This window comes from Nocardia sp. NPDC059236, from assembly GCF_042754085.1.
GTDB lineage: Bacteria > Actinomycetota > Actinomycetes > Mycobacteriales > Mycobacteriaceae > Nocardia.
Window position 1 is genome coordinate 340407 of sequence record NZ_JBHZAF010000008.1, and the last position, 101605, is coordinate 442011.

Annotated in this window: 80 protein-coding genes and 4 pseudogenes (1 of these 84 running past the window's edge); 44 read left to right on the top strand and 40 right to left on the bottom strand. The window is 67.9% G+C overall.

What is annotated here, in order from left to right; translation table 11 throughout:
• A protein-coding gene (locus tag ACFXIV_RS23125) for a glycosyltransferase family 39 protein (protein ID WP_379395886.1) crosses the window boundary here: on the bottom strand, positions 1–366 show its beginning. The gene continues 1734 nt to the left of window position 1, outside the view; 366 of the gene's 2100 nt are visible here — the first part of the coding sequence; it begins with the start codon at positions 364–366; the stop codon falls past the left edge of the window.
• A gap of 344 nt (positions 367–710) precedes the next feature.
• Here ACFXIV_RS23125 and ACFXIV_RS23130 point away from each other — a divergent pair, with 344 nt between their 5' ends.
• Complete coding sequence (locus tag ACFXIV_RS23130) at positions 711–2336, top strand: sensor histidine kinase (RefSeq protein WP_379395884.1); 1626 nt, start codon at positions 711–713, stop codon at positions 2334–2336.
• Between the two features lie 83 nt (positions 2337–2419).
• On the top strand, positions 2420–3127 hold the full coding sequence (locus ACFXIV_RS23135) for a response regulator transcription factor (protein WP_379395882.1): 708 nt from the start codon (positions 2420–2422) through the stop codon (positions 3125–3127).
• 15 nt (positions 3128–3142) lie between these two features.
• Here ACFXIV_RS23135 and ACFXIV_RS23140 read toward each other — a convergent pair whose 3' ends face one another.
• Positions 3143–4171 carry a hypothetical protein gene (locus ACFXIV_RS23140; protein WP_379395880.1) on the bottom strand — a complete coding sequence of 343 codons (1029 nt, stop codon included), beginning with the start codon at positions 4169–4171 and terminating at the stop codon, positions 3143–3145.
• 200 nt (positions 4172–4371) lie between these two features.
• Here ACFXIV_RS23140 and ACFXIV_RS23145 point away from each other — a divergent pair, with 200 nt between their 5' ends.
• Positions 4372–5940, top strand: a complete 1569-nt coding sequence (locus ACFXIV_RS23145; protein ID WP_379395878.1) for a hypothetical protein — start codon at positions 4372–4374, stop codon at positions 5938–5940.
• A gap of 89 nt (positions 5941–6029) precedes the next feature.
• Positions 6030–7010, top strand: a complete 981-nt coding sequence (locus ACFXIV_RS23150) for an AraC family transcriptional regulator (protein ID WP_379395877.1) — start codon at positions 6030–6032, stop codon at positions 7008–7010.
• A gap of 56 nt (positions 7011–7066) precedes the next feature.
• Here the strand turns inward: ACFXIV_RS23150 and ACFXIV_RS23155 are convergent.
• Positions 7067–7765 (bottom strand): annotated as a pseudogene (locus tag ACFXIV_RS23155) (metallophosphoesterase); the annotation flags it as partial.
• 98 nt (positions 7766–7863) lie between these two features.
• Here ACFXIV_RS23155 and ACFXIV_RS23160 point away from each other — a divergent pair.
• Positions 7864–8634 (top strand): 2-phosphosulfolactate phosphatase, encoded by a 771-nt coding sequence (locus ACFXIV_RS23160; RefSeq protein ID WP_379395875.1) that lies wholly within the window; start codon positions 7864–7866, stop codon positions 8632–8634.
• A 56-nt stretch (positions 8635–8690) separates the two neighbouring features.
• On the opposite strand, the gene ACFXIV_RS23165 is transcribed toward ACFXIV_RS23160, so the two are convergent.
• Positions 8691–9179 (bottom strand): MarR family winged helix-turn-helix transcriptional regulator, encoded by a 489-nt coding sequence (locus ACFXIV_RS23165; RefSeq protein ID WP_379395873.1) that lies wholly within the window; start codon positions 9177–9179, stop codon positions 8691–8693.
• A gap of 203 nt (positions 9180–9382) precedes the next feature.
• Here ACFXIV_RS23165 and ACFXIV_RS23170 point away from each other — a divergent pair, with 203 nt between their 5' ends.
• The 4 genes from ACFXIV_RS23170 (at position 9383) to ACFXIV_RS23185 (ending at position 13955) form a co-directional block, all read left to right on the top strand.
• Complete coding sequence (locus ACFXIV_RS23170) at positions 9383–11590, top strand: hypothetical protein (protein ID WP_379395871.1); 2208 nt, start codon at positions 9383–9385, stop codon at positions 11588–11590.
• Between the two features lie 247 nt (positions 11591–11837).
• The gene (locus tag ACFXIV_RS23175; RefSeq protein ID WP_379395869.1) at positions 11838–12497 is read left to right on the top strand and encodes an arsenate reductase ArsC; all 660 of its coding nucleotides are present in this window, start codon (positions 11838–11840) and stop codon (positions 12495–12497) included.
• Positions 12498–12510: 13 nt separating this feature from the next.
• Positions 12511–12816, top strand: a complete 306-nt coding sequence (locus ACFXIV_RS23180) for a LysR substrate-binding domain-containing protein (protein WP_379421327.1) — start codon at positions 12511–12513, stop codon at positions 12814–12816.
• Between the two features lie 17 nt (positions 12817–12833).
• On the top strand, positions 12834–13955 hold the full coding sequence (locus ACFXIV_RS23185; RefSeq protein WP_379395867.1) for a PLP-dependent cysteine synthase family protein: 1122 nt from the start codon (positions 12834–12836) through the stop codon (positions 13953–13955).
• Between the two features lie 27 nt (positions 13956–13982).
• On the opposite strand, the gene ACFXIV_RS23190 is transcribed toward ACFXIV_RS23185, so the two are convergent.
• Positions 13983–15182: an erythromycin esterase family protein gene (locus tag ACFXIV_RS23190; protein ID WP_379395865.1), complete on the bottom strand. Its 1200-nt coding sequence runs from the start codon at positions 15180–15182 to the stop codon at positions 13983–13985.
• Positions 15183–15294: 112 nt separating this feature from the next.
• Between ACFXIV_RS23190 and ACFXIV_RS23195 the strand changes: the two genes are divergently transcribed.
• Entirely contained in the window at positions 15295–16014 is a 720-nt protein-coding gene (locus ACFXIV_RS23195) for a MerR family transcriptional regulator (protein ID WP_379396451.1), read from the top strand.
• A gap of 201 nt (positions 16015–16215) precedes the next feature.
• Here the strand turns inward: ACFXIV_RS23195 and ACFXIV_RS23200 are convergent, their stop codons facing one another.
• Positions 16216–16617: a nuclear transport factor 2 family protein gene (locus ACFXIV_RS23200; RefSeq protein ID WP_379395863.1), complete on the bottom strand. Its 402-nt coding sequence runs from the start codon at positions 16615–16617 to the stop codon at positions 16216–16218.
• 50 nt (positions 16618–16667) lie between these two features.
• Complete coding sequence (locus tag ACFXIV_RS23205) at positions 16668–17246, bottom strand: TetR/AcrR family transcriptional regulator (RefSeq protein ID WP_379395861.1); 579 nt, start codon at positions 17244–17246, stop codon at positions 16668–16670.
• Positions 17247–17288: 42 nt separating this feature from the next.
• Here ACFXIV_RS23205 and ACFXIV_RS23210 point away from each other — a divergent pair, with 42 nt between their 5' ends.
• Entirely contained in the window at positions 17289–18146 is an 858-nt protein-coding gene (locus ACFXIV_RS23210) for a phytanoyl-CoA dioxygenase family protein (protein WP_379395859.1), read from the top strand.
• A gap of 3 nt (positions 18147–18149) precedes the next feature.
• Here ACFXIV_RS23210 and ACFXIV_RS23215 read toward each other — a convergent pair whose 3' ends face one another.
• The 7 genes from ACFXIV_RS23215 to ACFXIV_RS23245 form a co-directional block, all read right to left on the bottom strand.
• Positions 18150–18314, bottom strand: coding sequence for a hypothetical protein (locus ACFXIV_RS23215; protein ID WP_379395857.1), 165 nt, complete (start codon positions 18312–18314; stop codon positions 18150–18152).
• A gap of 210 nt (positions 18315–18524) precedes the next feature.
• On the bottom strand, positions 18525–20174 hold the full coding sequence (locus tag ACFXIV_RS23220) for a DEAD/DEAH box helicase (protein ID WP_379395855.1): 1650 nt from the start codon (positions 20172–20174) through the stop codon (positions 18525–18527).
• Between the two features lie 231 nt (positions 20175–20405).
• Positions 20406–21761, bottom strand: coding sequence for a M1 family metallopeptidase (locus ACFXIV_RS23225; protein WP_379395853.1), 1356 nt, complete (start codon positions 21759–21761; stop codon positions 20406–20408).
• Positions 21761–25660, bottom strand: a complete 3900-nt coding sequence (locus ACFXIV_RS23230; RefSeq protein WP_379395851.1) for a Pls/PosA family non-ribosomal peptide synthetase — start codon at positions 25658–25660, stop codon at positions 21761–21763. The genes ACFXIV_RS23225 and ACFXIV_RS23230 overlap by 1 nt, the downstream gene beginning before the upstream one ends.
• A gap of 164 nt (positions 25661–25824) precedes the next feature.
• A complete protein-coding gene (locus ACFXIV_RS23235; protein ID WP_379395849.1) occupies positions 25825–26769 on the bottom strand; it encodes an alpha/beta hydrolase family esterase in 945 nt (314 codons plus the stop codon).
• A gap of 47 nt (positions 26770–26816) precedes the next feature.
• A complete protein-coding gene (locus tag ACFXIV_RS23240; RefSeq protein WP_379395847.1) occupies positions 26817–27353 on the bottom strand; it encodes a gluconokinase in 537 nt (178 codons plus the stop codon).
• An 8-nt stretch (positions 27354–27361) separates the two neighbouring features.
• Positions 27362–28771, bottom strand: a complete 1410-nt coding sequence (locus tag ACFXIV_RS23245; RefSeq protein ID WP_379395845.1) for a GntP family permease — start codon at positions 28769–28771, stop codon at positions 27362–27364.
• A 141-nt stretch (positions 28772–28912) separates the two neighbouring features.
• Here ACFXIV_RS23245 and ACFXIV_RS23250 point away from each other — a divergent pair, with 141 nt between their 5' ends.
• A complete protein-coding gene (locus ACFXIV_RS23250) occupies positions 28913–29632 on the top strand; it encodes a FadR/GntR family transcriptional regulator (RefSeq protein ID WP_379395843.1) in 720 nt (239 codons plus the stop codon).
• Between the two features lie 27 nt (positions 29633–29659).
• Here ACFXIV_RS23250 and ACFXIV_RS23255 read toward each other — a convergent pair whose 3' ends face one another.
• Positions 29660–30106 carry a hypothetical protein gene (locus ACFXIV_RS23255; protein ID WP_379395841.1) on the bottom strand — a complete coding sequence of 149 codons (447 nt, stop codon included), beginning with the start codon at positions 30104–30106 and terminating at the stop codon, positions 29660–29662.
• Positions 30107–30355: 249 nt separating this feature from the next.
• Here ACFXIV_RS23255 and ACFXIV_RS23260 point away from each other — a divergent pair, with 249 nt between their 5' ends.
• The 3 genes from ACFXIV_RS23260 (at position 30356) to ACFXIV_RS23270 (ending at position 34491) form a co-directional block, all read left to right on the top strand.
• A complete protein-coding gene (locus ACFXIV_RS23260; RefSeq protein ID WP_379395839.1) occupies positions 30356–31858 on the top strand; it encodes a serine/threonine-protein kinase in 1503 nt (500 codons plus the stop codon).
• A 217-nt stretch (positions 31859–32075) separates the two neighbouring features.
• On the top strand, positions 32076–33251 hold the full coding sequence (locus tag ACFXIV_RS23265; RefSeq protein WP_379395837.1) for a cytochrome P450: 1176 nt from the start codon (positions 32076–32078) through the stop codon (positions 33249–33251).
• A gap of 10 nt (positions 33252–33261) precedes the next feature.
• A complete protein-coding gene (locus ACFXIV_RS23270) occupies positions 33262–34491 on the top strand; it encodes a cytochrome P450 (protein WP_379395835.1) in 1230 nt (409 codons plus the stop codon).
• 95 nt (positions 34492–34586) lie between these two features.
• Here ACFXIV_RS23270 and ACFXIV_RS23275 read toward each other — a convergent pair whose 3' ends face one another.
• Positions 34587–36005 carry an amidase gene (locus ACFXIV_RS23275; protein WP_379395833.1) on the bottom strand — a complete coding sequence of 473 codons (1419 nt, stop codon included), beginning with the start codon at positions 36003–36005 and terminating at the stop codon, positions 34587–34589.
• A 266-nt stretch (positions 36006–36271) separates the two neighbouring features.
• Here ACFXIV_RS23275 and ACFXIV_RS23280 point away from each other — a divergent pair, with 266 nt between their 5' ends.
• Together ACFXIV_RS23280 and ACFXIV_RS23285 are read left to right on the top strand one after the other, a co-directional pair.
• Positions 36272–36679 carry a hypothetical protein gene (locus ACFXIV_RS23280; protein WP_379395831.1) on the top strand — a complete coding sequence of 136 codons (408 nt, stop codon included), beginning with the start codon at positions 36272–36274 and terminating at the stop codon, positions 36677–36679.
• Between the two features lie 213 nt (positions 36680–36892).
• On the top strand, positions 36893–37918 hold the full coding sequence (locus ACFXIV_RS23285; protein ID WP_379395829.1) for an alpha/beta hydrolase: 1026 nt from the start codon (positions 36893–36895) through the stop codon (positions 37916–37918).
• 10 nt (positions 37919–37928) lie between these two features.
• On the opposite strand, the gene ACFXIV_RS23290 is transcribed toward ACFXIV_RS23285, so the two are convergent.
• Complete coding sequence (locus tag ACFXIV_RS23290) at positions 37929–38453, bottom strand: PadR family transcriptional regulator (protein WP_379395827.1); 525 nt, start codon at positions 38451–38453, stop codon at positions 37929–37931.
• A 120-nt stretch (positions 38454–38573) separates the two neighbouring features.
• On the opposite strand from ACFXIV_RS23290, the gene ACFXIV_RS23295 reads away from it, so the two are divergent.
• On the top strand, positions 38574–39878 hold the full coding sequence (locus tag ACFXIV_RS23295; RefSeq protein WP_379395825.1) for a carotenoid oxygenase family protein: 1305 nt from the start codon (positions 38574–38576) through the stop codon (positions 39876–39878).
• 111 nt (positions 39879–39989) lie between these two features.
• Here ACFXIV_RS23295 and ACFXIV_RS23300 read toward each other — a convergent pair whose 3' ends face one another.
• From ACFXIV_RS23300 to ACFXIV_RS23310, 3 genes are all read right to left on the bottom strand, one after another.
• Positions 39990–41528, bottom strand: a complete 1539-nt coding sequence (locus ACFXIV_RS23300; protein WP_379395823.1) for a hypothetical protein — start codon at positions 41526–41528, stop codon at positions 39990–39992.
• Positions 41528–42154: a hypothetical protein gene (locus ACFXIV_RS23305; protein ID WP_379395821.1), complete on the bottom strand. Its 627-nt coding sequence runs from the start codon at positions 42152–42154 to the stop codon at positions 41528–41530. Before ACFXIV_RS23305 ends, ACFXIV_RS23300 begins: the two co-directional genes overlap by 1 nt.
• A gap of 290 nt (positions 42155–42444) precedes the next feature.
• Positions 42445–42768 (bottom strand): hypothetical protein, encoded by a 324-nt coding sequence (locus ACFXIV_RS23310; protein WP_379395819.1) that lies wholly within the window; start codon positions 42766–42768, stop codon positions 42445–42447.
• Positions 42769–43308: 540 nt separating this feature from the next.
• Between ACFXIV_RS23310 and ACFXIV_RS23315 the strand changes: the two genes are divergently transcribed.
• Both ACFXIV_RS23315 and ACFXIV_RS23320 read left to right on the top strand, forming a co-directional pair.
• A complete protein-coding gene (locus ACFXIV_RS23315; RefSeq protein ID WP_354845378.1) occupies positions 43309–44940 on the top strand; it encodes an ABC-F family ATP-binding cassette domain-containing protein in 1632 nt (543 codons plus the stop codon).
• A 130-nt stretch (positions 44941–45070) separates the two neighbouring features.
• Positions 45071–45316 (top strand): helix-turn-helix domain-containing protein, encoded by a 246-nt coding sequence (locus tag ACFXIV_RS23320; RefSeq protein WP_379395817.1) that lies wholly within the window; start codon positions 45071–45073, stop codon positions 45314–45316.
• 157 nt (positions 45317–45473) lie between these two features.
• Here the strand turns inward: ACFXIV_RS23320 and ACFXIV_RS23325 are convergent, their stop codons facing one another.
• The 4 genes from ACFXIV_RS23325 to ACFXIV_RS23340 form a co-directional block, all read right to left on the bottom strand.
• Positions 45474–46433 carry a hypothetical protein gene (locus ACFXIV_RS23325; RefSeq protein WP_379395815.1) on the bottom strand — a complete coding sequence of 320 codons (960 nt, stop codon included), beginning with the start codon at positions 46431–46433 and terminating at the stop codon, positions 45474–45476.
• Positions 46434–46444: 11 nt separating this feature from the next.
• Positions 46445–46909 carry a hypothetical protein gene (locus ACFXIV_RS23330; protein ID WP_379395813.1) on the bottom strand — a complete coding sequence of 155 codons (465 nt, stop codon included), beginning with the start codon at positions 46907–46909 and terminating at the stop codon, positions 46445–46447.
• 192 nt (positions 46910–47101) lie between these two features.
• Complete coding sequence (locus ACFXIV_RS23335) at positions 47102–47518, bottom strand: acyl-CoA thioesterase (RefSeq protein WP_379395811.1); 417 nt, start codon at positions 47516–47518, stop codon at positions 47102–47104.
• Positions 47519–47862: 344 nt separating this feature from the next.
• A complete protein-coding gene (locus ACFXIV_RS23340) occupies positions 47863–48360 on the bottom strand; it encodes a cupin domain-containing protein (RefSeq protein ID WP_379395809.1) in 498 nt (165 codons plus the stop codon).
• Positions 48361–48431: 71 nt separating this feature from the next.
• Here ACFXIV_RS23340 and ACFXIV_RS23345 point away from each other — a divergent pair, with 71 nt between their 5' ends.
• Positions 48432–48938, top strand: coding sequence for a MarR family winged helix-turn-helix transcriptional regulator (locus tag ACFXIV_RS23345; protein WP_379395807.1), 507 nt, complete (start codon positions 48432–48434; stop codon positions 48936–48938).
• A 109-nt stretch (positions 48939–49047) separates the two neighbouring features.
• Here the strand turns inward: ACFXIV_RS23345 and ACFXIV_RS23350 are convergent, their stop codons facing one another.
• On the bottom strand, positions 49048–49626 hold the full coding sequence (locus ACFXIV_RS23350) for a TetR family transcriptional regulator (protein WP_379395805.1): 579 nt from the start codon (positions 49624–49626) through the stop codon (positions 49048–49050).
• An 86-nt stretch (positions 49627–49712) separates the two neighbouring features.
• Here ACFXIV_RS23350 and ACFXIV_RS23355 point away from each other — a divergent pair, with 86 nt between their 5' ends.
• A complete protein-coding gene (locus ACFXIV_RS23355; protein ID WP_379395803.1) occupies positions 49713–50036 on the top strand; it encodes a hypothetical protein in 324 nt (107 codons plus the stop codon).
• A gap of 43 nt (positions 50037–50079) precedes the next feature.
• Here the strand turns inward: ACFXIV_RS23355 and ACFXIV_RS23360 are convergent, their stop codons facing one another.
• Together ACFXIV_RS23360 and ACFXIV_RS23365 are read right to left on the bottom strand one after the other, a co-directional pair.
• Positions 50080–50646, bottom strand: a complete 567-nt coding sequence (locus ACFXIV_RS23360) for a TetR/AcrR family transcriptional regulator (RefSeq protein ID WP_379395801.1) — start codon at positions 50644–50646, stop codon at positions 50080–50082.
• Positions 50647–50847: 201 nt separating this feature from the next.
• Entirely contained in the window at positions 50848–53640 is a 2793-nt protein-coding gene (locus ACFXIV_RS23365) for an aconitate hydratase (protein WP_379395799.1), read from the bottom strand.
• 250 nt (positions 53641–53890) lie between these two features.
• Here ACFXIV_RS23365 and ACFXIV_RS23370 point away from each other — a divergent pair, with 250 nt between their 5' ends.
• The 5 genes from ACFXIV_RS23370 (at position 53891) to ACFXIV_RS23390 (ending at position 59046) form a co-directional block, all read left to right on the top strand.
• Positions 53891–54433, top strand: a complete 543-nt coding sequence (locus tag ACFXIV_RS23370; protein WP_379395797.1) for a DUF6676 family protein — start codon at positions 53891–53893, stop codon at positions 54431–54433.
• 299 nt (positions 54434–54732) lie between these two features.
• Positions 54733–56148, top strand: a complete 1416-nt coding sequence (locus ACFXIV_RS23375) for an NlpC/P60 family protein (RefSeq protein ID WP_379395795.1) — start codon at positions 54733–54735, stop codon at positions 56146–56148.
• 608 nt (positions 56149–56756) lie between these two features.
• Positions 56757–57062 carry a meromycolate extension acyl carrier protein AcpM gene (gene acpM / locus ACFXIV_RS23380; protein ID WP_379388513.1) on the top strand — a complete coding sequence of 102 codons (306 nt, stop codon included), beginning with the start codon at positions 56757–56759 and terminating at the stop codon, positions 57060–57062.
• A gap of 9 nt (positions 57063–57071) precedes the next feature.
• Positions 57072–58322, top strand: a complete 1251-nt coding sequence (locus tag ACFXIV_RS23385) for a KasA/KasB family beta-ketoacyl-ACP synthase (RefSeq protein ID WP_379395793.1) — start codon at positions 57072–57074, stop codon at positions 58320–58322.
• Positions 58309–59046 carry a TetR/AcrR family transcriptional regulator gene (locus ACFXIV_RS23390; RefSeq protein WP_379395792.1) on the top strand — a complete coding sequence of 246 codons (738 nt, stop codon included), beginning with the start codon at positions 58309–58311 and terminating at the stop codon, positions 59044–59046. The genes ACFXIV_RS23385 and ACFXIV_RS23390 overlap by 14 nt, the downstream gene beginning before the upstream one ends.
• A 241-nt stretch (positions 59047–59287) precedes the next feature.
• Here ACFXIV_RS23390 and ACFXIV_RS23395 read toward each other — a convergent pair whose 3' ends face one another.
• The gene (locus tag ACFXIV_RS23395) at positions 59288–60277 is read right to left on the bottom strand and encodes a helix-turn-helix transcriptional regulator (protein ID WP_379395790.1); all 990 of its coding nucleotides are present in this window, start codon (positions 60275–60277) and stop codon (positions 59288–59290) included.
• Positions 60278–60392: 115 nt separating this feature from the next.
• Here ACFXIV_RS23395 and ACFXIV_RS23400 point away from each other — a divergent pair, with 115 nt between their 5' ends.
• The 5 genes and pseudogenes from ACFXIV_RS23400 to ACFXIV_RS23420 all read left to right on the top strand — a co-directional run bounded on the left by ACFXIV_RS23400 (position 60393) and on the right by ACFXIV_RS23420 (position 64617).
• Positions 60393–60854, top strand: coding sequence for a VOC family protein (locus tag ACFXIV_RS23400; protein WP_379395788.1), 462 nt, complete (start codon positions 60393–60395; stop codon positions 60852–60854).
• Between the two features lie 454 nt (positions 60855–61308).
• Positions 61309–61779, top strand: coding sequence for an HIT family protein (locus tag ACFXIV_RS23405; protein WP_379395786.1), 471 nt, complete (start codon positions 61309–61311; stop codon positions 61777–61779).
• A gap of 383 nt (positions 61780–62162) precedes the next feature.
• On the top strand, positions 62163–63254 hold the full coding sequence (locus ACFXIV_RS23410) for an SDR family NAD(P)-dependent oxidoreductase (protein WP_379395784.1): 1092 nt from the start codon (positions 62163–62165) through the stop codon (positions 63252–63254).
• A gap of 41 nt (positions 63255–63295) precedes the next feature.
• Positions 63296–63544 (top strand): annotated as a pseudogene (locus ACFXIV_RS23415) (LLM class F420-dependent oxidoreductase); the annotation flags it as partial.
• Positions 63545–63663: 119 nt separating this feature from the next.
• Positions 63664–64617 carry an amidohydrolase family protein gene (locus tag ACFXIV_RS23420; protein WP_379395782.1) on the top strand — a complete coding sequence of 318 codons (954 nt, stop codon included), beginning with the start codon at positions 63664–63666 and terminating at the stop codon, positions 64615–64617.
• A 59-nt stretch (positions 64618–64676) separates the two neighbouring features.
• On the opposite strand, the gene ACFXIV_RS23425 is transcribed toward ACFXIV_RS23420, so the two are convergent.
• Positions 64677–65324, bottom strand: a complete 648-nt coding sequence (locus tag ACFXIV_RS23425; RefSeq protein WP_379395780.1) for a TetR/AcrR family transcriptional regulator C-terminal domain-containing protein — start codon at positions 65322–65324, stop codon at positions 64677–64679.
• 72 nt (positions 65325–65396) lie between these two features.
• Between ACFXIV_RS23425 and ACFXIV_RS23430 the strand changes: the two genes are divergently transcribed.
• From ACFXIV_RS23430 to ACFXIV_RS23440, 3 genes are all read left to right on the top strand, one after another.
• Positions 65397–66908 (top strand): FAD-dependent monooxygenase, encoded by a 1512-nt coding sequence (locus tag ACFXIV_RS23430; RefSeq protein WP_379395778.1) that lies wholly within the window; start codon positions 65397–65399, stop codon positions 66906–66908.
• A gap of 197 nt (positions 66909–67105) precedes the next feature.
• Entirely contained in the window at positions 67106–67813 is a 708-nt protein-coding gene (locus tag ACFXIV_RS23435) for an alpha/beta hydrolase (protein WP_379421324.1), read from the top strand.
• A 146-nt stretch (positions 67814–67959) separates the two neighbouring features.
• Complete coding sequence (locus tag ACFXIV_RS23440) at positions 67960–68073, top strand: DUF308 domain-containing protein (protein ID WP_379421328.1); 114 nt, start codon at positions 67960–67962, stop codon at positions 68071–68073.
• 150 nt (positions 68074–68223) lie between these two features.
• On the opposite strand, the pseudogene ACFXIV_RS23445 reads toward ACFXIV_RS23440, so the two are convergent.
• From ACFXIV_RS23445 to ACFXIV_RS23455, 3 genes and pseudogenes are all read right to left on the bottom strand, one after another.
• Positions 68224–69477, bottom strand: a pseudogene (locus ACFXIV_RS23445) (lysylphosphatidylglycerol synthase domain-containing protein); the annotation flags it as partial.
• Positions 69393–69866 carry a hypothetical protein gene (locus ACFXIV_RS23450; protein ID WP_379395772.1) on the bottom strand — a complete coding sequence of 158 codons (474 nt, stop codon included), beginning with the start codon at positions 69864–69866 and terminating at the stop codon, positions 69393–69395. The gene ACFXIV_RS23450 and the pseudogene ACFXIV_RS23445, both read right to left, overlap by 85 nt.
• 69 nt (positions 69867–69935) lie before the next feature.
• Positions 69936–70799 carry an SDR family oxidoreductase gene (locus tag ACFXIV_RS23455; protein WP_379395770.1) on the bottom strand — a complete coding sequence of 288 codons (864 nt, stop codon included), beginning with the start codon at positions 70797–70799 and terminating at the stop codon, positions 69936–69938.
• A gap of 111 nt (positions 70800–70910) precedes the next feature.
• Here ACFXIV_RS23455 and ACFXIV_RS23460 point away from each other — a divergent pair, with 111 nt between their 5' ends.
• Positions 70911–71567, top strand: a complete 657-nt coding sequence (locus ACFXIV_RS23460) for a TetR family transcriptional regulator (protein WP_379395768.1) — start codon at positions 70911–70913, stop codon at positions 71565–71567.
• 79 nt (positions 71568–71646) lie between these two features.
• On the opposite strand, the gene ACFXIV_RS23465 is transcribed toward ACFXIV_RS23460, so the two are convergent.
• Positions 71647–72573, bottom strand: coding sequence for a cupin domain-containing protein (locus ACFXIV_RS23465; protein WP_379395766.1), 927 nt, complete (start codon positions 72571–72573; stop codon positions 71647–71649).
• A gap of 75 nt (positions 72574–72648) precedes the next feature.
• Between ACFXIV_RS23465 and ACFXIV_RS23470 the strand changes: the two genes are divergently transcribed.
• Entirely contained in the window at positions 72649–73500 is an 852-nt protein-coding gene (locus ACFXIV_RS23470) for an NAD(P)H-binding protein (RefSeq protein ID WP_379395764.1), read from the top strand.
• A complete protein-coding gene (locus tag ACFXIV_RS23475; RefSeq protein WP_379395762.1) occupies positions 73497–73937 on the top strand; it encodes a nuclear transport factor 2 family protein in 441 nt (146 codons plus the stop codon). Before ACFXIV_RS23470 ends, ACFXIV_RS23475 begins: the two co-directional genes overlap by 4 nt.
• Positions 73938–74029: 92 nt before the next feature.
• Here ACFXIV_RS23475 and ACFXIV_RS23480 read toward each other — a convergent pair whose 3' ends face one another.
• Positions 74030–74725, bottom strand: a complete 696-nt coding sequence (locus tag ACFXIV_RS23480) for an alpha/beta fold hydrolase (RefSeq protein WP_379395760.1) — start codon at positions 74723–74725, stop codon at positions 74030–74032.
• 274 nt (positions 74726–74999) lie between these two features.
• Positions 75000–75605 carry a TetR/AcrR family transcriptional regulator gene (locus ACFXIV_RS23485; RefSeq protein WP_379395758.1) on the bottom strand — a complete coding sequence of 202 codons (606 nt, stop codon included), beginning with the start codon at positions 75603–75605 and terminating at the stop codon, positions 75000–75002.
• Between the two features lie 56 nt (positions 75606–75661).
• On the opposite strand from ACFXIV_RS23485, the gene ACFXIV_RS23490 reads away from it, so the two are divergent.
• Together ACFXIV_RS23490 and ACFXIV_RS23495 are read left to right on the top strand one after the other, a co-directional pair.
• A complete protein-coding gene (locus tag ACFXIV_RS23490; RefSeq protein WP_379395756.1) occupies positions 75662–76900 on the top strand; it encodes a cytochrome P450 in 1239 nt (412 codons plus the stop codon).
• Positions 76901–76964: 64 nt separating this feature from the next.
• On the top strand, positions 76965–77312 hold the full coding sequence (locus ACFXIV_RS23495) for a nuclear transport factor 2 family protein (protein WP_379395754.1): 348 nt from the start codon (positions 76965–76967) through the stop codon (positions 77310–77312).
• A gap of 65 nt (positions 77313–77377) precedes the next feature.
• Here the strand turns inward: ACFXIV_RS23495 and ACFXIV_RS23500 are convergent, their stop codons facing one another.
• From ACFXIV_RS23500 to ACFXIV_RS23510, 3 genes are all read right to left on the bottom strand, one after another.
• A complete protein-coding gene (locus ACFXIV_RS23500) occupies positions 77378–77845 on the bottom strand; it encodes a nuclear transport factor 2 family protein (RefSeq protein WP_379395752.1) in 468 nt (155 codons plus the stop codon).
• 149 nt (positions 77846–77994) lie between these two features.
• The gene (locus ACFXIV_RS23505) at positions 77995–78321 is read right to left on the bottom strand and encodes a putative quinol monooxygenase (protein WP_379395750.1); all 327 of its coding nucleotides are present in this window, start codon (positions 78319–78321) and stop codon (positions 77995–77997) included.
• 42 nt (positions 78322–78363) lie between these two features.
• Positions 78364–78738 carry a nuclear transport factor 2 family protein gene (locus ACFXIV_RS23510; protein WP_379395748.1) on the bottom strand — a complete coding sequence of 125 codons (375 nt, stop codon included), beginning with the start codon at positions 78736–78738 and terminating at the stop codon, positions 78364–78366.
• Positions 78739–78866: 128 nt separating this feature from the next.
• On the opposite strand from ACFXIV_RS23510, the gene ACFXIV_RS23515 reads away from it, so the two are divergent.
• Positions 78867–79685: a MerR family transcriptional regulator gene (locus ACFXIV_RS23515; RefSeq protein WP_379395746.1), complete on the top strand. Its 819-nt coding sequence runs from the start codon at positions 78867–78869 to the stop codon at positions 79683–79685.
• Positions 79686–79752: 67 nt separating this feature from the next.
• On the opposite strand, the gene ACFXIV_RS23520 is transcribed toward ACFXIV_RS23515, so the two are convergent.
• Complete coding sequence (locus ACFXIV_RS23520; protein WP_379395744.1) at positions 79753–79911, bottom strand: hypothetical protein; 159 nt, start codon at positions 79909–79911, stop codon at positions 79753–79755.
• A 697-nt stretch (positions 79912–80608) separates the two neighbouring features.
• Between ACFXIV_RS23520 and ACFXIV_RS23525 the strand changes: the two genes are divergently transcribed.
• Complete coding sequence (locus ACFXIV_RS23525) at positions 80609–81340, top strand: hypothetical protein (protein ID WP_379421325.1); 732 nt, start codon at positions 80609–80611, stop codon at positions 81338–81340.
• Positions 81341–81349: 9 nt separating this feature from the next.
• On the opposite strand, the gene ACFXIV_RS23530 is transcribed toward ACFXIV_RS23525, so the two are convergent.
• Complete coding sequence (locus ACFXIV_RS23530; RefSeq protein ID WP_379395740.1) at positions 81350–99574, bottom strand: amino acid adenylation domain-containing protein; 18225 nt, start codon at positions 99572–99574, stop codon at positions 81350–81352.
• Positions 99575–100623: 1049 nt separating this feature from the next.
• Here ACFXIV_RS23530 and ACFXIV_RS23535 point away from each other — a divergent pair.
• Both ACFXIV_RS23535 and ACFXIV_RS23540 read left to right on the top strand, forming a co-directional pair.
• Positions 100624–101370 carry a glucose 1-dehydrogenase gene (locus tag ACFXIV_RS23535; protein WP_379395738.1) on the top strand — a complete coding sequence of 249 codons (747 nt, stop codon included), beginning with the start codon at positions 100624–100626 and terminating at the stop codon, positions 101368–101370.
• A gap of 33 nt (positions 101371–101403) precedes the next feature.
• Positions 101404–101605 (top strand): annotated as a pseudogene (locus tag ACFXIV_RS23540) (long-chain fatty acid--CoA ligase); the annotation flags it as partial.

The window sequence follows — 101605 nt, forward strand, 5'->3', positions numbered from 1 at the left end:
GACCGACCACTGGGAGAAGCCGAGCAGTCTGCCGGACAACCCCAGCACCCACAGCGCCGCCGGCGGCTTGTCCACGGTGATGGCATTGCCCGCGTCGAACGACCCGAACAGCAACGCCTTCCGACTCTGCGACCCGGCCTGCGCGGCCGCCGAGTAGTACTCGTTGGCCCACCCCGAGTTCGTGAGGTCCCACAGATACAGCACCGCGGTCACGGCCAGCAGACCGAGCAGACCTGGCCGCGCCCACCGCGGTTGCTCCGGAGGCCCGAAAAACGCTCGCCCGAACCAGTTCTCACGATCCGATCCGCTGTGCTCGGTCAGCCGGTGCGCCCCGGCCACCCCCGGCCGCTGCGTCGTCGATGTCATCTCCACGTCCCTTCATTCACCGCGATGGCGTTGCTCCGGCGCGGTTCTCGAAGCCGATCCTGATCGACTGCCCTCGGGGGAATGTGGCGCGAACCTGGGAACCAGCTGGCAATGCCGCGTGAGCACCCTGCGCCTCCGCTGTGCCCCGAGTCCTGGCCGCAGGCGGAGCGGTGGTTCTCGAGTTGGCCAGAGGTTGGGCGGATACGGTCGGGGCGGTTCGGCGGTTGCGGGGCGGTGGAAGGAGTTCGGGGTGGTCAGGGAGCCGGAGGATGCGGGATGGGCGGATCGGCGTGGTGGTGCGGGGATCCGCGGGGGAGGGGCGGGGCTGTGTTTAGGTGGGTGGCGTGAGTGATCTACCGGCCCGCGCGGCGACCGGAAGGGGTGGCGCGGCGCGGCGGGCGCGGGGTCTGCGGCGGTGGACTCTGCGGACGCGGCTGCTGGTGGCGGTCGTGGCGATCGCGGTGGTGGGGCTGACGGCGTTCGGGGTGCTGAGCGTGGCGGCGCTGGGGCGGTCGGAACTGGCGCGGATCGATGGGCAGTTGAATTCGGTGGCGGTGGATATGGCCGCCCAGAGCCATCCGCCTCCGCCGCCGCCGCGGCCAACCTCGACGGTGCAGGGATTGCCGTCGACGTTCCAGATCCAGTTCTTCGACAGCGCGGGGCAGCCGGTCGGGCAGATCGGGGTCGGCGCGAACGATCTGGCCCTGCCCGCGATGGACAGGTCTGCGGTCGGGGCGCGCGGGAGCAAGATTTTCGAGGTCGACGACGCGCACGGGACACCGTGGCGGGTGCGCACAGTCGCGCAACCGCCCAACGAAGACCAGCCGGACGGCGGGACGGCGGCGGTCGTCATGCCGCTGGACGGCTATTACGCGACGGCCCGCGAACTGCGGACCATCGAACTGATCGCGGGCGCGGGACTCATCCTGGTGCTGGGCGTCGTGGCAGCCTGGCTGGTGCGCGTCGGATTGCGGCCGCTGTCGCGGATCGAGCACACCGCGGAGGCCATCGCGGCCGGTGATCTGGATCGCCGAGTCGAACACGCGGACACCCATACCGAGGTCGGGCGCCTGGGGACCGCCTTCAATGTGATGCTCGAGCGATTGTCCACCACCATGCGGCGGCTCGAGGAATCCGAGTCGCGCATGCGACTCTTCGTCGCCGACGCCTCGCACGAACTGCGCACTCCGCTGACCTCGATCCGCGGCTACGCCGAGCTGTACCGAATGGGGGGCGGCGCGGACCCGGCCCAGGTCGCCACCATGATGCGGCGCATCGAGCACGAGGCCGCGCGCATGGCGGTGCTCGTCGACGATCTGCTGCTACTCGCGCGGCTCGACGAACAGCGCCCGCTGGATCTGACCGACGTGAATCTGTCCACCGTCGCCGACGAGGTGGTGCGGGACGCGCGGGTACGGAAGCCGGAACGCGTTGTGCGGCTTCATCTTCCGGGCGAACCCGTCCACCTCGTCGGCGACGAGCACCGGCTCCGTCAGGTGCTGACCAACCTGGTCGGCAACGCGTTCGTGCACACCCCTGCCGCGGCGGAGATCGATGTCCGGATCCGGTGGGGCGTGGTGCCCGCCGAGACCGCGGGCGGCCGGGCGGAGTTGCCCCGGACCGGGACGGCCGGTGTCGAGCCGCGCGGCACCGGGGTGGTCGCGGCGGCCGGGGCGGAACTGCCCGCGGGCGCTGCAGCCGTGATCGCCGAGGTGTCGGACACCGGGCCCGGCATCCCGCTGGAGAAGGCCGAGCACGTGTTCGACCGCTTCTACCGGGTGGACGAATCCCGTTCGCGCGCCGGTGGTTCCGGCCTCGGCCTGGCGATCGTCGCGGCCGTGCTGACCGCGCACGGCGCACGGATTCAGCTGCTCACGGGTGCGGGCTCCGGCACGACGTTCCGGATCGTGTTCCCGATATCGGACACGCCCGGCGCCACCGGCCGGGGTTCACAGGAAACGCCCAGCTGACGCCGAGCTGGAGCGGTGGTGGCCGCAACCAGGATGACCGGTATGAATCGGTGCGGGACGCGGGTGCGCATAGGGTGGCGAGCGTGAGCGATCGCGCCCCGGCGGGGGCGGCGACCGTGCTGGTCGTCGACGATGAGCCCTACATTCTGGACCTGCTCTGTTCCGCGCTGCGGCTGAGCGGGTTCGAGGTGTGCTCGGCCGACACCGGGCGCGGCGCGCTGGAGGCGGCGACCCGGCGGCGACCCGATGTCATGGTCCTCGATGTCATGCTGCCGGACCTGGACGGATTCACCGTCGCCCGGCGGCTGCGTGCGGCCGGAAGCGATGTGCCGGTGCTCTTCCTGACCGCCCGCGACGCCGTCGAGGACCGCATCGCCGGACTCAGCGCCGGCGGCGACGACTATGTGAGCAAGCCCTTCAGCCTCGAAGAGGTGGTCCTGCGGTTGCACGCGATCCTGCGCCGGACCCGGCCCGGCGACGAGGACGGACCCGGCCGGCTGCGCTTCACCGACCTGGAACTCGACGCCGGCACCCACCTGGTGTTCCGCGCCGGTGAACAGATCTGGCTGTCTGCCACCGAATTCAAGCTGCTGCACTACCTGATGCTCAATGCGGGCAAGGTGGTGAGCAAGCGCCAGATCCTCGATCGCGTCTGGCAGGCCGAGGAGGGCCGCGCCGACCGGGTGGTGGAGACCTTCGTCAGCCAGCTGCGCCGCAAGATCGACACCGGCCACCCGCCGCTCATCCACACCGTGCGCGGTGTCGGCTACACCCTCCGCAAATCCCCCTAGCGCGGACTCCGGCGATCACACCCGATCGAGGAAACCGTTGCCGTAGTCGATGTTCCGGGCATCACGCAGATCCGTGTCCGGTGTGAATCGCACCGTGTCGGTGCGATCCCACAGTTCCATTCCGGCTATGGCGGACTGGCAGTCGCGAATGCAGCGGCGGACGCCATTGCGGATTCTCGGCGGCAGCCGCAGCGCATCCATTTCTGCCGTAATTGCCTGGGCCGCGGCCTGATTGTCGGCGATCCGGACGTCTATCGCACGGCGGACTTCCGTGACCGCCTGCGGCAGTTCCATTCCCAGATGATGCTGCAGAGTCGTCACTAGATTGATGGTGTCCTCGGAATCGGTTTCGATTGCCAGCGAATGCAGATCATTGATCAGGCACATGATATCGGCGGTGGTGGCGATTATCTCCTGATACGCGGGACCGTAATACAGGGCATCGGGAATTTCGGTGTGCTCGATCACCTCCGCCAAATCTACCGTCGGCAATACTGTGCACGCGTCCCGGCGCAGTCGCGGATATTCTTCCGGACTCGGCGACTTGCCCGCCTGACGAAATGCATTCTCGCGCGCGTGACCGACCAGCCACAATTCCAGATTCAATGCGAATCGGCGCGCCCAGGCCTCGGAATTGCGCGGGAAGGTGCGGGTGCAGAGATTGGACAGAGCTGCGATGACGGGTGGCACCGGACCCGCGACCCCGCGCTCGTGCACCACCTGCAGTGCGGCGTGCCGGAGGCGGTCGTAGTCGTCGAGCCGACCCGTGGTGATGGCCAGATCCTGCAGATCGTCGAAGACGAAGAATACGGTGATCCATTCGGCGACCAGGAGCATGTCCGCGAAAGACGAGGTGGGGCACCAATACGCCGAAAAACGCGCGTAGCCGAGCGATTCGAACTTGCGGGCCGCCGCCCCGTCCTGGAGCAATCCGAAACGCTGTGCCCAGATCTGAACTCTTTCCTGCGCTCGGTCGCTCATCGAATGCCGCTGCGGCAGGAACGGAAGCGGGATCTCCAGGTGCCGCAAGTCGTGTTCGTTCATCGGTAACACCTGGGTTCACTCGGGTGGAGGCGGGATCCCTCCGGCGCTCAGCGTAACCGACATTTCGGGCAGATATTCGCGGATTCGCAAGATCCGCAGAGCGGCAACCAATTTCGCCGGGACCGTGGACGGCCGCGCAGCCACTGCCGGAGGTACGGTGAAGGGGTTCCCGTCTGGTCCGCAAACCCCTGCGAGTCATCGTGTACGAGGAATCCACCGCCGCGGTCCGCAAGCACGCCCTGATGTCGTTGTGGCAGTTGATCAGGGTCGTCGACGAGGATCCCGACGGCATGATCAGTGGGTCGCCCTACGCTACGGCCGGCGTGGTCGGACGGCTGTGGCAAACACCCCGAGTGCTGCCCGCGACGCCGGCGCGGCTGGGGCTGAATGCGTTGGCGCGCACCCAGAACGGCGACGGCAGCTGGGGGAGTCCGCACGCCCCGGCGCGGTATCGGGTGCTGCCCACGCTGGCGGTGGTGTGCGCGCTGCGGGGGCTCGCCGCGGACGCGCCGATCGATCGCGAGTGGGTGCGCGGCGCGGCGCGGCGGGGGAGCGAGTTCCTCTTCACCGATCCGGAAGTCTTTCTTCCAGAACGACTGCCCAGTCTCGAGGCGATCGAGTGCACGATTCCGGCACTGCTGGAACGACTCGCGAAGGTGTCCGATGCCGACGATCACTACCGCTCGCCCCTGCGCGTGGCCCGAATGTTCCAGCAGGCCAATGCCGAACATTGGGCACGCCTGCGGGCCCGCGCCGCGGCCGGTGATCGTGCCGCCTGGCGCGATGTCCCCCTCGAACTGCTCGATGCCCCGCCTCGGGGCTGGACAGTCGACCCGCACGCCCATGACGGTGCGGTCGCGTGCTCGCCGGTGCTGACCGCGACGGCCCTCGGGTGGCGCGGCGCCGAATTCGCCGGAGCCGAGCGGTATCTCTGCCGCGAGGGCATCCGCCGACAGGGCCTGTGGCCGGTGCTCGCGCCCGCGGTCAATTTCGAACGGGCGACGGCGGCAGCGCTTTTCGCACGCCTCGGCTTCCCGTTGCCGGCCGGGTTCACCGCCTCGTTGAGCGCCTCGCTGCGGTCGGCCCTCGGCGTGGAAGGTATGGCGTTCGCCCCCGGCCTGCCCCCGCACGCGGACGACACGGCGAAGGCCGTCTTCACCTTGAACTCCTGGGACGATCCGGTGGATCCCCGCTGCCTGCTGCGTTCTTCCGGCGCGGCATCGCCACTGGTCACCGCCCATCTCCTCGAGGCACTGACCACGGTGGCGCGGCGGGCGGGGTGCGATTCGTACCGTGACAGACAGGTCGCCGCGGTGCGCCTGCTCGTCGAAACCCAAGAACTGGACGGTCATTGGGACGACCGGACAGTCGCCTCTCCGTATCCGCCGACCGCCGCCGCGGCCATGGCGCTGGTTCGCGCGATCGAATCGGAGTTCTCCGCCGATGCCTTGCTGGCGGTAGCCCGGGCGATCGCCTGGTTGCTCGCGACCCAGCGGCCGGGCGGATCCTGGGGCGTATGGCATCCCACCACGGAGGAGACGGCCTGCGCGGTGCACGCGCTGTGCGTCTGTGCGAACCCGTCGGCCGAGCGTTCGGTGGCCCTTGCATTGCGCCGGTCTCACATTTTCCTTGCCGATTGCTATGACGCCGCGACGGCCGATTCGACGCGAACTCCATTGTGGCACTACAAAGATCTCGGATCGCCGCTTAGAATCGAGCGTCTGTATACATTGACCGCCCTGCTCATGAGCGGTTCACCGCTGCGGTGAGGCCATGGTGGGGACCTTGGTCACCAACCACGGACGGAACTCGTTCGAAACGTGGTTGCTGAGGGATATGTGGTGGGAAGATTACCGACGTGGAGCAAGCCGTTTTCGGCGCTGTCGAGATCTCGTCGTCCTCGACCCTTTCGCCACGTCAGGCGTTCGAGCAGTGGGAAGCCCTGATGGCGGATGCGGTCGCACCGTCGGTGATCGAGCCATTGCGCACAGGTCACTGGCACGGACAAGTCGCCACAACTCAATTCGACGGATTCGCGGTGTCGCGCATGCAGGCCAGCGCGCAACGGGCATTGCGGACAAAAAAGATGGTGGCACAGTCGACCGGTGAGTTCTTACTGGTGAATATCGTGCTCGAAGGAACGAATTGGACCGAGCAGCATGGCCAGACGGCCGAATGCAAGCCCGGCACCATCTCGTTCTTCGACAGCGGCGTGCCGCTGGAGAGCCGCACCACCGACAATTGCCTGTCGACGCTGGTACGCGCCCCGCTGCAGCTGGTGCTCGAGCACTCCGGCCTCACCCGCGACCAGCTACCCACCGCCACCGCCGTCCCCGCCACGGGGGCGCTGGGCGTGGTCGCCGGCTTCTTCCGCAATCTGGCCGAGCTACCGCCCGACGACATCGCGCGTGCGGTCACCGTCTTCGGCAGCGACGCCGCCGGCATGATGGCGTCGGCGTTGCTGCTGGCGAACGGCGAAAGTTCGCCCGGCCCATCGGATTCGCTCTACACGCGGCAGCAGGTGCTGGCCTACATCCGCAAGAACTTCACGAACTCGGACCTCACGGTCGACGAGATCGCGCATGCCTGCCTGATCTCGCGGCGCACGCTGTACCGGGTCTGCGAGGGCTTCGGCGAGCCGGGCGGGATCGTCCGCCGCACCCGGATCGCCCATGCCCGCCGCCTCATCCGCGCAGACCCCTCCCGATCCCTGGCCGCCGTCGCCGCCGCGTCCGGTTTCGCGACGGACCGCCACTTCTACCGGGCGTTCCGCGAGGAAACCGGGCTCACCCCGGGCCAATTCCGCGACCAGCTCGGGCCCCGCAACCGCACGCGCTGAGCCACAACAGGATTGGGGAGCCCTCACCGGACCTGCGCTCGAATCCCGGTTCCTGATCAGGGACGGGGTCGGGTGAGGGTGAAGGTGTCGACCGGGGTGGGTTCGCTGCGGGGACCCACCAGGGCGTAGTAGGCGGTGCTGGGGGCCGCGGTGCCGCCACCGCCGATCACCAGGTGCACGGTGCCTTTCGAGGTGTCGTACGGGCCGTGGCCGGTGTCGGTGGGGACCGGGGTGAGTGCGCCCGGCCCGCTGGTGCCGCGCACGGGATAGGTGCGTTCGTAGTGGTGTTCGTGCCCGCAGAGCACCAGGTCGACCTGGTATCGATCGAAGAGGGGCAGCCAGCTCTCGCGGATGCCGAGATCGGCGCCGTTGAAGTCGGAGATGGCGGTGGAGAAGGCGGTCTGGTGCATCACCACGATGACCCAGTCGATCTCGCGATCGGCGCGGGCGCTGCGCAATTGCTCCTCGAGCCAGCGTTGCTGGGCGCCCGAGGAATAGCCGCGCACATAGATGTCGCCGCCGTTCTGATAGCAGACGTCGTCATTGGCCAGCGCGATGATGCGTGCGCCGGCGACGGTGAAGGCGTACCAGAGGCCGGTGAACTGCTCCTCGGCGCCGGAATCGGGGACGGTGAAATAGGTTCGGAAGGCGCCATATCCGATCGGGCCGTTGCCGAGCTCGTTCTCGTGATTGCCGGCCGCGGGCATCCACGGCCGATTCCGTGCGGAGCGGCCATTACTGGTGAACCAGTCGTTCCCCCGCCATGCGACAATGCCCACTCCTACTGGCCGGAAATCGTGGTTGACCCACAGCGAAAACCATGTGGACGGCATACACGGAGAGGGGAATCGGAATGTCGGAGCTGCCCGCATGGTCGAGGCAGGACGGGTACGGAGTGCGATTCGAGTGGGGGCTGACCGGTGCGCGGGCACTCGGGCCGGGCTGTGCGGTGCTCGTGGTGATCGATGTGCTGTCGTTCACGACCGCGGTGTCGGTCGCCGCCGAGGCCGGGACGCGGGTGTTCCCGTATCCCGCACGCGATTCCACGGCGGCGGATTTCGCGGTATCCCGGGATGCCCGGCTGGCCGTCGGCCGCAGTGCGATGAGCGCCGCGAATCCGTGGTCGCTGTCCCCGGCCGCACTGCGCCGGGCGCCCGCGCCGGAGCGGCTGGTGCTGCCGTCGCCGAACGGGTCGGCCATTTCCGCTGCCGTCGAGGGGATTCCGGTGGTGGCGGCCTGTCTGCGGAACGCGTCGGAGGTGGGCCGGTGGATCGTGAAGCAGGGCTGGGGCACCGGGGATCGGCCGGTCGGGGTGATCGCCGCCGGTGAACACTGGCCGGGGCGGGAGGTGCTGCGCCCCGCGATCGAGGACTGGCTCGGCGCCGGTGCGGTCATCGCGGCACTGTCGGAGCACGGAGCCGGGCCCTTGTCGCCGGAGTCGATGGCCGCGCGGGCCGGCTACTCGGGCATCCCCGACGTGCCCGCGTTGATCGGTGACTGCGCCTCCGGGCGGGAGCTGGCCGCCATCGGATTCGGCGACGATGTGGCGATCGCGGTCGAGATCGACAGCAGCGCAGTGGTTCCCGTGCTGAGCGGCGACAGCTTCGCCGACGCTGCGGCCTGACCCTTACCCGTCGTGGTGAGATTCCGTGCGGCCGAAGAGAATGCCGCGCCGACGGATCAGAGTTGGTAGCTGTCGATATCGAGGTCGGCCGGGGTCTCGCCGCCGGCGCGGGTGAAGGTCGTCAAGGCGCGGATCAGGCCGGAGCGGTCGGCTTTGGGCATCTGCTCCACGACGGCGGCGAGCTCGCGGCGGCGGTGCGCGGTCACTGCGTCGACGACTTCGCGTCCGTGCCCGGTCAATTCGATGATGAGCTCGCGGCGGGAGTCCGGATTCGGTTTGCGGTCCACCAGTCCCGCGCCGACGAGCCGGTCCACCATGCGGGCCGCGGTCGAGGGCTGCACATCCAGTGCGGTGGCCAGCGTGACGACCTTCGACGGCCCCCGGGTCGAGAGGATCATCAGGGTGCGGAACTGCGGGATGGTGATGGAGTCGTCGACCAGTGCCAGCGAGCGCGCCGAGAGCGCGACGAGCAATCGCGACGCGCCCAGCAGGGCATCGGTGATCTCGTCCACCGACTCCGCGGCCACCGCGTCCTTCGCCGCCACCACTACCTCCACACGTTCTGCCGCTGCCTGATTGCTCCTATCCTGCCGGTTGCTCCTTGGGCGTGTGCAGCGGCATGGGCTTCGTGATGGAATCGAACTCACGCACATAGCAACTGTTGCATACTGCTTGTGTCGGGTAGGGTCTCCGAATCGTGGGAAATCGTGTTGCACTCCGTCTGCGAACCGACGGGTGCCGGTGGGGAATGGTCACGGTGATCGGCGTGGTCGCGGGGTATGCGTCGGTGCTGCTGGCCAATCCCCGCCACTTCTATACCGATGACACCGAATCGCAGTACGCCCCGATGTGGGTGATGCTGGGACGGCATCTGCACGACGGGCGCTTCCCGGCGCTGGTGCCGTGGGAATGGATGTCGGGCAACTACTCCATGGAGGAGGCGGGTCTCTACAACCCGCCGCAGCTGCTGGTCGACTGGTTCGCGCCGACGGTGGACAATCTTGCGCTCTACGTGACCATCGTGAAGCTGATCTTCTCTATCATCGCGGCGCTCGGCGTGTTCCGGGTGTGCCTCGCCTACGGGGCGCGCGGATCGTGGGCGGCGCTGGCGGCCATCGCCTTTCCGCTCTCGGGCTGGTTCCTGTTCTTCGACGAAGCCAGCTGGGCGACCTCGCTGACCGGTACCGCGTGGATGCTGCACGCGTGGGCCTCCGCCATCCGGTACACCCGCACGCCGGCGGACGAGCGGCGCTGGACCACCGGGCCGATACCGGTCTTCGTGTACCTCTACCTCGCCATCTCGGTCCAATATGTCTTTCCCGCAGTCGAATCCGCGCTGATGATCGGCGCGGTGGCGGTCGGCGAGGTGGTGCGGCAGCGCACCTGGCGGCCCGCGCTGCGGCTGCTGGCGGTGGCGGCCTGCGCGGGGGCGGTGGGGCTGGAGACGTATCTGCCGGGGATGCTGTCCTCACCGGTCACCTGGCGTGGCAACGAACGCATTCTGTCCGAGGACTTCCTGACCGTGCCGTGGTCGGAGTCGCTGAATGCCAGCCTGCCCAGTACGGTTCCGGCGTTCACCGGCTGGTGGGGATACGTGCAGCCGATGCCGATGGTCTACATCGCCTGGTTCCTGATTCCGTTGCTGGCCTTCATCGATTGGGGTGCGGTGCGGCGGTCGGCGCGCGAATACACCGGACCGGTGTTGTTCGCGGTCATCTTCCTGATGTGGACCGCCGGACCGGGGCGGATCGGCCCGCTGCGCTGGCCCGCGCGGGTCCTGCCCATGCTGGCGGTCGGGTCGCTGGTGCTGGTGTGCCTGTGGCTGAGCCGCCACGGACGTTTCGGGGTCCGGCGCCGTGGCGTGGCGGCGGCGGTGCTGCTCGGACTGCTGTTCATCCGATCGTTCTGTGCCGCACCGCATCTGGTGGTCCGGCATCTGATCGCAGTGGCGGCGGTGGCCGCCCTGACCGCCGCGTTCGTGTGGCTGATCCGCACCCGCGGGCCGGCGGCGGCCGGTGCGCTGGCGATCGTGGCGATGTTCCCCATCGCCTACAGTCAGGTGCGCCTGCAAGCGCCCACACCCATGTCGTATCACTTTCCGGAGCGGCGATCGCAGATGACCGCGGCCTTCCCGCATTTCGACGGCGTCACCCTCCAGCTCGCCGACCGCGCCCTGGTGCCGCCGGACGAGCAGAGCGCCGCCGGGGCCTGGAGTTCCCTGGCATTCGGCAACTACGCCAAGAACCTGCGCCTGAACTATGTGAACGCCTACACGCCGATCGGGTACCGGGAGTTCAGCAGGCTGCTGTGCATGGGCTGGGACGGGAGCACCTGCCCGGCCGCGTTCGGCGCGGCCTTCGCCGTCGAACCCACCACGGGGCGACCGTATGTCGACCTGATGAAGGTGGATCGCGTTGTGCTGCAACGCGCCCAGTACCCCGATGCGGGCGAGCAGCCCGCGCCGCCGGGCTGGAAGTGGGTGGACTATCCGGGCCACGAGCGCTACATCTGGGTGCTCGAACGCGAGAACGGCCCGATCTCCACCACACCCGGCCCCTCCGACGCGCGCGATGTCACCGCCACCCAGATCGGGCGCGACAGTGTCAGCAGCCACCTGCGCGTCACCTCGCCCGACGGTGGCCGCCTGGTCTTCGCGCGCCTGGCGTGGCCCGGCTACCGCGTCACCCTCGACGGCCACGACATCGGTTTCCATCCGGTCGCGAATACCTTTGTGGCCGTGGATATCCCGCCGGGCACCCGGGATGCCGACCTGGTGGTCGCCTGGCGTCCGCCGGGCTGGAAGATCGGCATCGCCACCGCACTGGCCGGATTCCTGGGACTGGCCCTGCTGGATTGGCTGTACCGCCGTGCGCGCCGAGACGACGACCTCGAAACTGGGCTGCTCGCAGACGATTTCGACCCGCTCACCGAGCCGCTGATACCGGTCCTGGTCTGATCGGCATGTGGCGGGTGCTCGGGTGTGACCGGTTTCGCCTCGATGTCCGGTGCGTGGCCGTGATCACACTTGCCCGTTGTGCCCGAATGTTCGCTGTGCGCGAAGCCGTTCGACGAGCGGTGCCGGGCCGGGGTTTGATGGTTGCGTACCGGTAGCGGTTGCCTATCACCGCGAGCTGGTGGCGTTTCGCGGTCCAGCGGCGACCAGAGGACGGGGATAGGCTGAACAACGTGCAGAGGGAGCGATCGTGAACGAGACATCCGGCGCCGCCCTGCCTTCCACCGCTGCTGATGCGGACCGGATGATCCCGGAGGAGGCCTCGGAACGGCTGACGGCGGAATTCGGGTCGGTGGTGGACGCCACCACCGTCACACGCATCCTCGACAACTCTTTCGCGCACCTCGACGCCATCGGCATCGACCGCGCCCGACTGGCCGGGGTCGCCGAGCGGTTCGCGCGAGAACGGTTGACGGCCTTGGCCCGCGTCGAGGGACGCGCCATCCGCACCGGTCCGGCCGTGGTGTTCGTGTGCACGCACAATGCGGGACGTTCGCAGATGGCGCTCGGATTCTTCAACCGGCTGGCCGGGGACCGGGCGTCGGCGTGGTCGTGTGGCTCGGCGCCGAACACTGCGGTCAATCCGCTCGTTGTCGCCGCCATGGCCGAGCGCGGGGTCGACATCGCCGACGAATTCCCGAAGCCGTGGGCCGATGAGCTGATGCGGGCCGCCGACGTGGTCGTCGACATGGGCTGCGGTGACACCGATCCGATCATCGCCGGGCACCGCTTCGAGCAATGGCCCCTGCCCGATCCGGCCGGCGGGGGCATCGAGGAGATCCGCGGCATTCGCGACGCGATCGAACTCCGGGTTCGCCGCCTGGTCGCCAACCTCGGTCTGGCTGCCTGACCTGCGGGCACTGCTGCCGGCCGGGCACCGCCTGGCGGGGACCGCGCGCACCACCCCGATGCGGCTGTCGGAACTGGCGAAGGAGACGTGGATCGCCGGCTGCCCGCAGTGCCGGGGACACCCCGTCGATGCCTGCGCGGACGCGGGATTCCACCCGGACATCGCCTATGCCACCGAGAATCCGGGCGCGGTCGCCGGGCCATTAGCGGGGCTTTCACCCCCTATTACAGATGCTTGGGAAATATCGCCCCGGGTCACACTGGGAAACCCTGATTCCCGGCTAGCGTCGAAGGTGCCCTGCTCCGCTTCGCGGGCCTGAACCGGAAGGACACCGAGATGGCTGTGACCCAGGACGACACGGTCGACGAGACCGACATCGACCGCTCCGACCCGGAGTACCGGAGCTGGCTGCGCGAGGCCGTACGCAAGGTGCAGGCCGACGGCAACCGCTCCGCCGACACCCACCTGCTCACCATCCCGCTACCGCCGGAATGGGGCATCGACCTCTACCTCAAGGACGAATCCACCCATCCCACCGGCAGTCTCAAGCATCGGCTGGCGCGGTCGCTGTTCCTGTACGCGCTGTGCAACGGCTGGCTGCGGCCCGGCCGCCCGGTGGTGGAGGCGTCCAGTGGATCCACCGCGGTGTCGGAGGCGTACTTCGCCAAGCTGATCGGCGTGCCGTTCATCGCCGTCATGGCGCGCTCCACCGTGCGGTCCAAGATCGACCTCATCGAATTCCACGGCGGCGCCTGCCATCTCGTCGACGACCCGAGCGAGGTGTACGAGGTCGCAGCCCGGCTCGCCCGGGAACGGGGCGGCCACTACATGGACCAGTTCACCTACGCCGAGCGCGCCACCGACTGGCGGGGCAACAACAATATCGCCGAATCGATCTTCCGCCAGCTCGAACAGGAGCGTTATCCCGAGCCGAGCTGGATCGTCGCCACCGCGGGTACCGGCGGCACCTCCGCCACCCTGGCCCGCTACGTCCACTACACCCAGCGCGACACCGGCATCTGCGTCGCCGACCCCGAAAACTCGGCGTTCCTGGAAGGCTGGCGCACCCTCGACCGAAACACAACCTCCGCCAAGGGATCCCGCATCGAGGGCATCGGCCGCCAGCGCATCGAACCCAGCTTCCTCCCGCACGCCATCGACCGCATGATCCGCGTCCCCGACGCCGCCTCGGTCGCCACCGTCCACCTCCTGCAGCGCCTGCTCGGTCGCCGCTGCGGCGCCTCCACCGGCACCGGGGTCTGGGCCGCCTTCGCCGTCATCTCCGGCATGCTCGCCCGAGGCGACCGGGGCAGCGTCGTCACCCTCCTCTGCGACCCGGGCGAACGCTATCTCGACAAGTACTACAGCGAGGCCTGGCTCGCGGAACAGGGCATCGATCCGACGCCGTATTCTGTTCGGCTGGAACAGTTTCTGCTCACGGGTGAGCTCTCCCGTTGATGCATCGGTTCGTTGCCGCCGGTTCCCCTACCAATACTGATGGCGCTTTCCGTCGGTATCGGCGATGAAGACGACCGCGGCCGCGCCGGACAGGTCGGCGGGGGTGAGCGGGATGTGGCCGGGCACAATCGGTGTGCTCGTGCCGGTGGACGGGGAGAGTGCGGCGCGCAGGGCGGGCGCTGGGAAGAGGGTGCGGTGGGGTGTGGCTGCCGCCAGTGAGTGCTGAAGGGTGTTCGGGTCGGGGTCGGGGCTGGCGTCGGTTGCCACGAACAGGTAGCGGTCCGCCAGCGTCATGTGGACGAGTGCACCAGCATTCCCCCAGCTCTTGGCGTCATCCTGGGCGGGGCTCAGGTGGGCATTGTGGGCGAAGACCAGGGACGGGCCCCGGTGTTGCTCCTGAGCGACAATGGCGAGGAGATTGTCGGCCATCATTTCGGCGCGGACACTGAGGACGGTGTCGATGCGGTCGGGAGTGTCGGTGGCCATGGCGGCGTGGTAGCGGAGCAGGCCCTGGGCAGTGCGGGCGTAGGACACGGCTCGGTTGTGGGCGGCGGGGTCGGCGGGGCGCGGGCCGGGGGAGGCGCGGTGCAGTGCGCCGGCGAGATCGTCGGCGAGGAGGCGGAGGGCATGGGCTCGGGGGGAGTTGCCGATGGATGCCGCCGGGTCGGACATGGCGGCCGGATTGGTCCAGTCGGCGTCCTCGCCGGCCAATTCGTCGAGTTTGCTTGCTGATTCGGGACGCAGGGCGGCCGGCAGGCAGTCGGCGGCCCGGGCGAGAGCATGGCGTGGGCCGGGGGCGCCGGCGTATTCCACCGGGGCATCGAAGCCGTGGAAATGCACCCGATCCTCGGGCGCGCGGGCGGTGTTGTGCGCCCGGAGCCATTCGACGAGTTCGCGATTGCCCGGCACCGCGCCGAAACCGTGGCTGAACCCGGTGGCGAGCACGGTGTCGATCTCGGTGGACGCGCCGCACACATAGTCGTCGACAATGGACGCGGCGAAGTAGTCGGACTCCAAAACGATTGACCGGTAACCCCGTTCGACGAGGTGACCGAGAACGTCGTTGCGCAGCAGCGGGAATGCGGCGATGCCATGTGTCGGTTCGCCGAGCGCGAACAGGGCGGGCGGTTCGGTGCGGGTGGCGAGCAGGTCGTCGAGGGCGCGGCCCAGGTTTTCCGGATCGTCGATCGGGCGGCCGATTGACCGCAATGCGGTGGCAGTGGACATGGAGACCCCTTCCAGAAGGAACTGCCTTCGACACTATCGTTGAAGGTTCGGGTGAAACTTGCCCGAACGTGACCAGGTGTCAGGTGTTCGAACCCTCAAACGGAGGTGCGATCTGCGACCCATCGATCTCGCGCGGGAACACGGATTGTCCGCACAGGCCATCCGGAATTACGACGAGGCAGGCGTCCTCCCGCCCACCGAACGCAGCGACACGGGCTACCGGCTCTATACACCCCTGCACGCCCAGGCCCTGCGCGCCTTCCTGGCGCTACGCCGTGGCCACGGCCATCAGCCGGCCACCGACATCATGCGCGCAATCAACCGGGGCGACACCGAAGCCGCCTACCGGCTCATCGACGCCACCCACCTCGCCCTGCACACCGAACGCGCCACCCGAGCCGACGTCGCGAGGGCCCTGCACAGCCTGTCCACCCCGACCCCGCCGGATACCCCGCGCAGGCCGCTGACCGTGGGCGAACTCGCCCGCCGCCTCGACCTGCACCCGGCAACCCTGCGCACCTGGGAAACCGAAGGCATCCTGCATCCCGACCGCGATCGCGCCACCGGCTACCGCCACTACGGCCCGGACTGCGTGCGCGACGCCGAGATCGCCCGGCAACTGCGCCGTGGCAACTACCAGCTGTCCCAGATCACCCAATTCCTCGACGCCCTCCGAACCGCAGGCGGCACAGCAGCTCTGACCGTCTTCCTCGACGCCTGGCAAGAACGCCTGACCACCCGCAGCCGAGACCTCCTCACCGGCGCAGCCCAACTCGACGTCTACCTCACCCTGCTCGATCAGCGCGGCCCCGAGGCGATTCGGGATCGGTGACGGCCATGTTCCCGACGGGGGCATCCGCTCGTCCGCGGTGGGTCAGGGCAGGGGCGCGGCCCAGTGGACCCGGGTGCCGCCGGATTCGCCCGCCTCGATACCGAAACTGCCACCGCGGTGGCAGTTTCGGTATCGAGGCGGGACCAAAGCGCAAACATCCCAAGCGGTTCGGGGAGCGAGCGCCTCGGGTTTGCCGGAGCGTCAGGGATGGAGGGGTTGCCGGCGCGGGACGACGCGGCGATGGCTGATGCGCCAGCCGGAAGCGGTGCGGACGACGATGTCCTCGTAGGTGACGCTGGCGGCGGTGCCGTCGGTCGCGACCGCGAGGCCCTTCGACAGGGCCTGCACGGTATCGGATGTGGTGGGCGACACCACGATATTGGTGACGTGATGCCCCAGCGGGTTGCCGTCGCCCAGTTGGAGCGCCATCTCGCGCAGGGCGTCCCGGCCGGTGACCACGCCCGCGCCGTAGGCGGTCAGGTCGTAGGCGATGTCCTCGGTGAAGACCTCCCCGAAGCGGTCGAAGGCGCCGGCATCGCTGAGATGTCCGTGCAGGGCGAGCAATTCGTGAATGGCCAGCCGGTCGGCCGTGGAGATCGACATAGCACGCAGTGATACGCGGCCGCGGGCGCGATCGCCAGTCGTTTTCCGGATCAGGGCAGGGACAGCGACGCGGCGGTGAGACGCCAAAGGCGTTCGGCGGCAAGGCCCACGGGCGGACGGGGGTGCACGCGCAGCTGCTGGGCGATGCCGTGGCGCAGGCCGCCGATGACATACGCGCCCGCACTGTCGGGGTCGAGATCGGCGGGGATCTCGCCGGTGGCCTGGCCGCGGCGGATATTCGTGGCGGCCGCGTCGCCGAGATTGCGGATGTAGACGGCCTCGATCTCGGTGAGGCCCGGATCGGGCGCCGCGCGGTTGAGCAGCAGCGCCGCGAGCGGGTGCTCGAAGTGGAAGGCCACGAAACAGTGGGTGCGGGCGCGCTCGCGGGTGGCCCAGTCGCCGTCGGCCGGAAGCCGGTCGTCGGCGATGGCCCGGCTCAGGCCCTCGTAGAAGTCGTCCCAGATGGCCGCCAGCAGACCGACTTTGGAGCCGAAGTGGTGGTAGAGCGCGCCGGTGCTCAGGCCCGTACGGCGGGTCAGCGCGCTCAGCTCCAGGGTGCCGTTGGCGTGGACCAGTTCGTCGCGGGCGGCGTCGAGTAGTTGTTGACGTCCGATCGGTGCTCGTGCCACAGTCGAACAATAACAGAACTCAGTTATGTAAAGGATGGCGGGATGAGCGCGAAGGTGACATCGCTACGCGATCTGGACGGCGATCTGGCCGGAACCTACCGGCGCAGCCAGAGCAGCGGCGCGAGCGTGGATCCGGCGGTGGTCGAGGCCGATCTGGCCGCCGTCGAGCGGGACGGCTACGTGATCCTGCACGACATGCTGACTCCGGCCGAGCTCGACCGGATCCGGGAAAGTGTTGTGCCACTGCTCGACCGGATCGGCCGGAACAATTTCGAGGGGCACTCGACACAGCGCATCTACAGCGTGCTGAACAAGACTCGCGCCTGCGACCGCATCGCCGACCACCCGCGGGTGCTGGCCCTGCTGGACCGGCTGTTCCTGCCGAACTACCTGCTGTCCATGCTGCAGGTGATCAACATCCTGCCCGGCGAGCAGGCGCAGATGCTGCACACCGACGACGGCTTCTACCCGCTGCCGCGGCCGCGAAAGGGGTTGGGGGCGGCCACCATCTGGGCCATCGACGACTTCACCGCCGAGAACGGCGCGACCGACATCATTCCGGGCAGCCACCTGTGGGGCGACCGCCTGCCCGGGGAATCCGACCGTCGCGAACCGGTGGTGATGCCGGCAGGTAGCTGCGTATTCTTCGTCGGCACCCTGTGGCACGGCGGCGGCGCGAATCGCTCCCCGAATCCCCGCCTCGCGCTCACCGCCCAGTACTGCGAACCGTGGCTGCGCCCCCAGGAGGCGTTCACGCTCTCCATGACCCGCGATACGGTCCGCGCGGTGTCCGAGGATATTCGCCGAATGCTCGGCTACAGCATCCACCCGCCGTTCATCGGACAGGTCGACGGCATGCACCCCAAGCGCCTCCTGGAACCCGGGGCACCCGCTCTGTAGTGCTCAGCCGGCCAGTTCCCGGGCCAGCTGCACGGCCGCTTTCATATCCGGCGCGTACCCCACCCGCCACTGCAGCCGATCGATCGGCGTCACCGAGACCCGATAGCGATTCTCGACCCGTTCGATTTTGACGATGACCCGCTCACTCAATGGGGCGTCGGTCTTCATGACTTGCTCTCCTGACCCCTGTCAAAGCGTCCGGGACGACAGATGAGAATTCACGAGGTAAGAGCGGGTAGCTGCTTGCTATCCAATAACTGTAGAAAGAACCGCGCCCGCTAGATACGGGCAAACGTCACATTCTGGACGCACTCTCCCAGGCGCCGCCGCGCCGCGGGCGCACCGGCGAGGTGGCCGCGGTGGCGGTCGGTGAGGGTGTCAGTTGCCGCGACGACGGCGAGGGGCGCCGTCGGTGCGCTGGGATGCGGTCCGGCCGGAGGTGCCGCGGGTACGCGGTTCGGCGGGGGCACCCTGCCGCGCGTTGGCCGTGCCGCGGCGCTCGGTCCGGCCGCGGGTGCCCTGGTTCTCGCCGCGGGTGACGCCGGTGCGCGGGTTGTGGCCGTTCGAGGTGCTCGTGGCCGAGGCGCGAGGCTTTCCGCCGGCGCGGCCTCCCGCGCGGCGGGCGGGCCGGCCGTCGGTGGCGGTGTCGGGCTTCCGGGCCGCGGGGCGGTCGGGGGTGCGCGCATCGTCGGTGTTCTGGGAGCCCTGCCTGCGGCGGTTCCGAGGTGCGGTCTGCTTCGCGTCGGTCGCGGCCGGGCGGGTCCGCTTCTTGGGCTGGCGGGCTCCCCGTGCGGGGGAGGCGGCCGACGTGTCCACGCGGTGCGGTGCGGCGGCCGCGGGGAGGGCGACCAGCGGGGCCACCTCGCCGATCAGCTGCGTGACCGCCGGAGAGTCGGCGGTGACCGACTGCGGGGTGGCGGTGATCTTGGCCTTGCGCATGAGGGCGGCGAGGTCGGTGCGCTGGTCGGGCAGGACCAGGGTGATGACGTCGCCGTGGTTGCCGGCGCGGGCGGTGCGGCCGGAGCGGTGCAGGTAGGCCTTGTGCTCGGCGGGCGGATCCACGTGGACCACGAGTTCCACGCCGTCGACGTGGACGCCGCGGGCCGCGACGTCGGTGGCGACCAGGACCTTGGCGGTGCCGGCGGCGAAGGCGGCGAGGTTGCGATCGCGGGCCGGCTGGGTGAGATTGCCGTGCAGGTCGACGGCGGGGATGCCGGCGGTGGTGAGCTGGCGGGCCAGCTTGCGGGCCTGATGTTTGGTGCGGGTGAACAGGATTCGGCGTTCGGACCCGGAGGCCAGGCGGTGCACGACCGCGCGCTTGGCCTCCGTGGTCGGCACCTCGAACACGTGGTGGGTCATGGCGGCGACCGGCGAATTCGCTTCGTCCACAGCGTGTTTCACGGCATCGGGGAGGAACCGCTGGACCAGCTTGTTGACGCCGTTGTCCAGGGTGGCCGAGAACAGCAGGCGCTGACCGTCTTCGGGCGTCGCGGCCAGGATGCGCGTGACGCCGGGCAGGAAGCCCAGATCGGCCATGTGGTCGGCCTCGTCGATGATGGTGATCTCGACCGAGTCCAGGCTGATCAGGTCCTGCCGCATCAGATCCTCGAGGCGGCCGGGACAGGCGATGACGATGTCCACGCCCCGCTTCAGTGCCTGCACCTGCCGATGCTGCGAAACGCCGCCGAAGATGGTGGTCACCGACATGCGGTAGGCGGCCGCGAGCGGCTCCAGGGTGGCCGCGATCTGGGTCGCCAGTTCCCGGGTCGGCGCGAGCACCAGCCCGGCCGGGTGATTCGGCGCACACCGCTGCGCGCGCTCGCCGAGGCGATCCACCATCGGAATGGAGAACGCCAGGGTCTTTCCGCTGCCGGTCCTTCCGCGCCCGAGCACATCGCGCCCGGCCAGCGAATCGGGCAGGGTGTCGGCCTGGATGGGGAAGGGCTCGGTGATGCCGGCGTTGGTGAGCGCACGGACCAGGGGGTCGCGGACGCCGAGCGCGGCAAAGGAGGCAGGGGCAGAAGTCATCGGTGTTGCAGTGCCTTTCGGGCATCGGGGTGTGCCCGAGCCGTGCTGCGGATCTCGGATCCGCGCCGGGGGCACAAGGTGGCGAGATTGCCAGTGGGCAAAATCGATCGCCGTAAGGAAAGCTAAGCCGCGCAGTGGGGGCTGCTTGGAAGTTCGTAGCGATCTACGACGCTGATGTGACCGTGCGTGTGTCTGGGCCACATCCATGATCAACAACGTGTCGCTGGGAGTCTACCCGGTATCGGAATTGGCCCCGAACGCGGGGAGCGCGGGTAGTTGGGGCAGGGGCCGGGCGTGTAGCCAGCTGTCCCAGAGTGATCGCAGTGACCTGGTGCTGTAATGCCCTGCCAGGTCGGTGAATTCCTCGGTGGTGATCGAGGCGTGGCGATACCGCGCGGTCCACTCGCGCAGCAGATCGAAGAAGGCGGGATCACCGAGTGTGAGCCGCAACGCATGCAGTGTGAGCGCACCGCGCTTGTAGACCCGGTCGTCGAACATGTGGTCCGGTCCGGGGTCGGCGAGCAGGAGGTCCTGCGGCAGTCGCGCCAGATTCCGGTGCGCGGTGCGCGCCAGCTGGTCCGCGCTCGGCCCGCCGGCCGCCTCCGACCAGATCCATTCCGCGTAACAGGCGAAGCCTTCGTGCAGCCAGATGTCGCGCCACTGCGCGATGGTCAGGCTGTTGCCGAACCACTGGTGGGCCAGCTCGTGCGCGACCAGCCGTTCGTAGCCGCGCCGCCCGTCGCAGTGGTTCGCCCCGAAGACCGAAATGCCCTGCGCCTCAATGGGAATCTCGAGTTCGTCATCGGTGACCACCACCGTGTACGCCTCGAACGGGTACGGCCCGAACTTCTCGGCGAAGACCTCCATCATGCGTGGCTGCCGCGCGAAGTCGTGCTCGAAGGCGATGCGCAGCCGCGGCGGCAGCACCGCCTGCATGGGCACCGCGCCGCGCGGCGCGTCGACCCGCTGCTTGCGGTAGTGGCCGATCTGGATGGTGGCCAGGTAGGTGGACATCGGCTCGGGCTGCTCGTACACCCAGGTGGTCTGGCTGGCCTTGGTCTGCTTGCGCACCAGGGTGCCGTTGGCCTGCGCGTAGTACGGCGAGTCGGTGGTGATCGAAATCCGGTAGCTGGCCTTGGAACTCGGGTGATCGTCACACGGGAACCAGGAGGCCGCGCCATTGGGCTGGCTGGCCACCAGCACGCCGTCGGTGAGCTCCTCCCACCCGACCTCGCCCCACGGACTGCGCAACGGCCGAGGCGGGCCCGCGTACTGCACGGTGAGCGCCAGCACCCCGCCCGCCGGAATCCGCTGCCGCGGCGTGATCACCAATTTGCCGCGCTGATGGGTGAATTTGGCGGGCTTGGCCCCGTTCACGAACACCTTGGACACCGCCAGCGCCTGAGACAGGTCCAGCGCGAACCGATCTCGCACCCCGGTGGTGACCGCGGTGATGTCGGCCCGCCCGGCCAGCCGGTTACTGGCGACCTTGTACACCAACTCCAGCTCGTAGCGGGAGACCCGGTAGCCGCGATTCCCGTTCTGCGGCAGGTAATCGTCGATGGGCTGGTCGAGCCGGTCGGGCATCAGCGGCCGCCCTCCGGCCAGGGCGCGATGGGGTTGCCCCACCAGCGGGTGGACGGCGGCACGCTGTCGCCGCGCATGACCAGCGAGGCCGGTCCGATGGTCGCGCCTGCGCCGATCACGCTGGCGGGCAGGGCGACACAGTGCGGTCCGAGGGTGGCGCCCGCACCGAGGGTGACGGTGTCCATGGCCATGATGCGGTCGTGGAACAGATGGGTCTGCACCACGCAGCCGCGTTCCACGGTCGCGCCGTCACCGAGTGTCACCAGGTCAGCCTCCGGAAGCCAATAGGATTCGCACCATACCCCGCGGCCGATGGTGGCGCCGAGTCCACGCAACCAGACATTCAGCACGGGCGTACCGGTCGCGGCGCGCGCGAACCACGGTGCGGCGACATGCTCCACGAAGGTGTCGGCGACCTCGTTGCGCCACACGAACGAACTCCACAGCGGATGCTCCTCGGTGCGAATCCGGCCCACCAGCAGCCATTTCGCGAGCACCGAGGCCGCGCCCGCCGCCGCGCCCGCCGCCAGCAGCACCACACCGCTGAGCAGTGCGGCGGGCAGGTGGCCGAGGGTCCGGGCCAGCCAGGCCAGGGCGAACAGCACGGCGAGGCCGATCGCGAAGCTCACGAACACCGGGATCAACCGGCAGGTCTCCACCACCGCGCGGGCCACGCGCAGCCGGAACGGCGGATCGAAGGTGCGTGCGGTGTCACCGGATTCGGCGGCGCGGCGCAGGCGGGTCGGCGGGCTGCCCAGCCACGACGAGCCGGCCTTCGCCTTGGACGGTGCGGCCGACAGCACGGCGACCAGGCCGTTCTTGGGCACCCGCCGCCCGGGCGCGGTCATGCCGGAGTTGCCGAGGAAGGCGCGCTTGCCGACCTTGGCCTCGCCGATGCGCAGCCAGCCACCGCCGAGTTCGTAACTGGCGACCATGGTGTCGTCGGCCAGGAACGCGCCGTCGGCGACCACGGTGAACTTCGGCAGCAGCAGGACCGTCGAAACCTCCACGCGCTTGCCGACCTTCGCGCCCAGCAGGCGCAGCCACACCGGGGTCAGCAGGCTGGCGTAGAGCGGGAACAGGAAGGTGCGCGCGGAATCCAGCAGCCGTTCGGTGGCCCACGCCTGCCAGCCCGGGCGGCTGCGCACGGGGTGATGGCCTTCGGTCAGCCCGATGCCGAGCAGTCGCACGGCCACGATGGTGACCGCCGCGTACACGGCCAGCACCAGCAGCATGGCCACCGGGAGGACGGCGAAGGCGCGTTCGAATCCGGCTGCCAGCGTCCGGGTGTCGCGAATCCACCAGGCGATGAGCAGACCGCCGGTGCCCAGCGCGAAGATCGGCACCGAGGCCAGCACCATGGAGGTGATGCCGAAGATCGCCACCCAGTGCGCGGCCCGTGCGGGCGTCTCGTCGGGCCAGCGGTGCTGTGCCCGGCCGACTTTCACGGCGGGGGAGCCCGCCCACTCCTGTTCGGCCTTCACCTTGCCCGATACCGAGGAGCCGGGCGCGATCTCGGCATTGCGGCCGATCCTGGTGCCGGGCAGCAGGATCGAGCGGGCGCCGACCACCGCGCCCGGCCCGATCTCGATCGGCCCGATGTGCACGAGATCGCCGTCGATCCAGAAGCCGGACAGGTCCACCTCGGGTTCGACGCTGCAGCCGTCGCCCAGTTCGAGCATGCCGGTGACCGGCGGCAGCGTGTGCAGGTCGACGCCCCGGCCCACCGTCGCGCCCAGCGCCCGCGCGAAGGGCACCATCCACGGTGCGCCCGACAGGTTCTCGGCGCCGCTGGCCTCGGACAGTCGCACGGCCGTCCACAGCCGCAGGTGCACCCACCCGCCACGCGGGTAGGTGCCCGCGCGCACGCCGCGCAGCAGCAGCCGGGAACCGGCCACGCACAGTGCCATCCGGCCGGGCGGGGAGATGAAGAGCAGGAACGCCACCAGCATCCACCACCACGACAGGTGCGGCAGCCACGGCAGCGACCCCGACCAGGCGGCGACATTGCCGACGATCGCCAGCCAGGTCAGCCATTGCAGACCGGTCAGGGTGGTGAGCGGAATCGTCGCCAGCAGCTGGAACAGCTGTGCCGACCGGGGCACCGGCCGGACCAGTCGCTCCTCGACCGCGGCGGTCGGCGCGAAACCGTCGAGCAGGGCGGCCAGGGCGCCCAGCCGCGGATGGTCGTAGAGGTCCGCGACGGCGATGCGCGGCTGCCGTTCCCGCAGCGCCGCCACCAGCTGGGCGGCCGCCAGCGAGCCGCCGCCCAGATCGAAGAAGTCGGCGTCCGGGTCGGTGACCTCCGCGCCGAGAATCGAATCCCACAGTCCCGCGACCCACCGCTCCGTCTCGGACAGACCGCTCTCGGGGGTGGCGGCGATGGCCTTGGGCAGTGGCCAGGGCAGCGCGTCGCGGTCGACCTTGCCGGAGGTACGGGTGGGCAGTTCCCCGACCACGGCCAGTCGCGGCACCAGCGGGGCCGGAAGCTGTTCGGCGAGAATGGTTCTCGTGGCGGTGAGGTCGTAATCGGCGCCGGGTCCGGTCAGGTAGCCGACCAGGATCTTGTTGCCCGCCTTGGTGGTCCGGATCGCGGCGGCCGCGCCCGTCACACCCGGCAGATGCTGTAGCGCGTTGTCGATCTCGCCGAGCTCGATGCGGCGGCCACCCAGTTTGATCTGATCGTCGGCCCGGCCCAGGAAGACCAGTCCCTCGCGATCGTTGCGCACCAGATCGCCACTGCGGTAGGCGCGTTCCCAGCCGACCGACGGCAGCGGCGCGTACTTCTCGGCGTCCTTGGCCGGGTCGAGATAGCGTGCCAGCCCGGCGCCGCCGATGACCAGCTCACCGGATTCGCCCTCGCCCACCGGATCTCCGGCCGCGTCGACGACGGTCAGGTCCCAGCCGTCCAGCGGCAGCCCGATCCGGATGGGGAAGCCGCCGTCCAGCAGCGCGGCGCAGGCCACCACGGTGGCCTCGGTGGGGCCGTAGGTGTTCCACACCTCGCGCTCGGAATCCTGGTTGCCGGCAAGCCGTTCGGCCAGCTCGGGCGGCACCGCCTCACCGCCGAAGATGAGCAGCCGCACGGGTTCGAGCGCCTCGGCGGGCCAGGTGGCCGCCAGCGTGGGCACGGTCGAGACGATGCTGATCTCCCGGCGGACCAGCCACGGCCCCAGATCGGCGCCGGTCCGCACCAGCGCGCGCGGCGCCGGGACCAGGCAGGCGCCGTTGCGCCACGCCAGCCACATCTCCTCGCACGAGGCGTCGAAGGCGACCGACAGTCCGGCCAGTACCCGATCCCCGGGCCCGATCGGCGCGTCCTGGAGGAACAACCGCGCCTCGGCATCGACGAACGCCGCGGCATTGCGATGGGTCACCGCAACACCTTTCGGTGTGCCGGTGGAGCCGGAGGTGAAAATGATCCACGCGTCGTCGGCGGGCGTGGGCGCGGCCGTCGACGTCACCTGGTCGCCGGATTCCCTTGCCACTCCGGTGGATTCGATCCCGGCCGCGGTCACGATGGCCGAGACCCGGGCCTCCCCGAACACCAGCCGGGCGCGTTCGTCGGGATCATCGGCGTCCACCGGCACGTACGCGGCTCCGGCGTGCAGGACCGCCAGGATCGTGATGTACAGGCCGCGCGTGCCAGACGGCATTCGCACCCCGACCCGGTCGCCCGCCCGCACCCCGGCGGCGGCCAGGCGCTCGACCTCGAGCGCGATCTCCGCGAGCAGCTCCGCGTATCCGAGCTCCACCTCACCGTCGTCGAGAGCGGGTGCGTCGGGGTACGCCGCGGCGGTGGCGGCGAGAATATCGACCAGCGTGCGGGCCGGCGGTGCGAGGGCGGCCCGCAGCATCGGGTTCGCGACTATCTCGGTATCGGCCTGCTGTTGCGGCATTAGGTGCTGCCCACCTCTCGTGGAACCATCCGGCGCTTGTGCGTTGGTTGTTTCATACGAGAGTTACCGACAGGCAAACTGTGAGGCGGCCATTGGTCCACGGTACCGGTACGTCCTGGTCGTCCCGTGTTCACCTGGCGGCTGCGCGTGGATTCACCGGGCGGCTAGGCGTGGAACTGTGCGAAGAATTGCCAGATCACGTCGGTGGCGTCGAACTGGTGGGTGACCTTGCCGACAATCACCTGCGGCAGGTACTGCGGGCCGTCCGGCCAGGTGTGGCCGCCCTCGGCGATCGAATAGAGCTGAACCTTGGCGCCGTTCGCGCAGTCGGAGGACTGGACGGTCACGGTGGTGCCGTCGTCGGTGCGCTGCGGGAGCGTGGTCGTGGTGGCCGCGTTACAGGAGTTCTTCTCCCGCCACAGCTGCTGGGTGGCATCGACCGAGAGCACCGGGCTCGAGCCCGCGCCGTGGTGGCCGGAGGTGACGCGCACGACACCGCCGCCGTAGGGGACGATCGGGTCGGAGGTGCCGTGGATCTCCAGGACCGGCAGGGAATGGGTTGGGGTGCAAGCGGATACGTCGGCCTGGGGGAGCGGGCCCGCCACCGGGGCGATGGCCGCCAGCTTCCCGGACAGGCGGCAGCCGAGGTCCTCGGTGAACATGCCGCCATTGGACATGCCGGTGGCGTAGACGCGGGTGGGGTCGACGGAGTCGTTCGCGATGATCCGGTCGATCACGGCCGCAACGAAACCCACGTCGTCGATATTCGCGGCGCCGGCATTGGTGTCGTCACCGCGGCCGTCGTTCCAGGACTTCTCGTAGCCGTTCGGGTAGACGGCGATGAAACCGTCGGCGTCGGAGGCCTTGTCGAAGCCGAAGGAACCGGCCATGTTCTCGGCATTGCCGCCGCCACCGTGGAAGGCGAGCACGGCGGGCAGCAGGCCCTGGGGTCGGTTGGCGGGGTAGTGGACGATGTATTGCCGCTGCAGTCCACCGTATTCGAAGGTGACGGTGGTGTCGCCGGCGGCGCGGGCCTGCGGGTGCCCGCACCCCGCGGCCATGAAGGCGGTGGACAGCAGGATCGCTGCGGCGAATCTCGGTGCGTTCACGCGAGTGATCGTAGAGAGGCAGCCTGAAGCTGAGCTGAAGCTTGGTGTCAGCTGTGAGCGTGGATGGCGGCCAATGCGGCGGCGGCGACTTCGTGTGGGGGAGGGCCGATTTCGATGCTGAGAATATGCTCGTCGGGACCCGGCGCCTCCAGGGTGCCGAGCTGGGAATCGAGCAGGCCCGGCGGCATGAAATGGTCCATGCGCGCGGTGAGGCGGCGCTGCAACTCGTCCCGGGATCCCGTGAGATGCAGGAATGTCAGCACCGCGCCGGGGTGCCCGGCGAGGCTGCGGCGCAGCACGTCCCGGTAGGAGCGCTTCAAGGCCGAACAGGTCACGACCGCCGAGCGGCCGGCCGTGAACTCGTCGGACATCCAGGCCGCGATGGCCTCCAGCCACGGCTCCCGATCGGCGTCGGTGAGCGCGTGGCCTGCGGCCATCTTGGCGATATTGGCGGGCGGGTGCAGGTCGTCGCCCTCCAAGAGATCCCAGCCCAGGCTGCTGACCAGCATGCCCGCGACCGTGGATTTCCCGGATCCGGAGACGCCCATGAGCACCACGATCTGCGGTCGCGCGGGGGTTGCCATCGCTGCTCCTAGACGACCGCGCTCAGGGCGAGCACGCCCGCCATCCCGGCCAGTGAGATCACGCATTCCATCAGGCTCCACGACTTCAGCGTCTGCACGACGTCCAGGCGCAGATACTCCTTGACCATCCAGAACCCGGCGTCATTGACGTGCGACAGGAACAGCGAGCCCGAGCCGATCGCCAGCACCATGAGCGACACGTGGGAGGTGCTGAGCCCGGCCGCGACCGGAGCGAGAATGCCCGACGCCGTCACCGTCGCGACGGTGGCCGACCCGGTGGCGACCCGGATCAGCGCGGCGACGAACCAGGCCAGCAGCAGCACCGGCAGGCTGCTGTCACGAATCGCGTCGGCAATGGTGCCGGCGATGCCGGTGTCGACCAGCACCTGTTTGAAGCCGCCACCCGCGCCGACGATCAGCAGAATGCCCGCGACCGGCGGCAGCGCGCTGTTCATGGTGTCCGCCAAGGCGTCCCGCGTCATGCGGCCGCCACGGCCGAGCACGATCATGCCCACGATCAGCGCGATACCCAGCGCGACGACCGGGGTGCCGAGCACATCCAGGACCTTCTTCACCTGGGACCCGGACTTCGGCGAGACCACGTCGAAGACCGCGCTGCCCAGCATCAGCACGACCGGCAGCAGGATGGTGGCCAGCGTGGCTGCGAAACTCGGCCGCGGCCCCTTCTCCGCGGCGGGCCGCCCGGCGGGCTCACCGGTCGAGAACAGTTCCGGCACCGGCACATTCACCCAGCGCGCGGCCAGCTTGCCGAACAGCGGACCCGCGATGATCACCGTCGGCACCGCCACCAGCACGCCGAGACCCAGCGTCAGTCCGAGATCGGCCTTGAGCGCCGCCACCGCGACCAGCGGACCCGGGTGCGGCGGCACCAGCCCGTGCATGGCCGACAGGCCCGCCAGCGCCGGAATCGCCACCGCCATCAGGGGAAGTCGCGACCGGTTGGCGACCAGCAGGATGACCGGCATCAGCAGCACCACGCCGATCTCGAAGAACATGGGCAGGCCGATGATCGCGCCCACCAGGCCCATCACCCACGGCAGCGCCCGCGGCCCGGCCCGGTTCACCAGGGTGTCGACCACCTGATCCGCGCCGCCGGAATCGGCGAGCAGCTTGCCGAACATGGCGCCGAAGCCGATCAGGATGCCGACGCTGCCCATGGTCGAGCCGAAGCCCTTGACGAAGGAGGACACGGTGTCGGCCGCGCCCAGCCGGGCGACGAGCCCGACCGCGACCGCGCCGATGGCCAGCGCCAGGAACGGATGCATTTTCAGCCAGGTGATGAGACCGACGATGAGCGCGACACCGAGCACGGCCGCGGTGATGAGCTGGGCGCTGCCGGTGTGCCGGGTGGCCGCGTCGGCCAGGTTCGCGACAGCGAGGGGTTCGAGGTAGGGCATGACGCTTCTTCGAGTCGAGGTGGAGTGATCCAGGGCACAGAGCCCAATATGGAGGACTATATCAAGCCGTGTCGCGAATAAGTACTACGTATTCCCCTCTGGATGCTGATAGATATGCCTCGGATGTGTGACACTGAAGCCATGGTCGACCGCGCCGCGTCCTTGCCCCTGCACGAATCGGTGCTGGATCGGCTCGGCTCCGACATCGCCTCCGGTGGCATCGCGCCCGGCACGCGCATCTCCTCCGATGAGATCGCCACCCGCTTCGACGTCTCCCGCACCGTCGCCCGGGAGGTCGTGCGCGTGCTGGAATCCCTGGGCATGGTCAGCATCCGGCGGCGTGCGGGCATCACCGTCCTCGACCCCGCGCACTGGCAGGCGCTGGACCCCAAGCTGATCCGCTGGCAGCTCGCCGGCCCCCACCGCTTCGCCCAGCTGGCCTGGCTGGCCGAACTCCGTTCCGGCATCGAACCACTGGCCGCCCGCGGGGCCGCCGCGCACGCGACGCCGGAGCAGTGCGCGGCCCTGACCGCGGCGGTGATGGGCATGTCGGCCACGGCCCGTGCCGCCAACACCGCCGCCTATCTCGACCACGACATCGCCTTCCACGCCACCCTGCTGGCCGCGTCCGGCAATCCACTGCTGCAGGTCTTCGCCCCGATCATTCGCGAAGTCCTCACCGGCAGAACCGAACACGAGCTCATGCCGGTGCAGGCCAATCCGCAGGCCCTGCAGCTGCACGCCGCCGTCGCCGCGGCGATCCAGTCCGGTGACGGCCCCGGCGCCGAATCCGCCATGCGCGACATCGTGTCCGAATCCGCCACCGCGATCGCCTGTCTGCGGCCGGCGACGCCCGAATAGCGCTGCGGTCAGGCACACAGCGCTCGCTCAGGGCACGATCAGATACCACTCTGCCCACGGGCCCTGCAGCGGCCAGCTGTTGGCGACCAGCTTGGCCAGTCCCATCCCGACCCACAGGTCGACCGTCTGGGTCTCACCCGGACCAGCACCGGTGCGGACATGGACATCCCGCGAGCCGCCGCCCGCGGACCCCAGCCAGCCCAGCACGATGTGATTACCGCACGGCCCACCCAGATACCCCAGCGGTGTCACGTGCGCGGTCACATGGCCGGGCATGCCGTGCGCGGCCTCGAGACCCACCGCGATCTGCCCCGCACAGAAATTCGCGTCCCCGAAGGTGAACACCGTGGTGCCGAACGGCGCCCACTGCGGCAGCCAATCCGCCTGCGCCGGGGCCGCGCCCACCCCGCCGACGCCCAACGCGAGCCCGGCGGCCGCGATCACCCCCGCCAGCATCCGTACAGTCCTCATCATCGGATGTCCTTCCGACCGGCCGAATTCCACGACCGCACAGCCCGGCTCCCGCCATCCGGCCCGAGACGACCCCCGACGACTCGCCCCGTTGCGCGCGGAAGCCGTTCCCCTCCAGCGTATCCAATCCGCACACCCGTCTACCCCCGTTTCGTGCCGGATGCCGGGCCGCGGAACCGGTTGGGGCGGGCGGCGGACTCGGCCCCGGGTGCCCGGTATTGTCTGCGGTGCACGTGGATCGGGAGGATTTGGTTGGCTGAGCAGCTCCGAACCGGCGTGGTCTTCGCCGGATATCGGGTCGAGCGACTACTCGGTGCCGGTGGGATGGGTGAGGTATATCTGGCCCACGATCGGGACCTACCCAGGTTCGTCGCATTGAAGCTGCTCAATCGCGTGGCCAGCGATGACGACGAGACCCGCCAGCGTTTCCTGCGGGAGGCGAACATCATTGCCCGGCTGTCGCATCCGAACATCGTCACCATCTACGCCCGCGGCGAGGAACAGGGCCGGCTGTGGCTGGCCATGGCCTACGTCGACGGCTCCGATCTGGCCGCCGAACTGCTCGACGGGCCCCTGGAGCCCGCCCGCGCCGCCGCCATCACCGCCGACCTGGCGCGCGCCCTGGACTACGCCCACGAGGCGGGCGTGCTGCACCGCGACGTCAAGCCCGCCAATGTGCTGCTGACCGCCCAGCCGCGAGAGTGGGCGCTGCTCACCGATTTCGGCATCGCCGAGTCCCGGCACGAGGTGCGCGGCATCACCGAGAACGGTGAGGTGGTGGCCAGTTTCCAGTACACCGCGCCGGAGCGTTTCAGCGGCGAGGCCCGGGTCGACCGCCGCGCCGACGTCTACTCCCTCGGCTGCACGCTGTTCGAAATGCTCACCGGTGCACCACCGTTTGCCGACACGGATCTGCCGCGGCTGATCTACCAGCACGTGCGGTCCCCGGTGCCCTCGGTGCGGGAACGGAATCCGGCGCTGCCCGCCGCCCTGGATCCGGTGCTGGCCCGGGCGATGGCGAAGAATCCCCGGGCCCGATTCGCCACCTGCACCGAGCTGTCGGTCGCGGTGAGCGCGGCGATCGAGGGCGCGCGGCCTCGGACACCGGCGCCGCCGCCTCGGGAGACGCACAGCCACAAGGCGATTCCATCGTCGCGCCAGTGGACCCGCTCGCGCACCCTGCTGGTGTTCCTGGCCGTGGCGCTGCTGGCCGGAGCGGCGGCCGCCGCCGTCGGAATCCTGACCACGCTCGCCGACTCCGGCCCGCACAGTGCGGCCGGGGCCCCGACCAGCTCCACGGCTGCAGTACCCACCCGCCGCAGCACGAGCGTCGTCCCCACCTCGATCACCACCTCCGCGGGCGCGGCCGCGGCCGCCGACGGGTGCCAGTCCCGCCGCACCCCCGACGGGGTGACCGGCACCGATCCGGGCGGTATCGCCAGCGGCCCCGACGCCGTCCTCGCCTTCGAGTACGCCTACTACGTGCTCCGCTCCGGCAGCGTCGCACGGGAATTCGTGGCCGAGAACGCGGCGAATGTCGCGGACGCGGCCAAGATCCAGAGCGGCATCGACTCGCTGCCCGTCGGCACCCGCTACTGCGTGCAGGTCAGCCGGATCGCCGCCGCCGACGACGACCACTGGGCGGTGAAGGTCGCCCAGCAGCGTCCCGGCGAACTCCAGGACGTCTTCACCCAGACCGTCACCACCCGTACCGTCGGCAGCCGCACGCTCATCACCTCGATTGTCGAGGAGTAGGACCGGCGGTTGCCGTTTCACAAAGGGGGTGGGTGTGCTGCGAGGCTGCTAGGGTTCGAAGCGTTGACTCGACGGGGACGACCCGGTGGGTCCGGTGAAAGTCGTTCGTCGGTAGGGAGTTTCGGACTTGGAGTCGACAGGATCGTGGGGCGTGGTCTCGGGGGCTGGGGGATGCCCGGTACGTGGCGGGTCGCCCGTCGGCGTGGCAGAGCCCCCGATGCTGTTGGGAACACCGGAATTCGCGGCCGATCCGCATCGCGCCTATCGCGAGATGCGTCGGCAGCACGGCTCCATGGTGCCCATCGAGCTGGCGCCGGGGGTGCCCGCGACGCTGGTGGTGAGCTATCGGACAGCGCTGCGAATCCTCAATGATCCCGAGCACTTTCCGGCCGATCCGCGGGTCTGGCAGGAGGGCATCCCCGAGGATTCGCCCATCCGGCCGATGATGCAGTGGTATCCCAACGCGCTGCGCAACGCGGGCGCCGAGCACACCCGCTACCGGCAGGCCTACACCGCCGGTATCGACGGGATCGACCTGCACGCCGTGCATTCCACGGTCGAGGAGATCGCGGGCCGGCTCATCGCGGGCCTGGCCGCCGAGGGCGGCGCGGACCTGGTGTCGCAGTACGCGCTGCCGCTGGTGTTCGAGGTGCTCAACCAATTGGTCGGCTGCTCAGCGGATATCGGCCAGCGGGTGGCCACCGGCATGGCCGCGCTGTTCGACACCGTCAATGCCGCGTGGGGCATGCAGACCCTGGCCGAGGCGCTCATGGAGCTCATCGCCATGCGCCGCGCCGAGCCCGGCGACGACGTCACCTCGCGCATGGCCCACCACTCGGCCGCGCTGAACGACGAGGAGATGCTGTACCAGCTGGTCAGCTTCTACGGCGCGGGCCTCGAGCCCATGCAGAACCTGATCAGTAACACCCTGCTGCTCATGCTCACCGACGACCGTTTCGGCGGAGACATGCTGGGCGGCAGCCTATCCACCCGCGACGCACTCGACGAGGTGCTCTTCAACGACCCGCCGATGGCCAACTTCTCCATCAGCTACCCGCGTCAGCCCATCCTCATCGACACCACCTGGCTGCCCGCCCATCAGCCTGTCCTGATCAGCCTCGCCGCCTGCAACAACGATCCCGAGATCGCGGGCGGCGACCGCACCGGCAACCGGTCGCACCTGGCCTGGAGCGCGGGCCCGCACGCCTGCCCGGCCCGATCGGTGGCCTACCTGGTCGCGCAGACCGCCATCGACCAGTTGCTGGACGCGGTGCCGGACCTGACGCTGGCCGTCCCGAAACACGACATCTCCTGGCGGCCCGGCCCGTTCCACCGCGCCATGGTGGCACTGCCGGTCGAATTCCCGATCAGTCCCGCGCTGCGCGCGGTGTAAGGAGTGCTCCATGTCCCAGAGCCCGATCGTGCTGGATGTCACCGGCACCGACATCCAGGGCGAATCCGCCCGGATCCGCGCGCAGGGCCCCGTCACGCTGGTCGAGCTGCCCGGCGGCGTGACGGCGTGGTCGGTCACCGACCAGGCCGTGCTCAAGACCCTGCTGGCCGATGCCCGCGTCTCCAAGGATCCGCGCCAGCACTGGTCCGCGTTCATCAACGGCGAGATCACCGAGGCCTGGCCGCTGCTGCCCTGGGTGGCCGTGGAGAACATGTTCACCGCCTACGGTGCCGACCACCGCCGGCTGCGAAAGCTGGTGTCCCCGGCCTTCACCCACCGCCGCACCACCGCCATGGGCGAACGCATCGAGGCCATCGTCGCCGAGCTGCTCGACGAGCTGGCCGCGCTCCCGGCGGGCTCGGTCGCCGACCTGCGCTCGCTCTACGCCTACCCGGTGCCGATCCGCGTGATCAGCGGCCTCATGGGGGTGCCCGAGCACCTCGACGCCGCCATCCACAAGTGCGTCGACGGCTTCTTCGACGGGTCCCTGTCCGCCGAGGAGTCCATGGCCAACTTCCTCGAAATGTACGAGCGCGTGGGCGAACTCGTCGCCTACCGCCGCGACAACCCGGGCGACGACATCACCAGCGCCATGATCGCCGCCCGCGATGACGAGGACGGCTCGCAGCTGGCCGACAAGGAGCTCGTCGAAACCCTCATGCTCGTCATCAATGCCGGGCACGAGACCACCGTGAACCTGCTCGACCAGGCCATCGTCGCCCTGCTCACCCACTCGGAGCAGCTGGCCGCGGTCGTCGCCGAGCAGGCGTCGTGGAACGACGTCATCGAGGAGACCCTGCGGTTCCAGTCGCCGGTGGCGCACCTGCCGCTGCGATACGCGGTGGAGGACATCGAGATCGACGGCTTCACCATCCCCAAGGGCGAGGCCATCCTGGCCTCCTACGCCGGCGCCAGCCGCGACCCGCGGATCCACGGTGCGACCGCCGACAGCTTCGACATCCACCGTGACACCAAGGACCAGCACGTCGCCTTCGGCCACGGCGCCCACCACTGCCTGGGCGCCCCGCTGGCCCGGCTGGAGGCCGCCATCGCGCTGCCCGCCCTGTTCGAGCGCTTCCCGAACCTCCGGCTGGCCACGGACGCAACGGAATTGACCCCGCTGGGCAGCTTCATCTCCAACGGGCACACCAGCCTGCCGGTGCGGCTGGACGGCGAGTAGACACGACCGTTCGCGGGCCGGGTTCGCGCCGGGCCCGCGAACGCGGCTCCGCGGCGGGGCGAGACAGTGGCTCCGCCTCGGGCTTCGAGAGTGAATCAGCCTGCGGCGATGGGCGGCCGCACGGTGCCGAATCCGGTGGCCTGCTCGAAGGCGTGCCCGACCTCCAGAACCAGGCGGTCGGCACGATGCGGTCCGACGATCTGCAAGCCCACCGGCAGCCACGCGGTGGTGAATCCGGCGGGCACCGACAGGGCCGGACATCCGGTGGCACTGATGAAATACGCCGACCGCATCCAATCCAGATAGGTGTACATCGGCTCGCCGTCCACCGTGTCCGGATACTCGAGCTCCACATCGAACGGCGGTACCTGGCTCACCGGCAGCAGCAGTACGTCATAGCGTTCGAAGAACTCCCGCATCCGATGGAACAGCATCGTGTGCAGCACTTCGGCTTCGGCGATGTCGCGCCCGCTCAGCGCCAGCCCCTGCTCGATGTTCCACACCAGCGACGGCTTGACCAGATCCCGGTGCGCCAGTGGCGGTTCCAGCGCCAGCGCGAACAGCCACGCGCGCAGCGTCCGGAAGACCTGTTCTGCCCCCGACAGATCCGGGCAGTCCTCGGTCACGACCGCACCGAGTTCGGAGAACACCCGGACCGCGGGTTCGAGCACGTCCCGCACCGCCCGATCGACCGGCACCGCGCCGCCCAGATCCGGCGACCACGCCACCCGCAGCCCGCGCAGATCCCGGTCCAGGGATCCGGTGAAGATCGAGCCGGGTTCGGTGATCGCGATGGGACTGCGCGGATCCGGGCCCGCCAGCACCGACAGCAGCAGCGCCGCATCGGCCACCGTGCGCGCCATCGGTCCCTGTACCGTCAGCGTTCCCCACGCGTAAGGATCCGGCCAGGTCGGCACGCGGCCCGGCGACGGTCGGAAGCCCACCACATTGCAGAACGATGCCGGATTGCGCAGCGACCCGCCCATATCGCTGCCGTCGGCCAGCGGCTGCAGACCGCACGCCAGCGCGGCCGCGGCGCCGCCGCTGCTGCCGCCCGCCGACTTGCCGAGATCGTAGGGATTGCGGGTGGCGCCGAAGATCGGATTCACGGTGTGCGAGCCGGCCCCGAACTCCGGCACATTGGTCTTGCCCACCGTGATGACTCCGGCCGCGTGCAGCCGCTCGATCAGCAGCTCGTCGCGCTCGGGGATCTGCTGTGCCAGCAGCGGGCTGCCGTAGGTGGTGCGGATGCCCGCGGTGTCGTGGGTGTCCTTGTGCGCCATCGGAATTCCGTGCAGGGGACCCGGTTCGGCCCCGGCGGCCACCCGCTGGTCGGCGGCGCGGGCGGCGTCGAGCGCCTGCTCGCCGACCAGGGTGACGATCGCATTGACCTTGGGATTGATCCGCTCGATCCGATCCAGGTGGGCGCGCACCACCTCGACGGCCGAGACCTGGCGGGCGCGCAGCCAGCCGGCCAACTCCCGTGCGGACGCGTAACAGATGTCGGAATCCACCGGCGCTCCTCATGATCCGGATGCGATTGCCTCGGCTCTCATAGTGACGCTCGCAGCCCGAATCCTCGACCCCTGTCGTGCACCGGATGCCCGGCTCGATGGCTGCCGCGTGGTTGCGGGGTGGATGCGGGACTCGCCGCGCGGTGCGGTTCCCCCCGCTTCCCGGGGGCCGCCGGTTGGACGCTGGAGCTTCGGCGCGATACTGGCCGGGCGTCTTTCCACGTGTGTTCAGCGATCCAGATCCGTCACACAGGAGGAACGAAAACATGGTCGTCATTCGGAACCGTCACCGCTCGACCGTCACCGCCGCTGTCGTCGCGGCCCTGGGCGCGGGGGTGCTGCTCGCCGCGGCGCCCGCGCTGGCCGCCAACTCCATCACGGTCGAGTCGGCGGGAGCTTCGTCGATCGGCATCGACTACATGTGCGAGGCGTCCGCGGGCGTCGCCGGCATCCTGGCCATGGTCGGCGATCCGAACGCGGACCGGCCGGCCGCCACCGGCGAGCAGGACTCGTTCACCTGCGACGGCTCCCAGCACGCCGCGACCATCGCGCTCACCCCGGTGGCGGGGGAGACGCCGCTGGTATCGGGCGCCCCCGTGCAGGTCCGGGTCGCGCTGGTCGATCCGAGCCAGACCGTCGTCTCCGGGACTGCGAGGTTGCTCACCCTCGGCTGAGCCTTCGGTGCGCAAGCTGTTTTCTGCCCGACAACATTCGGAAACCTGCCGTTAGAAAGCGGCTGCCAGACTCGCCGCCGCGCGCCCGATGAGCATTCCGTCGGGCCGCGGACGGCCGTCGCCGTCGGAGCAGAACAGTCGCCAGGTCAAGCGCGCCGGCGGCACGCGAGAACCAGGACCCCGGACGTGCGATACCGCTCGATGATTTGCAGCATGGCAGTTATGGCTGCGGCGGGGCTCGTCTCGCTGTCCTCGACCCCCTTCGATCCGGCGGCGCGCGCTCAACCGGATGTGATGACGCCCGCCGGTCCGGGGACCGCGCCGGTGGCGCCGGACGGTTCGGCCATTGTCGGCATCCGGCGCGTCGACGATCGGCACCTGGAACTCACCGTGCACTCCGCCGCCATGAACCTCGACTTTCCGGTGGATGTGCAGTTGCCCGCCGACCGGTCCGCGCCCCGCCCGGTGCTCTACATGCTCAGCGGCGGCAGCGGCGGCAAGGGCGCGGCCTCCTGGGATCGCCGCACCAATGCCTTCGACTTCCTGGCCGACAAGGACGTCAATGTCGTGCAGCCCATCGGCGGCGCGGCGTCCTACTACGCCGATTGGCGGCAGCCGGATCCGCGGCTGGGCGTCATGAAGTGGACGACCTACCTCACCGAGGAGCTGCCTCCGCTCATCGATGCCGCGCTGGGCACCAGTGGCGTGAACGGTCTTGTCGGAGTATCGATGTCGGGGACGTCGGTCCTGCAGCTGCCGATCGCCAAACCCGGCCTGTACCGCTCGGTGGCGGCGTTCAGCGGCTGCGCGCGGATCGCCGATCCGGTGGGCGAGATGTATGTCCGGATCACGGTCGGGTTCGGCGGCGGCGACGCCGGCAATATGTACGGCCCGTCCGGTGACCCGATGTGGGCGGCCAACGATCCCTACCTGCACGCCGAGGCACTGCGCGGGCTCGACCTGTACCTGTCCAGCGGCAATGGCATGCCCGGGCCGCACGACAGGGCCGGGGACCGTCACTTCGCCGGTGCCGGAGACAGTCTCGCGAACCAGATCCTGGTGGGCGGCATTCTCGAGGCCGCCGTCGACCAGTGCACGCACGCCATGGCCGACCGGCTCGCGGATCTGGGCATCCCGGCCACCGTGGAACTGCACCCCTACGGCACCCACTCTTGGGGTTACTGGGACGACGAGCTGCCCGCTTCCTGGCCGGTGCTGGCCCACGGGCTCGGGTTGTAGCGCGAGCCGGTCAATCCTGTTCCGGGGGTAGCTGTTCCAGGGCCCATCGGGCCCAGTCCCGGTTCATGGCGGTGGCTCGGGCGCCGTATTCCAGCGCGAGGTGGCCGTAATGCGACAGGTTACTGTCGGTCCAGTCGATGTGCTGCTCGAGTTCGCCCAGTTCGGCGTGGGCGTGTTCGGCGCGTTCCGCGATGCCGGCCAGGTAGGCGCGGGCCTGTTCGGGCGGCAGGATGCCGAGGAAGAACACGCGCAATAGCGTGTCATTGCGTGTCACCTGTTTCGGCCGGGTCGTGGTGAGCCAGGTGCGCAGGTCGTCGAGCCCGGCGTCGGTGATGGTGTATTCCTTGCGGCCGCGCGGTCCTTCGTCGCTGACGGCGATGAATCCGGTGTCGGCGAGTTTGGTGAGCTCGGTGTAGATCTGGCTCTGTGTCGCGGGCCAGACATTGGCCAGCGAGTGCTTGAAGGTCCGCAGCAGGTCGTAGCCGCTGGCGGGACCATCGGACAGCAGCCCGAGCAGGGCGTACCGGAGACTCATGCCCCCTACCTTACATTCCAGTATTGACATGTCGAGCATGGAGGCTCAGGCTTGGACATGTCAGAATTGGAATGTCGCGACGTCGAGGAGCCCGGCTCCTCCGGCAGGCAGGTATCGAACATGACCACACCTCCCCACCTCACCGGCAACTACGCGCCCGTCGCCGACGAGCTCACCACCCACGACCTACCCTGCACCGGAACGATTCCCGAGGAACTCACCGGCTGGTACCTGCGCAACGGGCCCAACCCGCACGCGGCGGCCTCCAAACACTGGTTCCTCGGCGACGGCATGGTGCACGGCGTGCGGATCGAAGGCGGGCGCGCGGTGTCCTATCGCAATCGGTGGGTGCGCACCAGCACCTTCACCGACGGCGCCCGGGGCATCGACGAGCACGGCCGGCGGGATTTCACTGCGGGCGTGGCGAACACGCACGTCATCCGGCACGCCGGGCGCACGTTCGCGCTCGTCGAATCCTCGTTTCCCTACGAATTGACCTGCGATCTGGACACTCTGGGACCGCACGATTTCGACGGCAAGCTCACCACCGCCATGACCGCGCACCCGAAGACCTGCCCGGTCACGGGGGAGCTGCACTTCTTCGGCTACGACTTCTTCGAGCCCTACCTGACCTATCACCGCGCCGACGCGGCCGGCACGCTCGAGCTCAGCCGCCAGATCGACGTCCCGGCCGCGACCATGCACCACGACTTCGCGCTCACCGCGAACCATGTCGTATTCATGGATCTGCCGGTGGTTTTCGACCTGCAGACCGCCATGACCGGTGCCGGCATGCCGTTCCGGTGGAACGACGACTACCAGGCCCGCCTCGGCGTACTGCGCCGCGACGACCCGCACGGTGAGGTGCGCTGGTTCGCCATCGAACCCTGCTACGTCTTCCACACCCTCAACGCGCACGAGGAAGACGGCCGGATCGTGCTGCACGCCATGCGCTATCGGAGCATGTGGCGCTCCGACTCCCGCGACTTCGACGAGGGCGCGACACTGTGGCGCTGGACCATCGACCTCGCCACCGGTGCGGTCCGCGAGGACCAACTCGACGACCGCATCGCCGAATTCCCGCGCATCGACGACCGCCTCGCGGGCCTGAACGCCCGCCACGGCCACGTCTCGGTCTCCGACGGCGGCGTCGGCGCGCTGCTGCGCTACGACCTCCACACCGGCTCGAGCACCGCCCACACCTTCGGCCCCGGCCGCCTCCCCGCTGAGGCATCCTTCGCCCCCGCCGACGAAAGCCCGGGCGGCGCAGGCTATCTCATGTCCTACGTCTACGACTCCGGCGAGGACCGCAGCGACCTCGTCATCCTCGACGCCACCGACCTGGCAGCCGCGCCGGTGGCCACCATCCACCTGCCCCGCCGGATCCCGTACGGCTTCCACGGCAACTGGCTGCCCGACCACTGAGACGCTCGAGTAGGCGGCCGCTACCGATCGTGGCTTCCCGCATGCCTTTCTGGATCTACCCATGCCCCGGCAGCGTCATCGCGGGCGAGTCGGCCTTCACACCACGGGGATTCAGCGGGTGCGCGACAGCGTCAGTCCGAGCCCGTCGATACGGAACTCGTTCGTGGTGACGCGGACCGGCGTATCGGTGAAACGGCGTCCCGCGAGGGCGGTCTGGAGGAACTCGCGGACCGGTGCCGGCTGATCCGGGAGTGTCGCGAGGGTGTCGGCGGGGATCTCCACGGTGCCGTCGAAACTTCTGGGCTGATCGGTGATTCCGGACGCCTGGACCGTCTGGCGGAGTCCGTCCACGGTGTGCAGGGTCAGGGCGAGGTGGCTGCCGTCGGCGAAGTCCAGGCGCAGCGGGGTGGGGGAGACCGCGACATCGAAGGACTCGATCCGCACGGCCACGCCCGACGCGGTCCGGCCCGCATAGGTGTACGGCGATGCCGCCACGGTGTCATCGGCCGAGTGGCCGGTGCCGGTGTTGTCCAGCAGACGACCTGCCAGCGGACGATCGGTGGGTACGAAATCCCACTGGTCGGCGGCGAGTTCCTTCACCCAATAGCCGGTGCGCCCGCCGTCGACGCCTTCGACACGCAATTCGCGTGCGTCGGAACCGATTCCGGTCTTGTGCACGGAAACCCGATCGGTGATCCGGCCGGGAATCCTGGGCTGCCGCAGCCAGTCCGGCGCGGGTAGCTGGATCGCCGCGTAGTGATCGTCGATCCGCTCACCGAGCATGTCGGGCGCCGCGGGCCGTCCCCGCTGATCCTCGTAGGAGTAGCGGAAGAACACCTTGTCCGCGCCGGAGATGTCGAAATCGTAGAGCCGCGTGTAGAGATTGCCGAACCGATCCACGACCAGCGTGGTCGATCCGCTGGTGGACAGCGCCACCGCGCGGAAGCGGCCCTGGTCGGGCGTGGACATCTCGTAGCTGTGGTCCAGCGGCAGCCACGGGTCCACGTAGTGGATGCGGTGGCCGTCGTCGGTGAGCGCGAAGACGTGCGACACCTTCGCGCCGCCGACATTGTGATCATTGCCGGCGGTGTCGCGCCAGCGGTGATCCTCGTTGGGCGACAGCACCGACCAGGTCCAGGCGATCGTGCCCGGCGGCAGGGTGTTGCCGGGGCCGGTCCACAGCGGTGTGCCGTAGCGGCTGCTCCAGTTCCAGTCCGCGGGTGCGCTCAGGATGTGGTCCATGGTGAAGAAGCGGCCGTCGACGTCGATGGCCATGAGTTCGTCGTCGTCCGCCGAGACGCCGGCGATCCGGCCCGCCATGCACCCGGGCAGCGGCAGCGTGCGCCAACCGCCCTGCGCGGCCGCCTGTTTCACGTAGACGGACCCGTCGCGCACGGCGAAGGACCAGCGGCGGTTGAACGTTTCCGCGGTGGTCCGCAGGAAGACCTGATCCGGTAACGGGACGGCGGCCGCCGGGAATGCGTCGAGTCCGGCCGTGGACTCGTCCGCGCCCAGTTCGGGCGTGCCGACGGTGCCGAGCAGCGTGCACGCGGGCGGTTCGGCGGACGCGATCTGCGGGGGCGCCGCCACCGCGAGCGCGAGTCCGGCGGCCGCGGCGAGCACGCCGTGCCGCACTGCGGGTTCGGGCATCACAACCACCCGAGGGAGCCGAACACGATCAGGGCGAGGGCGTCGATCCCCAGAATCGCGCCCACGGCAATGGCTTTCGCCCGCACCGTCTTCAGGTCGTGGACATAGAAGCAGGCGATGAAGAACGGCACGTATCCGAACAGCCAGATGAGGTATGGGAAGCCCGCGTGCCACCAGGACCAATCCCAGGTCAGCACACCCGCCTTGTTCAGCAGCACCTCCACGCCGACCGCGGCCGCGGAGTTCGCCGCGATGAGGACCGGCCGGTTGGGCAGGCCCAGGATTCGAACCTCCTTGGGCGGCAGCATCTTCGCCGCGGCCACACCCATGATGGCGAACATGAAGCAGATCTCGATATTGAGGCCGATGAGGATCTGATACGCCGTGGGCCCGGTCGCGCCCCACACCGGCGCGCGCCCGGTGGCGTGGAAGACCAGCGAGTTCCAGATCTCGTTGAACCAGTCCATGCCCCACAGGGCCAGCCCCGCGAACAGCACATTCCAGTTCCGCCGTTCGACCTCGGTCGCATAGACGTAGATGACGACCAGCAGCAGCGGAATCACGTACCACTTGAACTGGCTGCTGTCCCGCAACAGCTCGAGCGCGGCCCGCGCGTGATCGGTCATCGCCGAACCCCTCCTCATCACCGTTGAGCCTGGCGAGTGTGTGACAAATCACTGTGAAATGTCAACATGTAAGCCAGAACTGCCGGTTTAGGGATCGGTCTGGATTCGTCGTCAACCTGACCACGGGCCTGGTGGATCCGGAGCAGGTCGCCGTCGCGTTCCCGGTCGCGGTCGGGGCCGCCGAGACCGGACGTGACACCATCCCGATGTGGCGGGGGATCGGTGACGATCCGGCCGTCACCTTCGGCTACCGAGATCGCAGCATTCAAGTACCGGCCGGTGTGTCCGGATTATTTTCCTGCTGTCGGGCAGACGTCCTCTATTGCCAGGCCGACCAATTTGGCCGCGTCGTCGTGCGAGAGGTGAATTCGGGTGGTGGTGGATTCGTCCAGCGCTTCCTGATAGGGATCATTGGCTTCGTCGGCTTTGTTTGCGTCCTGGAGATTCACGTCCGCCTTCACATTCGGGTCGTTGGAAATGACCTTGGCGGCCGCGGCATCGCGCAGGAACTGTTGTTCGATGGTCGTTAGCCCCCGAGGACGCGTGGACTGGGGTGGATGCCAGGTGCCATCGGGCTCCCGCCACGGCCCGGCACCCTGCGGAAAGTCGTTCATTGTTGATCCTGGCGACCAGAGTGGAATTCGGGTGTGCGCGCCGCGCGGAAATTGCCACCCGTCCAGGTCGATTACGCGACTCACTGATTGGAATGCAACTCTAACGTTCAGACTTCCCGAGTCGCGAGAGGCTCACATGAGCTGAATCGAATAGAGTCGATAGCTGCGCTCCCAAGCCCATGTCGAATCCAAATATGTACCGGGTGAGTATAGGTGCCGGCGTGGCAATCCGACCCGCCGTCATCGCAATTCATCGTCGATTGGAATGCGTGTCGTTCCCTATTCGCCACGGCGGTGCGCACCCCGCCGACCCACCGGCGGTACGCCTCGCGAGCGGCCCTCGCCGGGGTTGCCCGCCGCGCGCCGACCGGCTCTGGGAGTGTGACCGCCGTTACCCGGTTCCCGGTCTGCGGTAGCGAGGGATGTGCTCGATTCGGTCCCAGGGAGGTGGCCCCGGTAAAATCGGTGGTTCTTGTGTGCCGCGATGGCGCACACTCGTTCAGTTAACTACCGGCATCCGCTGTACCCGAGGAGAAGCTTGTGATCACCGCGACCGACCTGGAGGTCCGGGCCGGAGTCCGCACCCTGCTGACTGCGCCGGGGTCGGCGCTGCGGGTGCAGGCCGGGGATCGGATCGGGCTGGTGGGGCGCAATGGTGCCGGGAAGACCACCACCCTGCGCATTCTCGCCGGTGAGGGTGAACCCTACGCGGGCAAGGTCATCCGTTCCGGCGAAATCGGCTATCTGCCCCAGGATCCGCGCGAGGGCAACCTCGATGTGCTCGCCAAGGATCGCGTGCTGTCGGCGCGCGGGCTCGACGCCCTGCTGCGCGATATGGAGAAGCAGCAGGCGCTCATGGCCGAGGTCGCCGACGACGCCGAACGTGAGAAGGCCATCCGCAAGTACGGCCGGCTCGAGGAGCGCTTCTCCGCCCTCGGCGGCTACGTGGCCGAGAGCGAGGCCGCCCGGATCTGCCACAGCCTGGGCCTGCCCGACCGGGTGCTGAACCAGCAGCTGCGCACCCTCTCCGGCGGTCAGCGCCGCCGAATCGAATTGGCGCGCATCCTGTTCAGCGCCTCCGACGGCAGTGGCGGCAAGTCCGACACCACGCTGCTGCTGGACGAGCCCACCAACCACCTCGACGCCGACTCCATCACCTGGCTGCGCAGCTTCCTGCAGAACCACGACGGCGGCCTCATCGTCATCTCCCACGATGTCGACCTGCTCGGCGACGTGGTCAACAAGGTGTGGTTCCTCGATGCCGTGCGCGGCGAGGCCGACATCTACAACATGGGCTGGAAGAAGTACCTCGACGCCCGCGCCACCGACGAGCAGCGCCGTGTCCGCGAGCGCGCGAATGCCGAGAAGAAGGCGTCCGCGCTCAAGCAGCAGGCCGCCAAGCTCGGCGCGAAGGCCACGAAAGCCGCTGCGGCACACCAGATGGTCAAGCGCGCCGAGCGCATGCTGGCCGAGGCCGACGAGATCCGGGTGGCCGACAAGGTCGCGCGTATCAAGTTCCCCGAACCGGCTCCCTGCGGCAAGACGCCACTGATGGCCACGAACCTGACCAAGCTCTACGGGTCGCTGGAGATCTTCACCGGCGTGAACCTGGCCATCGACAAGGGCAGCCGGGTCGTGATCCTCGGCCTCAACGGTGCGGGTAAGACCACCATGCTCCGGCTGCTGGCCGGGGTGGAGACCCTGACCGCCGGGCAGATCGAGCCCGGACGCGGCTTGAAAGTCGGATATTTCGCCCAGGAGCACGACACTCTGGACGATCAGGCCACGGTCTGGGAGAACATCCGCCACGCCGCACCCGATGCGGGCGAACAGGATCTGCGCGGTCTGCTCGGCGCGTTCATGTTCTCCGGCCCGCAGCTGGAGCAGCCCGCCGGCACCCTGTCCGGCGGTGAGAAGACCCGCCTGGCACTGGCCGGTCTGGTCTCCTCGGCCGCGAATGTCCTTCTGCTGGACGAACCTACGAACAACCTGGACCCCGTCTCGCGTGAACAGGTGCTCGACGCACTGCGCAGTTACGCGGGTGCGGTCGTACTGGTGACCCACGACCCGGGTGCGGCCGAGGCGCTCAACCCCGAGCGGGTCATCATGCTCCCCGACGGCACCGAGGATCACTGGTCGCAGGACTACCTGGAACTGATCCAGCTGGCGTGAGAATGCGCCTCCCACACGGAAAAACGCGTGGTCGCCAAAAATCGGTGACTCACATCACAGCGTTTCGTTGATCACAGGCATCCGAGTCTCTAACCTGGAATGAGGCGCCCACGGCGACTCGGAGGAAGCCATGAGTGACAGGCCCGCACAGGGTAAAGCCGTATTGGGTAAAGGCACGCGCGTCACCGGGAAATCCCGCGATCGCCTGCAATCCCAGTTGAAGAAGCAGTACGAGGCCGGAGCCAGTATCCGGTCCCTGGCCCGGGAGACCGGGCGGTCGTACGGCTTCATCCACAACGTGCTCGTGGAGTCGCATGCGCAACTCCGCAGCCGGGGCGGTGCGAACCGCCGCAAGGCCGCCAAGGCCGGCAAGTAGCGTCTTTCCCTTTTCCGGGAGTGGATTGCGGGTTCTCGACCGGCGAAAGCCGGTCGACGACTTGCGATTCAGGACGACCAGCCGCGAATTCGGGCGATACGGTGCGATGTTCGACGATTCGCCGCGATGTTCGAGGAAGCGCGATGGCCTGCGGCCGCTAGGGGATCACGGTCCCGTCGCCGAGAACCAGTAGGTTTGCGAGGCTCTGGAAAATCGGCAGACCGGTCTTGATTTCGAGATAGGCGAACTGCCCCTGGGGGTTCACCTCCAGGAAGTAGAACTCGCCGTCGAGACCCACCCGCAGGTCCAGCACGCCGAAAGCCAGTCCCAGCGCGCCCATCAGCGTGGTGAGCGATTTGCTCACCGAGGCGGGCAGGCGGTCGGCGGTGAAGGCCACCGACGTGTCCAGGCGCGAATCCACCCGTCCCACACCGGATTGCGAGTCGATGCGCACCACCCACTCGATGCCGTCCACCCAGACGATGCGCAGATCGCTCTCGGCCTGGATGTAGTCCTGAAAGATGGTGGGGGAGTTGCGGATCGTGGCCAGCCGGTCGAAATCTGCCGGGGTGAACAGCCGGGTCTCGGTGAACGCGCCGCGCCCGGTGCCGGTGCGCTTGTAAACCACTGACCCGGGCCGGGATTCGATGAAGGCGCGCGCCTCGTCGGGATCATTGGTGATGAGGGTCTCCGGGACCGCGAAGCCGGCGCGGTGGGCCGTCTCCAGCTGCACGACCTTGCGGCTCGCGGTGCGGTCGGCCCCGGGGTCGTTGACCCACAGGGCCGGGATCGACCACAGCAGTCCCTGGAGGAAACCGTCGCATTCGGCGCGGCGGTAGGTATCGTCCTCCTCGGACAGACCGGCCGGTACAGCGCAGGGGTGGGGCCGGCGCCACCACACCGAGGTGACGTCGTCCAGCCCGAAGATGTGCGACAGGCTGCGGTAGGAGCCGTCCCCGCCGAGTCGGAAAGTGCCGTTCTCGCGGGGGAAGTCGCGCATATCGAGGCGAATCGGGTTGTGCCCGTGGTGTTTGCGCAGGGTGGCGGCGAGGGCGTCGCCGTGGAGGTCCTCGGCCTCGGTGACGATGAGCACCGATCCCATGGTGCGGGCGGCCATGCGCGCTTCCGTCAGTCCAGGCTGTCGCAGGCGATGCCGTCGTCGCTGCCGAGGTGCGACCGGGTCTGGCAGCAGGTCATGGTGGCCCCGCCGGCACCGGGACGAGTGGCGAGATCCAGTCCGCGGGCCCAGATTTCGGTGAGCTCGCGCAGTTCGTCGTCGCCCCGCGCGGGACTATGGTCCGGCGACAGGGTGAGGGGACGATCGGTGACCTCGACGCGCCGGCGCCGCGTGAAATCGGCAGTGGCGCCGGACCGTACGCGCACCAGCACCGGGCGGCCCTCACAGCTGCCCTGCGCCGTCGCAGCATCCCACCGGGCGATGTCGAGGACATCGGTCCGATGGAAGGTCCAGGTGGTGCCGTCGCCGACACGCACGCTGATACTTCGCTCGGTGGCTGCGACAAGATAGCCCGGTAGCGGAGGCGAGGTGCTGGCGAGGATCGCCGATCCCGTTCGGTGCAGGGCGCCGGTCATGCTGAACTCCGATCTGCTCGGGATTTGCTGCGGGGCCGAGCGTGATCTGAATCATATCCCGCTGGGCACCGAATTCGGTCCGCAACGAAAGATTTCAGCTACTCCGGCAAACTCTGGCCGGTTTTCGGAAACCGCTCCCGCCGAAAGATTTTCGCAGAAAAACCCGGACCGGCCGGTGTGGTCGGCGGCCGATCAGAGACCGAGGATGTCCGGCGAGTCGGCCACCGCCCGCAGGGTCGCACCGGGATCCGCAACCAGTTTGCGGGCGGCGAGATCGAGAATGCCGGAGACGACATCGATCTCCGCCGACACCGTGCCGTCGAGTTTCACAATCTGCTGGCGCATCCGGAAGATCTTGCCGCCGGTCCATTCGAATTCGCAGCTCACCGCGATCTCGTCGCCCAGATGCAATTCGCGCAGGTACTTGACCGTCTGTTCGAGCACCACCGGCCCGATTCCCGCGGCCACCATCTTCTCGCCCGGCAGCCCGCCCGCCCGCAGCAGCTCCCAGCGCGCGTGCTCGGCGTACTGCAGATAGACGGCCTGATTCAGGTGCCCATTGATATCGAGTTCGTACCCGCGGACGGTGATGGGGACAGAGAATGCCATGAACGTACCAACCCGGCTCGCGGCAATGATCATTCCGCGTTTTCGGTGGTCTGTGGCACACCCCCGCCGGCGACCACCGGGCTACTGGGGAGTCAGGACGGCGTTCTCGCGTATAGCGGCAGATTGCCGTGCCGCTCTCGGTGCCGGTGCGTGACCAGCGGATCGGTCATCGTGCCCTGAATTGCGCGCTCGGGATCGTGGCGGTGCAACGGGAACCGACCGGTGTAGCCGGTGTGCCGCACGGCCCGCCGCGGGAATCACGCGATCACCGATGCGGTTCGGCGGATTCCCCTGCGGCAGCGCAGGTTTCACGGTATCGCGGATCCGCGAGGGTGGGCGCGGGGTCAGGCGCGGTTGGCGTTGCGCTCGGCCCACCACTGCGGTGCGTCGATGAAGTGGTTGTCGTATTCCTGCTGGGCGGCCTCGATATCGGCCGGGGTGGCCTCGCCATGGGCGAGCCGCTCGAGGAAGCGGAAGTAGCCGTGGCGTTCGACGCCGGGCATGAGGGCGATGAGGATGCGGGCCGGGCTGTCGGGGGCCGCGCCGAAGGCGTGCGGCATGAACTTGGGGACGACGATCGCGCCGCCCGCGCCGACGGTGACGATCTTGTCCCCGGCCAGGACCTGCAGTTCGCCGTCGGCCACGTAGAACAGCTCGTCGGAGAGGGTGTGGTAGTGCGGCATCGCGCCGTCGGTGCCGCGGGTCATGGTGACCTCGACGGTGCTCACCGACCCGCCCGCCTCGTCGGAGTCGATGAGCAGCCGCACCGAGACGGGCTCGCCGCCGATGATCTCGGCGTCCTGCGGCTGGCGGATGGCGGCGGGGCGGGAAGCGGTGGTCATGTCGAACTCCATGTGATTCGATGGGAGATAATTCGCTACCGAACTATATGCCATCGAATAGAGTGGTGTCCATGGGTGAGAAGAAGACCGACGTCGTGGACGTGATCCAGGAGCAGTGGCGGCGGGAGCGGCCGGACCTGGACGGCGAGGCCATGGCCATCATCGGGCGGCTGGGCCGGCTCACCGTGGTGGCGACCGAGCGGATCGAATCCGTGTTCACGGCACACGGATTGCAGCGCGGCGAGTTCGATGTGCTTGCGACACTGCGACGTTCGGGGGAGCCCTACGAGCTCAACCCCTCCGGCCTCGCGGACACCCTCATGATGTCGCGAGCCGGCATGACCGGCCGGCTGGACCGGCTCGAGAAGGCGGGACTGGTCCGGCGGATCGCCGACCCGGGCGACCGGCGCGCGATCAAGGTCGCGCTCACGGATCGCGGGCTGCACCTCATCGACATCGTCGTCACCGAGCATTTCGAGAACGAAACCCGGATCCTCTCCGCGCTTTCCGACCAGGAGCGCGCGTCCCTCGATCGCATCACCCGGCGCCTGCTGACCGAGCTCGAACGCGAGGGCTGACCCGGGCGCCGGCGCGGGCCGAGGGCCGCACCCTCCGGGAATCGTTTCAATCGCGTTGCGCATAACCGGTGCTCAGCCCGCGATGCGGGACGCGCTCCGCGAGTGACTGTCAAGCGAGCGGATCGGGCTGGGCGCGGCCGTGGGCGATGTCGTGGAACGCGGCGCGCAGCAGTGCGGTGATCCGTTCCGGCGGTGCGTCACTCAGTCCGTCCAGGTGCAGCAGATGGCGGCCGATCACCACGCCGATGGTGAGCGCGCCGAGCAGCCCGGCGCGCAACTCGGCCTCGTCCCCGGCGAGGTGCCCGGCGGCCTGGCGCTGTTGCGCGGCCATGGCCGCGCGCACTTCGCCGGTGGCGTCCGGGTGGGTGAGCATGGACCGAATCGCCGCCAGCGCGTTCACCGGTTCCTCGGTGAGCTTGGCCGCGAGTGCTTTCAGCAGCAGTTCGGCGGCCTGCTCGGGCGTCCCCGTGATCGCCTCCACGTTCCCCACCACCGCGACCTGCGCGAACAGATTCTCCTTCGACCCGAAGTACCGCATCACCAGCGCGGGATCGGTGTCCGCCTCGGCTGCCACGGCGCGAATAGTGGTGCGGTCGTAACCCGATTCGGCGAACAGCCGCCCCGCGGCGGCCAGGATCCGGGCCTCGGTATTCCGACGTTGCTGTGCGCGAGTGGTGGCGGGATCCATTTGTTCAGTCTACGGATGTTGACTCGATTCTCCCCGCAGGCGTAGTTTCGGTCTACCGTTGTTGACTGAAACTGAAGAGGTGCCTCATGTGGTACACGGTGCTGCTGTCCGTTCTTGCCGGAGTCATGGGCGCGAACGCCCTCCCGCACTTCATCAAAGGTCTTGTCGGCGAAGAGTTCCCGAACGTCCTGGGCAACTCGCCCCTGCGGAACGCCCTCGCCGGCTGGCTCGGACTCATCCTCGCCGGCCTGCTGATCCATGCGGCGGAGCTGCCCGCACACCCCTGGCCGGACGTCCTCGGCATTGGTGCCGGAGCGTTGGTGATGGCCGTTTTCCACGGCCGCGGTGGCGCCTATCGCCTGAATGAAGCACTGGGCCTGCCCAATCCGCCCCGCAAGGTCGCGGCGTAACTCACCGAGGGATGATCTCAGTGCCCGGCGACCTACGGGTTCGTCACTGCTTACGGCGGACCGAGGCTTCCACCAGGTCGAGGACGGCTTCGAGGTTGTCGTTGGCGTGGCCGGAGGCGATGCGGGCGATGAGGCCGTCGAGGACCAGGTCGAGGTAGCCGAGGAGGACTTCGGTGGGGACATCGTCGCGCAGGGCGCCGGCGGCCTTGCGGCGTTCCAGGCGGGCGACGGTGGCGGCGGTGAGCTCCTCGGAGCGTTCTTCCCAGTTGGCCCGGAATTCGGGGTCGTTGCGCAGGCGGCGGGCGATCTCCAGGCGGGTGCCCAGCCAGTCGAAATCCTCTGGGCGGGCCAGCATATCGCGCATGACCTGGATCAGGCCCTGGGTGGCCGCGACCTCGGCCATGCGGCCGGCGTCCTCCTGGGCCAGGGCCAGGAACAGGGCGTCCTTGTCGCGGAAGTGGTGGAAGATCGCGCCCCGCGACAGACTGGTCGCTTCCTCCAGTCGACGCACGGTGGCGCCCTCGTAGCCGAACTCGGCGAAGCAGCGGCGGGCTCCGTCGAGAATCTGGCTGCGCCGGGCGGCGAGGTGATCGTCACTGACCTTGGGCACTGGCTCCTCCGAAACGTGTTGTGCGGGTTCTCCTTATCGATCTTGCGACCAAATCGGGGAACCCGCACGAGCGACGAGCGAAGCGGCCCGGGAGCGGGCCGCGTGGCGGGCGGCGGACCTGCGACAATCGCGAGATCCACCGCCTGCCACCACGTCCCGGCTTCGAAACAGCCCTTCGAAACCGAGGCGGTATCGCGGTGACTAGCCGCGAATCATGTTGCGCAGCACGTACTGCAGGATGCCGCCGTTGCGGTAGTAGTCCGCCTCACCGGGGGTGTCGATGCGGACGACCGCGTCGAAGACGACCTTCTCGCCGTTCTCCTTGGTGGCGGTCACCTTCATGGTCTTCGGAGTCACACCCTCGTTCAGCTTGGTGATGCCCTCGATGTCGAAGACCTCGGTGCCGTCCAGGCCCAGCGACGCGGCGGACTGGCCGGCCGGGAACTGCAGCGGCACAACGCCCATGCCGATCAGGTTCGAGCGGTGGATGCGCTCGAACGACTCGGTGATGACAGCCTTGACGCCCAGCAGACGGGTGCCCTTGGCGGCCCAGTCACGCGAGGAACCCGAGCCGTACTCCTTGCCGCCCAGCACGACCAGCGGGATGCCCGCGGCCTGGTAGTTCTGCGAGGCGTCGTAGATGAAGGCCTGCGGGCCGCCGTCCTGGGTGAAGTCGCGGGTGTAGCCACCCGAGACGTCGTCCAGCAGCTGGTTGCGCAGACGGATGTTGGCGAAGGTGCCGCGGATCATCACCTCGTGGTTACCACGACGCGAGCCCAGCGAGTTGTAGTCCTTGCGCGCAACGCCATTGGCGTCCAGGTACTGCGCGGCCGGGGTGCCCGGCTTGATCGGACCGGCGGGGGAGATGTGGTCGGTGGTGACCGAGTCGCCCAGCAGCGCCAGCACGCGCGCGCCCTTGATGTCCTCGACCGGGGCCGGCTCCATCTCCATGCCGTCGAAGTACGGCGCCTTGCGGACGTAGGTCGACTTGTCGTCCCACGCGAAGGTGTCGCCCTCGGGGGTGTTCAGACCCTGCCAGCGCTCGTCGCCCGTGAAGACGGTGGCGTAGGACTTGGTGAACATCTCCTTGTTGATCGCCGACTTGATGGTGTCGTCGATCTCCTGCGGGGACGGCCAGATGTCCTTCAGGAAGACGTCGTTGCCGTTCTGGTCCTTGCCCAGGGCGTCGGTCTCGAAGTCGAAGTCCATGGTGCCCGCGAGCGCGTACGCGATGACCAGCGGCGGGGAGGCCAGGTAGTTCATCTTCACGTCGGGGGAGATACGACCCTCGAAGTTGCGGTTACCCGACAGCACGGCGGTGACCGACAGGTCGTTGTCGTTGATCGCGGCCGAGATCTGCTCCGGCAGCGGGCCGGTGTTACCGATGCAGGTGGTGCAGCCGAAGCCACCCACGTAGAAGCCCAGCTTCTCCAGGTACGGCCACAGGCCGGCCTTCTCGTAGTAGTCGGCGACGACCTGCGAGCCCGGAGCCATGTTGGTCTTGACCCACGGCTTGGACGCGAGGCCCTTCTCGACGGCGTTGCGGGCGAGCAGCGCGGCGCCGATCATGACCGACGGGTTCGAGGTGTTGGTGCAGGAGGTGATGCCCGCGACCACGACGGCGCCGTGATCCAGCACGAACTCACCGCGCTCGGGGTCCGAAACCTTGACCGGCTTGGACGGACGCCCGGCATTGCCGTTGGCGGCGTTCGGGACAACGTTCTCGTCGAAGGCGGTGCCGGAGGCGACCGGATCGCTGGCCGGGAAGGACTCCTCGAGGGCCTCGTCCAGCGCGGTGTGCGGAACCGGGTCGTTGGTGTAGCTGCGGATGTCCTTGCGGAAGGCGGTCTTGCTCTCCGACAACAGGATCCGGTCCTGCGGGCGCTTCGGGCCGGCGATGGACGGCACCACGGTGCCCAGGTCCAGCTCCAGGTACTCCGAGTACGCGGGCTCGTTGGCCGCGTCGTGCCACATGCCCTGCTCCTTGGCGTACGCCTCGACGAGCGCGAGCTGCTCGTCGCTGCGGCCGGTCAGGCGCAGGTAGTTGATGGTCTCCTCGTCGATCGGGAAGATCGCGGCGGTGGAGCCGAATTCGGGGCTCATGTTGCCCAGGGTGGCGCGGTTGGCCAGCGGCACCTCGGCCACGCCGGCGCCGTAGAACTCGACGAACTTGCCGACCACACCGTGCTTGCGCAGCATGTCGGTGACGGTGAGCACGACGTCGGTGGCGGTCACGCCCGGCTTGATCTCACCGGTCAGCTTGAAGCCGACGACCCGCGGGATCAGCATGGAGACCGGCTGGCCCAGCATGGCGGCCTCGGCCTCGATGCCGCCGACGCCCCAGCCCAGCACGCCCAGGCCGTTGACCATGGTGGTGTGCGAGTCGGTGCCGACGCAGGTGTCGGGGTAGGCCTGGCCGTTGCGGACCATGACGGTCGGAGCCAGGTACTCGATGTTGACCTGGTGCACGATGCCCATGCCCGGCGGGACGACGCGGAAGTCGTCGAAGGCGCCCTGGCCCCAGCGCAGGAACTGGTAGCGCTCGGAGTTGCGCTCGTACTCGAGGTCGACGTTGCGCTCGAGGGCGTCGGCGCGGCCGAACACGTCGAGGATGACCGAGTGGTCGATGACCATGTCGGCGGGGGAGAGCGGGTTGACCTTGTTCGGGTCGCCGCCGAGGGTGGTGACGGCCTCACGCATGGTGGCCAGGTCGACCACACAGGGGACACCGGTGAAGTCCTGCATGATCACGCGGGCGGGCGTGAACTGGATCTCGGTGTCGGGCTCGGCCGACGGATCCCAGCTGGCGATGGCGCGGATGTGGTCGGCGGTGATGTTCGCGCCGTCCTCGGTGCGAAGCAGGTTCTCCGCGAGGACCTTCAGGGCGTAGGGCAGCTTCTCGGTGCCGGGCACGGCCGAGAGGCGGAAGATCTCGTAAGAGTTGCTTCCGACCTCGAGGGTGCCCTTGGCGCCGAAGGTATCGATACTCGTCACGTTCAGCTCCACTCGTCTGTGAATGGGAGGGCCACCGGCGGGGCTGTGCCGATGGCTCGTCGAGGCGCGGGCCTCGTCCGTTTTCCGACATTAACAGTACGCTTGTCCTGTGAGCACATCGGGGGGGCGGGTTATCGGGCCGTCGGGCCCGGGATTCCGCCCAGCGCGAGACACGATTTCGCGCAATCGGTGAGGTGACTTGCACGGCGCGGTGAGGTGATATGACACGCCGTCCCGTACCCTGCGTTTCGTGACCGCTCCGCACTCCTCGGTTTTCACGCCCGCGAAGGCGGAACTACCGCCGAACACCGACCTGAATGCCATCATCGCCGATCTCGCCGATGATCATGTCGCCGCCCCCACCGGACACGATCAGGAGGCCCTCGCCGCCATCGCCGCCGACGCGCGTGAGCACGGTGTTCAGCTCGACATCATTGTGGTGCAGGGCAATCCGGGGATCGAGGCGAACCTGCGCGATCTGGCCAACGAGGTCGGCAAGATCGAGCACGGCACCGTGGTGGTCTTCAGCGACGACTGGGTGGGCACCTACAGCGACCAGTTCACCCGCGGGCACCTGGAGTGGGCCGAGGACAAGGCCAAGTACCGCGGCCCCGAGCACACCACCGACGCCGCGCGGGTTTTCGTGGATCGGCTCGAGCAGCCGGAGACCGTCTCGTGGACGGTGATCACGCTGGTCATCCTGGGTGTGCTGATCGCGACGATCGGCGGGTTGTACGCGGTGAAGGTGCGGCGCGGGCAGCGGCCGGCGGGTGCGCCGACGCCGGTCGGGTAGCGCGTTCGCGCTGGGAGGCGGTGTCTCCGTTCGGGGTTCGGGTTCGTCCCGGGCCCCTTTTTTCATGCCCGGATCGGGGTGTGCCGGGTCCGGTTCGTCCGCGACGCGCCGAAAACGTACCGAGTGTCGCGTGTTGTGACGCATGGTGATTGTGGGATTTACCTGCAACTTCTTGGCTACCAGCGAATTACATGCATGTGATTGTGGCGTGCCTGACCGGCGGGATCCTGGACGTGCCGTACGGTTTCGCGATGGCACGGTTGGGGATGCTGTGCCGGATGGGACTCCAGGGAGGTGCGATGCGACGACCGGCGAAGCGATTACGACGCCCGGTGCGGGTCGCTACGGAGTTGCTCGTAGCGCTCATCGTGCTGGCATTGCCCATGGCCGGCGGGCACGCGGTACCACCGCCGCCCCCCAACCCCAGCGACAGCGACCTCAATGCCGCGGGCGCCCAGGTCGACGCCGGCGTCGGCGAGGTCGGCGCCCTCATCAACCAGGTGGCCGCCGCCGAACAGCAGCTGCAGCAGCTCGACGACGCGGTCGCCGGTCGCCGCGAGGCCGTCAACAAGGCCCTGGTGGATCTGCAGATGGCCCGCGACGCCGCCGACACCGCCGCCGGCGCCGTCACCCGGTGCCAGCAGGATCTGGCCGACGCCGGCGCGAAAGTCGATACCGCGCACGGGAATTTCGACCAGTACGTCGCCCAGGTCTACATGCGCCCCGGCTCCACCTCACTGGTCAGCTATCTGGCCGCGCCCAGCCCCGAGATCGCGCTCAACCGCGCCCAGGTGCTGACCATCGCCTCCAAGAACCAGCAGCAGGTGGTCGACGGCCTGCGCCACGCCCAGATCGACCAGGCCAACAAGACCTCCGCCGCCAAACAGGCCCAGCAGGCCGCCGACGCCGCCGCGGCCGACGCCGCAGCCAAGAAGACCGAGGCCCAGAACGCGGTCACGGCCGCCCAGGCCGAACTCGACCAGCAGAACATCCGCCGCAACGACCTTGTCGGGCAGCGTGATTCGGCCCAGCAGCGGCTGGACGCGGCCCGCGCCAACGTCGCGGGCCTGCAGAGCCAGCGCGACACCTTCGTCGCCTGGGACCAGCAGCGCAAGGCCGAGGAGGCCGCGGCCCGCGCCGCCGCCGTGGCCGCCGCCGCCCGCGTGGCCGCCGACCGCGCCGCCGCCGACCGCGCCAGCCAGGTCGGCCAGGGCCACCGCCCGCACGTAGTACAGGACACCTCACCCCCACCGAAGCGCTCCATCCAGCCCAGCCGGCCACCGGGCTCCAACTCTCAGCTCATCGAGACCGTGGTCGACCGTGCCATGTCCCAGCTGGGCGTCGTCTACGCCTGGGGCGGCGGCGACGAGGACGGCCCCACCCTCGGCATCCGCGACGGCGGCACCGCCGACAGCTACGGCGACTACAACAAGACCGGCTTCGACTGCTCCGGCCTGATGATCTACGCCTTCGCCGGCATCGGCGTCTCCCTGCCCCACTACTCCGGCTACCAATACACCATGGGCACAAGGGTTCCCGTCGCACAACGCGCCCGCGGCGACATGCTCTTCTGGGGCCCCGGCGGCAGCGAACACGTCGCCCTCTACCTCGGCAACAACAAGATGATCGAGGCCCCCCAAAGCGGCGAGGTCGTCCGCGTAGCCGCCGTCCGCGAAGACGGCATCATGCCCTACGCCGTCCGCATCGTCACCTGACCCCCGCCGTCGTCGTTGTATGTTCTCACGGCTGAGTTCGCCCTTCTCAGCCGCAGTTCGGCACATGTGCGTTTGCGAACGCCTTATGAGAAGCCACGTCCGTACGCGTTGGTGCTGCGGTTGTTTGCCGCCTTGGTGGAGGCGCTGGTTCGGCGCGACCAGCCATAGCCGTTTTCTGATTCAGTAGCAGCGGTTCGGGGTGGGCTGCCTGCGAGTTGGTCGGAGATGTCGCTCCCCCTGCGGCCTGATCGCGGTGCTGCGGTACACGATCAGAGGCTTGACGTCCCAGGCCCTGTGGGATTCCTCTTGGAGGAATCTCACAAAAACTTGTTCGCAGCTCCGTATCGATTTCCAGCTTCCGGTACCAGTCGGCCTGTATACCTTTGACGGCGGTAGGGAGCGAAAGTCTTTGAGCCGCAAGTTGGTTCAATAGGGGCTTTTTCCACTGTCGTCGCGATGACATCTTCGCAGGTTGACGACGACTGACGCTTGCTGCTTCTGGTTGGCTGTTCAATCCAACAGGCCGCGTGGCGAAGATGCTCGATCAGCATCTCGTCTGGCGTCCACGGATGAACCGCCGCAATCAACACAACGGGAAGGGGTTGGCCATGGCTGCCACCGAAACTGAGATCGTCGCCGGCATCGCTGAGATCGTCGAAGAAGTGACCGGCATCGACGCCGGTGAAGTAACGATCGAGAAGTCCTTCGTCGACGACCTCGACATCGACTCGCTGTCACTGGTCGAAATCGCGGTGCAACTCGAGGACAAGTATGGCGTCAAGATCCCGGACGAAGACCTGACCAGCCTGCGGACCGTGGGCGACGCTGTCACCTACGTCCAGAAGATGGCGGCCGAAAACACCGACCTCGCAGCGGAATTGGAGTCGAAGTACAAGGAATCCCACGGCGAGTAGGCAAACAACGTGACTAATCCTTTCAGCAAGGACGGGGCCTTCCCCGACGTCGTGGTGACCAGTCTCGCGGCGACCACCTCGATCGCGGGCGACGTCGATGCGACGTGGAAGGGTCTGCTCAACTGCGAGAGCGGCATCGACGTTCTGAATGACGACTTCATCGAGGACTACGGTCTCCCGGTTCGTATCGGCGGACACCTGAAGGTGTCGCCGGATACGTTGTTGAGCCGGGTCGAGATCCGCCGTATGGCTTATGTCGAGCGACTGGCCACTGTGCTCGGTCGCGAGGTCTGGCGGAACGCTGGTGCCCCGGAGGTCGATCCGCTGCGACTCGGAGTGGCCATCGGAACCGGCCTCGGTGGTGCAGACGCACTCATCGACTCGAACGAGAAGCTGAAGAATGGCGGCTACCGCAAGGTCTCGCCGTTGGCTGTTCAGATGATCATGCCGAATGGGCCCGCCGCCGTTGTCGGACTGGAACTGGGTGCGAAAGCGGGTGTGATTACACCGGTTTCGGCCTGTTCGTCGGGTGCTGAGGCGATCGCCAACGCATGGCGGATGATCGTTATGGGTGACGCGGATATGGTCGTGACCGGCGGTGTCGAGGGCTACATCGATGCTGTTCCGATCGCGACCTTCTCGATGATGCGCGCCATGAGTACACGCAACGATGACCCGAAGGGGGCCTCGCGCCCATTCGACCGGGACCGCGACGGTTTCGTGTTCGGCGAAGCGGGTGCGCTCATGGTCATCGAAACCGAAGAGCATGCGAAGGCGCGCGGGGCCCGCATCCACGCTCGGCTGATGGGCGCGGGCGTGACCTCCGACGGTTTTCATCTCGTGGCCTCGGATCCGGAAGGCACCGGCATCGCCCGTGCCATGCAGCGAGCGATCCAGACCGCGGGACTGTCCGCGCGCGATATCACGCATGTGAATGCGCACGCGACGGCCACGTCCATCGGCGATGTCTCTGAGGCGAAAGCGATTCACAAGGCGGACGTTTCGCATGCTTCGGTGTATGCGCCCAAGTCCGCCCTGGGGCATTCGATCGGTGCTGTCGGCGCGCTCGAATCGGTGCTCACGGTCCTCAGCATCCGAGACGGGGTCGTCCCGCCCACGCTGAACCTGGAGAACCAGGATCCAGAGATTGACCTTGACGTGGTGCACGGTGAGGCGCGCCGTCAGGACATCGAGTACGCGATCAACAACTGCTTTGCCTTCGGCGGACACAACGTCGCGCTCGCGTTTGGCCGGTACTGACAGCTTCGTTGCGATCAGAGGTCAACGGTCCCGGCAGGGCATCGAACGATTCGTACAGGAAACCCTGCCGGGGCCTGGTGACCTGAGGCTGGACACAGCCACAGCACTTTGGCTGATTCCCACAAGGTTTGGAGGAATTCGTATGGCCGCGGGACCGCGCGCCCGACTAATCACGAACATCATCAGCACCGTGCAAGAACACGGTGTGCACGGTGTCGCGCTGACCGACCTGTTCGAGCAGAGCAACACGTCCCCAGACGCGCTGTATCACCACTTCCCGTTCGGCAAGGGCCAACTCGTGGAGATAGCGGCGAAATCCATATCCCGGATCGGGTACTCGCACGTGAGCAGACTCGCCGACACGCTCGCCACCGCCGCTTCACTGGAAGACTGGCTCGATGAACTGTTCGCCTTCTGGCGGTTTCCCTTGGAGTCCACCGATTATCGGGCGGGTTCGTTCATGATGGCCGCCGCAGTTGACGGGCTGGATCCGGATGTGCAGTTCGCCGCCGGCCGGTCGTTCGCCGAATGGACCGCGCGGCTCGCCGACGGACTCATTGCTGCCGGAATTGAACAAACGAAGGCGTGCTCGCTGGCCGGATTCCTGCTGTCGTCGATCGAAGGCGCCGTGGTTCAGAGCCGCGCCCTCAAATCCAGCCACCCGTTCGATGACAGTCGAACTCAGCTCGCCGATCTGATCCGGTATCACCTGGCCACTCGCTGATAGTCGAACCGATTCGGACCTCGCGGACCCTAAAGCGGTGTACTTCCCAACGATTCGTGAGTGTCGTGGGCAGGCCCCGGTGCGCGCACGCTTGGGACGGCTGCGTCGGCACGTGCCGGATCTGCTGCTGGAACACGCTGATGGCAGGTTGACGGTGTTGGATGTGAAATCGCCTGCCCGCGTGAACGATCCGAATCCGGAGGAGGGGTGCCGGGTTCCGGTGGCAACGGTGCCATCGAACCTATCCTGTCGTGCGTGCGGCGCGGCCTGCACGGCGCGACAGTTCAGCGAAGGCGTCACGTAGCGGATCCGGGCCTACGACCTCGATTTCGGTGTCGAAACGCGCCAGTGTCGCTGCTAGTGCCGCCCAGGACCAGGAGCCGGTCAGCAGCCTGGTTCGGGTGGGGCCGAGTTCCTCGGCGATGCCGTCGGCGGCGAAGGGGGCCACCCGGGTGGCGGGGAGATCGAGGATCACCTCGCCCTGGCATGGCCAGGTGTTCGCGTTCTCGGAGCCTTTGAAGCGGGCGGAGAGGAAGGTGGCGATGTCGCCGCCTGGCAGTTGCCGGGGGGCGAAGCGCGGCCCGTTGGGGGTACGAAGTGTCATCCGGTCGGTGCGGTAGATACGCCAGTCCGAACGCTGCGGGTTCCATCCGATGAGGTACCAGCGTCCACTGTGGACCACGAGGTGATGGGGCTGCACTCGTCGCGGCGGCTGCGGATCGGTGTCGTGCGGCGGTATCGGCGACTGGTAGTCGAACCGCAGTTCCTCTCTGGATCGGATGGCCGCGCTCAGCGCGAGCAGGACTTGGGGGTCGGCCCGGCGCGCGGCTGGTTCGACGGCCGTGATTTCGAGCATGTCGATGCGCTGGCGTAGGCGGGAAGGCAGAACCTGGCGGACGGTCGTCAGCGCTCGTGCCGCAGCCTCTTCGATACCGGCCCCGGTCCCGGCCGCGATCCGCAATGCCACGGCCAGCGCGACGGCCTGCTCGTCATCGAACAGCAGCGGCGGCAGTTCGATGCCCGCTTCGAGCCGGTAGCCGCCCTCGGGTCCCTTGACCGCCCGGACGAGGTAGCCGAGCTCGCGCAGGCGATCGACGTCGCGGCGCACCGTGCGTTCGCTGACACCGAGCCGCTGGGCGAGCAGGCCTCCCGGCCAGTTACGGCGGACCTGCAGCAGCGACAGCAGCGAGAGCAGGCGGCGGGAGGTCACCGTCGAGGAGGCGGTCGGCATGGTGGCCAGACTGCCACAGGTAGCGGACGTTCCCTGTCCGGTATTGCTGACAAGGTGGCTCTCGTCGCGGGAAAGACCTCGCGTCGAAACCACTTGTGAAGGGAACCGAATCACCATGTCGGTAAACGCTGTTGCCCACCTCAACTTCCACGGCCAGGCTCGTGCGGCCCTGGAGTTCTACCAGTCGGTGTTCGGCGGGCAACTCTCTGTGGCCACCTACGGTGACTTCGGAATGCCCGCCGAGTTGCCGGACGCCACCAAGGTCGTGTTCGGCCAGGTCATCGCCGACAACGGATTCCGGGTCATGGCCTACGACGTGCCCGGTGAGAACGCGCCGGCCGCCCAGGGCGCGACCATCACCCGCCGTGAGAACGGCACTACCATCACCACGGAGCCGTTCTTCCTCTCCGTGCGGGGTGACACCGTCGAGGAGGTCGGCGCGTTGTGGGAACGCCTCGCGGCCGGTGGGGCGGTCATCGAGGAATTCGGTCCGGCCCAGTGGGCGCCCGGCTTCGGGATGCTGCGCGATCGCTTCGGTATCACCTGGATTCTCGATGTCGCGCTAGTGGCCCAGTAACAGTCCCCAGATCGCCGAACCCGGTCATGACTGGGAGGTCGACCCGACCGTGCCGGAAGGAAACCATTCCACGCCAAAGGAATTCGTCGACGACGCTCGCACACGACAAGTGCTCTCCGATGTCCGGCCACATGGTTCGGTCGGCGTCACCTCCCACGGCGACGACGTGGTGTTCCTTCCCCTGAAAGACACTCCTCCTCGCCGAGCCCACCACCTCGCAATGCGGATCCGTTCTCTGCGCATTCGTTCGGTCAAGGCCCCAGCATGATTTTGCGAGGGCGACAGGCAGTTCCGACCAAGAATCAGCAGAGAGCGGGCGGCGAGGCCGGATCGGCTGTCGAGGCCCCACAAGGGTGCGTCGCACCCGAGTGGGGCACACTTCAACACACCTCGAGTGGGTCGACCCGCTCGGCACCTGTCGGTCCAGCTGATGCGGGCTCGCTAATGTGTGGAGATGAGCGATTGGCGCAACGACCGGATCGGCAGCGCCTTGCGTGGGGCGAATCCGACAGTGATGTGTCGGCTCACGGCCGGGTTCGCCGTCATCGGTGATACTCAGTTCCTGCCCGGCTATTCGCTGCTGCTGACCGATGATCCTGCGGTGCAACGCCTTTCCGAGTTGTCGCGCCCGCGGCGTGCTGCGTTTCTTGCCGATATGGATCGGTTGGGGGAGGCGGTCGAGCGGGCGTGTACGCGGCTGGATCCGGCCTTCCGGCGGGTGAATCTGGAGATCCTCGGCAACACCGATGCCTTTCTGCACGTTCACGTGTGGCCGCGATTCGATTGGGAGCCAGACGATCTGGTGGGCGGCCCGGTGTGGCTCTATCCGCCCGATCGGTGGACCGATGAGCGCTACGCACTCGGCACACGCCATGACCAGATCCGGCAGGCGATCACCGGCGAGCTGCATAGGCTGTCCGCCTGAGAGCGGCGCACCCTCGCCTACGTTCGTATCGGCGAGCTCGATGACCAGCCGACATTCGGTCTCGCGAAAAACTCTTGTCCCGCTTGGTGTTCGGGCCTCCCGGAACCGCTTGCCCGGTCCGCGACTCACAAGGTGGGGAGATTTGCCGATGGTGAAAAGCATTCAATACCAGATCGGACATGAACAGGACCGTCCTGGTAATTACACGCTTCGGTGACTGATGCTGGGCGTAAGCGATACGGCGATGCCAGGCCGGCGGATATCGGGATGCGGAGTCTGTGGCGACACCGGCGAGGTAGATGGAATGTTCCTGTGTACATCGACTTCGACTGTGTTGGGCGTGACAATTGGATTGCTGGTAAGAGCGTTCTGGTCGGAAGTCGATGCGGGCGGAGACGGTTTGCGGCTCGCCAGGCGGTGGGTTGGGGGAGTCCGGCGCATACGGCGCCGATCGGTATTGCCGGCGGTGGAGACAGACGTTTTTGCGTGTGCGGACGACGTGGATTCGGTTCACACGGAAGGAGCTCACGATGCCTACTACTGTTTACGGCGCCGCGACCACGGCGGCCGAGATCGTCGCCGATATTGATCTTCATGGTCGGCGTGTCGTCGTCACCGGCGCGAGTTCGGGAATCGGTACCGAGACCGCCCGGGCGCTGGCCTCCGCGGGTGCGGAGGTGACCCTGGCGGTACGGAATGTAGAGGCCGGCAGGAAAGTTGCGGACGAGATCGGCGAGAAGCTGCCGGGCGGGGCGGGTGGGGTGCACGTGGCCCGGTTGGATCTGGCCGATCCTGGGTCGGTGGCCGATTTCGGGCGTGCCTGGAACGGACCATTGCACGTGTTGGTCAACAACGCCGGTGTGATGGCCCTGCCTCAACTCACCCGCACCCCGGCCGGGTATGAAATGCAATTCGCTACCAATCATCTCGGTCACTTCGCATTGACGACCAGCTTGCACCGGTCGCTGGCCGCCGCCGGCGGTGCCCGGGTGGTCTGCGTGGCCTCGATCGGGCATTTGTTCTCGCCGGTGGTCTTCGACGATCTGCATTACCGGTTCCGCCCGTATGACCGGTGGACGTCGTATGGCCAGTCGAAGTCGGCCAATATTTTGTTCGCTGTCGGTGCTGCACGGCGTTGGGCCGATGACGGTGTCACGGTCAATGCGTTGATGCCTGGCAATATCGCCAGCACCGCGTTGGCGCGTCATATGAGTCCGGGCGACCTCGAGGCTTTCGGGGAGCAGACCGATCTGTCGTTGCCGCCGGTGAAGACGGTCGAGCAGGGTGCCGCAACGTCGGTGCTGCTCGCCGCCAGCCCTCAGGTGGAGGGCGTTACGGGTCGCTACTACGAGGATTGCGCTCCGGCTCCGGAGATCAGCGAACGCGCCGGCCACACCGGTGGGGTCGCGCCCTATGCACTCGATCCGGACAATGCCGAGCGTCTCTGGCGGGTCTCGGAGGAACTGACCCGATGATTTCGAGGTTGATCCTGCCCGGGAAACCTCGATGACGCGCCCTCATGAACTACGTGAGCACCTGGAAGCGGATGGGTTTCACCGACGCCGACCTCACCCGGCCCGGCAGCGACAGGTTCATCGACGCCCTGGTCGCCTACGGCACCCCCGACGACATCGCCGACCGGCTGGGCGAGCATCTGCGGGCCGGCGCCGACCACGTCGTGATCCACGTGCTCGGCGGCTCGGACCAGCTGTTGCCGACGTTGACCGGGCTGGCCGGCGCGCTGGGGCTGACTCCACGGCCATGACCTCTCGCGATGTTTCCCGACAGGTCTACGTCATTCAACGGATTCCGGACGGGGCGGTGCAGCCACAACTTCGTCCTTTCCCGGGTGCCGATCGGGTCCCGAGAGCAGGAGGTATCCGAGTGCGAGTAGATGTGCATGCCCACTATTGGACCGACGACTATCTCGACCTGCTGGTCGAACTGGGCAAGACCGACACCGATACCCAGCGCGGCATGGGTGCCGGCGGGGGCACCGAACTCGAGGCGCGGCTGCGGCTGATGGACCGCGCCGGAGTGGATATGGAGATTCTGTCGGCGGCACCTCAGCTGCCCAATGGCCAAAACGACGAAAAGGTCGTTGCCGCAGCACGCTTCGTGAACGACCAGTACGCCGATGTGGTGGCGCGCCACCCGGATCGGTTCCTGGCCTTCGCGACGACGCCCATGCCACATATCGACGAGTCGATCGCCGAACTCGGCCGCGCGATCGACGAATTGGGCATGGTCGGAGCCGTCATGAACACCACGGTGCTCGGACGGGCCCTGGTCGACCCGGAATTCGCGCCGGTGTTCGCCGAACTCGATCGCCGCGGCGCGGTGCTGTACCTGCACCCCGCGGGCAACAGCGCGTGCAGTCCGCTGATCGCGGACTATCACCTGACCTGGATGGTCGGTGCGCCGATCGAGGACACGATCAGCGTCATGCAGTTGATCACCCACGGATTTCCGGTGCGCTACCCGAACATCAAGGTGATCAACTCGCATCTGGGTGGAGCCCTGCCGATGCTGTTGCAACGGGCCGACAACCAATACCGTTGGGAGGCACCGGAAACCCCGGACCTGCCGAGCACTCTGGCCCGCCGGATGTGGTACGACACCGTTGGGCACGGCCATCTGCCGGCCTTGCGTGCCGCCATCGACTCCTTCGGCGCCGACCGACTGATCCTGGGCACCGACTTTCCCTACGAGGCCGACGACATCTTCGTCCGCGCCGTCGACTACATCAACAGCCCCGACATCGCCGCCGCCGCTGCGAAGGCGATCCTGGAAACCAACGCCGAACACCTTTTCCGCATCTCTCGTCGACATGGCTGACTGCACCGGCCAGGGGAGAGCGGGTGCCCGTCATCATTTGCCCACGTCGAAGGTGCCAGTTATGCGGTCGCAGCGGATGCGGCGATGCCGGACAGTATGAGACGGATGCCGAGTTCGAAGCGATGTTCTGGCGATGAGCCGAGGATTACCGGGAAGGCTTGTGCCGTCAGTGGAAACGTTGCGGGGTCGATGACGGCGTTCAGTTCTTCGAGGTGAGTATCGCCGGAGGCTTGCCGAAACTGTTCCAGCGCTTGCTCTTCGATGCAGAAGCCGACGATGAAGTGACGTAGCAAGGCGGTGGGCAGTGCGGCGTCGGGGATCGGGAGCCCCCCGTCTCGCCAGGCGCGCAGCACCGATTCGGTCACCTGGAACGTCGCGGGGTCGGCGGCGAAGGTACCGGCGAAAACCCTTGCCCCGTCGCGGTGTTCGAGCAAGGTGCGGCGCAGGGCGACGGCCCAGTTCATGATTCGGTCCTGCCAGGGCGCGTCGGGGTCCAGGGTGGCCATCCGGGTCGCGGCGTCCGCGCTCATCGTCACCGCCATCGTCCGGAAGATGTCCTGCTTGGATTTGACGTGCCAGTACAGCGTGGGCGCTCGCACCCCGAGTTCGGCGGCGAGTTCACGCATGGTGACGCCCTCGATGCCCGACTTGTCCAGCAGCTTCAGGCCGGCGCGCGCGATCACATCCCGGTTGAGTTTCTCGACCACTTGGCCAGTCTAACAATGTTCGAGTATTCTCTAACAGTGTTAGAGAGCGTCGAATGATTCGGAGGGACACGGATGTCTACCGAGAACCCGAGGCCGATCATCGTGGCGGGAGCCGGCCCGACGGGCCTGACCCTCGCAACCGAATTGCGGCGCGGCGGCGCCGAGGTACTCCTGCTGGACCGCCGGGCGAATCGCGGCGTGGACGGATCGCGGGCCGCGGGGATGCAGCCGCGCACGGTCGAAATGCTCGACCAGCGCGGCATCGCCGAACGGTTCCTGGCCGTCGGCCCGCCACGCGACCTGGGGAACTTCGCGGGCATCCGACTCGACTACACCCGGCTTCCGAGCCGCCACCCCGGCGCCTACAACATCATGCAATCCGAGACCGAGGAACTCCTCGAAGGCGTGGCGGCGGAACTCGGCGTGCAGGTGCGCTGGTCCGCGGAGGTCACGGGGCTGCGTCAGGACGCCGATGGCGTCGAGGTCACCGTCGACGGGCCAGATGGTCACGAAACCCTGTGCGGCAGTTACCTGGTGGGCTGCGACGGCGGTCGCAGCACGGTCCGCAAGCTGAGCGGGGTGGGATTTCCCGGCACCGACGCGCGGATGGTGTGCCTGATCGGCGACGTCGCCCTCGCCGAGCCTCCGCGGCAGCCGATGTTCCTCGAACGGTTCGAAGGCGGCCTGTTCACAGTGATCCAGTTCCGGCCGGGTTGGTACCGGGTGGTCACCACCGAACGTGAGCGCGCCGCGGGCCCCGGCGATCCGGTCACCCTCGACGAGCTTCGCGCCTCCACCCTCAGGGTTGCGGGCACCGACTTCGGAATGCACAGTCCCACATGGCTTTCCCACTTCAACGATGCCAACCGCCAGGCCGACCGCTACCGGGTGGGGCGGGTCCTGCTGGCCGGGGACGCCGCGCACATCCACCTTCCGGCCGGTGGGCAGGGCATGAATATGGGCATGCAGGACGCCTTCAACCTCGGCTGGAAACTCGCAGCGGTGGTGCGCGGCGACGCCCCCGACGCACTGCTCGACACCTACCACGACGAGCGCCATGCCGCTGACGCCGAGACCTTGAAACTGATTCGGGCGCAATCGACTTTGGTCCAGCCCGACCCGATGCTGGGCGACCTCGTGGACGTCCTGACCGACCTCGTCGGCTTCGGCGATGTCAACACCTACCTCAGCGCCAAGCTGTCCGGGCTCGACCTCCGGTATCCGATGCCCGGCGACCACCCACTGCTGGGACGCCGCGTCCCCGACGCGGACATCAGCTCCGCGGCAGGCGACAAGCGAATCTTCGACCTGCTCGTCACGGCACGCCCTGTCCTGCTCGCCTTTTCGAACACGGCGGAGCTGACCGCATTCGCGACCGGCTGGGCGGACCGAATCGACATCGTCACGGCCGACCGTGTGAACGAATCCTGGGACGTGCCCGGCATCGGGACCATCCCGGCACCGTCGGCGCTGCTGATCCGACCGGACGGATATGTGGCGTGGGTCGGTGACGGCGCCCCGAATCTCGCCGCCCTACAGCGAGCACTCGGGCGCTGGTGCGGCCCCGCACTCCATCACGCTTGACCCCGGAGGCCACCGTACGTGTTCGGACCGACGAGGTGCATCACCTCGATCGGGTGATTCGGGGTGACGGCGGCGGGTGACTGTCTCGTCACCGGTCTCGAAGTGCCTCGGGCAGTCGGCGACGGGCCGGACGCCGCGGCCGCGCTCACTCATTCGGGTGAGTGCGACAGCTACGTCGACTGCTGCAAAGTGGGCACATGCCGAGCGCCCAGCAACCAGCGAAGCGGTTACAGACCGGGAATGGACGCGAGGGAGGTTCGATGACCAGGACGCACATAATCGTGCTGCCCGGCGGTGGATACGCCGAACACGCACCACACGAGGGAGAACCGGTTGCCGACTGGCTGCGCTCCATCGACGTCCAGGCAAGCGTCTTCCGGTATCCGCTCAATGTCCGGCACCCGGTTCCATTGAGGGCTCTACGCGCCGAGATCCGGCGCCGACGGGCCGAGGGCGCACAACGAGTCGGGGTCGTCGGATTCTCCGCTGGCGGCCATCTGGCCGGAATGGCTGCGTTGGCGCCCGGCGCGGACACCGACGAAGCGGTTCAGTTCGCCGTGCTCGGCTATCCGATCACGTCGATGGAGACCGAGACCTACCGTCCTTCCCGGCTGATCCTGCTCGGCGAGGATGCCGGCCCGGAACTACGCCGGTCGACCTCGCTGGACGCCCTCGTTACGCCGCAATCACCGCCGTTTTTCATCTGGCACACCGCAGAGGACGCCTACGTACCGCCCGAACACACCTACCGATTGGCGTCTGCATTGGCCGCGAACGACGTACCCCATGCAGTGCATGTGTTCCCGCATGGCCCCCATAGCCTCGGCCTGGCACGCGGTGCCGGTGACGCCGCGATCTGGACCACGCTGGCCCGTCACTGGATCCATGAACAAGTGAGAGCCTGAAGGCAATCTCCGATGGCAGGCTTCGCGACCGAGTACCAACCGTGATCGATTACACGCGACCGAACTGGCCACCGTCGCAGCGAAATTCGGCGGCGCCGCCAAGGTCGCACTCACCAACTTCGGCAAAGGGCGGCATCGTGCTGATCGTGTCCCCATTCGCCTCCATCACCGCCCTGGCCCTGGTCACCGGCTGGTGGCTGATCGTGCTCGGTGTTATGGAGGCCATCCATGCCGTCCAAATGCGCCGCGCCACCAACTGACCGCGGGCTCACACGAATTCGCGGCGCTGCGCGATGCCGAGGGCGGCCCAGCCCACCGGAACGTTGAGCCAGAAACTGAGCAACCGGTAGACGAGCACGGCCGAGGTGGCCGCGCCGGCGGCCGCCCCAAGCGCGGTGAGCCCCCGCGATGAGCGCGGCCTCGAGCGCGCCGAGCCCGCCCGGTGTGGGCGCGGCGTTCGCCAGCAGACGAGCGCCGATGTACACCGCGCCCACCTCTACGAACGGCAGATCGACCCCGAACGCGTGCAAACACAGTGCCAGACCGGCCATTTGCACGAGCGGCAGACCGAGCCCGCCCACCACGCAGCGTGCGAGCTCGACCGGGTCGGCGGCGATCGCAGCGATCGCGTCGGCCGCAGAGCGCAGGAACCGCCAGACCTTCTCGCGCAGGAACCGCCGGCCCGGCCCGGTCATCGCCAAACCCACCCCGGCAACAATGAGGACGAGCAGGACCGGCAGCAGCTCGCCGGCGGTAGGCAACTGCAGATGCACCTGGCCGCCGCGTCCGGTCCAGGCGAAGAAGACGACGGCCACGACCACCGAACCGAGCCCATTGAGCAGAGTCTGCAACCCGACCGAGGCGGTCGCCGCCCCGGCGTCGACTCCGGCCTTCTGCAGGAACCGCAGATTCAGCGCCATGCCCCCCACATTGCTCGGAGTTATCCGGTTGAGAAACGACGCAGCGAACTGGACGGTGTAGTTGGGCAGGAACGGCAGTCGCTCCGGAATCGTGCCGGATTGCAGCATCGTCGAGAAGAGTTGTGAGACAAAGGTCGTCGGCAGCGCGGCCAGGACCCACCACCAGTCGGCGGTGCGCAGGGCAGCGACGGCGGCCCCGGCGTTCGACAGCTGCGGCAGGATCAGATGCAGGACGAGAAATCCGCCCGCGAGACCCAGCGCCTGCTTCCACGTGAACCGGGCAAGCGGCGCCGGTTTCTGCTCCGGGGCGTTCGTTGCGGATCGCACGTGCGCGGCCAGGTCGCGCAGCAGGCTCGGGCGTCCGCCCGGACGTAAGGTCCGGCGTCGCTCCGACGCACGTGCCGCGCGTGTTTCGGCTCGATCCCGGTCGGTGACCGCGCGCCGTGTCGAGCTCGTCAATGCCAGCGGCTGGAGATACGGCGTGACGGTGGCCAGCCGCTCCGGACCGAGTCCGGTGAGCGCGGCGGCGACGGCACGCTCCGGTCCGACCTGAATCGCGGTGGCGGCCAGCAACTCCGCCACATCGGACCCGAGTTGTCGTGTCGTCGCCGCGAGCTGTCCCCGGGCGAAGGCGGTCAGTCGCGTGCGTCCATCCGGTGTCACCAGCACATGGTCGGGCCGCAGGGCGCGGTGGGCGATGCGATGCTCCTGCAAGCGCGCGACCGAGGTCCAGACGTCGGCCACTGTCCTGGCCTGCTTCCCGCCAGCGCGAGATCGGTGAGCAGCCAAGCGATCAGCACGCCGAGCCCGGCCGCGGGGAGTATCCGCCCCAGCGCGTCCCAACGCTGCCGGGTGCGGACCGCCCACAGCGCGGTCAGCGGTGCGGCGATGGCGAGGACCTGCGCGATTCCCACGAGCGCGTCGCGCAGTCCCGGGGGCAGCGCGGTCACGGCCTGCAGCAGTCCCGGCTGCGAGGTCTGCGCGAAATAGCGTGTCGCGGTGGCCAATACGACCGTTACCGTCAGTACGGCGACGGCTGCTGCCAGTCGAAGGGCATCGGCCGCGCGGCGGACGTGGCCCGGTGGCGGGGCGTCGATCACCGGTGGGACATCGGCGACAGTCCGGGTCGGCATGCACACGCCCCTTTCACGGTGCTGCGGCCGGTTCTCATCCTTGCCGTCCCGGCCGAGATTCGCAGGGCTTCAGTTGTTCGGTGAGCTCGCTACCGGCTGCGGCATCATGGCCCGCCACAGCGGGGTCGGGTCACCGTGGGTGGCACGGCGGAATTCCTCCCAGTACCAGTCCTGGCCGAGCAGTTGCTTGAGGCGGGGGATGGCCTCGCCGTCAGGGCCACTGTAGTAGCGGACCTTGCGGGTGTTGCCGTCGGTGACCATGCGGAAGATCACGTCGGCGGTGAGGGCCGGGTCGGAGCGGACCAGGTTCAGCGATCCGAAACGCGTCATGGAGTCCAGATATTCGGCCGGGACGTCGGTGGCGCGGTCGACCTTGTCGAAGATGCGGGTGTCCATGCTGCCGGGCAGCAGCGCCTTGACGACGACCCCGAATTCGGCGAGTTCGGTGTGCAGGCCCTCGCTGAGCGAGACGACAGCGGCCTTGGACGCCTCGTACACGGAGGTGTACGGATACCCCTGGTCGGCGCTGATCGAGCCGACATTGACGATCACGCCGGAACCCTGCGTGCGCAGGATCGGGATGAACGCCTTGTTGAGCGCGATGAGCCCGAACACATTGGTCTGGAACTGCCGGTGCGCCTGGTCCATGGTCGTGGCCTCCAGCGGTCCGGCCTGGTAATAGCCGGCGTTGTTGACCAGGGCGTCGATGCGGCCGAACTGCGCGAGCGCGAGTTCGCCGAAGGCCAGATCGGCGTCCTCGTCGTCCACATCGAGCAGCAGGGTCGCGACATTGTCGATTCCCTTGTGTACGTCCAGATCTGATTCCTTGCGGACCGTCGCCACGACATTCCATCCGGCCGCGGCGAACCGCTCGACGCTGAGACGTCCGAAGCCGCTCGAGGTGCCGGTGATCACGATGGTGGGCTGGGACATTGCCACTCCTCACTGGTGGGTGCTGGTGGGACGAAGGGACCTCCGAACCACTGGAGTTAGTACAACACTGTTTTGTTAATAGCGCAACAGTGTTGCGCTATTCTGGCTGTCATGAGTCCGACCCCACCCCTGCGTGCCCGCAGTGCCGAGGCCAAACAGCAACGTGAACAGGCGATTCTCGATGCCGCGCGGACGCTCGCCGGTGAGCGCAGCGTGCGTGAGGTCACGCTCACCGATATCGCCGCTGCCGTCGGCATGCACAAGTCCGCCATGCTGCGCTATTTCGAGACGAGGGAGCAGATCTTCCTGGCGCTCACCGCGGAGGGCTGGCGGGATTGGTCGGCCGAGGTGGGAACCCGGCTGGGCGAGTCGGCCGATCGCGATCCCGGGGCGATCGCGTTCGCGCTGGCGAGTTCGCTCGTCGCGCGCCCGCTGTTCTGTGACCTGCTCGCGCAGGCCCCGATGAACCTGGAACGCAATGTCTCCCTCGAGGCCGCCTACGCGTTCAAAACCGAGGTGCTCGCCGAAGTCGCTGCTCTGACAACCACTTTGCGTCAACTGCTGCCGATCGCCGAAATTGCGGCGACCGATGTCGTCTCCACGGCGACGAGCATGGCCGGGGCGCTGTGGCAGATGGCCGCGCCCGGTACCGGCCTGCGCGCGCTCTACGAGTCCCGCCCCGAACTGGCCCACGCCGTGGTCGACGTCGAACCGAAACTCACCCGCATCCTCACTGCTCTGCTGATCGGGCTCGAAACTGCAGCCTGACCTATGGTCCTTCCGAGATTGGCACGGCCGCAGCGGAATTGAACATGTGAGGTGCCGGGCCCGGATCATCGTCGTCTGCTCATGTCCCGTGGATCGGCTCGGGGGGTCTGGCGAGCTCGGTCTGACGCCACTGGCCCGGCGGTTGCCCATGATGGCGGCGGAACGCGGCGGCGAAAGCGTTGGGTGAGGTGTAGCCGGTGCGGTCAGCGATCTGGGCGAGGGTCAGCTCGCCGGTACGGAGATGGTCACGAGCAAGGGTCATTCGCCATTCGGTGAGGTACTGCAGGGGCGGTTGGCCGAGGGCGCGTTCGAAGTGCCGAGCGAAAGCAGGACGTGAAAGCCGGCTCAGAGCTGCCAGTTCGGGCACCGTCCATGGATGACCGGGGTCGGAGTGGATGGCGTGCAGCGCTGGGCCCAGCCGGGAATCGTTGGCGGCCCGATACCACGCGGGCGCTGTCGGGTCCTGTTCGAAGCAGGCGCGCATCGCCAGAACCAGCAGCACGTCGAGAAGCCGGTCGAGGACGGTTTGCTGTCCGGGGGCCGGTCCGCTCAGCTCGCGCGACAGCATCGCGATGACATCGTGCAGGGGATCACCGGCGGCGGTGCGCAGGAGCAGGATCGGGGGCAGGGTCCGGATCAGGCCGTGGCCGACGTCGCCGGCGAATCGATATGCGCCACACAGGAATACCGTCGTATTCGGGAGGTCGGCGTGCTGGTCGTCGGTGTGGAGTTCGCGGAAGCGTTCCGGTGAGATGCAGGCTGCTCGCGCTTCGTGTGCGATGTGGTGGTCGGGGCCGCCGCGGACCAGTGCCAGGTCGCCGGGAGTCAGTTCGATCGCGTCCGTGTGATCGTCGAGCCACAGCCATGCCCGGCCCTGTACGACGGTGTGCGCGGTCAGCTGGATGGTGCCGGGCAGCCGCAGCCCCCACGGCGGCTGCGCGACCGAGCGGGCGAAGACCCCACCCGACGCGCGGGCACACGCCAAATGGTCTTGCAGAACATCCACTCGATGAGAGTATCTCATCGTAATTGGAGCGTTTCGCGCATTGATAAGCTCAACCTACGCCGCCACGATGATCGTATGAAGAATCCGACTGCTATCACCCTTGTGCTCGGTGCCACCGGTAAGACCGGTTCGCGCGTGGCGAGCAAGCTGCGCGCGGCTGGGATCGGGGTGCGCACCGCGGCCCGAACCGGCGCCGACGTCCGCTTCGATTGGGACGACGGCCGCACCTACGCACCGGCACTCGCGGGTGCCGAACGGGTCTATCTCATCGGTCCGGTCGGGCGTATCGACTTCGCCGGGCAGGTCTCGGCGTTCCTGGACCAGGCCGAGGCCGCCGGCGTCGGTCACATCACCTATCTCAGCGCCTACGGGGTCGACGCCGCGCCACCGGAAATGGCCACGCGCAGTGTGGAACTCGACCTGATCGGTCGTACGGGCCTCGGCCACACGATCCTGCGCCCGGCGTGGTTCATGCAGAACTTCAGCGAAACCTTCCTGGCTCCGGTCGACGGTGTCATCGCGGTCCCCACCGGCAATGGCGCGGAGGCGTTCATCGACGCGGACGACATCGCCGCGGTCGCGAGCGCGACCCTCGCCGATCCGGCCGCGCACGCGGGCGCGCAGTACACGCTCACCGGTCCCGAAGCGATCACCGTCGCGGACGCGGCCGCCATCATCAGCCGCGTCTCGGGTGCCACCGTGACTCATCTCGACATCGACCGCGATGAATGGATCGGCGCCGCCCTTGCGGGTGGAATTCCGGACGAGTATGCGTCGGTCCTGCGCATGCTGACCGAAACCATCGCATCCGGACATGGCTCACGGCCCACCGGTGATGTGGAGAAGGTAACCGGTTCGGCGCCAACGGACTTCACCGATTTCGCTCACCGCACGGCAGCAGCCTGGAGTAAGGAGACAGCCCGATGACCCGGATCGGCAATCTCGAGGATTTCCGTGCCCTGGACCCCTTCTTCCGAATCATCGAGCAAGGCGTCAACGGCCTCGTGGACGGCGATCATTTCTTCGACATGCTCGCCGAGGACGTCGTCATCGAATACGTGATCACGGTTCCCGGCTATCCGCGCCGGGTGATCGGCCGGCAAGCCATCGCCGAGCTGTATCGCCCCTACGGCGAGACCTTCGTCCTCGACCGCTGCCACGACCTGGCCGTCCACCACGACAAGGACACCGGCGTGGTCGTTCTCGAATACGCATCCCAAGGCCGTACCGTCGCCACCGGTGCCGCCTACGCCAACCGCTATATCTCGGTGCTGACCATCGCCGATCGCAAGATCGTGCACTGGCGCGACTACCTCGACCCGCTCGCGGTCTTCGACGCGATCGGATGGCCCGCCGCCACCTGAGGTCTCCCCGGCAATGATCTTCCCGCACAGGGAAACTCGAGCAGCCGCTCTCTCGAACGCCTGCTGAAACTCTTCCCACTGTGAGAGGCCGGCTACGCCCCCTGACAGGATTTCGCGGCGGTACGGATCACGTCGATCACCAGGCCGGGCTGGGACAGCATGGGGACATGGCTGCTGTCCACCTCGTAGGTGCTGGCGTTCATGCGTTTCGCGCAGAAGCGCTCCAGCTCGGGGTGCACGGTGCGGTCGTTTCTGGCGACGATGTACCAGCTCGGCGTCGACTTCCATGCGGTGCCCGCTACCTGCTGGTCGAAGAGGTCCGCGGTGGGGACGCCCTGGGTCGCCAGCACGAGTTGCTGCTCCTGTTCGGAGAGATCGCCCGCGAAGTACTCGATACCGTCCGGTCGCAACCAGATTCGACCCTCGGCGATCTCGATGTGCGCGAACAGATCCGTCGTGGGGAACTTGGCCTGCAGACTTTGCGACGTCTCGTCCTCGTCCGGGGCGAGCGCGGCGATGTAGACGAGTCCCGCGACACGGTCATCGGTCCCTGCGGCCGTGATGACGGTGCCGCCGTAAGAGTGACCGACGAGGATGGCCGGGCTGCTGACCCGGCCCAGCGCCCGCTTGACCGCGGCGACGTCACCTTCCAAGGTGTCGAGGCTGTTCTGCGTGGACACCACCTGGTGTCCCTCCGCCTGCAAGGTGGGAATCACCTTGCTGAAGCAGGACCCGTCGGCCCACAAGCCGTGAGCGAAGACAATGCTCGGTGTGGTCGGCGTCGACATGATGCGCACCCTTCCTCGGCACGAATCAGCCGGATCCGCACCGCACTAGGTTGGTTCTCCGTCTTCGAACCGTGATGGCCGGATCGGCCCCCACAGCCCTCATCGTCCTCCACGACCCGCACTTGGACCGAGCTTTCGCGAGGTTCTGTCGAACCCACCCGTGCACACACGCCATTCGAACCCGCCGGGGTCGGCCGCAGCCGGGCGCGCGCCACGCGGCAGTGGGTGCGAGGTCGGGTACGCCGAAGGCGGGTCTTGGTTGAGCCGGTTGAGGTTATGGCCGGGACTTCAGCCCGAGAGCGGGGACGAGTCGGCGGCGCAGGTAGCCGCGCAGGCGCTCGGAGTCGCTGGTGGCGGGGGTGTCGAATTGCAGGATCGAGATGAGGAATCTGATTGTTGTTTCGGCGATTTCGTCGAGGTCCAGTTCCAGGTCGGGCTCGTACTGGCGGATGGGTTCGAGATAGTGCCGGGCCAGCTGCAGGGACTCCGGTGTCATCAGTGTGGCGAGCCATTCGGCGTCGGCGGAGTCTGCCGAGGACAGGGCGGTCCGCTGGGTTTCACGCAGTAGCCGCGCGCCCGCCACGGTGGCCTCCACCACGAAATCCGCTGCCGTGGGCGCATGACTCGCCTCGTCGACGATGTGCTGGAACAACCCGGCCGAGACATGTGTCGCGGCGAGTTCGATCAATTCTTCGCGGCCGCTGAAGTGTGCGTAGACGGTCGGTCGTGAGACCCGCGCCTCGGCGGCGACCACGCTGATCGACGTGCGCGCGCGACCCAACCGGATCAGGCATCGGGCCGCGGCCTCGACGAGCCGTTGCCGCGCACCCGCGCCGTCCATGGGTGGATCCCCACCCCAGGCCAACTTCGGAGCTGTCACAGTGGGTCATCCTAGGTGCTTTACAGATTTATCTAGAAGTGTATAGCTTGTAACACATGGCTGAGTCGCTCTCGTCCGTGGATCTCACCGATCTGGACAACTTCGCCGTTGGCTTCCCGCACGGCCTGTTCGCCCTGCACCGCACCGAATCTCCGGTGTACTGGCACGAGCCCACCGCGCACACCCCCGATGGTGAAGGGTTCTGGTCGGTGGCGACCTACGCCGAGACCAAGGAGGTCCTGACCAGTCCCGCGACCTACTCCTCCGAGACCGGCGGCGACCGGCCCTACGGCGGCACCGTGCTGCAGGACCTGCCGATGGCGGGCGTGGTGTTGAACATGATGGACGATCCGCGGCACTCCAGGATTCGGCGTCTGGTGTCGAAAGGCTTGACGCCCAGGACGGTTCGCAACCTGGAAGAGGATCTGCGGGCGCGTACCGGGCGCCTGCTGGACACCGTCGTCAGTGGCGGCGACCACGACTTTCTCACCGAGATCGCGGCCGAGCTTCCGATGCAGGCGATCTGCTTCCTGCTCGGCATCCCCGAGGCGGATCGTCACCGCCTGTTCGGGCTCATCGAGCATGTCTTCGACATTCCCGACGGCCAGGACTACCTGACCACGAGCCCGGAGCGGACGGCGGCGATGGGGGAGCTCTACGAGTACGGCTTGGCGCAGATCGCCCAGCACCGGGCAGATCCGGGTGCGGACATGCTGTCGCTGGTCGTCCACGCGGAGATGCCGGACGAGGACCCGTCGCGCCTGTCCGACCAGGAATTGCGGTCGTTCTTCAATCTGCTGTTCTCCGGCGGCTCGGACACCACCCGCAACGCCATTGCCGCCGGACTTCTCACGCTGATCGAAAACCCTTCGCAGCTGGCGGAATTGCGTGACAACCCGGAACTGCTGCCGGTCGCCATCGAGGAGATCGTCCGCTGGACCGCGCCGTCTCCGTCCAAGCGCCGCACGGTCACCCGCCCTGTCGAACTGGCCGGGCACCGGCTGGAACCGGGCCAGAAAGTATTGGTCTGGGAGGCCTCGGCCAACCGTGACGAGCTCCGATTCGACCACGCCGACCGCTTCGACATCCATCGAGACCCCAACCCGCACTTGGGATTCGGTCAGGGCATCCATTTCTGCCTCGGCGCGCATCTGGCCCGGTTGGAGATGCGGGTCGTATTCGAGGAGCTGTTCGCCCGCTTCGACGGCTTCGAACTCGCCGGACCGGTCGAGTGGACACGCAGCAGCCGCCACACCGGACTGCGTCACCTGCCGCTGCGCATGACCGCACGCTGACCGAATCCATTGCTGCCCTGCGGCACTCGTCAACCAGACCTTGGCGTAGAAGAAAGTTGTTTCCATGGGCAAAGCTCGACAACTCGCCGACCGCTATGTGGACAGGGTCAACGCCGGTGACCTCGATGGCATCGTCGCGCTGTTCGCCGACAACGCCGAACTGCTCAATCCGTTCGGGCATTTCGCCGGTTCCGAGCAGATTCGCGGCTTCTACGAGAAGACCATCCTCGCGGTCACTCCCAGGGTCACCGCCGCCGGGTGGATCGAGCAGGACAACCGAATCGCCTTCGAACTCCAAGCGCGAGTCGACGGCTACGACGCGGTCCAATACGCCATGGACCATCTCACCGTCGCGGCCGACGGCGACCACATCGCACGCATGGCCCTCTACTACCGCCAAGTTTCGCAGTGACCCCGAACGTTCCGAAACAGATTGCACAAGTGGAGATTCCGCGTCTGATCGATGCGCCGCGGGACTCAGGGGGAGCTGGGGCGCGTGTCGGTCCAGTCGACCATGAGGTTGCGTTCGGTGAACTGCCAGACGCCGTCCTGCTTGATCATGGTGTCGAGGTAGCGGATCCAGGCCGTCATGATGGCGCGGGACCCGTCCTCGTTCTCGGTCAGGTGCTGGGCCATGCAGTAGGTGACGCCCGTCGCGCGTTCACCGGATAGGTCGACCGTGGTCTGTCCGTTGAAATGCATTGTGGCCGCATAGGCGTTGAGGGCGTCGAATACGGGTGCCAGGGACTCACGGCCGTTCAGTTCTTGTGACGGTTCAGGGTTGCGTGCATACATGAAGACGACGAAATGCGTGTCCTCGGTGAACAAGGCCATCTGTCCCTTGGCATCACGCCGGTCGGCACACTGCGCGTAGGCGTCGATGAGTTCACGGAGAGCGAGCCGGTCGGCTGCTTCGGTCTCGGTCATGTGCGTGTGCGTTGCCATGTCGAGAGCTCCTTCGGCTCGTTTCGCACCCGCTCGGCCCACTCCATCAACCTGATCAAAACCTAGCCCAGGGCCGAGACCGACAATCGGCAGTGGCTCGCGCGGCCGGGGACCATCCGCTTGTAAAACGGAATCGGGTTGCCGGGCTGTCAGATTGCTCGTGTGCGTGCTGCGATGCCCTGGTTCTGGAAGATCTGGTCGTAGTAGTGGATGACCAGGGGGCGGGTGAGCATGGCCTCGAAGGTGGCGGTGAAGCCGTGTTCGGTGCGCCAGGCGAGGTAGTCGGTGTAGTTGTGCCGCTCGGTCCATTGGGTCAGGCCTGCGACATGGTCGGCATCGTCCTGATCGCGCAGGATGCGGATTTCTTCGCACCCTTCGTGTTCGAGGCTTTCTCCCAGAATGTCCAGCAGCAGTTGCGCGACGTCGTCGCCGCGGCCGGGCTGGGCGAAGAATTCGGCGGTGACCAGTGTGCTCATGGAGTGCTCCTGCAAGGTGTCGGCTGCCGATGTGGGCGCGGTTCAGTAGGGGGCCGGCTGGTTGTGCACGATGATCAGGGAAGTGATCTTGCCGTCGGCGGTGGTGAAGTAGCTGGTGAGTATCAGTTCGTCGGGCAGATTCGTTTTGTCGTACTGCCCGTCGTAGCGTGCCCGCACGATGGTCAGGCCAGGATGGGGGACGACCGCTGTCACCTCCATGGTGACCTTGTCGGCGACCAGTTCGTGGCGCGCCCAGGCGCGGATCGACGCGGTGCCGGCGAATTCGCGGCGCACGTCGTTGACCAGGGCGTCCTCGGCGAAGGTGGCCATGATGGCATCCAGGTCGAAGGCGTTGACCGCAGCGATATGGGCAACGACGACCTCGGGCAGTGCGACGGTCGGGGCGGTGGCGTTCATGGGAGCTCCTTCGATGGTCTGGGGGTGGAACGGTGCTCACCGAATACGTTGGGCGCTACGGCATCGGGAGAGTCAACGGTGATCTTCTGCTGGACCCTCCGGTAGGGGGAGGGTTGATACTGGCAGTCATGCAGACAGGGCTGACGGTCGGCGAGTTCTCCCGGGTGTCGCATCTGAGCATCAAGACGCTGCGGCACTACCACGACGTGGGGTTGCTCGCGCCGGCCGAGGTCGCCCCGGACACGGGCTATCGGTACTACTCCCTCGACCAGGTGCCCACGGCGCAGGTGATTCGTCGCCTGCGCGACCTGGAGATGCCCTTGGCCGATGTGAAGGCGGTGCTGGCCACCCACGATGTGACCACTCGCAACGAACTGATCAGTGCGCACCTCGCACGGTTGGAAGACAGGCTCGCTCAGACCCAGAGCGCCGTGGAATCGCTACGCGAGCTGCTGGTCCGCCCCGAGCGCGGGCCCACGATCGAGTACCGGACGGTTCCGGAGCTGCCGGCGATCGGGATCCGCGAAGTCGTCGACCGGCACGACGTGCTGAGCTGGTGGCAGGGTGCCCTCGGCGAACTGCACGGCTTCGTCACCGCCCGGCGCCTGCGTCGCACCGGCCCGATCAGCGGGTTGTTCGCGAGCGAGCTGCTCGTGGACGAGCGCGGTGAGGCGATCGTGTTCATCCATACCGACCCGGACGTACGCCCGGTCGGCCGGGTCGGCCCGCTGGTCGTGCCCGGCGCGGAACTCGCGATCGCTGTCCACCATGGCCCCTTGGACACCATCGACCTCACCTACGGCGATCTGGGCACCTACGCGGCACGCCACGAGATCGGCGTCGACGGCCCGCTGCGCGAGTACTACCTGCACAGCCCCTTGGACGTGGCCAGCGCGCAGGACATGGTGACGGAGGTCGGCTGGCCCATCTTCCGCTCCAACCGCTAGCGGCAGACAGGCCAGTCGGGGCCGAGGCCGCGTAAGGCCCGATCCTGGTGTGGCAGTCAGCGTTCCGTCACACGGCCCGCGCCCAATGCCGCCGTAGGACGCCTGGCAGCGCATAGCTGTTGTCCGCCAGGAACTTCGAGGTGCTCGAGTCCGCAACGCCGCGTGCGCTGTCGACCAACGGCAACGCGATCAGCGTTATCGCGATGGCCACCACGGCATCACTCAAGAAGACCAGCCGCTCCAGCCCGCGCTCGCTGTGGTTCGGACCTGACGTGGCGTGTTTCCGATCGCTCGCTCCGCCGGCTGTAGAGCCGGATCCGAGAGGGCTGCCACATTTGTGCGATGCCCGGCGAAGCCACCCGATTCCAATCCACAACGCCAGCAGCAGAATGGATTCCAGCGCGTCCCGGAAACAGCCCCATTGGCGTCTGTGAACTCGACCTGAAACACCCCCGGCCACGGAATGTCGGTGAGCCATATGGCAGCGGTCGCGGGCAGTTCGCATACATGGTCTCTCCGCGTTGAGCTTTCGTGGAACGTGTGTGGCACTTGCTCGTTTCGCGGCGCGGAAGAAAGCGGCGACTCGATGAGAATCCGGCGCCGCCAATTCTCATTAGGAGTCGTCGGCATTGCGATCCCGCGCCGCCCTTGCCCGGGCCCAGGTCCACGGTCAGGAGCGCAGCGCTGGCTCGAACTGAGAAATTCGATGACAAGCAGCTAACGGCTGGCGCGGTTAGCGGGATATCGGCCGGGTGCATTCGGATGGCGGAGGGTGCTGCGCACCGTCTGGTACGGCCACGGATTTGCCAGGTGCACATGGAATTCGGCATTTCTTCCCGATCCGTCCGTGCCTGCCGCTTAAGCTATCTACGCCGTACGACAAATGCTCGATGCAGAGAAGCTTTGAGTCCAGGAGGTGCGGAATGCCGGAAGCCAGCCGTTGGTGCCGCTCACGTCCACTATTGATTGCGAGTTTTTTGCCGGTTGCCGTCATCCTCGGAACCGGAGTCGCCGCGGCATCCCCGGATGGCACCGCGCCGCCACCTGCCGCGCTACCCACGACAGCGGACTGGCTATCGCTGAGGCAATTCGCGCAGGGGCAGGATCCGTTCGCGCTGCCGACCGAACTCGCTCCGTTCGGCCAGTCGCCGGTCGGCGTCGCACCCGCGGTCGATATGAGCAGCGGCGATCCAGCCATCGGCCCGGCGAATCCGCTTGCCGCCGCGGGTTGGACCGGAATCGAGAATGCGGACGCGACGGACTCGATGCCGGCCATGGATCAGCAGCCGGTCCAGACGTTCTGCGCGTACCTGCCGGTAGATCCCCAGAGATGCTCCGTCGCCGTTGTCGACGCGGGCGTCGGTGCGGCAATCGGTGCAGGCCTCGGCGCGGGAGTGTCCGCGCCCGTCGCGGTAGGTGCGGGCCTGGTCGGGGCCGCCGCTGGATTCGTCGTCGGTATCCCGTTCCTGCCGACCGGTTTGGTTGTCGGCCCGCTCCTCGGCGCGGCTGTCGGCGTCGCCGTCGTTGCCGGACCGGCCGCCCTGCTCGGCGGGGCGCTCGGGGCGTCGGTCGGGGCGATACTGGGCCTCGCTTCGCCCCTCCCGCCGTCGGGCGGCCCGACCGATGGATCCGGCGCGCCCGTCACTTCGCCATAAAGGACCCGGTCATCGCTCCAGTCGCGTGTTGAGAATCCGGGCGATCTGAGCAACCGCGCCCGGTTCGGTCATCGCGAGGTGGGCCGCATCGATGTCGAAGGTCGAGATCCGACCACGAACCACCTGCACCCACCCCTCGTGACCCGCAGCATCGGATCGCCTGTCCTGTGTCGCGGTGAAATAGAGCATGTCGCTGTCCAGGACCGCGGGCCGCCACGCACTGGCTGCCCGGATCGCCAGGTTGTAGGCGTCGGTCAGGCGCTCGATCCTGGCGGCATCGATGCCCAGGCCGCCCCCGAGGTTCCGTTCGATCAGGTCGGCGGCCTCCTCGGCGGTCGCATCGGCGCTCACGAAATCGACGCCCATGACCGGGCCGAGATTACTGATCAGCTCTCCGGCCGTGACGGCGCGGACCGTCGACTCGTCGACACCGCCCACTTCGGCATCCAGCAGTGCCAGTAGCGCGACCTCTTCACCGGCGGCGCGCATCTCGACGGCAATCGCGTGGGCGATCGCGCCACCCAGCGACCAGCCGAGGAGGTGGTAGGGGCCGTGTGGCTGGACCGCGCGAATCTCCTCGAAATAGCGTTCGGCCATTTCCTGGATCGACGTCGGACCGGGGTCCTCGCCGCCGATCTGCGGCGCCTGAATGCCGTAGATCGGCCGACCGTCGGCGAGGTACCGGTCGAATGTTCGGTAACACCACGACAGGCCCAGGGCCGGGTGGATACAGAACAGTGGTGGTCGCTCGCCGCCGGTCCGGATGGGCAGCAGAACGTCGAAGCCGATGTCGGTCCGCTCGACGGTGGTAAGGGAGCGCATTCCGGATTCGATCCGCTTCGCCAGGTCGGCCGGGCAGGGATCGGACAACATCCAGCTGATCGGAACCTCGTAGTCGAGTCCCTTGCGCAACTCGCTCACCACTTGCACCGACTTCAGCGAGTTGCCACCCAAGGCGTAGAAGTCGTCGTCGGCGCCCACCCGATCCACACCGAGTACCGTTCCGAAGGCCCGCGCGACCTCCTCTTCCAGCCACGACGAGGGCTCCCTGAACTCTCCCACCGCGAGCATCGGCTCCGGCAGGCGCGCACGGTCCAACTTGCCCGACACGGTGAGGGGCACCGTGTCGAGCGCCATCACCGTGGTGGGCACCATGTAGTCGGGCAGCTCGCTCGCCGCGTGCGCCAGGACGGCCGCGGTGTCGACCGTCGCGCCTGCGGCGGGCACCACGTAGCCGACGAGGTGGTCAGCCGTACCGGTGGTGTGCACCACGGCGATCGCGCGGGCGACGCCCGGGTGCTCGGCGAGTACGGCCTCGATTTCACCGAGTTCGATACGCAGGCCGCGCAGCTTCACCTGGAAATCGGTGCGGCCCAGGTATTCCAATTCGCCGCTGTGGCGCCGGCGCACCAGGTCGCCCGTGCGGTACAGGCGCCCGCCGTCACCGTACGGGTCGGCCACGAACCGTTCCGCGGTCAGGCCCGGACGTGACTGATAGCCGCGCGCGAGCTGGGCGCCCGCCAGGTACAGCTCCCCGGCGACACCGGGCGGCACCGGATGTAACCGGTCGTCGAGTACGTATGCCCGCGCGTTCCATACCGGTGAGCCGATCGGCATGCTGCCGCTGTCGGATTCGGTCACCCGATGCGCGGTTGCGGCCACGGTGAACTCGGTCGGCCCGTACAGGTTGTGCAACTCGACCCCGGGCATGGTTCGCCGCACCTCGGCCACCACGTCGGGGCCGAATGCCTCACCGCCCACCAGGAGCGTCCGCACCGACTCCAGCGACTCCGCAGGCGCCGCGTCCGCGAATACCGCCAGCATCGACGGTACGAGCGCGGTGATCGTGACCCGCTGGGCGGCAATGGTTTCGGCGAGGTAGGCCAGGTCGGTATGCCCGTCGGCGCGCGCGATCACCAGCCGCGCCCCCATCGCCAGGGTCGTGAACACTTCCCATACCGACATGTCGAACGTGGCCGGGGACTTCTGCAGCACCACGTCGTTCGACGTCAACGCGTAGGTCTCGGCGTGCCACCGCAGCTGGTTCACCACCGAACAATGCGATACCGCAACACCTTTCGGCCGACCGGTCGACCCCGAAGTGAAGAGCACGTAGGCGATGTTGTGCGGTCGCAGCGGTGCGAGCCGATCGGCATCGGTCACCGGCCCGTCATCGAATCCGGACAGCTCCAGTCCATCGAGGGACGACAGCTCCAACACCGGCGCGGCGATCGACAGCATGTACTCGATGCGGTCGGCCGGCAGGTCCGGATCGACCGGCGCGTACCCACCGCCGGCGGCGTGTACCGCGTACATGGCGGTGACCTGGTCCAGTGAACGCCGCATACGCAGCGCCACCAGCGACTCCGGACCCACTCCACGGCCGATCAACCACCGCGCCAACCGGTATACGCGAGAAGCGAATTCCGCATAGCTCAGCGACTCTTCGCCGAACATCACCGCGGGCCGCTCCGCATGCGCCCGCACGGAGTCGGCGAAGACCTCGGCGAGTGTCTCGCCCGGAGGAAGCCGGTGATCGGTCGAATTCCACTGCGTCAGAACGGCTTCCCGCTCATCGGCGCCGAGCAGATCCACGTCGTGCACCGGCTGCGTCGAATCGGCCACCAGTGCACCGAGCAGCCGCAGCAGGCGATCGGCGATCGTGGTCACCGTGGTCGCGTCGAAGAGGTCGCTCGCGTACGTGACCGCGCCGCTGATGCCGGCCGGGGCACCGGTGGAGTCGTAGGAATCCGACACCGTGACCAGCAGATCGAACAGCGCGGTGTCGGTCTCGGCCGTCACGGCCGATATCGATAGCCCCGGCAGGTCGAACTCGGCCTTGGCGACGTTCTGGAATGCCAGCATCACCTGGAACAGCGGATGATGGGCGTGCGACCGGACCGGATTCAGCTCCTGCACCAGCCGTTCGAACGGCACATCGGCGTGCCCGAACGCGGCCAGATCGGTCCCGCGCACGTGTTCGAGCAGCTGGGTGAACGTCATCGCCGGGGTCAACCGGGTCCGCAGCACCAGGGTGTTGACGAACATCCCGACCAGATCGTCGAGTTCGGGCTCGCCGCGTCCCGCGTACGGAGTGCCGATCGCTATGTCGTCCATATCGGCCAGCCGGGCCAGCGTGGCCGCCAGTGCCGCGTGGAAGACCATGAACAGCGTCGTGTTGTGTGCTCGCGCGACCTGCTGCAGTGCCGCGTGCAGATCGGCACCGACGGTGATCGGTACGGTCGCGCCCGCATAGGTCTGCACGGGCGGCCGCGGCCGGTCGGTCGGTAGCTCCAGCAAGGGCGGGAGTTCCGCCAATTCGAGTGTCCAGTAGTCGATCTGGGCGCGTAGCACCGAATCGGGATCGTGTTCGGTCCCCAGCACCGTCCGCTCCCAGATCGCGTAGTCGGCGTACTGCACCGGCAGCAGCGGCCAGCTCGGTGTCTCCCCGAGCAGGCGTGCGGTGTACGCGGTCATCATGTCCCGGGCCAGCGGGCCGAGCGACGACCCGTCGCAGGAAATGTGGTGCGCCACCACGGCCAGGACCCACTCGTGCTGCCCGAGCTCGAACAACCGGATCCGCAGCGGCGCGTCGACCGTCACATCGAACACCGTGGAGACGAACGCCGACAACGATTCGGCCAGTTCCGATTCCGTCACCGGGGTCGCGGTGATCGGCGGAATCGCCTCGGCTGTGCGGAGGACGACCTGCGACGGCTCGCCCTCGGCATACGGGTAGACGGTCCGCAGTACCTCGTGCCGGTTCAGCACATCTGCGGTCGCCGCGCGCAGCGCGTCGAGATTCAGCTGTCCGGACAGCCGCAGGATGATCGGAATACTGTAGGCGGCCGAGCCGGGCTCGAGCCGGTTCAGGAACCACATCCGTTGCTGTGCGTACGACAGGGGAATGCGCTGCGGCCGTGGCTGTGCGGTCAGCGCCACCCGCCCGGTGTGGGCCTGCGATTCGGCGCGCGCGGCCAACCTCGCGACCGTCGGCGCCTCGAAGATCATCGACACCGGGACGGTCGCGTCGAGCGCGGCACCGATCCGGGCGGCGACGCGGGTCGCCACCAGGCTGTTGCCACCCAGTTCGAAGAAGTCGTGCTCGGCGCCGATCGGACCGTCGATGCCGAGGACGTCGGCGAACACGCCGGCCACTATCTCCTCCACCGGTGACGCCGGGGCCCGGAATCGCCTGGCCTGCACGACGGGTGCGGGCAGGGCCGCGCGGTCGAGCTTTCCATTCGGCGACAGGGGGATCGCGTCGAGGATCGTCACCGCGGCGGGCACCAGGTACGACGGCAGCATCTCGGCCAGCGCCGCCCGCAACTCCTCGCCCGAGAGACTCATTCCAGTGTCGGGCACCACATAGGACACCAGCTGCGCCGGACCCGTGCCCGTATGCCACGGCGTCGTGATCGCGTATGCCACGTCCGTTTGCGCGCTCAGCGCCGCGTCGATCTCGCCCAGCTCGACCCGGTAGCCGCGGATCTTCACCTGGAAGTCGTTGCGCCCCAGGAACTCCAGGTCACCGTCGGCATTCCAGCGCACCACATCACCGGTGCGGTACATGCGGCGTCCGGGTTCCCCGAACGGGTGCGCCACGAACCGCGCCGCGCTCACCGCCGCCTTGTCCAGGTACCCGCGCGCCAGTGCCGGGCCAGCCAGATACAACTCTCCGGCCACCCCCACCGGAACCGGCTGCAGCCGGGTATCCAGGACCAGCGCCTGGATGCCCTGCAGCGGGGCGCCGATCGTCGGCCGGTCACCCGATCGCAGCCCGCCCGTCGCCGTGGCGACGATCGTGGCCTCGGTCGGCCCGTACAGCTCCCGGAACTTCCGGGCGCCGGCGGGATCGGTTCCCGCCCAACGGTTCACCAGATCCGCCGGGACCTCGTCACCGCCGGACATCACCACCCGCACGTGGTCCAGCCCGGCCGGATCCACCGACGCGAGCGCGGCAGGGGTCATGAAGGCGTGGGTCACCCGCTGTGCGCGCAGGAGCTCGGCCAACTCTCCGCCGCCGTAGATCCCCGTCGGCGCCACGACCAGCGCACCGGCCCGGCTGACCGCCATCAGGGTCTCCAGCAGGGCAGCGTCGAACGACGGCGACGCGAAATGCAGCACCCTGGACGTGTGCTGGAGGTCGAGGTCGGCGCGGAGCGACGAGACGAAGTCGGCGATGCCGGAATGGGTGACGGCGACGCCCTTCGGCACCCCGGTGGATCCGGAGGTGAAGACCACGTAGGCAACGTTCGAGGCCCGCAGCGGACGGAGTCGCTCGTCATCGCCGACCGGGCCGCTCGCCAACCCGTCGATCCGCGCGGCCACGCCCGGGTCGTCGAGCACGATCCAGTCCACCGAATCGGGCATCCCGGCAGCTGCCGACGACACCGTCACGCCCAGTGTCGCACCGGAATCCGACACCATCTGCGCGATCCGGCCTCCGGGATAGGCGGGGTCCACCGGCACGAAGGCCGCACCCGACTTCACCACCGCCCACCACGCGACGACGGACTCCATCGACCGTGCTGCCGCCACCAGCACCGAACTCTCCGGTCCGGCGCCTCGGCTGATCAGCAACCTCGCCAGCCGGCTCGACCGTTCGTCCAGCTGTGCGTACGACAACGTGGCATCTCCCGAGACGACGGCGATACCGTCGCCGTTGTCCCGGACGGCCGAGGCGAGCACCTCCGGCAGCAATCCGGACGGCTCCGGCGCCGCCGAGGTGCGTGCCCCGACTCGCGAGGTGAGTGCCGAGCGCTCGTCGGCGTCCAGCCAGTCGATGTCCCCGACCACGACGACCGGATCGTCGGCGACGGCTTCCAGGACCCGCACCAGCCGCCGGGCGATTCCCGCCGTGGTCGCCTCGTCGAAGAGATCTCGCGCATAGCTCATCATTCCCGAGATGCCTTGTGCCACACCGGCATCAGACGATTCCGACAGCACCAGTTGCAGATCGAACTGGGTCGCCCCGGTATCCACCTCCGCCCGGGCGACGTGGACATCGGGCAGCGCCACCTCGACGTTCGACAGATTCTGGAACGCCAGGACCACCTGGAACAACGGATGCCGTGCCGCGGTTCGCTCCGGCTTCAGCTCCTCCACGATTCGCTCGAACGGCACATCCGCGTGTTCGAAAGCCAGCAGATCGGTGTCCCGGGCGCGTGTCAGCAACTCGGCGAACGGCTCGCCGGTATCCACCCGGGTCCGCAATGCCAGCGTGTTCACGAACATCCCGACCAGCTCGTCCAGGCCGGGCTCGCCCCGCCCCGCGACCGGGGTGCCGATCACGATGTCATCGGTGTTGCCGAGCCGCCCCAAAACCGTTGCCAGCGCGGCATGCATCACCATGAACAGCGACGATCCCCGCGACCGTGCCAGCGCGAGCAGCTGCTCGTGCAGCCTCGCGCCGATCTCCAGCGGTACCCGGCCTCCCGACAGCGATGCGACGGCCGGGCGTGGCCGGTCCGCCGGGAGGTCCAGCCGGTCCGGTGCGCCGGCGAGCGTCGAGCGCCAGAAGTCCAGCTGGGTGGACATCAACGACGCCGGGTCGTCTGCGGCCCCGAGCATCTGCCGTTGCCACCACGCGAAGTCCGCGTACTGCACCGCGAGTGGCTCCCACTCCGGCGCGCGCCCGGCCAGACGCGCGGCATACGCCACCATCACGTCATGGGCCAGTGGGCCCATCGACTGACCATCGCCGGCGATGTGATGGACCACCAGCACCAGCAGGAATTCTCCTGTGTCACTGCCGGGTTCGGCGTCGAGCTCGAACAATCCCACTCGCATCGGCACTCGGGTGGTCACATCGAATCCGCGTCGCACGAACTCGCCCACCACATCCGGGACCGCATCCGCCGGTACCCGCACCGGGTCCACCGGCACCGCGGGCTCGTCGAAAACGACCTGCCGCGGCTCACCGGAGACTTCCGGATAGATCGTCCGCAATACCTCGTGCCGTCCGACCACGTCCGCGAGCGCGGCCGCCAGCGCTTCGGTGTCCAGCCGCCCCGACAACCGCAGCATCACCGGAATGTTGTAGGCCGGGGAATCCGGCTCGAACCGGTTCAGGAACCACATCCGCTGCTGCGCCAGCGACAGCGGCACGGGGTCGGGGTGCACTCCGGACACCAGGGGCAACCGGCCCCCACCACCGAGTGACCCGGCGCGCGCGGCCAATTCGGCGACGGTCGGCGCCTCGAAAACCGATCGCACCGGCACTCGCACGTTCAGGGCCGCACCCAGGCGCCCCACCACCAGCGAGGCGCTCAGCGAATCGCCGCCCAGCGCGAAGAAGTCGTCGTCGGCGCCCACTCCGTCCACATCGAGCACCTGCTCGAATGTTCGCGCGACCAACTCTTCCACCCCTGGTGCCGGTGCACGGAACTCGCGCGCGACGGCAACCGGCTCGGGCAACCGCTCGCGATCGAGCTTCCCGTTGGCGGTCAGCGGTACCTCGTCCAGCACGATCACCGCGGACGGCACCATGGTCCGGGGCAGCGTCTCGGCCAGTGCCGCACGCAACTCCGCGCCCGATACCTCGGTTCCGGTCGCGGGCATGACATAGGACACCAGCTGCACCGACCGGCCGTCCTCGCGGCGTGGCACGGTGACCGCGTATGCCACATCCGCACGCGCGCCCAGCGCCGCGTCGATCTCCCCGAGCTCGATTCTGGTGCCGTGCACCTTGACCTGAAAATCGTTGCGTCCCAGGAATTCCAACTCGCCATCGGCGCTGCGGCGCACCACGTCACCGGTGCGGTACATGCGCTGACCCGGCCCCTCGAACGGGCATGCGACGAACCGCGCCGCGGTCAACCCCGTCCTGGCGACGTAGCCATCGGCCAGTCCGGCGCCGAACAGGTACAGCTCGCCCGCGATACCGTCCGGCACGGGTCGCAGCCAGGTATCCAGGACCACGGCCGCGACGGTACCGACCGGCCTGCCGATCGTGATCGCGGCACCGGGCGCCAGCGCAGCGCTGGTGGTAGCCCAGATCGTGGTCTCGGTCGGCCCGTACAGATTGACCATGGTGCGATTCGGCCCCCACCGATCGACCAGTTCGGTCCCGACCGGCTCACCGGCGGCCGCGAGCACTCGCAGCCCGTCGAGACCATCGGGCGAGACCGTCGCCAGCGCCGAGGGGGTCACGATGGCGTGCGAAATACGTTCATGTGCAATCAGATCCGCCAATTGGGGGCCGGCGTAGATCTCGGCGGGAGATACGACCAGCCGGCCGCCTGAACCGTGCGCCATCAACAACTCGAACACCGAGGCGTCGAAGCTGGGCGAGGCGACCTGCAGGACCACCGACATCGGGTCGGCGCCGAACAGTCGCCGTTGCGCCGCGACGATTTCGGCCAGGCCGCGATGGCTGATGAGTACGCCCTTGGGCGTTCCGGTCGACCCGGAGGTGTAGCTCACGTAGGCGATCTGATCCCGCCGGATCGGCCCGCCGCGTTCGGCATCGGTGATCGGCAGGGCGGGCGCCGAGTCGGCGGTGCCGAGCGCCTGGTCCTCGTCGAGGATCAGCCAATCGACTCCGTCGGGAGGACGTTTCCCGGCGGACGTATCGGTCAGTCCGAGCACGGTTCCCGAGTCGGACAGCAGAAATTCGATCCGGTCCGGGGGCAGGGCCGGATCGATCGGCAGGAATGCGGCACCTGTCTTCGCCACGGCCCACAGGGTGACGGTCGCCGCCAGGGAACGCGGAAGCACGGAGGCGACGACCTGTCCCCGCCGGGCGCCGTGCCGCAGGAGGATCCGGGCCAGACGGGTGGATCGCTCGTCGAGCCGGCGGTAGGTCATGGTGGTCGTGCCGTATCGCACGGCGATCGCGTCGGGATCGGCGGCAGCGGAGGCGGCGAGTATCCGGTCCAGCGTGTCCGGGATCGTAGCTTCCGCACGGAAATCCGGCCACGATGGCCGCGGTTCCTCGTCGAGCGCTAGCTCACCGAGTCGCGTATCGGCGTTCGCGGCGAACCGGCACAGCAACTCGACGAAGCGGTCGAGGATGCGGCGCGCCGAGACGGTGTCGAATTCACGGTCGTGGAACCGGAGGGTGATCCGCAGTCCTCGTGGCTCGCCGTGCTCGGATTGCGTGGGTTCCACGATCAGGCTCAGCGGGTACGGTGTCGCGTCCAGTTCACTGAGTTCGTTCACCCGCAGGCCCGCCGAATCGACGAGCTGTTGCAGTGCCGTCCGGTCGACGGGGAACGACTGGAAGGTGAGGGCGGTGTCGAAGAGTGCGGGCAGGCCGGCGCTGCGGTGGATCTCGGGCAGGCCGATGTGGTGATGCTCCAGCATGCGGGCGTGCCGCGCCTGAATGCCGATCAGCAACTCGCGGACCGTCATCGTGGGTTCGAGCGGGACGCGCACGGGAATCGTATTCAGGAACATGCCGAGCGCCTGATCGACCAGCGGCAGTTCCGGGGGGCGGCCCGACACCGAGGAACCGAAGATCACATCGGTCTCGCCGGTGAGTACACGCAGATTCAGGGCCCAGGCCGCGGCCACGGCCGTATTGATGGTGACGGCCGTCTCCGCCGCCACGCGACGGAGTGCTCCGAAACGATCCGCCGTCACCTCGGCCCCGACCTCGGCGGCGGATACCTCGCCCGCCGCGTCGGCGTCGCGGGACACCCGGGTGGGTGCATCGACGTCCGAAAAGGCTTGCGCCCATGCCGCTTTGGATGCGTCGCTGTCCTGCCGACCCAGCCAGGCCAGATAGTCGCGGTAGGAGGGCGCGGGTCCGGCGGAGTCGATATGTTCGGGAGATCCGTAGTAGTCGAGCAGTTCTCGCATCAGCAGCGGCATCGACCAGCCGTCCAGGATCACATGGTGATTCGTGACCAGCAGCCGGAAGGACTCCGCATCGAGACGGATGAGCGTCAAGCGCAGCAGCGGGGGAGCCGACAGGTCGAATCCCGCCGCCGCGTCCGCCGCGGCAATCGATTCCGGGTCTGCCGGGGATTCCGCATCGCCGCCATCGGCGAGATCGATCTCCCGGAAGTCGATTTCGGCATGGTCCAGCACGATCTGGCACGGCCCGGCCGACGTCTCCGCGAAGGCGGCCCGCAGGATGTCGTGCCGGTCGACCACGGCCTGAGCGGCACGCCGCAGGCGCTCACCGTCGACCGCGCCGGAAAATCCGATCATCGTCTGGACGGTGTAGTTGTCCGCCGCATCCGGATCGAACGTCGAGTCGAAGTGCATCCCGGATTGCATGGGCGACAACGGCCATACGTCCGACAGCGCGGGGTACTGGCGCTCGAGCCGATCGATGTCCTGCTGCGTGAGCGCGACGAGCGAAGAATCCGAGGCGCGATACGCGTGATCGGTTTTCGGGAGTCGCGGGGGTTCCTCGATGGTCTCCGGAGCCGCATCGCCGCCCGCCATCACGGCGAGAGCAGCAACTGTCTTGCCTTCGAACACATCACGCGGCGTGAGCGTGAGCCCGGCGGATCTCGCCAGCGCCACCAGCCGCATCGAGACGATGCTGTCCCCACCGAGGGCGAAGAAGTTGCTGTCGGCGGACACGGTGTCGAGATGGAGCACATCGGCGAAGAGTTTCGCCACGACTCGCTCCGTAGGCGTCGACGGTGCTCTGCCGCCCGTGGCGCCGGCATCGAAGGCGCGCTGCTGCAAGGCTTTCCGATCGACCTTGCCCGTGGGCGTGCGCGGCATCTCCTCCAGCCGCACGATCGCCGCGGGATTCATATAGCGCGGCAGCCTGCCCGCGAGATCGCCTTCGATGGCCGCCACATTGACGGCAGCGCCCGGCGCGGAAACGACATAGGACACCAGAACCGGTTCGCCGGCAGGCCCTTTCACCGCCACGGTGGCAACGCTCGACACGTCCGGGCGCCGGGCCACGTGCGCATCGATTTCCCCCGGCTCGATCCGCAGGCCGTGAATCTTGACCTGCTGATCGCAGCGGCCCAGGTATTCCAGTGCCAACCCGGCGCGTCCGCGCACCCAGCGCACGGAATCACCGGTGCGGTAGATCCGCTCGCCGCGGGTGGATCGCGGATCCGCGACGAAGCGGGACGCGGTCACGCCCCGTCGACCGACGTATCCGCGGGCGAGTCCGGGCCCGCCGATATAGAGTTCGCCCGCGACACCGACCGGCACCGGTCGCAGCCACGGGTCGAGCACCATCGCGGACGCGCCCCGGATCGGGCCACCGATCGTCACCGGGTCGCCGGGTGCGAGGACATCCGACCCCGTTGCCCAGATCGTGCACTCGGTCGGTCCGTAATGGTTCATCAGCCGTCGCCCCGGGGCCCACCGGTTCACGGTGTCCGGCCCGACAGCTTCACCGACGACCGCGAGCGATGTCAGCGACGGTATCCGGGACGGATCCATGGTGTTGAGCACGGACGGGGTGATGATCGCGTGCGAAACCTGCTGCGACCGAAGCAATTCCTCGAGGTCGGTCCCGGCGAACACCTCCGGCGGCGCCACCACGAGACAGGCGCCGCTGCTGTGCGCCAACAGCAACTCCGCTACGCAGGCGTCGAATCCTGGCGACGCGACCTGCAACACCACCGAATCCGGAGTCGGCGCGAAGGCGTCGGCCTGCGCCGCGATCAGATCGGCCAGACCTCGATGGCTGAGGTGGACCGCCTTCGGTGTGCCGGTCGATCCGGACGTGTAGATCACGTATGCCGCATTGTCGGCCGACAGGCTGTCCTGCCCGGCCACGCCGGGCGGGTGGGGGAGACCCTCGTGAGCGTCCGATGCGCAAGCGTCCAGGATCAACCAGTCGGCGAAATCCGGAAGCTGCTGTGCCACAGCGCTTGTCGTCACACCCAGCGTGGTCCGCGAGTCGGACAGCAATTCCCCGATCCGCGCGGCGGGATTGCCGGGATCCAACGGCAGGAAGGCGGCACCTGTTTTCGCCACCGCCCAGATCGCGACGACGAGTTCGGCCGAGCGGGGCAGGGCCAAGGCGACGATCGACTCGGCGCGAGCGCCGCGGCCGACCAGCAGGCGAGCGAACGCGTCGGCGCGACGCTCCAGCTCACGATAGGTCCACGTGGTGTCACCGCCCCGGACAGCCACGGCATCCGGATACCTCCGCGCCGTCTCCGACAGGATGTCGCGGAGCACGAGGTCCATGGCCGGCTGCTCGCCGCCGACCGAAAGCAGTTGCGCGCGTTCGGAATCCCAGCAGGAGGAGATCGAGGAGACCTTCCGGGTGGGATCGCCGACGATCTGCGTGAGCAGCAACTCGAATCGTTCGAGCAGCGTGCGGGCCTCGTCCGAGTCGAATCGATCGGTGGCGAATTTCAGTGTCACCGTGTAGGTTCCGGGCTCGTCGGTGTCCGGTCCGCCGTCGCGACTCGACCGCGGCGGGGTCACCTGCAGGCTCAGCGGATACGGCGTGGCATCGTGCGCGACGATCTCGACGAGCCGCAATCCGGCGTCGGAGAGATCGTGTGCCAGCAGTTCCCGGTCGAACGGATAGGACTCGAGCACCGTCGCGGTATCGAACATGTCGGTGATGCCGGCGGCCCGCTGCAGCTCCGCCAAGCCGATGTGCTGATGATCCAACATCGCCGCCTGCTCGGATTGCACGCGCACGAGCAGGTCGCCCACGGTCTCGTCGGGTTCGAGCCGGACGCGGACGGGCAGCGTGTTGACCATGAGCCCGACCATGCGCTCGACATCCGGAATCCGCGGCGGGCGGTTCGACACCGTATTGCCGAACACCACGTCCGGCCGTCCGGCCTGGACGGCCACCAGCAATGCCCACGCCACGTGCAGGGCCGTGTTGGGGGTGACGCCATGCGAGCGGCCGAGATCGAGAATCGCAGCGGTGGTCGCGGCGTCGAGGTTCAGGCCGACTTCGTCGGCGTGCGCGGTGACGGTCCGATCCGGCCCGTTCGTGACCCGCGTCGGACTGTCGATTCCGGCGAGCATCTCCCGCCACGCGGCGGTCGCGGCGTCTCGGTCCTGAGCCTGCAGCCACTGCAGATATTCACGGTACGAACGAGGGGGCGCGAGCTGGGCCGTATCGCAGTCGGATATGTACAACGCGAGTAATTCGTGGATCAGCAGGGGCATCGACCAGCCATCGAGGACGAGGTGGTGGTTGGTGACCAGCAACTGGAACATATCGACGCCGGTGCGGACGAGGTGGAAACGCACCAGCGGCGGGCGGGCCGGATCGAACGGAGCCGCGGCCGCCGTCGCGAGTCGACGCAGTGCTTCCGCCTGCCGGCCGACACCGCTGAGATTCGACTCGCCCCAATCGACCGTCGTGTCGCGCAATACGATCTGCCGTGGCCCATCGTCACTCTCGACGAACGCGGTCCGCAGACTGTCGTGCCGGTCGATGAGCACCTGCGCGGCCCGCCGCATCCGGTCCCGATCCACCTGCCCGGCGAACGTCAGCGCCGCCTGCACGATGTAGCCGTCGACGCCGTCCGGATCGTAGATCGTGTGGAACAGCAGGCCGGACTGCAAGGCGGTGAGCGGCCACACATCGGTCATCGACGGGTATTCCCGCAGCCAGCGGTCGACATCGTCCTGCGATACCGCGGTGAGCGGGAAGTCGGATGGCGTGAAGCTGTAGGTGGTTCCGGACCGGACGTGATCGGCCAGCGCCCCCAGGGCTCGAGCCCACAGTCCGGCGAGCTCGTCGACCTCCTCACCCGTCAACACCTGTGAGGCGAACTCCCAGGTCGCGGCCAGTTCGAGCCCGTCGTGGCCACCTTCGGCGATCGCATTGATATCGAGCACGGCCGGCAGCGCCATCGCCGGATCGCTCGTCGCGGTCAGTGCGGTGAATTCGGTGGTGGGTGCCCAGGGCCCCGAGCGTTCACCGGAACCCACCCGCCCGAGATAGTTGAAGCTGACCTGAGGTTCGGGCAGGTCTGCGAGCTCGGCGCGCGCCTGGGAATCGAGATGACGCAGTACCTGATAGCCGATGCCGTTGCCGGGCACCGCGCGCAGCTGCTCCTTCACCTGCCTTATCGCCAGTCCCGCACTCACGCCGCCGGCCAGCGCATCATCGAGATCGACGTTCTCCCAGTCGATCCGGACCGGGAAGCGGGTGGTGAACCAGCCGACGGTGGCGCTCGGATCGGCGCCGGGTACGGCCGACTCCTCGCGGCCGTGTCCTTCCAACGAGATCAACTCTCCGGCCGCCCCGGCGGTACCACGCCTGCGCCGCCACTCACCGAGGGCGAGCACCAGAGCCGCCACCAGCGGATCGTTGGCACTGCAGTGGAAGCGGTCCGGAATGGTGGTGAGCACCGCCTCGGCAACCGCTGCCGGGATACGCTGATCGACCCGGCCCGCCGTGGCCCCGATGTCACGGTCCGGGATCAGACGACGCGATCCGAGTAGCTGATCGCCGCGCTCGAGGACGTCTTTCCACAGGTCGAGCTCCGCCGCCCGCCTGCCCGGCGCCTGCTCGACCAAGCCGTGCGCCCACCGCCGAAACGAGGTGGCGACCGGGCCGAAATGCGGCTCGCCGCCGGCGGAGACCTGCGCCCAGGCCTGCGCGAGGTCGGTGAGGATGATGCGCCACGACACCGCGTCGACGGCGAGATGGTGGATCACCAGCCACATCAGGTCGGGCCCCGAACCGCTGCGATCCTGAATCCAGACGGCCTGCACGAGCGCACCGTTGCCCGGGTCCAATCGATCCGCGGCTCGGTTCAGGTGCCGGTCGACTTCGGCGGCGTCACGTCGATCGATCCGGACTTCGACGAGCGCGGCCTCCGGGTCGACCGCTTCCCGATCGAGTACCTCGACGAACCGATCGGCCGAATCGCCGCCGCGCAATACCGCGCGCAGCATGTCGTGGCGGTCCAGCAGGGATCCCAGCGCGCGCACCAGACCCGCTCGATCGACCCCCTCGGGCAGCTGCACCAGCGCGGCCTGCGCAAATCGGTCGTAGTGACCCCGATCGAGCATGGCGTGCATGATCGGCGACAACGGCATCGGTCCGACGCCGCCACCGGGCAACTCGGCCAACCCGGGAGTATCACCGACTTCCGTCGCCGTGGCCGCCAGGCCCGCAACGGTCTTGTGCACGAACACGTCCTGTGTGGAGAAGCTCAGGCCTTCGGCCTTGGCCCCCGCCACCAGCCGGATCGACAGAATGCTGTCGCCGCCGAGGGCGAAGAAGCTGTCGTCCGCCCCGACCCGGGGCACGCCGAGCACCTCGGTGAACAACCGTGCGATCGTCTTTTCCCGGGCGGTGGCCGGTGCCCGCCCGACCGGCGCGGTCCCGAATTCGGGCTTCGGCAGAGCGCGGCGATCGAGTTTGCCGAAGGCGTTCACCGGGAGGCTGTCCAACGGGAGGATCACCGCCGGGACCATGTGCGGCGGTAGCGAATCGCGAGCGAAGCGCAGGATTTCGACCGGATCGATCCGACGGCCGCTGACCGGGACGACATAGGACGCGAGCACGGTCGTGCCGACGTTGTTCTGCACCGGCACCGTGACGCACAGATCCACGTTGTTGTGTGTGGTGAGCGCGGCATCGACTTCACCCGGTTCGATCCGGTATCCGCGGATCTTGATCTGGAAGTCGCTGCGGCCCATCAACTCCAGCGTCGTCTCGCCGTTCTCGCCGGTCCAGCGCGCGATGTCGCCGGTACGGTACATGCGCGCGCCGGTGCCGCCGTACGGATCGGCGACGAACCGGGCGGCGGTTTCGACGAACAGATGGCTGTATCCCCGGGCCAATCCCGGCCCGGCGAGGTACAACTCGCCCGCGGTGCCCCTGGGCACCGGCTGCAGCGTCCGGTCCAGCACCATGGCCGAGACGCCACGGATGGGGCCACCGACCGTGTGGGCGTGGCCGGGTCTCAGCATGGCGCCGGCGGCGGTCACGGTGGATTCGGTGGGACCGTATTCGTTGTACATGGACGCCGACAGGGTCCACCGTTCGACGAGGTGTGGTGGGCAGACGTCGCCCCCGACCACGACCACCTGCACGTCGGTCGGCAGCTGCGGGTCGACCGTGGCCAGCATGGTGGGCGTCAGCGTCAGGTGGGTCACGTGCTCATCGGCCAGCAGTTGCGTGAGCGACTCACCGCCGGTCACCTCGGGCGGCACGATCACCAATGTGGATCCGTTCGCGAAGCAGGTCAGAAACTGTTCCAGGGAGGCGTCGAAACTGGGCGAGAGGGCATAGGACACACGGGATTTCGTGTCGATGCCGTACGTGGCGGCGCGATCGGCAACGAGATTCGCGAGGCCGGTGTGGGTGACCTGGACGCCTTTCGGCGCTCCGGTGGATCCCGAGGTGTAGGTCATATAGGCGACGTTGGACGGTCGTAGTGGGCGGATGCGGTCCTCATCGGAAATCGGCCCGCTCGTGGTGTCGCAATCGGCCAGGGTTGCGGGGTCGTCGAGAACCACATGGTGGATCCCCCGCGGGAGCCGCTCGCGCAGGGCGTCGACCGTGATCGCCACGGTCGCGCCGCTGTCGGCAACCATGTGGTCTATCTGCTTCGACGGGTACTCGGGGGCCAGCTGGACGAACGCCGCCCCGCTCTTCGCGACCGCCCATGTCGCCACGACCGATTCGACCGAGCGTCGCAGCATGATCGCCACCGCTGTGTCCGGACCACACCCCAGAGCGATCAGATGCCGGGCCAGCTGCGAGGATCTGGTGTCCAGCTCGCCGTACGTCATCGTCTTGCCGCCCGAGACGATCGCGCACCCGCTACGGTTCCGGCGCGCGCTCTCGGTGAGAATCTCTGGAAGCAGCCGTGTTTCGACCGCGCTGGGCCCTCGCACAGGTAGTAGCGCAGAGCGTTCCTGAATTTCGAGTAGCGGCAGTCTGCTGACCTTGCATTCCGGTCCGCCGGCGAGGAATTCGTGCATGAACATGCGGAACCGTCGATGGTGATCAGTGAGCTCTTCAGGGCTGTACGAATTCGGATTCCCCTGGAAGTCGATATGGGTGCTCTCTCTGCCCGCGCCCGGGTAGATATTGACGAAGAGGTCGGCGGTAGGTCCTGAGGTGAGGACGTGCAGGCGGCCTGTCGTGTTGCCCAGTACAACCTCGTTCTCGACCATCATGAGGTTCACGGCCGGCCCGAATGATGCCGCCTCGTCGCGCGCAATCCCCATGTCATGGAATATGTCCTCTTGGCGGTAGCGCTGCCGCCGGAGTGCACTGGTCAACTCGCTTTTCACCGCGGCGATCAGTTCACCGACGCTTTGGCCGGCGACCTGTACTCGCAGCGGGACCACATTTGCCACCATCCCCCCGGAACGGCGCAGCACCGCAGAGTGCCGCCCCGACACGGGCAGGCTCAGCAATACTTCATCGCTTCCGGTCATCCGCGCGAGATAAGCCGCGAACGCCGCGACGATGATCGGAGTCACGCTCGACTCGTGCTCGAGCGCGACGTTTTCGAGTAGCTGCGCGGTGTCGTCCGCCAGCTCTGTGCTGACCAGCGTGGGATGAATGGTGGGTTTGCTCACGCGGTCGGCCAGGCTGACGACGGGAGGTGCGCCCGCCAGGTGCTCCATCCAGTGTTTGCGGTCATTGTCGAGACGCGTCGAATCGCGGTACGCCAGATCTTGCTCGACGACTTCCCGCAGGTCCTGTGCCTGGCACGGCGCCGCCTCCTCGGACTTCACCCAAGCGTTGTACAGCTCGGTCATCCGATGCAGCATTGTTACCGCGGCGAATCCGTCGAGCGCGATGTGGTGTGCGCGCTGATACCACAGGTAATGGTCCTCACCGACCTGGAACACGATGCTCGTCATGAGGTGGTCGTTCAGCAGGTCCAGTGGAGCGGAATAATCCTCGACCATCATTCTGTGCGCAGTCGCAACGGGATCGACGTGCCGGCGCAGGTCCATGACCGACGCCGGGCCGCCATTTTCCTCGTCGACGAACTGGCAGGGCTCTCCGTCGACCTCGATCAGGCGCATATGTCCCGATCCGAACTCCCGACCGGCGGTTCTGCATGCCTCGACAAGTAGTTCCGCATCCAACTCGCCGACGATCTCGACGTATTGGGCGACAGATATCGGCGTGGATTCCGCGAGATGCTGCGCAAACCAGATTCCCCGCTGCGCCGACGTCAGCGGGAGAATATCGGCCGGCGATGCATTACTGCTGGGCGTGCTGGAACTGTTACCCGAATGTGTGTGCCTGGAGGATTGACTGGAGGATTGAAATGTGCCGGTTGGCAACGATTTGGAACGGTCGGGATTGCCTTCGCTGCCACTCTTCGATTGGCGCATTTCGACCTCCGCAAAATGTTGTTCATTTCAGGAACTCAAAACGCCCGAGGACCGGCGGATACGCTGTCGCGCGCCGGTCCGGGGACCACGAACGAGGCCAGGGCGGGGACGATTTCCAACACCCGCATAGTGCTGAATACGTCGAGTCCGCCGCCAAGATCATTACAGCCGATGCCGACCGATTCGGGGCGCATTACGCCGACGGCTAATTTCCGGCCACCAGTTGCGGCACCTTCGACCGCCGCTCGACCGTCGACCGGTACACGATGGCAACATCCCCGACCCCGGTATCACCCCCGACTCCTCGACGAACGGTCCAGTACGTCAACGACCCCAGCGTCGACCACACCCCGTCGCAGACGCCGCTGTACCGACCGGCAAACCACCTTCCCCGGCGGTCCCTCCGCCGACGCAACCCCGCGCACCACCGTCTGCTCCGTTGCAGCTTCGACTGAGGCCATGCCGGACACCCCTACTTCAAAAGCGACTGTCCATTATGATTCGACGCCGACGCCGCAACCGATTGGTCTCTCGACCAAAATTTTTGAAACAGATGCACTCCAGTCATGTGTGCCCACGTTGTCGAGCGCCCAGGAATCTGGCCTGACCTGCGTAATGAGTGTTTCTTGGTAGCGGTTGGGCTGGTCGCGTGACCTGGGCGACACGCCGGAAGCTTCCCTCTCCGACGGCATTGATCGGTGATGACCGGACGGTCGGCGAACGGCCTGCAATCGCTGGTCGTGTGGATCGCCACCCCCGGCGCACCACGGCCACCGGGCGGCCTTGCGCGGCGACCTCGATCGACTGGCCCGGCTCGCGGAGCAATCCGTCGCTCACGGGGGGTGAGCGACGGCGACGGCTCCACGCGGCCGAGGTCTTCCCTCCCGCGGCCGCAGGCGACCGCTTATCGACGGCTGACGGCGCCGGTGAGCCGTCAGCAGTTGCGGGGCCATACCTCATCCCACTGTTTCAATCAATGATTGAAACAGTGATTGAAGACATGCTTAGCTGCCCTCATGACCGAGAAGCTCTCAATGGAAAGCCCGAGCATGAACAAGCGAGTCGCGGGCAAGGTGGCCCTTGTCAGCGGAGGCGCGCGTGGCATGGGCGCGGCGCATGCCCGTGCTCTGGTCGAGCACGGAGCCCGCGTGGTGGTCGGCGATCTGCTCGAGACCGAAGGCAGGGCGCTGGTGGCCGAATTGGGTCCGGCGGCTCGCTTCGTCCACCTGGACGTGACCGACCCCGAGCACTGGAAGCGGGCCGTGAGTGTCGCCGTCGAGGAGTTCGGTTCGCTGACCGTCCTGGTGAACAATGCCGGAATCGTCAACGGCAACACCATCGTCGACTTCGAACTGGCGGCCTGGCAGCAGATCGTCGACATCAATCTGACTGGTACCTTCCTCGGCATCCAGGCCGCGGCCACGGCGATGATGAATGCCGGCATCGGGTCGATCGTCAATATCTCGTCGGTCGAGGGCCTGCGCGGCAGCGTCGGACTGCATGGCTACACCGCCACCAAGTTCGCGGTCCGTGGATTGACCAAATCGGCCGCACTCGAGCTGGCGCAGCACAACATTCGCGTGAACTCGGTCCACCCCGGCATGGTGCGCACACCGATGACCGAGGGCATCCCCGAGGACTTCCTGCAGATCCCGCTCGGCCGCGCCGCCACCGCCGACGAGGTCGCCAATCTCGTCGTCTACCTGGCCAGCGACGAATCCAGCTACACGACCGGCGCGGAGCACGTCATCGACGGCGGACTGATCGTCGGCGTCCCGCACAAGACGTTCGGATGACGCTGCTACCCAACGGATTCGAGGATTTTATTCATGACCAACGCTGTTGATCTGCAGGCTCTGGCCGCGCAGGTGGCCGGGAAGCTGACCGGGCCGGGTGGGCCGTTCGAGATGACGGTTGAGCCGGTGCTGGGTGTGGCGCTGCCGGTGTTCAAGAACCGGCACCGATCGCTGCTGGAGTTGCTGGAAGCTTCCAGGGAGCTGGGTGATCGCGAGTATCTGGTGTCGGCGCGGA

Bases quoted from the DNA above. Each gene is read 5' to 3' on its own strand.
- ACFXIV_RS23405 (WP_379395786.1), top strand. From the start codon at position 61,309: ATGAGCGATTGGCGCAACGACCGGATCGGCAGCGCCTTGCGTGGGGCG.
- ACFXIV_RS23505 (WP_379395750.1), bottom strand. From the start codon at position 78,321: ATGAGCACACTGGTCACCGCCGAATTCTTCGCCCAGCCCGGCCGCGGC.
- ACFXIV_RS23305 (WP_379395821.1), bottom strand. From the start codon at position 42,154: ATGACCGATCACGCGCGGGCCGCGCTCGAGCTGTTGCGGGACAGCAGC.
- ACFXIV_RS23430 (WP_379395778.1), top strand. From the start codon at position 65,397: ATGTCTACCGAGAACCCGAGGCCGATCATCGTGGCGGGAGCCGGCCCG.
- ACFXIV_RS23470 (WP_379395764.1), top strand. From the start codon at position 72,649: ATGAAGAATCCGACTGCTATCACCCTTGTGCTCGGTGCCACCGGTAAG.
- ACFXIV_RS23340 (WP_379395809.1), bottom strand. From the start codon at position 48,360: ATGACCACCGCTTCCCGCCCCGCCGCCATCCGCCAGCCGCAGGACGCC.
- ACFXIV_RS23475 (WP_379395762.1), top strand. From the start codon at position 73,497: ATGACCCGGATCGGCAATCTCGAGGATTTCCGTGCCCTGGACCCCTTC.
- ACFXIV_RS23515 (WP_379395746.1), top strand. From the start codon at position 78,867: ATGCAGACAGGGCTGACGGTCGGCGAGTTCTCCCGGGTGTCGCATCTG.
- ACFXIV_RS23200 (WP_379395863.1), bottom strand. From the start codon at position 16,617: ATGTCGATCTCCACGGCCGACCGGCTGGCCATTCACGAATTGCTCGCC.
- ACFXIV_RS23460 (WP_379395768.1), top strand. From the start codon at position 70,911: ATGAGTCCGACCCCACCCCTGCGTGCCCGCAGTGCCGAGGCCAAACAG.
- ACFXIV_RS23535 (WP_379395738.1), top strand. From the start codon at position 100,624: ATGAACAAGCGAGTCGCGGGCAAGGTGGCCCTTGTCAGCGGAGGCGCG.
- ACFXIV_RS23215 (WP_379395857.1), bottom strand. From the start codon at position 18,314: ATGAAGACCGACGCCCCATTGAGTGAGCGGGTCATCGTCAAAATCGAA.
- ACFXIV_RS23510 (WP_379395748.1), bottom strand. From the start codon at position 78,738: ATGAACGCCACCGCCCCGACCGTCGCACTGCCCGAGGTCGTCGTTGCC.
- ACFXIV_RS23490 (WP_379395756.1), top strand. From the start codon at position 75,662: ATGGCTGAGTCGCTCTCGTCCGTGGATCTCACCGATCTGGACAACTTC.
- ACFXIV_RS23320 (WP_379395817.1), top strand. From the start codon at position 45,071: ATGAGTGACAGGCCCGCACAGGGTAAAGCCGTATTGGGTAAAGGCACG.
- ACFXIV_RS23480 (WP_379395760.1), bottom strand. From the start codon at position 74,725: ATGTCGACGCCGACCACACCGAGCATTGTCTTCGCTCACGGCTTGTGG.
- ACFXIV_RS23325 (WP_379395815.1), bottom strand. From the start codon at position 46,433: ATGGCCGCCCGCACCATGGGATCGGTGCTCATCGTCACCGAGGCCGAG.
- ACFXIV_RS23525 (WP_379421325.1), top strand. From the start codon at position 80,609: ATGCCGGAAGCCAGCCGTTGGTGCCGCTCACGTCCACTATTGATTGCG.
- ACFXIV_RS23210 (WP_379395859.1), top strand. From the start codon at position 17,289: ATGAGCGCGAAGGTGACATCGCTACGCGATCTGGACGGCGATCTGGCC.
- ACFXIV_RS23330 (WP_379395813.1), bottom strand. From the start codon at position 46,909: ATGACCGGCGCCCTGCACCGAACGGGATCGGCGATCCTCGCCAGCACC.
- ACFXIV_RS23455 (WP_379395770.1), bottom strand. From the start codon at position 70,799: ATGTCCCAGCCCACCATCGTGATCACCGGCACCTCGAGCGGCTTCGGA.
- ACFXIV_RS23435 (WP_379421324.1), top strand. From the start codon at position 67,106: ATGCCGAGCGCCCAGCAACCAGCGAAGCGGTTACAGACCGGGAATGGA.
- ACFXIV_RS23395 (WP_379395790.1), bottom strand. From the start codon at position 60,277: ATGCCGACCGCCTCCTCGACGGTGACCTCCCGCCGCCTGCTCTCGCTG.
- ACFXIV_RS23240 (WP_379395847.1), bottom strand. From the start codon at position 27,353: ATGGCAACCCCCGCGCGACCGCAGATCGTGGTGCTCATGGGCGTCTCC.
- ACFXIV_RS23495 (WP_379395754.1), top strand. From the start codon at position 76,965: ATGGGCAAAGCTCGACAACTCGCCGACCGCTATGTGGACAGGGTCAAC.
- ACFXIV_RS23170 (WP_379395871.1), top strand. From the start codon at position 9,383: ATGGTCACGGTGATCGGCGTGGTCGCGGGGTATGCGTCGGTGCTGCTG.
- ACFXIV_RS23300 (WP_379395823.1), bottom strand. From the start codon at position 41,528: ATGCCCGAACCCGCAGTGCGGCACGGCGTGCTCGCCGCGGCCGCCGGA.
- ACFXIV_RS23255 (WP_379395841.1), bottom strand. From the start codon at position 30,106: ATGATGAGGACTGTACGGATGCTGGCGGGGGTGATCGCGGCCGCCGGG.
- ACFXIV_RS23265 (WP_379395837.1), top strand. From the start codon at position 32,076: ATGCTGTTGGGAACACCGGAATTCGCGGCCGATCCGCATCGCGCCTAT.
- ACFXIV_RS23190 (WP_379395865.1), bottom strand. From the start codon at position 15,182: ATGTCCACTGCCACCGCATTGCGGTCAATCGGCCGCCCGATCGACGAT.
- ACFXIV_RS23500 (WP_379395752.1), bottom strand. From the start codon at position 77,845: ATGGCAACGCACACGCACATGACCGAGACCGAAGCAGCCGACCGGCTC.
- ACFXIV_RS23375 (WP_379395795.1), top strand. From the start codon at position 54,733: ATGCGACGACCGGCGAAGCGATTACGACGCCCGGTGCGGGTCGCTACG.
- ACFXIV_RS23400 (WP_379395788.1), top strand. From the start codon at position 60,393: ATGTCGGTAAACGCTGTTGCCCACCTCAACTTCCACGGCCAGGCTCGT.
- acpM (WP_379388513.1), top strand. From the start codon at position 56,757: ATGGCTGCCACCGAAACTGAGATCGTCGCCGGCATCGCTGAGATCGTC.
- ACFXIV_RS23310 (WP_379395819.1), bottom strand. From the start codon at position 42,768: ATGAACGACTTTCCGCAGGGTGCCGGGCCGTGGCGGGAGCCCGATGGC.
- ACFXIV_RS23350 (WP_379395805.1), bottom strand. From the start codon at position 49,626: ATGGATCCCGCCACCACTCGCGCACAGCAACGTCGGAATACCGAGGCC.
- ACFXIV_RS23245 (WP_379395845.1), bottom strand. From the start codon at position 28,771: ATGCCCTACCTCGAACCCCTCGCTGTCGCGAACCTGGCCGACGCGGCC.
- ACFXIV_RS23220 (WP_379395855.1), bottom strand. From the start codon at position 20,174: ATGACTTCTGCCCCTGCCTCCTTTGCCGCGCTCGGCGTCCGCGACCCC.
- ACFXIV_RS23160 (WP_379395875.1), top strand. From the start codon at position 7,864: ATGTCGGAGCTGCCCGCATGGTCGAGGCAGGACGGGTACGGAGTGCGA.
- ACFXIV_RS23280 (WP_379395831.1), top strand. From the start codon at position 36,272: ATGGTCGTCATTCGGAACCGTCACCGCTCGACCGTCACCGCCGCTGTC.
- ACFXIV_RS23450 (WP_379395772.1), bottom strand. From the start codon at position 69,866: ATGCCGACCCGGACTGTCGCCGATGTCCCACCGGTGATCGACGCCCCG.
- ACFXIV_RS23335 (WP_379395811.1), bottom strand. From the start codon at position 47,518: ATGGCATTCTCTGTCCCCATCACCGTCCGCGGGTACGAACTCGATATC.
- ACFXIV_RS23355 (WP_379395803.1), top strand. From the start codon at position 49,713: ATGTGGTACACGGTGCTGCTGTCCGTTCTTGCCGGAGTCATGGGCGCG.
- ACFXIV_RS23410 (WP_379395784.1), top strand. From the start codon at position 62,163: ATGCGGGCGGAGACGGTTTGCGGCTCGCCAGGCGGTGGGTTGGGGGAG.
- ACFXIV_RS23270 (WP_379395835.1), top strand. From the start codon at position 33,262: ATGTCCCAGAGCCCGATCGTGCTGGATGTCACCGGCACCGACATCCAG.
- ACFXIV_RS23185 (WP_379395867.1), top strand. From the start codon at position 12,834: ATGGCTGTGACCCAGGACGACACGGTCGACGAGACCGACATCGACCGC.
- ACFXIV_RS23140 (WP_379395880.1), bottom strand. From the start codon at position 4,171: ATGAACGAACACGACTTGCGGCACCTGGAGATCCCGCTTCCGTTCCTG.
- ACFXIV_RS23250 (WP_379395843.1), top strand. From the start codon at position 28,913: ATGGTCGACCGCGCCGCGTCCTTGCCCCTGCACGAATCGGTGCTGGAT.
- ACFXIV_RS23225 (WP_379395853.1), bottom strand. From the start codon at position 21,761: ATGCCCGACCGGCTCGACCAGCCCATCGACGATTACCTGCCGCAGAAC.
- ACFXIV_RS23530 (WP_379395740.1), bottom strand. From the start codon at position 99,574: ATGCGCCAATCGAAGAGTGGCAGCGAAGGCAATCCCGACCGTTCCAAA.
- ACFXIV_RS23230 (WP_379395851.1), bottom strand. From the start codon at position 25,660: ATGCCGCAACAGCAGGCCGATACCGAGATAGTCGCGAACCCGATGCTG.
- ACFXIV_RS23345 (WP_379395807.1), top strand. From the start codon at position 48,432: ATGGGTGAGAAGAAGACCGACGTCGTGGACGTGATCCAGGAGCAGTGG.
- ACFXIV_RS23285 (WP_379395829.1), top strand. From the start codon at position 36,893: ATGGCAGTTATGGCTGCGGCGGGGCTCGTCTCGCTGTCCTCGACCCCC.
- ACFXIV_RS23290 (WP_379395827.1), bottom strand. From the start codon at position 38,453: ATGAGTCTCCGGTACGCCCTGCTCGGGCTGCTGTCCGATGGTCCCGCC.
- ACFXIV_RS23295 (WP_379395825.1), top strand. From the start codon at position 38,574: ATGACCACACCTCCCCACCTCACCGGCAACTACGCGCCCGTCGCCGAC.